General features: G+C 45.3%; 109 protein-coding genes and 1 riboswitch (2 of these 110 running past the window's edge). Of the genes, 43 read left to right on the forward strand and 66 right to left on the reverse strand.

Features of this window, described 5'->3' with window-relative positions; translation table 11 throughout:
- On the reverse strand, positions 1-112 hold the beginning of the coding sequence (locus tag L2717_RS04910; protein WP_220774472.1) for a DUF2780 domain-containing protein. Its footprint begins 419 nt before the window's first position; 112 of the gene's 531 nt are visible here — the first part of the coding sequence; it begins with the start codon at positions 110-112; the stop codon falls past the left edge of the window.
- Positions 113-302: 190 nt separating this feature from the next.
- Here L2717_RS04910 and L2717_RS04915 point away from each other — a divergent pair, with 190 nt between their 5' ends.
- Complete coding sequence (locus L2717_RS04915; protein WP_220774473.1) at positions 303-1,010, forward strand: hypothetical protein; 708 nt, start codon at positions 303-305, stop codon at positions 1,008-1,010.
- Positions 1,011-1,043: 33 nt separating this feature from the next.
- Positions 1,044-2,540: a DUF4145 domain-containing protein gene (locus L2717_RS04920; RefSeq protein ID WP_220774474.1), complete on the forward strand. Its 1,497-nt coding sequence runs from the start codon at positions 1,044-1,046 to the stop codon at positions 2,538-2,540.
- Positions 2,541-2,560: 20 nt separating this feature from the next.
- On the opposite strand, the gene L2717_RS04925 is transcribed toward L2717_RS04920, so the two are convergent.
- Positions 2,561-2,923, reverse strand: coding sequence for a hypothetical protein (locus L2717_RS04925; protein ID WP_220774475.1), 363 nt, complete (start codon positions 2,921-2,923; stop codon positions 2,561-2,563).
- A gap of 372 nt (positions 2,924-3,295) precedes the next feature.
- On the opposite strand from L2717_RS04925, the gene L2717_RS04930 reads away from it, so the two are divergent.
- A complete protein-coding gene (locus L2717_RS04930) occupies positions 3,296-5,167 on the forward strand; it encodes a methyl-accepting chemotaxis protein (protein WP_220774476.1) in 1,872 nt (623 codons plus the stop codon).
- Positions 5,168-5,499: 332 nt separating this feature from the next.
- Complete coding sequence (locus L2717_RS04935) at positions 5,500-7,371, forward strand: methyl-accepting chemotaxis protein (protein WP_220774725.1); 1,872 nt, start codon at positions 5,500-5,502, stop codon at positions 7,369-7,371.
- 160 nt (positions 7,372-7,531) lie between these two features.
- Here the strand turns inward: L2717_RS04935 and L2717_RS04940 are convergent, their stop codons facing one another.
- A complete protein-coding gene (locus L2717_RS04940; protein ID WP_220774724.1) occupies positions 7,532-8,527 on the reverse strand; it encodes a LysR substrate-binding domain-containing protein in 996 nt (331 codons plus the stop codon).
- Positions 8,528-8,640: 113 nt separating this feature from the next.
- Between L2717_RS04940 and L2717_RS04945 the strand changes: the two genes are divergently transcribed.
- Entirely contained in the window at positions 8,641-9,849 is a 1,209-nt protein-coding gene (locus L2717_RS04945; RefSeq protein WP_220774723.1) for a multidrug effflux MFS transporter, read from the forward strand.
- Positions 9,850-9,990: 141 nt separating this feature from the next.
- Positions 9,991-10,620 (forward strand): tRNA-uridine aminocarboxypropyltransferase, encoded by a 630-nt coding sequence (locus tag L2717_RS04950; protein ID WP_220774722.1) that lies wholly within the window; start codon positions 9,991-9,993, stop codon positions 10,618-10,620.
- A gap of 293 nt (positions 10,621-10,913) precedes the next feature.
- Here the strand turns inward: L2717_RS04950 and L2717_RS04955 are convergent, their stop codons facing one another.
- Positions 10,914-13,034: an EAL domain-containing protein gene (locus L2717_RS04955; RefSeq protein WP_220774721.1), complete on the reverse strand. Its 2,121-nt coding sequence runs from the start codon at positions 13,032-13,034 to the stop codon at positions 10,914-10,916.
- A gap of 294 nt (positions 13,035-13,328) precedes the next feature.
- Between L2717_RS04955 and L2717_RS04960 the strand changes: the two genes are divergently transcribed.
- Positions 13,329-13,679, forward strand: a complete 351-nt coding sequence (locus L2717_RS04960; protein ID WP_220772294.1) for a hypothetical protein — start codon at positions 13,329-13,331, stop codon at positions 13,677-13,679.
- 203 nt (positions 13,680-13,882) lie between these two features.
- Here the strand turns inward: L2717_RS04960 and ftsZ are convergent, their stop codons facing one another.
- From ftsZ to L2717_RS04975, 3 genes are all read right to left on the reverse strand, one after another.
- Complete coding sequence (ftsZ, locus tag L2717_RS04965; protein ID WP_220772296.1) at positions 13,883-15,058, reverse strand: cell division protein FtsZ; 1,176 nt, start codon at positions 15,056-15,058, stop codon at positions 13,883-13,885.
- Between the two features lie 82 nt (positions 15,059-15,140).
- Complete coding sequence (locus L2717_RS04970; protein WP_220772297.1) at positions 15,141-16,136, reverse strand: helix-turn-helix transcriptional regulator; 996 nt, start codon at positions 16,134-16,136, stop codon at positions 15,141-15,143.
- A 131-nt stretch (positions 16,137-16,267) separates the two neighbouring features.
- Complete coding sequence (locus L2717_RS04975) at positions 16,268-17,086, reverse strand: hypothetical protein (protein ID WP_220772299.1); 819 nt, start codon at positions 17,084-17,086, stop codon at positions 16,268-16,270.
- Positions 17,087-17,363: 277 nt separating this feature from the next.
- Here L2717_RS04975 and L2717_RS04980 point away from each other — a divergent pair, with 277 nt between their 5' ends.
- The 3 genes from L2717_RS04980 to L2717_RS04990 all read left to right on the forward strand — a co-directional run bounded on the left by L2717_RS04980 (position 17,364) and on the right by L2717_RS04990 (position 20,890).
- Positions 17,364-18,695 (forward strand): M16 family metallopeptidase, encoded by a 1,332-nt coding sequence (locus L2717_RS04980; protein ID WP_220772302.1) that lies wholly within the window; start codon positions 17,364-17,366, stop codon positions 18,693-18,695.
- Positions 18,692-20,185 carry a M16 family metallopeptidase gene (locus L2717_RS04985; protein ID WP_220772304.1) on the forward strand — a complete coding sequence of 498 codons (1,494 nt, stop codon included), beginning with the start codon at positions 18,692-18,694 and terminating at the stop codon, positions 20,183-20,185. Before L2717_RS04980 ends, L2717_RS04985 begins: the two co-directional genes overlap by 4 nt.
- Positions 20,186-20,308: 123 nt before the next feature.
- Positions 20,309-20,890, forward strand: coding sequence for a hypothetical protein (locus L2717_RS04990; protein WP_220772306.1), 582 nt, complete (start codon positions 20,309-20,311; stop codon positions 20,888-20,890).
- A gap of 44 nt (positions 20,891-20,934) precedes the next feature.
- Here L2717_RS04990 and trmL read toward each other — a convergent pair whose 3' ends face one another.
- Positions 20,935-21,399: a tRNA (uridine(34)/cytosine(34)/5-carboxymethylaminomethyluridine(34)-2'-O)-methyltransferase TrmL gene (gene trmL / locus L2717_RS04995; RefSeq protein WP_076497228.1), complete on the reverse strand. Its 465-nt coding sequence runs from the start codon at positions 21,397-21,399 to the stop codon at positions 20,935-20,937.
- A 159-nt stretch (positions 21,400-21,558) separates the two neighbouring features.
- On the opposite strand from trmL, the gene L2717_RS05000 reads away from it, so the two are divergent.
- Positions 21,559-22,416 carry a DMT family transporter gene (locus L2717_RS05000; protein ID WP_220772308.1) on the forward strand — a complete coding sequence of 286 codons (858 nt, stop codon included), beginning with the start codon at positions 21,559-21,561 and terminating at the stop codon, positions 22,414-22,416.
- A 27-nt stretch (positions 22,417-22,443) separates the two neighbouring features.
- Positions 22,444-23,379 carry a LysR family transcriptional regulator gene (locus tag L2717_RS05005; RefSeq protein ID WP_220772310.1) on the forward strand — a complete coding sequence of 312 codons (936 nt, stop codon included), beginning with the start codon at positions 22,444-22,446 and terminating at the stop codon, positions 23,377-23,379.
- 132 nt (positions 23,380-23,511) lie between these two features.
- Here the strand turns inward: L2717_RS05005 and L2717_RS05010 are convergent, their stop codons facing one another.
- Entirely contained in the window at positions 23,512-24,849 is a 1,338-nt protein-coding gene (locus L2717_RS05010; RefSeq protein ID WP_220772312.1) for a coproporphyrinogen III oxidase family protein, read from the reverse strand.
- Between the two features lie 455 nt (positions 24,850-25,304).
- Between L2717_RS05010 and L2717_RS05015 the strand changes: the two genes are divergently transcribed.
- Positions 25,305-26,228 (forward strand): bile acid:sodium symporter family protein, encoded by a 924-nt coding sequence (locus L2717_RS05015; protein WP_220772354.1) that lies wholly within the window; start codon positions 25,305-25,307, stop codon positions 26,226-26,228.
- A gap of 125 nt (positions 26,229-26,353) precedes the next feature.
- Here L2717_RS05015 and L2717_RS05020 read toward each other — a convergent pair whose 3' ends face one another.
- The 12 genes from L2717_RS05020 to L2717_RS05075 all read right to left on the reverse strand — a co-directional run bounded on the left by L2717_RS05020 (position 26,354) and on the right by L2717_RS05075 (position 40,052).
- The gene (locus L2717_RS05020) at positions 26,354-27,334 is read right to left on the reverse strand and encodes a formate dehydrogenase subunit gamma (RefSeq protein ID WP_220772355.1); all 981 of its coding nucleotides are present in this window, start codon (positions 27,332-27,334) and stop codon (positions 26,354-26,356) included.
- 76 nt (positions 27,335-27,410) lie between these two features.
- A complete protein-coding gene (gene fdh3B, locus L2717_RS05025) occupies positions 27,411-27,980 on the reverse strand; it encodes a formate dehydrogenase FDH3 subunit beta (protein WP_220772313.1) in 570 nt (189 codons plus the stop codon).
- Positions 27,981-28,009: 29 nt separating this feature from the next.
- The gene (locus L2717_RS05030; protein ID WP_220772314.1) at positions 28,010-30,862 is read right to left on the reverse strand and encodes a formate dehydrogenase subunit alpha; all 2,853 of its coding nucleotides are present in this window, start codon (positions 30,860-30,862) and stop codon (positions 28,010-28,012) included.
- Between the two features lie 17 nt (positions 30,863-30,879).
- On the reverse strand, positions 30,880-31,080 hold the full coding sequence (locus tag L2717_RS05035; protein WP_076497218.1) for a twin-arginine translocation signal domain-containing protein: 201 nt from the start codon (positions 31,078-31,080) through the stop codon (positions 30,880-30,882).
- Positions 31,081-31,463: 383 nt separating this feature from the next.
- Complete coding sequence (locus L2717_RS05040) at positions 31,464-32,492, reverse strand: formate dehydrogenase subunit gamma (protein ID WP_220772315.1); 1,029 nt, start codon at positions 32,490-32,492, stop codon at positions 31,464-31,466.
- A 49-nt stretch (positions 32,493-32,541) separates the two neighbouring features.
- Positions 32,542-33,138 (reverse strand): formate dehydrogenase FDH3 subunit beta, encoded by a 597-nt coding sequence (gene fdh3B / locus L2717_RS05045; protein WP_076497216.1) that lies wholly within the window; start codon positions 33,136-33,138, stop codon positions 32,542-32,544.
- Between the two features lie 26 nt (positions 33,139-33,164).
- Positions 33,165-36,017 (reverse strand): molybdopterin-dependent oxidoreductase, encoded by a 2,853-nt coding sequence (locus tag L2717_RS05050; RefSeq protein ID WP_220772316.1) that lies wholly within the window; start codon positions 36,015-36,017, stop codon positions 33,165-33,167.
- A gap of 15 nt (positions 36,018-36,032) precedes the next feature.
- On the reverse strand, positions 36,033-36,230 hold the full coding sequence (locus tag L2717_RS05055) for a twin-arginine translocation signal domain-containing protein (protein WP_115406521.1): 198 nt from the start codon (positions 36,228-36,230) through the stop codon (positions 36,033-36,035).
- A 140-nt stretch (positions 36,231-36,370) separates the two neighbouring features.
- Positions 36,371-37,048 (reverse strand): TorD/DmsD family molecular chaperone, encoded by a 678-nt coding sequence (locus L2717_RS05060; RefSeq protein WP_220772317.1) that lies wholly within the window; start codon positions 37,046-37,048, stop codon positions 36,371-36,373.
- Positions 37,049-37,058: 10 nt separating this feature from the next.
- Positions 37,059-38,720, reverse strand: a complete 1,662-nt coding sequence (locus L2717_RS05065; protein WP_220772318.1) for a 4Fe-4S binding protein — start codon at positions 38,718-38,720, stop codon at positions 37,059-37,061.
- Between the two features lie 190 nt (positions 38,721-38,910).
- The gene (locus L2717_RS05070) at positions 38,911-39,588 is read right to left on the reverse strand and encodes a DUF3306 domain-containing protein (protein ID WP_220772319.1); all 678 of its coding nucleotides are present in this window, start codon (positions 39,586-39,588) and stop codon (positions 38,911-38,913) included.
- Positions 39,588-40,052: a DUF3305 domain-containing protein gene (locus L2717_RS05075; protein ID WP_220772321.1), complete on the reverse strand. Its 465-nt coding sequence runs from the start codon at positions 40,050-40,052 to the stop codon at positions 39,588-39,590. Before L2717_RS05075 ends, L2717_RS05070 begins: the two co-directional genes overlap by 1 nt.
- 319 nt (positions 40,053-40,371) lie before the next feature.
- Here L2717_RS05075 and L2717_RS05080 point away from each other — a divergent pair, with 319 nt between their 5' ends.
- From L2717_RS05080 to L2717_RS05095, 4 genes are all read left to right on the forward strand, one after another.
- A complete protein-coding gene (locus tag L2717_RS05080; RefSeq protein ID WP_220772323.1) occupies positions 40,372-41,244 on the forward strand; it encodes a formate dehydrogenase accessory sulfurtransferase FdhD in 873 nt (290 codons plus the stop codon).
- Between the two features lie 69 nt (positions 41,245-41,313).
- The gene (locus tag L2717_RS05085; RefSeq protein ID WP_220772325.1) at positions 41,314-42,219 is read left to right on the forward strand and encodes a substrate-binding domain-containing protein; all 906 of its coding nucleotides are present in this window, start codon (positions 41,314-41,316) and stop codon (positions 42,217-42,219) included.
- Between the two features lie 163 nt (positions 42,220-42,382).
- Positions 42,383-42,895 carry a DUF1993 domain-containing protein gene (locus L2717_RS05090; RefSeq protein WP_220772326.1) on the forward strand — a complete coding sequence of 171 codons (513 nt, stop codon included), beginning with the start codon at positions 42,383-42,385 and terminating at the stop codon, positions 42,893-42,895.
- A 370-nt stretch (positions 42,896-43,265) separates the two neighbouring features.
- Positions 43,266-43,475, forward strand: coding sequence for a hypothetical protein (locus L2717_RS05095; RefSeq protein ID WP_220772328.1), 210 nt, complete (start codon positions 43,266-43,268; stop codon positions 43,473-43,475).
- Between the two features lie 78 nt (positions 43,476-43,553).
- On the opposite strand, the gene L2717_RS05100 is transcribed toward L2717_RS05095, so the two are convergent.
- The 9 genes from L2717_RS05100 to L2717_RS05140 form a co-directional block, all read right to left on the reverse strand.
- Complete coding sequence (locus L2717_RS05100; protein WP_220772329.1) at positions 43,554-44,030, reverse strand: GNAT family N-acetyltransferase; 477 nt, start codon at positions 44,028-44,030, stop codon at positions 43,554-43,556.
- Positions 44,031-44,142: 112 nt separating this feature from the next.
- A complete protein-coding gene (locus L2717_RS05105; protein ID WP_220772330.1) occupies positions 44,143-45,459 on the reverse strand; it encodes a sensor histidine kinase in 1,317 nt (438 codons plus the stop codon).
- A gap of 4 nt (positions 45,460-45,463) precedes the next feature.
- Positions 45,464-46,123: a winged helix-turn-helix domain-containing protein gene (locus L2717_RS05110; protein WP_220772331.1), complete on the reverse strand. Its 660-nt coding sequence runs from the start codon at positions 46,121-46,123 to the stop codon at positions 45,464-45,466.
- A complete protein-coding gene (locus L2717_RS05115; RefSeq protein WP_220772332.1) occupies positions 46,123-46,389 on the reverse strand; it encodes a PepSY domain-containing protein in 267 nt (88 codons plus the stop codon). The genes L2717_RS05110 and L2717_RS05115 overlap by 1 nt, the downstream gene beginning before the upstream one ends.
- On the reverse strand, positions 46,382-46,945 hold the full coding sequence (locus L2717_RS05120) for a diheme cytochrome c (protein ID WP_220772333.1): 564 nt from the start codon (positions 46,943-46,945) through the stop codon (positions 46,382-46,384). The genes L2717_RS05115 and L2717_RS05120 overlap by 8 nt, the downstream gene beginning before the upstream one ends.
- 91 nt (positions 46,946-47,036) lie before the next feature.
- The gene (locus L2717_RS05125) at positions 47,037-47,483 is read right to left on the reverse strand and encodes a DUF1924 domain-containing protein (protein ID WP_220772334.1); all 447 of its coding nucleotides are present in this window, start codon (positions 47,481-47,483) and stop codon (positions 47,037-47,039) included.
- 53 nt (positions 47,484-47,536) lie between these two features.
- Positions 47,537-48,124, reverse strand: coding sequence for a cytochrome b/b6 domain-containing protein (locus tag L2717_RS05130; RefSeq protein WP_220772335.1), 588 nt, complete (start codon positions 48,122-48,124; stop codon positions 47,537-47,539).
- Between the two features lie 658 nt (positions 48,125-48,782).
- On the reverse strand, positions 48,783-50,132 hold the full coding sequence (locus tag L2717_RS05135; RefSeq protein ID WP_220772337.1) for an ATP-binding protein: 1,350 nt from the start codon (positions 50,130-50,132) through the stop codon (positions 48,783-48,785).
- A 14-nt stretch (positions 50,133-50,146) separates the two neighbouring features.
- Complete coding sequence (locus L2717_RS05140) at positions 50,147-50,833, reverse strand: response regulator (protein WP_220772338.1); 687 nt, start codon at positions 50,831-50,833, stop codon at positions 50,147-50,149.
- Between the two features lie 291 nt (positions 50,834-51,124).
- Here L2717_RS05140 and L2717_RS05145 point away from each other — a divergent pair, with 291 nt between their 5' ends.
- Entirely contained in the window at positions 51,125-51,619 is a 495-nt protein-coding gene (locus tag L2717_RS05145; RefSeq protein WP_220772339.1) for a Spy/CpxP family protein refolding chaperone, read from the forward strand.
- A gap of 51 nt (positions 51,620-51,670) precedes the next feature.
- A complete protein-coding gene (gene fieF / locus L2717_RS05150; protein WP_220772340.1) occupies positions 51,671-52,549 on the forward strand; it encodes a cation efflux pump FieF in 879 nt (292 codons plus the stop codon).
- 110 nt (positions 52,550-52,659) lie between these two features.
- Here fieF and glnG read toward each other — a convergent pair whose 3' ends face one another.
- From glnG to ovoA, 9 genes are all read right to left on the reverse strand, one after another.
- Positions 52,660-54,072, reverse strand: coding sequence for a nitrogen regulation protein NR(I) (glnG, locus tag L2717_RS05155; protein WP_220772341.1), 1,413 nt, complete (start codon positions 54,070-54,072; stop codon positions 52,660-52,662).
- A 38-nt stretch (positions 54,073-54,110) separates the two neighbouring features.
- Positions 54,111-55,157: a nitrogen regulation protein NR(II) gene (gene glnL / locus L2717_RS05160; RefSeq protein WP_220772342.1), complete on the reverse strand. Its 1,047-nt coding sequence runs from the start codon at positions 55,155-55,157 to the stop codon at positions 54,111-54,113.
- Positions 55,158-55,311: 154 nt separating this feature from the next.
- Positions 55,312-55,818: a DUF4124 domain-containing protein gene (locus L2717_RS05165; protein WP_220772343.1), complete on the reverse strand. Its 507-nt coding sequence runs from the start codon at positions 55,816-55,818 to the stop codon at positions 55,312-55,314.
- Positions 55,819-56,027: 209 nt separating this feature from the next.
- Positions 56,028-56,654, reverse strand: a complete 627-nt coding sequence (locus L2717_RS05170; protein WP_220772344.1) for a glutathione S-transferase family protein — start codon at positions 56,652-56,654, stop codon at positions 56,028-56,030.
- 124 nt (positions 56,655-56,778) lie between these two features.
- Positions 56,779-57,471, reverse strand: coding sequence for a type 1 glutamine amidotransferase domain-containing protein (locus tag L2717_RS05175; RefSeq protein ID WP_220772346.1), 693 nt, complete (start codon positions 57,469-57,471; stop codon positions 56,779-56,781).
- A gap of 72 nt (positions 57,472-57,543) precedes the next feature.
- Positions 57,544-58,695, reverse strand: coding sequence for an iron-containing alcohol dehydrogenase (locus L2717_RS05180; RefSeq protein WP_220772347.1), 1,152 nt, complete (start codon positions 58,693-58,695; stop codon positions 57,544-57,546).
- Between the two features lie 165 nt (positions 58,696-58,860).
- Entirely contained in the window at positions 58,861-59,445 is a 585-nt protein-coding gene (locus tag L2717_RS05185; RefSeq protein WP_220772348.1) for a TetR/AcrR family transcriptional regulator, read from the reverse strand.
- A 280-nt stretch (positions 59,446-59,725) separates the two neighbouring features.
- Positions 59,726-60,037, reverse strand: a complete 312-nt coding sequence (gene ppnP, locus L2717_RS05190) for a pyrimidine/purine nucleoside phosphorylase (RefSeq protein WP_220772349.1) — start codon at positions 60,035-60,037, stop codon at positions 59,726-59,728.
- 242 nt (positions 60,038-60,279) lie between these two features.
- Positions 60,280-62,394: a 5-histidylcysteine sulfoxide synthase gene (gene ovoA / locus L2717_RS05195; RefSeq protein ID WP_220772350.1), complete on the reverse strand. Its 2,115-nt coding sequence runs from the start codon at positions 62,392-62,394 to the stop codon at positions 60,280-60,282.
- Positions 62,395-62,780: 386 nt separating this feature from the next.
- On the opposite strand from ovoA, the gene L2717_RS05200 reads away from it, so the two are divergent.
- Entirely contained in the window at positions 62,781-63,176 is a 396-nt protein-coding gene (locus L2717_RS05200) for a hypothetical protein (RefSeq protein ID WP_220772351.1), read from the forward strand.
- Positions 63,177-63,194: 18 nt separating this feature from the next.
- Here L2717_RS05200 and L2717_RS05205 read toward each other — a convergent pair whose 3' ends face one another.
- Positions 63,195-63,377, reverse strand: a complete 183-nt coding sequence (locus tag L2717_RS05205; protein ID WP_220772352.1) for a hypothetical protein — start codon at positions 63,375-63,377, stop codon at positions 63,195-63,197.
- A 350-nt stretch (positions 63,378-63,727) separates the two neighbouring features.
- Between L2717_RS05205 and L2717_RS05210 the strand changes: the two genes are divergently transcribed.
- The 3 genes from L2717_RS05210 to L2717_RS05220 all read left to right on the forward strand — a co-directional run bounded on the left by L2717_RS05210 (position 63,728) and on the right by L2717_RS05220 (position 65,972).
- On the forward strand, positions 63,728-64,579 hold the full coding sequence (locus L2717_RS05210; RefSeq protein ID WP_220771985.1) for a PfkB family carbohydrate kinase: 852 nt from the start codon (positions 63,728-63,730) through the stop codon (positions 64,577-64,579).
- 303 nt (positions 64,580-64,882) lie between these two features.
- Positions 64,883-65,578 (forward strand): MOSC domain-containing protein, encoded by a 696-nt coding sequence (locus tag L2717_RS05215; protein WP_220771984.1) that lies wholly within the window; start codon positions 64,883-64,885, stop codon positions 65,576-65,578.
- 37 nt (positions 65,579-65,615) lie between these two features.
- Entirely contained in the window at positions 65,616-65,972 is a 357-nt protein-coding gene (locus L2717_RS05220; protein ID WP_220771982.1) for a DUF4870 domain-containing protein, read from the forward strand.
- An 86-nt stretch (positions 65,973-66,058) separates the two neighbouring features.
- On the opposite strand, the gene L2717_RS05225 is transcribed toward L2717_RS05220, so the two are convergent.
- Positions 66,059-67,975 carry a methyl-accepting chemotaxis protein gene (locus L2717_RS05225; RefSeq protein WP_220771980.1) on the reverse strand — a complete coding sequence of 639 codons (1,917 nt, stop codon included), beginning with the start codon at positions 67,973-67,975 and terminating at the stop codon, positions 66,059-66,061.
- A gap of 344 nt (positions 67,976-68,319) precedes the next feature.
- On the reverse strand, positions 68,320-69,969 hold the full coding sequence (locus L2717_RS05230) for an electron transfer flavoprotein-ubiquinone oxidoreductase (RefSeq protein WP_220771979.1): 1,650 nt from the start codon (positions 69,967-69,969) through the stop codon (positions 68,320-68,322).
- A gap of 247 nt (positions 69,970-70,216) precedes the next feature.
- Positions 70,217-70,350: riboswitch (molybdenum cofactor riboswitch) on the forward strand.
- Between L2717_RS05230 and moaA the strand changes: the two genes are divergently transcribed.
- The 12 genes from moaA (at position 70,338) to L2717_RS05290 (ending at position 79,329) form a co-directional block, all read left to right on the forward strand.
- Entirely contained in the window at positions 70,338-71,318 is a 981-nt protein-coding gene (moaA, locus tag L2717_RS05235; RefSeq protein WP_220771978.1) for a GTP 3',8-cyclase MoaA, read from the forward strand. Its footprint overlaps the riboswitch before it by 13 nt.
- 95 nt (positions 71,319-71,413) lie before the next feature.
- Positions 71,414-71,890, forward strand: a complete 477-nt coding sequence (moaC, locus tag L2717_RS05240; RefSeq protein WP_006079755.1) for a cyclic pyranopterin monophosphate synthase MoaC — start codon at positions 71,414-71,416, stop codon at positions 71,888-71,890.
- Between the two features lie 23 nt (positions 71,891-71,913).
- A complete protein-coding gene (gene moaD, locus L2717_RS05245; protein ID WP_076497184.1) occupies positions 71,914-72,165 on the forward strand; it encodes a molybdopterin synthase sulfur carrier subunit in 252 nt (83 codons plus the stop codon).
- A 1-nt stretch (position 72,166) separates the two neighbouring features.
- On the forward strand, positions 72,167-72,640 hold the full coding sequence (gene moaE / locus L2717_RS05250; RefSeq protein ID WP_220771977.1) for a molybdopterin synthase catalytic subunit MoaE: 474 nt from the start codon (positions 72,167-72,169) through the stop codon (positions 72,638-72,640).
- 67 nt (positions 72,641-72,707) lie between these two features.
- Positions 72,708-73,508 (forward strand): molybdate ABC transporter substrate-binding protein, encoded by an 801-nt coding sequence (modA, locus tag L2717_RS05255; protein WP_220771976.1) that lies wholly within the window; start codon positions 72,708-72,710, stop codon positions 73,506-73,508.
- 8 nt (positions 73,509-73,516) lie between these two features.
- Positions 73,517-74,197: a molybdate ABC transporter permease subunit gene (gene modB / locus L2717_RS05260; RefSeq protein WP_220771975.1), complete on the forward strand. Its 681-nt coding sequence runs from the start codon at positions 73,517-73,519 to the stop codon at positions 74,195-74,197.
- Complete coding sequence (locus tag L2717_RS05265; protein ID WP_220771974.1) at positions 74,178-75,281, forward strand: ABC transporter ATP-binding protein; 1,104 nt, start codon at positions 74,178-74,180, stop codon at positions 75,279-75,281. Before modB ends, L2717_RS05265 begins: the two co-directional genes overlap by 20 nt.
- A gap of 305 nt (positions 75,282-75,586) precedes the next feature.
- Positions 75,587-76,108 (forward strand): PepSY domain-containing protein, encoded by a 522-nt coding sequence (locus L2717_RS05270; RefSeq protein ID WP_220771972.1) that lies wholly within the window; start codon positions 75,587-75,589, stop codon positions 76,106-76,108.
- A 50-nt stretch (positions 76,109-76,158) separates the two neighbouring features.
- The gene (locus L2717_RS05275; RefSeq protein ID WP_220771971.1) at positions 76,159-76,836 is read left to right on the forward strand and encodes a response regulator transcription factor; all 678 of its coding nucleotides are present in this window, start codon (positions 76,159-76,161) and stop codon (positions 76,834-76,836) included.
- 49 nt (positions 76,837-76,885) lie between these two features.
- A complete protein-coding gene (locus tag L2717_RS05280; RefSeq protein ID WP_220771970.1) occupies positions 76,886-78,142 on the forward strand; it encodes a sensor histidine kinase in 1,257 nt (418 codons plus the stop codon).
- Between the two features lie 34 nt (positions 78,143-78,176).
- Positions 78,177-78,869: a TIGR01621 family pseudouridine synthase gene (locus tag L2717_RS05285; protein WP_220771969.1), complete on the forward strand. Its 693-nt coding sequence runs from the start codon at positions 78,177-78,179 to the stop codon at positions 78,867-78,869.
- Between the two features lie 292 nt (positions 78,870-79,161).
- A complete protein-coding gene (locus tag L2717_RS05290) occupies positions 79,162-79,329 on the forward strand; it encodes a YqaE/Pmp3 family membrane protein (RefSeq protein WP_076497175.1) in 168 nt (55 codons plus the stop codon).
- A gap of 112 nt (positions 79,330-79,441) precedes the next feature.
- Here L2717_RS05290 and L2717_RS05295 read toward each other — a convergent pair whose 3' ends face one another.
- Entirely contained in the window at positions 79,442-81,619 is a 2,178-nt protein-coding gene (locus L2717_RS05295; protein WP_220771968.1) for a TonB-dependent receptor, read from the reverse strand.
- Between the two features lie 252 nt (positions 81,620-81,871).
- On the opposite strand from L2717_RS05295, the gene L2717_RS05300 reads away from it, so the two are divergent.
- A complete protein-coding gene (locus tag L2717_RS05300; protein ID WP_220771967.1) occupies positions 81,872-82,045 on the forward strand; it encodes a DUF2986 domain-containing protein in 174 nt (57 codons plus the stop codon).
- Positions 82,046-82,073: 28 nt separating this feature from the next.
- On the opposite strand, the gene L2717_RS05305 is transcribed toward L2717_RS05300, so the two are convergent.
- The 3 genes from L2717_RS05305 to glnA all read right to left on the reverse strand — a co-directional run bounded on the left by L2717_RS05305 (position 82,074) and on the right by glnA (position 87,056).
- A complete protein-coding gene (locus L2717_RS05305) occupies positions 82,074-83,417 on the reverse strand; it encodes an anaerobic C4-dicarboxylate transporter (RefSeq protein WP_220771966.1) in 1,344 nt (447 codons plus the stop codon).
- Positions 83,418-83,925: 508 nt separating this feature from the next.
- Positions 83,926-85,122 (reverse strand): dicarboxylate/amino acid:cation symporter, encoded by a 1,197-nt coding sequence (locus L2717_RS05310; protein ID WP_220771965.1) that lies wholly within the window; start codon positions 85,120-85,122, stop codon positions 83,926-83,928.
- A gap of 521 nt (positions 85,123-85,643) precedes the next feature.
- Entirely contained in the window at positions 85,644-87,056 is a 1,413-nt protein-coding gene (glnA, locus tag L2717_RS05315; RefSeq protein ID WP_220771964.1) for a glutamate--ammonia ligase, read from the reverse strand.
- Positions 87,057-87,976: 920 nt separating this feature from the next.
- Between glnA and typA the strand changes: the two genes are divergently transcribed.
- A complete protein-coding gene (gene typA / locus L2717_RS05320) occupies positions 87,977-89,788 on the forward strand; it encodes a translational GTPase TypA (RefSeq protein ID WP_220771963.1) in 1,812 nt (603 codons plus the stop codon).
- 106 nt (positions 89,789-89,894) lie between these two features.
- Here typA and L2717_RS05325 read toward each other — a convergent pair whose 3' ends face one another.
- The 4 genes from L2717_RS05325 to L2717_RS05340 all read right to left on the reverse strand — a co-directional run bounded on the left by L2717_RS05325 (position 89,895) and on the right by L2717_RS05340 (position 93,466).
- The gene (locus tag L2717_RS05325) at positions 89,895-90,917 is read right to left on the reverse strand and encodes a diguanylate cyclase domain-containing protein (protein WP_220771962.1); all 1,023 of its coding nucleotides are present in this window, start codon (positions 90,915-90,917) and stop codon (positions 89,895-89,897) included.
- A gap of 170 nt (positions 90,918-91,087) precedes the next feature.
- Complete coding sequence (locus L2717_RS05330) at positions 91,088-92,302, reverse strand: 4Fe-4S binding protein (RefSeq protein ID WP_220771961.1); 1,215 nt, start codon at positions 92,300-92,302, stop codon at positions 91,088-91,090.
- A gap of 259 nt (positions 92,303-92,561) precedes the next feature.
- Complete coding sequence (locus L2717_RS05335; RefSeq protein WP_220771960.1) at positions 92,562-93,215, reverse strand: DUF2959 domain-containing protein; 654 nt, start codon at positions 93,213-93,215, stop codon at positions 92,562-92,564.
- A 29-nt stretch (positions 93,216-93,244) separates the two neighbouring features.
- Positions 93,245-93,466 carry a hypothetical protein gene (locus L2717_RS05340; protein ID WP_220771959.1) on the reverse strand — a complete coding sequence of 74 codons (222 nt, stop codon included), beginning with the start codon at positions 93,464-93,466 and terminating at the stop codon, positions 93,245-93,247.
- An 81-nt stretch (positions 93,467-93,547) separates the two neighbouring features.
- Between L2717_RS05340 and L2717_RS05345 the strand changes: the two genes are divergently transcribed.
- The 6 genes from L2717_RS05345 (at position 93,548) to azoR (ending at position 97,894) form a co-directional block, all read left to right on the forward strand.
- Positions 93,548-94,534, forward strand: a complete 987-nt coding sequence (locus L2717_RS05345; RefSeq protein WP_220771958.1) for a virulence factor BrkB family protein — start codon at positions 93,548-93,550, stop codon at positions 94,532-94,534.
- Positions 94,535-94,557: 23 nt separating this feature from the next.
- Positions 94,558-95,523, forward strand: a complete 966-nt coding sequence (locus L2717_RS05350) for an alpha/beta fold hydrolase (protein ID WP_220771956.1) — start codon at positions 94,558-94,560, stop codon at positions 95,521-95,523.
- Positions 95,520-96,104: a hypothetical protein gene (locus L2717_RS05355; RefSeq protein WP_220771954.1), complete on the forward strand. Its 585-nt coding sequence runs from the start codon at positions 95,520-95,522 to the stop codon at positions 96,102-96,104. The genes L2717_RS05350 and L2717_RS05355 overlap by 4 nt, the downstream gene beginning before the upstream one ends.
- Before the next feature lie 43 nt (positions 96,105-96,147).
- A complete protein-coding gene (gene dtd / locus L2717_RS05360) occupies positions 96,148-96,585 on the forward strand; it encodes a D-aminoacyl-tRNA deacylase (protein WP_220771953.1) in 438 nt (145 codons plus the stop codon).
- Positions 96,586-96,695: 110 nt separating this feature from the next.
- A complete protein-coding gene (locus tag L2717_RS05365) occupies positions 96,696-97,163 on the forward strand; it encodes a thioesterase domain-containing protein (protein WP_220771995.1) in 468 nt (155 codons plus the stop codon).
- Positions 97,164-97,297: 134 nt separating this feature from the next.
- On the forward strand, positions 97,298-97,894 hold the full coding sequence (azoR, locus tag L2717_RS05370; protein ID WP_220771951.1) for an FMN-dependent NADH-azoreductase: 597 nt from the start codon (positions 97,298-97,300) through the stop codon (positions 97,892-97,894).
- 187 nt (positions 97,895-98,081) lie between these two features.
- Here the strand turns inward: azoR and L2717_RS05375 are convergent, their stop codons facing one another.
- The 16 genes from L2717_RS05375 to L2717_RS05450 form a co-directional block, all read right to left on the reverse strand.
- Positions 98,082-99,584, reverse strand: coding sequence for a methyl-accepting chemotaxis protein (locus tag L2717_RS05375; protein WP_246611711.1), 1,503 nt, complete (start codon positions 99,582-99,584; stop codon positions 98,082-98,084).
- 10 nt (positions 99,585-99,594) lie between these two features.
- Positions 99,595-100,191, reverse strand: coding sequence for an SCO family protein (locus L2717_RS05380; RefSeq protein WP_220771950.1), 597 nt, complete (start codon positions 100,189-100,191; stop codon positions 99,595-99,597).
- Between the two features lie 312 nt (positions 100,192-100,503).
- On the reverse strand, positions 100,504-101,763 hold the full coding sequence (locus tag L2717_RS05385; protein WP_220771948.1) for a beta-ketoacyl-ACP synthase: 1,260 nt from the start codon (positions 101,761-101,763) through the stop codon (positions 100,504-100,506).
- On the reverse strand, positions 101,764-102,489 hold the full coding sequence (locus L2717_RS05390) for a 3-ketoacyl-ACP reductase FabG2 (protein WP_220771946.1): 726 nt from the start codon (positions 102,487-102,489) through the stop codon (positions 101,764-101,766). It lies immediately after the preceding gene.
- Between the two features lie 49 nt (positions 102,490-102,538).
- On the reverse strand, positions 102,539-103,072 hold the full coding sequence (locus tag L2717_RS05395) for a hotdog family protein (protein ID WP_220771992.1): 534 nt from the start codon (positions 103,070-103,072) through the stop codon (positions 102,539-102,541).
- 3 nt (positions 103,073-103,075) lie between these two features.
- Positions 103,076-104,275, reverse strand: a complete 1,200-nt coding sequence (locus tag L2717_RS05400; RefSeq protein WP_220771944.1) for a beta-ketoacyl-[acyl-carrier-protein] synthase family protein — start codon at positions 104,273-104,275, stop codon at positions 103,076-103,078.
- A 49-nt stretch (positions 104,276-104,324) separates the two neighbouring features.
- Positions 104,325-105,122 carry a DUF3261 domain-containing protein gene (locus L2717_RS05405; RefSeq protein ID WP_220771942.1) on the reverse strand — a complete coding sequence of 266 codons (798 nt, stop codon included), beginning with the start codon at positions 105,120-105,122 and terminating at the stop codon, positions 104,325-104,327.
- Positions 105,123-105,126: 4 nt separating this feature from the next.
- The gene (locus tag L2717_RS05410; RefSeq protein WP_220771941.1) at positions 105,127-106,416 is read right to left on the reverse strand and encodes an NAD(P)/FAD-dependent oxidoreductase; all 1,290 of its coding nucleotides are present in this window, start codon (positions 106,414-106,416) and stop codon (positions 105,127-105,129) included.
- A 23-nt stretch (positions 106,417-106,439) separates the two neighbouring features.
- Positions 106,440-108,881, reverse strand: a complete 2,442-nt coding sequence (locus L2717_RS05415) for an MMPL family transporter (RefSeq protein WP_220771939.1) — start codon at positions 108,879-108,881, stop codon at positions 106,440-106,442.
- A gap of 2 nt (positions 108,882-108,883) precedes the next feature.
- Positions 108,884-109,651 (reverse strand): outer membrane lipoprotein carrier protein LolA, encoded by a 768-nt coding sequence (locus L2717_RS05420; RefSeq protein ID WP_220771938.1) that lies wholly within the window; start codon positions 109,649-109,651, stop codon positions 108,884-108,886.
- The gene (locus L2717_RS05425; protein ID WP_220771936.1) at positions 109,651-110,082 is read right to left on the reverse strand and encodes an acyl-CoA thioesterase; all 432 of its coding nucleotides are present in this window, start codon (positions 110,080-110,082) and stop codon (positions 109,651-109,653) included. The genes L2717_RS05420 and L2717_RS05425 overlap by 1 nt, the downstream gene beginning before the upstream one ends.
- On the reverse strand, positions 110,079-111,653 hold the full coding sequence (locus L2717_RS05430) for an HAL/PAL/TAL family ammonia-lyase (RefSeq protein WP_220771934.1): 1,575 nt from the start codon (positions 111,651-111,653) through the stop codon (positions 110,079-110,081). Before L2717_RS05430 ends, L2717_RS05425 begins: the two co-directional genes overlap by 4 nt.
- The gene (locus tag L2717_RS05435; protein WP_220771932.1) at positions 111,650-113,482 is read right to left on the reverse strand and encodes a glycosyltransferase family 2 protein; all 1,833 of its coding nucleotides are present in this window, start codon (positions 113,480-113,482) and stop codon (positions 111,650-111,652) included. The genes L2717_RS05430 and L2717_RS05435 overlap by 4 nt, the downstream gene beginning before the upstream one ends.
- Positions 113,476-113,859, reverse strand: a complete 384-nt coding sequence (locus L2717_RS05440) for an ApeI family dehydratase (RefSeq protein ID WP_220771930.1) — start codon at positions 113,857-113,859, stop codon at positions 113,476-113,478. The genes L2717_RS05435 and L2717_RS05440 overlap by 7 nt, the downstream gene beginning before the upstream one ends.
- On the reverse strand, positions 113,852-115,216 hold the full coding sequence (locus L2717_RS05445; RefSeq protein WP_220771928.1) for an AMP-binding protein: 1,365 nt from the start codon (positions 115,214-115,216) through the stop codon (positions 113,852-113,854). The genes L2717_RS05440 and L2717_RS05445 overlap by 8 nt, the downstream gene beginning before the upstream one ends.
- Positions 115,213-115,343, reverse strand: the final stretch of a protein-coding gene (locus L2717_RS05450; protein WP_220771926.1) for a COG4648 family protein. Its footprint extends 418 nt past the window's final position; only the last 131 of its 549 coding nucleotides appear in the window; its start codon lies off the right edge, out of view; its stop codon occupies positions 115,213-115,215. The genes L2717_RS05445 and L2717_RS05450 overlap by 4 nt, the downstream gene beginning before the upstream one ends.

Raw genomic sequence — 115,343 nt, forward strand, 5'->3', positions numbered from 1 at the left:
TTTTCTCCGTTTTGGCTTGAGCACCAGTTAAGTTATCTAGCCAGCCCGCACTGGCGGGCGCTGCCAAAATACAAGTGCTAAGGAAGATAGACAGGGTAATAGTGTGTTTCATATGGAAGCGTCCTTTAGTGGTTTACGCGCTAGTTTGTTGGACAGTTTAGCGGGTTTGCTTATTTTGTTGCAGTAGTTTTCTGTGATTTACAGTTCACACTGATGATTTCTATTGTGCATTACCAAGGGATTTTCGGTATCCTTAGCGGCAATTATCAGTGTTAATTCATCTCAATTATTTGGAAAGTCGCATGTCACTATCCGCAATTTTGTCAGAAGCCTATAACTTCTTCCGTAATCATCTAGCGCAACTTGCTATGTTGACTATGCCATTACTGTTGATCCAAGTAGGGATCCAGTTATGGCTAGGCATAGAGATGGGTAAAGTCGATATAGAAAATCCACAGTTTGGTGCACCGCACATGATTGCCATGATGCTGTTGTTGCTCACTTTCTCTGTACTCATTGCCGCAGTCACGCTGTTTTTAGAACTACGTTCTCAGGGGCACAATCCTTCTGCGGGTATGGTACTTAAGGCCAGCTTACCTTTTGTTCCGCCACTATTATTGGCTGGCGTGTTTTCTGGCTTAGCGATTTTAGCTCCTGTAATGCTGTTTGCGGCCTTTGGCTCTTTATGGTTGATAGGCTTGGTGATTAGTTTTTATCTGTTTTCTCGATTGGCTTACGTCAACTTTATGGTTGTAGTCGAACGCTTAACTCCATTAGAGGCCATCAAGGGGAGCTTTAGTTTTAGTGGTCCTATTGTGCTAAAAACCATTGCATTATTAATGTTATATCTACCACTTTCAGTCATCGGCAGTCAGCTATCTGGATTCGCAGCTATGGGTGGTTTTCCTGTGCAAATGTTGGTGGATACCATTATGTCTTTCATCGGCTTATTCGTTAACGTCGCGTTATTCCGCTTATATATGGTGTCTAGAAAACCTAGCGTTGAATAGTGCACACTCAATATAGTTTGTAGGGAATCACTCATGGGGATGAAAGCGGTCATTAAGGATAGTGAATTTATCCAAGATTTTTCGGCCTCTTTGAGTGATGATTATCTCAAGGCAAAAAGCTATGTGCAGGATGTGCCGACCCAGTCGCTGCTGCACATTCGTAGCTTTACTCATAAGCTTACTGAGTTACTCGGGCAAGATAAGCAAATCACGTTCACGAGTCCGAATTTATACGATAGGATTGAACAACTTAACCAGCAACGCATCATCGATGTTAAAACCACTCGCGCCTTACATCGATTACGTGCCGATGGTAATCGCGGCGCTCACCCCGAGAAATATCACCTTACCCAAGAGCAATTGCTCGCGCTCGCGCAAAAATCCATTAAAGATGTCTTAGCCTTAGTTGAGCACTTGTATCCTAAGATGAAAGGCCAGGCAGCACTTCACTACTGTTATGAAGCATCTGACGCTATGACAGCCAAGGATTTATGCTACCGCGCTGTGATGGAAGACGACGCACAAGCGCAATATCTACTGGGAATATCCTTTAAGACCAAGGCGCTAATGCTTAAAGAGCAAGAATCACTCGAAGAACAAGCGTTACTTAAAGATCAAACGCTTGTGATAGCCGCTGACCCAGTATTAACCCCAAATGTATCTGCTATCTCCCAAGCCAATAGCGCATCTCATTTAAGTGCGACAGACTGTTTCTCCCGGGCTGCCTATTGGTTTTCCCTTTCGGCTCCCAGAAATATGGAAGCCTTGCATGAATACGGCGTGGCATTGATCCACGGATATCAAGGTACACCAGAGGTGGCTGAAGGTGAAAAAGCGATTGCCACCGCAGCCGAGGCTGGAGTCGTCAATGCGATGGCGTTGTTGGGATATTTTTATCTTGTCGGCTGTGAGTCGTTTCAACCCGATAGCCATTTAGCTCAGCATTACTTACAGCGTGCGGCAGATGGCGAGCAAACCGAAGCCATGGCTAACTTAGGTGTGCTGTATTACCAGCAAAAAAATCTCACTCAAGCCCATCATTTTATCAGTAAAGCCGCGCAAGCAGGTTATCCCCACGCTCAATACCATTTGGCGTTAATGTTGGCTAATGGTGATGGCTGCACATGGGATGTAATAGCCAGCGAGCATTGGATGGCTGAAGCTGCAGAGCAAGGGCAACTCGATGCCATGCTCATGCGCGCACAACATATGCTCAATGATGATAATGCCTTTGGAAACGATTTGACTCAGGCTGAGGATTACCTGCGCCAAGTGATTAAGTACAGCTACAGTGTTGCGGCCATGATCGAGCTGAGTATGGCATTAGCCGACGGCATACTAGGGCGAATCGATGTGGTTGGAGCTGCGGCTTTGCTTAAATTAGCAAGGCAAAATGCCAATAAAAAAGAGGCCGATATTATCGAGCCCCTTTGGCAGTCACTTGCATTACAGATTGAAAATGTGTTGAAAGTAACGCAAGACTCCGCAGAAATTCACAGCCTTACACGCGCACAGGCTTTACTGTCTTAAGCCCATTTTACTCGTTTAAGCTAGTGTTCATCCTCTTTATGCTCAAAAGTCCGCCCTTGTTGGCGCATTCGATGGGTTTCTTTCGCATTAGACTCTCTGACAATATTCACTGAGTTGTAAACGTGACTGTGTGGCTCCTCAGTAGTGTGGTCATGCTGATGAGCGTTTGCCTGTGCTTGGTTAAATTTTGCTACCTGACGCGCCATATAAACACGGCTAAATAAAACTAAACAGCCGAGGGTAATAGCCCCAAATAGGAGAACGAAGGGTAATAAAAATAATGATAAACAAATTAAACTCAGACTAATCGCCATCGCTAACCAAGCCCGAGGGCCAGAAATTCGTGTTTGCATTGGGCTTCGTTGGAACTGTTGATAAATCATGCGAACTCCTCGATAAGCAGTGGACATTTAGTGTGCAATAGCGAGTATGTTTAGGTCACGTTAATATTGCTTAATTTACTTTATTTTACCTTGAGAATCAGTTCATCGTTAAATATTTGGTTTATTTGTGACTGAAAAACAATTTGAGTTATCAGTTATGGCTTTGTTGGTTGTGCATGGGTTTTATAAAAATCTTTCTGCTGCAAATGTGAGCACCGTCTTTCTTAACTGTACAAAATATGAGACAATTTAGTATAAATTAAGCTTTAGTTTTAATGCAAAAAGTCGCCTTGTAATATTAACTATAAATATTAGCTCAACCCGTTCAGACACCCTATTTTTCAATGCTTTGTTAATAAATTAGACGCCAACATGAACTCATATTCGCTCAAGCAAAAAATTCTGTTCTCCGTTGTGGTAGCCCTTTCACTCGTGATTGGTTTGTTGTCATGGCAAAGTTATTCCAGCCAAAAAGCTCAACTGTTGCAAAATAGCTTAGAACAAGTGCAACGTCTTGGTGATCAACAAGCTGAGCGTATTCAAGAATGGCTCGCGGGCAAACAAGATATTATGGGAGCACTGGCGAGTAAAGTTGAAGGCGATACGCTTAATACTCTGCAACAGGCTCAAGCATCTGGCCGTTTTCAGTTAACTTATTTTGGCTCTCAAACTGGGCAAATGAATGATTCAGATCCCAGTATTAATCGTAGCGGTTATGACCCACGCAGCCGTCCTTGGTATCAACAAGCAGTCAGTGCACGCGCGCCTATTTTAACCAAACCTTATGTGGATGTTGCATTCAATATTTTAGTGGTAACGATGGCACAACCAACCGCACAAGGCGTTGTCGGTGGTGACCTCTCTATCGCAAGCCTTGTCGATGGTGTTAACCGATTGAAATTACCCGCAAACGGTTATGCCATCATGATGCACAAAGACGGCACTGTGATCGCTTATAAAGATCAAGCTAAGACGATGAAGCCGATAAGTGAAATTGATAACGAACTTAATCGTGATTTACCTGAGCAAAATCGTAAAGCAGGTGCACTGCTGCCGATGTATTTTGAAAATGAAGCTAGCGATAAGCTGGTGTGGAGCGTTGATATTCCCGATACCGACTGGGAATTGGTGTTAGTGCTTGATAAGGCAACCTTAGAGGCACCATTGTCTAGTCTATTACTTACCCAGCTTGGACTTGCTGCACTAGTGTTACTCGTGAGTGTGTCAGCGATATCTTGGTTAGTGAATGTGCTTTTAGGGCCTTTAGGTCACGTATCAAAAGCTCTTGCTCGCATTGCCGATGGTAATGGTGATTTAACGCAACGTATCTCTGTCGATACTCACGATGAAGTGGGTATGCTTGCCGATAGCTTTAACCGTTTTGTGGGTAGTCAGCATCAGTTAATTAGTCATATCCGTCAACTGGCCAGCGAATTAGATGCTGATGCAGAGCGTAGTTTAGTGACGACGCAAAACTCAGTAAATGAATTACAACGTCAGCAGCAAGAGGTCGCTATGGTCGCGACAGCCGTGACTGAAATGGCGAGTGCCACCAATGAAATTGCGGCTAATGCTGAGAATACAGCAACGGCAGCACAGCAATCGGCTATGAGTAGCTTACAGGGTAAAGAGTTAGTGAATAAAACCCGTAACTCTATTAATTCTCTCGCCGATGAAGTGACCCAAGCTACGGATGTGATTGAAGATTTGAGCCGCCATGCGCAGTCAATTTCGAGTATTTTAGCGACCATTCAAGGGATTGCAGAACAGACCAACTTATTGGCACTTAACGCAGCGATTGAAGCGGCTCGTGCTGGAGAACAGGGCCGTGGTTTTGCGGTCGTGGCAGATGAAGTGCGGGTATTATCGCGCCGTACTCAAGACTCGACTCAAGAAGTACATACTACGATTGAAACCTTGCAGCGTACTACTGCCAGAGCCGTGAGCTTGATGGAAAGTAGTCAGAAATTAGCTGGAAACAGTGTTGGCGATGCTAATGCGGCGGCGAAAGCGCTAGAAGAGATTACCCAAGCGGTAAATGTTATTTCAGATATGGCTAGCCAAATCGCCACCGCTGCGGAAGAGCAAACCCAAGTGACGGGTGAAATTACTCAGAATACTGTTGCGATTAAAGATGTAACTGATGAAATCAGCGCATCAGCGATGTCAGATTTAGCACAGGCGAGAGCATTGAAAGCTCGTGCAAATGATCTGAAAGCCCAGGTAGCGACCTTTATTTTATGATCTAATGAGCTGTCGCTATCCGACAATGATTATTTGTAAATGTAAAAGTGCCATACTAATTGATGGCACTTTTTTATTATAAAAACAAAAATATTTATGAATTTTTAGGTACCTCTATATTTAAATGGAGATAAGTTACAATTTATTTCGGATAGAACTTTTTAAGTGGATTTTTTATTTCGCTAAATTTTGTTTCAACGACTTATTTTTGCAGATGATACTGGGATTATGAACTATATTTTTTATGTATCTAAGTAAACTAACCGTGGCTAGAAATAGTGGTTTTATTTTTAGTTAGTCTAATTCTCTGATGTTTATTAGTGAAATATATTATGAACTCATATTCTTTAAAAAATAAAATACTGTTTTCTGTTATTCTCGCGCTATCTGCGGTTATTTTATTATTATCTTGGCAGAGTTACTCTAGTCAGAAAAAAGCACTACTAGAGGCGAACTTACAGCAAGCTCAGCGGCTTGGCGATCAGCAAGCTCTGTTGATTAGCAAGTGGCTCGAAAGTCGTCAGCAAATTGTTAAGGGCATCGAGGGACAACTAGGTAATGATATTGCACAGGCAATAAAACAAGCCAAACAATCTGGAGGGTTTGAATCAACTTATTTTGGTGAGTCGAACGGCAATATGAGGGACTCGGAGCCGGCAACTGACTACACAAATTATGATCCTCGCACTCGCCCTTGGTATAAGGAAGCAATGCAAGCGGGTGGGAGTATATTAACTCGACCTTATCTCGATAGTGCCTTCAATATCTTGGTAGTGACTTTAGCTGAACCCGCCACCGGCGGCGTGGTGGCTGGAGATCTATCCATTAATATGCTCATCGAAGAAGTTAATCGAATGACGTTACCCGCAAACGGCTATGCCATCATGGTGCATAAAGACGGCACGGTTATCGCCTATAAAGATCAAACTAAGACGTTGAAGCCAATAAGTGATATCGATAACGATCTTAACCAAAGCTTGCCTGAACAGAGCCGTAATGCAGGTACTTTGTTACCCATGTATTTTGAAAGTGAGTCCCGTGACAAACTCGTTTGGGCCGTCGATATTCCTAACACTGACTGGGAATTAGTGTTAGTGCTCGATAAAGAGACGCTAAACGCCCCACTTTCTAGCCTGTTATTCACCCAACTTGGATTATCGGCGCTGGTGTTGCTTGTGAGTGTGTTAGCCATTTCTTGGCTCGTGAATGTGTTATTAGGGCCTTTAGGTCACGTATCAAAAGCCCTTGCTCGTATCGCGGATGGTAATGGTGATTTAACTCAACGTATTGAAGTCCAAACCAAAGATGAAGTTGGCATGTTGGCGGACAGTTTTAACCGTTTTGTGGGTAGCCAACATCAGCTAATTAGCCATATTCGACAGCTAGCGGCTGAACTTGATGCCGACGCTGAACGTAGTCTGTCCACCACACAAATATCGGTGAGTGAACTGCAACGCCAGCAGCAAGAAGTCGCGATGGTGGCAACGGCAGTGACCGAAATGGCCAGCGCCACTAATGAAATTGCGATAAACGCAGAAAATACCGCCACCGCCGCGCAGCAATCCGCAACGAGTAGTGAACAGGGTAAGGTATTGGTGCACCAAACTCGCAACTCGATTAATACTCTTGCCAATGAGATGACTCAAGCCACTGAGGTTATTGGTGATTTAAGTCATCACGCTCAAGCGATTTCAGGTATTTTAGCGACTATCCAAAGCATTGCGGAACAAACGAACTTACTGGCATTAAACGCGGCAATTGAAGCCGCCCGTGCTGGTGACCAAGGTCGCGGATTTGCGGTTGTGGCTGATGAAGTCCGCGTGTTATCGCGTCGCACTCAAGATTCAACTCAAGAAGTGCATACTACGATTGAAACATTACAGCGCACCACCGCAAGAGCCGTCAGCTTGATGGAAAGCAGCCAAAAGTTAGCCGGAAACAGTGTTGAAGATGCCAATGCGGCGGCGAAAGCATTAGAGGAAATTACTCAAGCCGTTAATGCAATTTCGGATATGGCTGGGCAAATTGCGACTGCAGCGGAGGAGCAAACTCAAGTCACGGGTGAAATTACTCAAAATACGGTAGCGATTAAGGATGTTACCGATGAGATCACCGCTTCTGCAATGGCTGACTTGGCACATGCGAAAGGGCTAAAAGAACATGCAAACCACCTTAATGCTCAGGTAGCGACGTTTATTTTATAGTCTTGCCGTTATTTCGTAATGGTTAATATTATGCAGTAAAAAAGGCTCGATAATATTTATGTTATCGGGCCTTTTTGTATTCATATTTTAGGCAATAATATCTTTTAATAATTCTCACCGAGTGCTTGTTGTGATGTCTGGGTGAACGGTTATTCTGCCACTAGACTATTAAGTGAGAGTTACCAAGCGAGTTATCAAGCGGATTAAATAATGCGGCTACGCTCTGACAAATGGTTTCTCTAATCCATTTATGCCCTTGATCTTCATCATTTCTTTGGTGCCATAAAAGTACATAGGCCATGGGCATAAATTCGAAGGGCAATGGCAACAGTTTGAGTGGATAAAGTTGGCAAGCATGGCGAGCAAAACTCGAGGGCAGCGTGAAGATCAAATTGCTGTGGGCACATACACTGGCAGCACCATAAAAGTCGGGTACTGTCGTGCTGATCTGTCTTCTATGGCCAAGATCAGCAAGAAAGTAATCTAGCGCCCACCAATCATTGCCTTCACAGCGAACCTGTACATGGGCTATATCGAGGTAGAGTGCTAAATTCCATTGCTCTGAGGTGAGCGCGGCCATCAATGGGTGATCTTCACGAACTAAGCAGACTTGTTGGTCGGTAAAGAGTGTTTGATAAGCAATCCCTTCAGGGAGGCGATCGACTTGAAAATCGGACAATGGATGTAGATCTCGTCCTGCAATACCAAAATCAATTTGCCCTTGTTGTAAATCCTGCATTGATTTTTCAGTCCACACATAGGAGTCGAGTCTGACGTTAGGTGCGGTGGTGAGCATAGGGCCAATAAAATATGGAATTAACGTTTCATAGGCGCTTTCGACCATAGCAAAGGCAAATTGTCTATTACTACTGGCGGGATTAAACGTCGGCGGCTGCGTTAATTGATATAGATCTTGTAATATATTCGGCAGTTTTTGTCCGAGCATAAGAGCATGTGCCGTAGGTTTTAAGCCATGGGCGGTACGCTGAAATAGCGGATCATCTAAGGTTTCTCTAAGGCGATTTAAGCTCTTACTGATTGCGGACTGACTTATGTGTAAGCGGCTCGCGGCGCGGGTAACGCTTTGCTCTTCTAGTAGAACCTTGAGTATGACCAGTAGGTTAAGATCGATTCTGGCTAAGTTGTCGATATTCAAAGATATTCCTCAGAGGAAATTTACTTTGGAAATTATACCATTTCTATTCATACCTCGAGTTAATTAAAATAGCGCCCACTAAAATATTGTTCATGGTTTAACTGAGATTATTTATGCGGCGCAATCTGTTACCTATCTTGATGTCTATGGTGCTTCTTAGCCCATTAGCAATCGATATCTACTTACCTTCAATGCCAACGATGGCGACAGAATTCGCTGTATCTGCCAGTGACGTACAATCCACACTGGTTTTATTTTTATTTGCTATGGGCTTAGGGCAAGTCTTAATTGGGCCATTGGCAGACCGTTATGGCCGTCGTCCTGTGGCAATATTTGGCGTATTACTTTATGGCGCAAGTAGCCTTCTCGCCGCTGCTGCTATTGAGTTTCATTGGTTACAGATTGCCCGTTTATTACAAGGGTTAGCCGCCTGTTCGACGTCAATCGTGGTATTTAGCGCAGTACGCGACTGTTACTCTCAAAAAGAAGGCGCCAAGATTTACAGCTACTTGAATGGTGCGATTTGTGTCATCCCCGCATTAGCACCTACGCTAGGTGGCTTGCTCGCGATGCAATTTGGTTGGCGCTCAACCTTTGTTTTTATGACGCTATACGCCATGTTAATGATGATTGTTGTGGGTTATCGCTTACCTGAGACACGTCCTGCTAATACCGTCACTACAGGCCCACTTTATCGTTGGAGCCGATATAAACCTGTACTAGGTAATACTCACTTTTTATTTTATGCCTTGGCTTGCATGTCAGCGATGGCGGCCATTTTAAGTTATGTGTCTTATGCACCAGTATGGTTAATTGGTCATTTAGGGGTGTCGGAACTCGCCTTTAGTGGCCTATTTGGGCTCAATGCGGTGTTTAATATCGTCGCCTGTTTTGCGGCGCCGATAGTGATACGTAAGCTAGGCAATCGTCCGACTGTGGTATTGGCGCTTGTTTTACTTATTCTTTCTTCAGTTGCAGTCGTGGTGGCTCAGCTGTTTGGCCCGAGCACGGGTATGGCGGCCGCTTTTGCCTTTATGCTGCCGATGATGTTGTTATGTGTAGGGTTTGCCTTTTTACTGGGTCCTGCAACCAGTATGGCGTTATCGGCCTTTGGCGAGCGAGCGGGAACCGCTGCGGCGATGTTAGGTTTTATTCAAATGAGCGGCGCATCTATTTTAGCTGGGCTGGTACAACAGACCGATCTTACCGCGCCTTATGCTGTCGCATTAGTGATGGGCGTATCTTCTATCGGGTTGTTAGTAATGATGGCATTGAGCCGATTCGATCATTGGCACCAAGAGCAACTCACGACAGAACATTAATTTTTACTATTTTTGATAACCAAGTACACCCTTTACCCACGGCTTGTTTGACCGCAAGCAGTGGGTATTTTTTTATTGTGTCTTTTTGCTCCTTATCCTTTGGTATACTCACCATTAGATTGATGTATCTGAGGCTGCCATTTGTCCCGTCATTATTGTGTTACTTGCCGTTATCCGCAGAATGCGTGTCTTTGCGCCAGTGTTCAGCCCATTTCTCCAATCACTCAGTTGGTGGTGTTACAACATCCGAGTGAAGTGGAACATAAAAAAAATAGCGTACGGGTATTGAGTCTTGTTGTGCCTACAACCCAAGTTTATGTGGGGGAATGTGAGGCTGATTTTGCGGATTTGCAGCAATATTTAGCGACGTGTAATAAGCCGATTTATCTCGTCTACCCTTCGACATCCAGTGTCAGTGTTGAAGAGCAAAGTATTACTCCCGATTGCGTGTTGTTATTGCTTGATGGTACTTGGCGTAAGGCATTTAAAATGTTGCAGCTTAATGTTTGGTTAACTCAGTATCCTGCGGTGCATTTGGCGCAAGGGTATGAGTCACGCTATCGCATCCGTAAATCGAGCCATAGTGACAGCTTATCAACCATAGAGGCGTGCGCCTATATGTTAAATGCTCTCGAACCCGCGCTCGACATTCAACCATTGACGAAGGCACTCGATGCAATGGTCACACTGCGGATTAAGGCAATGCCGAGCTCGGTACAGGCTCGTTATGCGGAGCCAAACATCGCGAATGGTGAACCATCTTCAACTTAGTCCGCTATTGGGATAATTTCGATAGCGTGCCTATGTGGTGGAGTGTTTTTTAAATAAGTATTTTTGAGACTGCGTACGCATTAAAATTGTTAAAATCTTATTCAGATCACGCTAACTTAATGTGGAATAGGGTTTAATGACTCCGATTCATTTGTACTGCAAATGATGATAGATAGCCCTGCCAGCTAATTGCTTTGCAGGGGAGTGATGCCACTATTTTATTGTTAAATGGTGTGCTGACAGGGCTATCGAGTTAATACCAATAGTGGTTATCAATCGATAGCGACACCGTTTTAAGCCAAGCATTTTTGGGTAAGAAAGGCCTGGGTGAAGTACTCAACCGAGCTAGGGTAACTAAATAAATATCCTTGGCCAAAGCCTGGTCCCATCCTCGTCATTATGTCCTTCTGTTGTTGCGTTTCTATCCCTTCTGCGATGAAATTAATCTCGAGAGCTTGCACAAGTTGCACTATAGCATTGTAGAGCTTTTGTCCCGATGCCTCGTTTAAATGTAAGGCAAACTCGGTATCAATTTTTACACTATCTATAGGTAACGTCCCTAGGCGGCTGAGCGAGGACAAACCGGTACCAAAATCATCAATGGCGATACTGACCCCAAGCGCTTTAAGACGAGTTAATGTGGTTCTAGCTTGTTCTGGCTGGCGCAATAATGCTGATTCGGTGATTTCTAAAATCAGTGCTTCGGCGGGTAAATTTGCTGTGTTTAACGCATTAATGACCTGTTCAACAAAATCTAAATGTTCTAATTGCAGTGGTGACACATTAACAGACACTCTAAAAGTCGGTTGGTGGTGTTGACGCCAGAGTGCGGCTTGTAAACAAGCTTGCTCTATCACCCATTGACCAATATTGACGATCAACCCCGTTTCTTCTAGTAAGGCAATAAAATTGGCGGCTTCATAATATTCCGTCGGCGATTTTTGCCATCGCAGTAGTGCTTCGGCGGCGATGGTTTGATTGGTCTGTAAATCCACTATGCTTTGATAGGCGAGAGTGAACTGTTTTAAGCTATGCGCATGTCTTAAGCTATTAATTAGCTCTAATTTTTGCTCGGCAGCTTGGCTCATTGCTTTATCGTAAAAGACTAAATGTGGTTGGCTTTTTTTAGCGCAATACATGGCGGTATCGGCGTGGCTAATCAGCTGAGAGGCTTGGTCACTATGGTTCGGGTACAGTGCGATACCGATACTGATACCGAGGAAAAATTTTTGTCCTTCAATTTCAAAAGGGCTATCGAACAAGCTGAGAATTTGCTCCGCAAATAGTTGGATTTCTTCTTTGCAGCTGCAATCTTGCAACACTAAAGTAAACTCATCTCCGCCCATGCGCGCGATATCTGCTTTTTCAATACAACCGACTTCGAGCCTTGCGGCAACCAGCTGTAATACTTTATCGCCCATGGCATGGCCAAAGCTGTCATTGATATTTTTGAAACCATTGAGATCTAAAAACATCAACGCGCCAAGGGTAAGCGGATCGGTTTTGAGTTTTTCGAGGGCACCATGAAGGATTTGTTTAATATGAAACCGATTAGGCAATCCAGTCAAAGTATCGTACATAGCACGGGTTGTTAGCTGAGTTTCAAGCAGCTTTTTCGTACTTATGTCACTGAAAATATTCACATGATAGTATTCACCGTTATGAGTGACAATTTTTCGACTGCTCTGCCAAGCGGGAAAATGATTACCATCGGAGCGGCGTTTCCAGATTTCTCCTTGCCAAAATCCTCTTTGCTTTAATGCCAGTTGGCAATCCGTTTCATCACTGTAGACCTGATTGCGGGCATCTAAAAACTCAGGCGTATTATCGATCAGTTGCTCAGTGCTATAACCGCAAATACGGCACATCGCCTTGTTCACCGCTAAAATACGGTTATCAGCGTCAGTGATATAAACGGCTTCGGCACTTTCTTCTAAGGTAGTCGATATGATTTCTTTAGGTATATGCGTAAAGCCATCTGACACGTTTTTGCGAACCCGATGACGGCGGTTTAATGTTTGTAGCTCCGCCAGAACAACGGTTTGCTGCTGTAGATAACAGCGATATAAGTTGATGCGAGAAGGAAGTTCAGTGCCTTGTTGGCTGAGATGCAACCAGTTGAACTCTATATTTTTACCCGCAATAGCTTCTCGAATCATTTCTCTGGAGTATTCAACACTATTACGGCCGGAGGATTGAATTCTTGGTGAGAAATCATAGGGGGTCGCATTGATAAACGCGTCGTATTTAGTCTCAAAATAATTAAGCGTGGCTTGGTTGGCACTAATAAAGCTAAAGCCTTGAATTAATGCTAAGGGGACTTTATGGGGGTAGGCTCGCCAGAATTGCAGCTTTTCTTGTAATACCGGATCATCGGTACTGAGCTTATTCAATAAATGTTGCCATCTGATCATATCAGGATACTCCCTAGTGACACTTAAAGGTCACATCCCCTTCCATAGGTATTTCGTTTATAACGAAATTTATTGAATAGTACCTCATTCCCTTCGAATTAAAAATAAGCTTAATTACAATTTCGCCCAAATAGAAAATTAAAAAAATTTAGGGTAAAGCGGATATTTAGAAATGATTTTAATAAATCTGTTCGATATTCAAGCCTAGGCTGGTTTCATGCTATGTTTGTCACTGATTACTCGGATTAAAATTTATTGTTAAGTGACGCTATTTGTCAGTAAAGGAGATTTTTTATGGCGTATTTATTTAATGTATTTATGTTGGCCGCTTTACTCTTAGGCGTATCAGCGGCCAATGCCGCCGATACGGCTAAGCCTGTATTAACGCTAGAGCAAAAGGCGGATAAGGCTCGGGTCGATTCTCAGCAATTGGAGCAAACTCAATTAGAAAAAGCGCGCCAAGCATCCACAGAGACAGCCGAACGTGCAGATAAAATTAAACAAAAATCCCAAGCTAATGATTGGGCTACGCAGCAAAAACGTAAAGCGCAACAACAGTTCAATGAGCGAGAGACCCACGAACAAAAATATTTGCGAGAAGCAAAAGAGGCCGCTGCACAAGAACATAAAATTCCTAAGCCTTAAGCGTAGGCATGAAACTTAGTAGCGCGAATATTTTTCGTGTTGGCTATGCACTAAGCAGGCGCAGGAGCCAGCAGTATTTGTCTCTTCGAATGATAAAAAATAGACATCTTTACGCCGCTGCAACCTCTAAGGGGCCGGTGTCATTATGGTTTCCTGCCCTAACTCATTGATAAATATTTTCTAAATAAAGGTTGTCCGCCGGATTAGTGCGGTTGTTGTTTTTGATAGCGTAGATAAGTCGGTATCTGCAAATCATTCACATCATGATGATATTGCGATGGCTTTTGTGTTAATTCTGATTTTAGCTCTGGTTTTAATCCTTGATTGAGCGCCGATGGATGCTTTAGAAAGTCATGTACATTGATGTAGTTATCTTCACTTTGTAACGACGCGGATAAATCCTCCTCTAACAACTTTGTGGCAATACCTGTGGCGATCACCATCACCTCGAGTTCAGATTCAAGATTAGCGTCGACCGTGAGTCCGATAATCACCAAGGCATCGTGAGGCAGTTGTTGATGCACAGTAGCGCCAATTTGATTGTATTGACTGAGCTCTATGGTATCTTTGGCCACCACACTGACAATCGCTGCCTGTGCCTGACTTAAATCGATATTATCGAGCAGTGGGTTCTGCATCGCGCGCTTAACCGCGGTAACCAAATCTTCGTCTTTTTTTAGATGGCTCACACCCATAGCTGCGCGGCCTTTGCGACTAATTACTGAAATAAAGTCATTTAAATCAATATTGATAAGTCCTGCTTGGCTAATTGTATTGGCAAGACCGAGTAGTACATCCTGTAATATTTTATTGCTCTCATTGAAGGCGTTCAGCAAGGTCATTTTTGCCCCAAGGACTTCGGCAAGCTTATCGTTGGGTAGCACAATAACCGCATTGGCACACTGGAGTAATTCATTCAAACCCGCCTCAGCATTGGCAGCGCGATGATGCCCTTCAAAACCAAAGGGTAAAGTCACCACGGCAATCACGGGTTTTACCAGCTCGCGGGCAAATCTTGCCACCTGTGGTAGCGCCCCAGTGCCCGTACCGCCACCTAAACCTGCAGTAAGAAAGATAATATCGGCATCTTGCATTTGGTGAATTAATGACTCCTGTGACTCTAATGCCGCAGCGCAACCAACATCCGGCTTAGCGCCTGCACCTAATCCCTTCGTGGTTTTTGGGCCAATTTGTATGCTGAAATGGCTGTTAGTTGCCGCCATAGACTGGGCATCTGTGTTGACAGAAACCAGCTCTACGCTTGCGGGAAGATTGATTTGGCTAAGCTGATTAATGGTATTACAGCCGCAACCTCCTACACCCAATACGATTAATTTAGGCATGGAGGTAGTGCTGTCATCGGAGATTAGTTCAAACATACGATTCTCAAGGTTAGCTGCTATATATTAAGACTAACCTTGGGCTGCGACTGGGGTTGTCGCATAGAATATTCATACTAAATTATAGGTACTTAGCGCGCATTTTTTGCGTCATGTTTACAAAGTGTTCCCTTAATCTTGTGGGAGCCAATACTTCGACCGTATCAGCCATTTCCCATAATGCGGCTCTTAGCTTTGGTGTATCAAATACCTTAGCCGTCACACGGAAGCGACCATCTTCTTGCAGTTGCATATCTTGGTCTTCGCTGAATTTTGCCTCACGCATAATAAAAGTGGCACGGTCTGACAGCAGTAATTCAAGCTGAATTTTTTCATTCTGGGTACCAGGATCGGCATTTTTGATATCAAAGTTTTCACTTTCCACTGCCTTAGAGGGGAGTAATTGTGCATTGCGCAATAAACCTATGGGTTTGTGATGAAGCCGAGTATCAAAGCTGCCGATAGTAAACGCCAGTAACACCACACTATCACGACTAAGAATTCCCTGAGGATTGATATGGCTGTAGTGCAACCAATGCATATTACCGCTAATTAATTTTTTGATATCACAGCTAATTTGTTTTCTGTCTAAAATAGCCTGTTGTATTACCTCCAAAGATTTAGGCTCGTGCGATGGCAAAATAAAAGGATAGGGTTCAGGTAATTGTGCCACCCGGCAAGCCCAATATAACCATGGGTTTTCAGGATCGCTGGCTAATACTTTATCGGCCCGCTCAAAATAAGGCTGTAACTGTTGTAAGCTTTGCGGTGGCATCAGCTGGCTTGCACTGCGTTTCAATGTGGTGAGCGCCAATGCCATATGTTGATCCATCAAGTCTAGATTAAGGCCGCGCCAACAAGATTCAATCGACCAACCATAGGGCTTACTTCTGTTATCAAGACGTAACCCAAAGGTGCCCATTTCATACATAGCTTTAAGATCACGCTGCACTGAGCGTTTACCGGCATCATGTGTGCGGTTTACGAGCCGTTCGACTAATTCATTGACGGATATTTTTCGTGGTGCGCGCGGAATTAAGCTAAGTAAGGTGACTTGACGCTGAAAATTAGGTTGCATATTGGGCTAATAGACTGTGACAGGGATAGCTGTATGATAATCGAAAGCTGCGACAACATGTGTCGCAGCTTTTTTTATTAGAAATTGAGTTATGGAAGAGGGTTAACGCTTTATCAGCATTTGAAGATTATTTATTGGGTGTTGACCTGAAGATCGGCCCACTTGGTGCCTGGTGCATTATGGTAAAGAGTCGCTAGAACATCGAATGCTCCATCAGACCAAGAACCAAACTGAGGTTCAAAATGTTGGTACATGCCCATACCGTGAGCTAACTCATGCATTACTGTTTGTGTGTTCCACTTGCAACCGTGGTTATTTCCCATATTGGTCCAAATGAGGTTTTCTTTGCTGTAGGTATAACCTGTCTTGTCCCACAGGATTTGTAAAGTACCACTGAAAGGCGCTATGGATGAGTTAGCACACATGTTCTGGGCACTGTTGGAATATTGCTTATCATAGTAGCCAGAATCAATTGAAAGAATCATACCACCTTCTGATAAGTTATTTTGTGCCATGAAAAAGGCTTTATCAAAAGTACCATTACCAATATTTTCATCGGACGCATTTGTATCCCGATATTGCTGTACGTCCCAGGTCAGTATTTTAAAATCGGTGAAAATATCACCTAGACGTGACTCTAATTGGGCGACACCATCAATCAATGTTTGAGGCGGATTAGCACCATCAATCGAGACAAAGTATAAGGGGATTTGATTTTCTGTAGACCAACGCAAAACACCATCACTTAGATAGTAAGTGACTGCCTCCGGTGTTTTCATTAACAGTTCACTAGCCACACTATCTGGATAATGTTGATTGGCTGAATTTGTGTCCTTAACCAATGAGAGTACCTGTTCAGTCGTTAGGTTCTCTGCATTATCATCGCTACCACCACAAGCTGTTAAGGCGATAACCGAGGCTGATAAAAGAGTTAGTGCTAATGCTTTCATTATTTTATTTCATGTTGTTCAATGATTGAGATGCGGGTAGTGTATATTTTTGTTTTATAAAAACAAGTTGTTAGGTTTTTTTTTAACACTGTTATTGTTAGGTTTTGCGCTATCCAGCGCTTAGGCTAGGCCTTGTTTTTGCCATCCGCTTCAATACCTTTGGCAATCATGGCAATACTTGAGCTTACAAATAATTGGCTTAGGCTTAGATATTTGTACTTGATTTGTTAAATGATTTGCTTTCATATGTGGATATTTACAGCAAGGAGCGAACAAGATGAAGCGCACGCTATCGGCTCTGATGTTGGCCATGGGGCTTTTGAGTCCCCTAAGCCAGGCACAGGCCACCACGGCAGAAGACATTAAGAGTTTCACGCTAGATAACGGCATGAAAATCATGGTGCTAGAAGATGCCTCTATTCCCAATGCCAACATGTATTTGTTTTGGAAAGTCGGTTCACGTAACGAAGTGCCCGGCATTACCGGTATTTCGCACTTTTTCGAGCACATGATGTTTAACGGTTCTAAAAAGTACGGCCCGAAAATGTTCGACCGTACTATGGAGGCCGCAGGTGGCGCGAACAATGCGTATACCACTGAAGACATGACGGTTTATACCGATTGGTTTCCCGCCAATGCGCTCGAAACTATGTTCGATCTCGAAGCCGACCGTATCGCTAACTTAGATATCAACCAAACTATGGTCGATAGTGAGCGTGGCGTAGTGCAGTCGGAGCGTTCCACTGGCTTAGAAAACTCTAACTGGAATGCCCTCGAAGGCGAAATTAAAGGCGTGGCATTTTTAGCGCACCCCTATTCTTGGTCGGTTATCGGCCATGAGTCAGATATCGCCGCTTGGACGCTGGAAGATTTAGTCCAGTACCATAAAACCTATTACGCACCGAACAATGCAGTGGTGGTGATTGCCGGTGATGTAAAGCTTGCGCAAGTTAAAGCCTTGGCCGACAAGTACTTTGCGCCTATTCCGGCACAAACTCCGCCTAAAGCGATTCGTACCGTTGAACCTGAACAAAAGGGTGAGCGTCGTACTTTTGTGCAAAAGGCGTCGGTGAGCACTCCTAATGTCATGTTGGCTTACCATATTCCGGCGGCGACTCACGCAGATTTTTATGCGCTGGATTTATTAAGCTCTATTTTAAGTCAAGGTAATAGCTCGCGTTTTTATCAATCCCTGGTTGATAAACAAGTGGCGTTAGAAGCGCAAACCTACATGCCGATGTCGGTCGACCCGAACCTCTTCTATGTGATGGGCGTTGCCACGCCTGAGGTGAAAGCTTCAACATTGGAGCGCGCGCTGATTGAACAAATTGATGCGATTGCGACGAATGGTGTTACTCAGCAAGAACTGGATAAAGTTAAAAATATCAAGTTGATGGATTTTTATCGTTCGATGGAAACCATTAATGGTAAGGCCAATACTATAGGCACCTATGAGATGTATTTTGGCAATTACGATAAGTTATTTAATGCGCCAGAAGCCTATAATCAGGTGACAAGCGCGGATATTCAACGTGTTGCCCAAACCTATTTACGTAAATCGAATCGCACTGTAGCTGTGCTGGCGGCAACCGAGGAGTCTTCTCAATGAAATCTACAGTAGTGAAATCGATGGCAGCGAAATCGACAGCAATGAAATTACTTAAGATGGCATCACCTAGGAAACCCTCTAAGTTAATGGCCGCATTAGCCCTAGGCACAAGTTTGGCTTTAGTGGGTTGTGCTACTACATCGGCGCCAAAACGGGTTGATACTGGCAGCTTTGTGATGCCAAGTTATGACAAGTTCGTACTGGATAATGGCTTAACCGTGTATTTAATGCCGCAGCGCGAAGTACCATTAATTACTTTAAATGCCGTGGTGCGTGCGGGTGCAGTCAATGACACTACCGCAGGCGTAGCGCAAATGACGGCGGAAGGCTTACTGTTAGGTGCGGCGGGTAAATCTAAGGCAGATATCGAGCAACAAATAGATTTTCTCGGTGCAAGTTTAGGTGCTGAAGCGGATAAAGAAGGTAGCTATCTTAGCGCCGATTTTATGGCGAAAGATACTGATGTCATGCTGAGTTTATTTAGTGCGGCGATGTTAACGCCAGACTTTGATGTCGCCGAGTTTGATAAACTCAAGCAGCGCGCCATTGCGGGTTTGCAGCAAGATAAAGAAAGCCCGCGTGCGGTGATTGGGCGTTACTTCGATAAGCTAGTGTTCGGCGCCCATCCTTATGGGAATGCGGCTTCGGGTAATAGTGAATCGCTTGAACAAGTAACTGTGTCGCAACTGCGTGCTTTCCATAAGAGTTACTACCAACCAGCCAATACTGCGATTACTGTGGTGGGGGACTTTGATATTGCCGCCATGAAGGCCAAGCTGACGCAAACCTTTGGTCAGTGGCAGGGCAGTGAAAAGCTAGTGCAGCCTGACTTAAACCAAGGCTTACCTCAGTTGACTACAGCTAAAGTTTTGCTGGTGGATAAACCCGATGCCATCGAAACCACGTTCGTGATCGGCGGTTTAGGTATTAGCCGTGACAACCCAGACTATGTGGGTTTAACCGTAGTGAACACTATTTTAGGTGGCCGTTTTACCTCTTGGCTTAACGATGAGCTGCGGGTAAACGCTGGCTTAACCTATGGTGCGCGCTCAGGTTTTACGCCGTATACCGATGCAGGTGTGTTTACCATTAGCACTTTCACTAAGACGGAAACCACCCAAGAAGCAATGGATTTAGCTTTAAAAACCTATGCTCGTTTGTGGGAGAAAGGCGTTGATCAAGCCACCTTATATTCGGCTAAAGCTTATGTGAAAGGCCAGTTTCCACCTAAGTTTGAAACATCAGGTCAGCTAGCCGGGCTCTTGTCAGGCATGTATCTGTATGGTTTTGATGATAAGTTTATCAATGAGTTTCAAGCTAAGGTCGATGGTTTAACCTTAGAAGAAACCCAAAGGTTAGTTAAGGCTTACTTTCCGCAAAAAAATCTACAATTTGTGTTGATTGGCAATGCCGCTAAAATAGCACCCATCGCCGCTAAATACGGCACAGTGCACACAGTGGATATTAATGCCACAGGGTTTGGTCAGTAAACTAAAGCTGCGTGCGCAAAACTTAAGTCTTTGCCTTAGTTATCAATTTAAAAGGTCTGCATTGCAGACCTTTTACTTTTTGCCCATAGTAAGGATATTAACCATAGGCGTTTAGGTGGGGAAATGCGGTTTAAGCAAAAAGATGGTCCACAAAGGCGGCATTTAAAAATAAGTCATACAAGACTCAACATCTACTTAGGCGTAGCACTAACTCTTTTTGCCCTACTGCCGACTTCGGCTTTAGCGGCTAAGGTCAGTTTTAAGGAGTTTTGCCCTCAATTTGTCGGACAGTGGGCGGGTGATTCTGCCAAAGTTGGGGAAATTCCTAAAAAAGTCACAGTCAATGGTTTTTGCTCCCAAGATCAGCGGCAGTTAATCTTATCTGTGAGTATCGGCACGAGGGCGCCTTTTAGCGAAACTTGGTGGTTTCGGGAACAAGGTTCACAAGTGCTGCTGACCTACTACGACGGTGTAGCAGAAGATAAACAGCAAGTGTTTAGCTTATATCGTCAAAATGGCGATTATTCACTGCTAGGAGAAGGGATTGTCAGCACACGACCGGCATTGATCCAACTACTCTTTGATACCAAAACGCCTGCTGGCGCATGGCTGTGGACGCAAAATATTCAGTATTTAGATGATGATATTGACCGCTATCAGCTATTTCGCGGCATAGAGATGACGCCTGTCGCGCCATCTCCTTAATCATTAATTCAGCTTACCCTCAATGGTATTTAACTGAAGTTTGCTTACAGTGCGCCTGTAAAATCTAGCTGACGCCAGGCTTCGTAGCTGATAATCGCCACTGCATTGGAGAGATTGAGGCTACGGCTGGTGGCCGCCATTGGAATACGTAATCGCTGTTCGGTCGGGATCGACTCGATAATGGCCATCGGTAAACCGCGGGTTTCTGGGCCAAATAGCAGTACATCATCTTTTGCAAAACGAAGTTCTGAATGTGGGCGACTTCCCTTAGTGGTACAGGCCATAATGCGCTTGCCCGCCATAGCCTCGAGAAAGGCATCAAAGTTTTTATGCCGAGTGACGTTAGTTAAATCAGCATAATCTAAGCCGGCTCGACGTAATTTTTTTTCTTCTAAATCAAAACCTAAAGGTTCAATTAAATGCAGTTGGCAGCCATTGTTAGCGCATAAACGAATAATATTGCCTGTATTAGGTGCGATTTCTGGCTCATAGAGTGCGATATGGAACATGCTTGCCCGCCTGTAGAAAATGACGGCTGATTATACGGTAAACTGCGCCTAAACGCAGTGTTTGTCATGCTTATGTTGTTAGGATTCAGACAATGCTTGCTAGTTTATTCGTCTCAAGATAACATATCTCTACATCAAGATACTTCTTAAAGACTCATTATGCCTTTTGTCATAGCCTTGCTCGCCCCGGTATTTTGGGGTACGACTTATGCGTTAGTTAATTTGTATTTACAAGATATGTCGCCTTACTGGGTAGCCGTATGGCGCGCTTTACCCGCAGGGATTTTGCTGCTGATGCTGCGCCCTCGTTTGCCGACTCTGGCATGGTCAAAGTTATCTTTACTTTCTTTTTGTAATATCGGTGCCTTCTTTGCTTTGTTGTTTATTGGGGCTTATCGTTTACCTGGCGCAGTGGCGGGCACATTAGGTGCCACTCTGCCGTTAATTTTCATCATCTTAGCTTGGGTTATTGACAAAAAACGTCCGGGAATGAAGTGGTTACTATTGGGGTTAATGGGACTTGGTGGGGTAATGTTACTGCTCAACCCTTCAGCGGATCTTGATCCTATCGGCGTGCTCTGCATGTTGGGGGCGACAACCCTAGTGGCTTTGTCATCCCGCTGGATGCAAAGGTGGGATGTGGGTGACTACTTAGTGCTGACCGCGTGGCAGTTATTCTTGGGGGGATTGATGTTAATTCCGCTGGCGTGGTTTATGTCTGGTGCGCCACAATTACCAGCGATGCACGTGGTACCTTCACTTATTTGGTTAGTAATTGCCAACACCGCGCTAGCCTACTGGGCTTGGTTGTGGTCGATGCGACATTTGGGGCCAGAAATTATGGGTATGGTGGCATTAGTTAACCCTGTGGTTGCGGTACTATTAGGGGTGTTAATCGTCGGTGAAACGCTTGATTTACGCCAATGGATAGGGATTGGAGTGATTTTATTGTCGCTGTTGTTGATGAAATTGCCGCAGAGGCTCAGTATCCACCTATTTAAAAATACACCTCGATAACAATTTGTTGGGATAACTGAGTCATAGATGCAAAAAAGACTAGATCTAAATTTACTGCCCGTACTTGAAATCCTGCTAGAGGAGCGCAGCGTTACCGCAGCGGCAGCTCGTTTGCATTTAAGCCAATCAGCGGTCAGTAAACAGCTGACTCGTCTTAGGGAAGTATTTGATGATCCGTTGTTTGAGCGAACGGCCTATGGTCTTAAACCCACACCTAAGGCGTTATCCCTTGCACCTGAGTTACGCCAATGCCTACAACAATTAGCCCAATTTACGCGGCCAGATACCTTTGAGCCCGCTTTAAGTCAGCGCCAATTTAGAATGCATTTAGTCGAGACTACTTACTCGCTCACTCTGCCTTATTTTATGCCTGAGTTGCTGATACAGGCGCCGAGTGTGAGTATTAATTGCCAAACGTGGCGCCTCGATACCATGGACAGATTACTGCGTTGTGATATTGATTTAGCGATTGGTTGTCGTGAATGGGATGAGCGTTCGCCGATGCATGTAAATGATATGTCAGACGATCTGTCTTATGTCGAATTAGTACAAGATTACTCAGTATGTTTAATGCGCCGTGATCATCCCGCGTTAAAGCAGGAGTGGAATTTAGAAACTTTTTTGAGTTATCGCCAGTTACAGGTGGCTTTTGGTGGCCTAGAGCATTGGTTGCTGGACGATGTATTACAGCTTGAAGGACGTAAGCGCGATATTGCAGTGCACATGACCGATTTTCAGAGCGCACTGACCCTGTGTGAACAAAGCGATTTAATTCTCTGCGCGCCCTCGCGTTATGCCTTAACCTTGATGAAATCCTTTGATCTGCAATATTTACCTTCGCCTATTCACTTGATCCCCGGCGCTTACTTGCTGATGTGGCACAAACATTTTGAACACGATCTTAGCCATAAATGGCTGCGAGAGTTGATCATTAGCCGAGTTCAGCAGTCACTTATCGTTTAGGCTTGATTGTATTGATATGACAAGAGTTGATTTTGTTTTAGCTATCAGTACTTACTATCCATTAAACCGAGCTAACAAAAAGGCCCTCTAAAGGGCCTGTTGAATCTTCATTAACGCCAGCATCAATAAGTGTTACATATCACAGGGTTTGAGCGGTTTACGCAACTGGGCGCGCACGTTATCCATGCCGGAGTAAAACTCTTTCATCATTAATAGACCCATCATCTTACCGTTGTCGGTCACGATCAAATTATCGGGATCCGTTGGGTCATTTTTAATTGCGCCAATTAACTTCATTGAGGTCATTTCTTTAAATAAGGCTGTATCTAAATTGACGCCAAAATTATCACGGAAATATTTACGTGATAAACGGCCAGAGAACATGCCGAGCAAGAAGCGATATTGCATCACGTCTTTTTTGCTGTAGTTCTTTTGCTGCTCAACGCCCATTTTCCCCGCGGCAACGCGCTCTTGGTACTTACGCAATGAGAAAGTATTGACATAAAGAGTGTCATTTAAAAAGCTGAATGAGCCAGAGCCGACGCCTAAATATTCGTCGTAATCGATAACGTATTCGTCAAATCCTTCGTTGTCGGTTTTACCAAATGCCCAGGCAGATAATTGATTATATTGGCCATTTAAACTGTTTAAAATTTGGCGATATTGGTTTGCCATCTCTCCTTGTGGCGCGGCCAGCTTACCTTTAACGCTCTTGCGAGTCTGATGGGTGATCATCAATGGATAAGTGGTAATTTGTCTTGGGTCTAAACGCGACGCCATGTCGAGATCATGCTGGATCACTTCATCGGTTTGGCCACGGAAACCAAAAATTAGGTCGACGTTAATAATCGGGAACAGCTCTTTTGCGCCCATAATTTTGTCGAAGGTTTGTTGACCAGTACCGAATTTTTCCAGCCTGTCGGTCATCTTTAAAATATCATCATTAAAACTTTGCACGCCAATAGACATGCGATCGACTAAGCCTTTCAGTTGCTTAAATCCTGGGCTGTCTAAATGCTGCGGATCGGACTCGCAGGACACTTCTTTAATGCTGGGGAACAACGTTTTAGCATGCTCGATAGTGCGGGCTAATTCATCTTCTAATACTGTGGTAGTACCACCACCAATGTACATAGATTCAAAGTCATAGCCTAATGCTTTAACCATCTCCATTTCTTTACGTAGCGAGATAAAATAAGCACGCGCCTTATCTTCCTTAAATATAAAACGATGAAAGGTACAGTAAGAACATAGGGTGTGACAGAAAGGAATATGCGCGTATAACATGTACTTTTTGCCTTCAACTGGCGCAGGCATCATTTCGGCAGAAATAGTATCAAGACGAAGGTTTTTGTCGACATAATACTGCATCACCCGCTCCATTGAGCTGAGCATCCAGTTAGGAACGGTAATATTAGCTTGATAAGGCTTAATGATAGCGCTGTTAGGCGTTTGGATAATTGAAGACATGACTATTCCTATCTGAGAGTGCTAACCGTAAATACCAGAATTGCTTTAGGTAATTCACGACCACCTAGCGTAGTTAGACTAACGGGTATGCGGCTAATAAAATGTGAACTGGTTACAAGTTACGGCTTCCTAACATATAAATCACGGTGTTTTGTTAAGCAGATCATGTTTTAGTGATCTGCAATGCATTTTTTAATAATAAGTGGTTCAAAAGGGATGCTTAAAATAGGGGGCAGCCTGTTTTATTTAACCTAAACTCAGGATAGTGAATGTAGTAACTGATTAATCTTATTACCTTATATACAAAGTTAACCTAGATAAAGAGACAAATAACCTGTAGAAACGCCTGAGTTCATATTATTTAGTATTAATCCCCCGCAGCTGGCTTGTCTATCTGAGGGGTGGCTGTCATCATCCGAGCGTTAACTTAACCTCTGCTGTTAAAAAGGCTGGCTATATTGGTCAATATAAATCGATTTTTTCCGCTGTTAGCGTTGTGTGGTGCTGTGCTTGCTTATGTTATGCCTAGTGGTTTTGTTGAAGTTAAATCCGCCATTGTGCCGCTGCTGGTGGTCATCATGTTATCTATGGGGCTTACCTTAAATCTGTTCGATTTTGCTAATGCCTTCAAACAGAAACGTGCGGTACTCACTGGGCTGGTGCTGCAATTCTCAGTGATGCCGCTTAGCGCATTATTGATCAGCCAGCTATTAGGCTTAGATAGGGAGCTCACCATTGGCATGGTGTTGGTGGGTAGCGTTGCGGGTGGCACGGCTTCTAACGTCGTTTGTTACTTGGCAAAAGGTGATGTGGCGTTATCAATCACTATGACGGCGCTGTCGACCTTAGCGGGAGTGGTGTTAACCCCACTGATTATCAAGCTGCTGATTGGTGAGATGGTCGATATCCCTTTTACCGATATGCTGCTGAGCTTGGTGAAAATCGTGTTAATTCCGGTCAGTGCTGGCGTGATTATCAATCATTTTTTTAAATCGCTGGTGGCCAAAGTCGCTCCCGCATTGCCGCTCATTTCTATTTTAGCGATTGTAATGGCGATCACTATTATTGTGGCTCTAAACGCTGATCAGTTTGATAAGGTCGGCTCGATTATTTTGTTAGCTGTATTTTTACACAATGGTTTGGGCCTCGCCTTGGGCTACTTTTGCTGCCGCTTATTGGGCTTTAGCCATACGGTTTGTAAGACCATATCCATCGAAGTCGGCCTACAAAACTCTGGCCTAGCCACTGCCTTATGCATTAAGTTTTTTAGCCCTATCTCTGCTATTCCTAGCGCGATATTCTCGATATGGCATAACCTGTCAGGCGCTATGTTGGCGGGCTATTGGGCCAGTTTAGAGCAAAAAAAAGCGGAAAAATAACAGGGTGCAGCTACGCTTTTACAGTTTGATGTTATCAAGAGTTGCGCTAGCAGTTGGCGGGTTTAAATAAAAAAACCTCTGTGAGTCAACTCACAGAGGTTTTTTAATCGTCAAAGTAACAAGAATTATTCTTTGTACTTCAAGGTGCCATTAGCTTTGATTTCGTCAAACCATAGATTGTGATGTTGGCTTGCCCAGTTTTCATCACAGTAGCCTGATACCATACATTCCATCCCGCCTTCTGACATCACAGTTGCCATGAAGATGTGCACGATAGAGAAAGCACAGATTACGATAGCGCTCACTGAGTGCAATACCAATGCGATTAAACTTATTGTCCGGCTAGGTTCAAATAGGTTAGGGAAGAGTAACAACATGCCTGAGGCCGAAATCACTAATCCAAACAGGGCAAAGGCCCAAAACCACATTTTTTCACCCGCGTTAGCAAAACCAGCATCAGGGTGCTTACCTTTGAATGGACCAAAGTTAATGTAACCACCGACCACCATAAACCACTTTACGTCGTACATTTTTGGCAGTTGGTTTTTCGCCCATAATACGGTCATTAATGCCCAACCGATCATGAAAGGAAACGCCATTACGTCATGGATTTGTTTGGCACCGTAGACAAGGCCTGCCCAAAATCCTTCACCTAACCAAGGTTGGAAAAAGAATCGTCCAGCCAGTAAGGTTAAGCCCGTTAAAATCAACAATAAGCACGGGATCGCGCCTAACCAGTGGATTGAAACATCGAATTTAGACCAGCGATGCACCAGCTTGCCTGAAAAACCATGGTGCAGCGTAGAAATGCCATTCACCTTGATAAATAAGACAAAGATAATAATCATACCAAATAACGCTGCCATTAAGGCCGGCGCTAACCAGTCGCTGCGTAACGTCAATACCCGTAAATCATAGGTATTAATGGGCTGAGCGTGAAACTCACTTTGGGAAGTGGTGTATCCCGTGGCGCCATCTTTCAGTTGTGCCCACATTTGCGCATCAGACTGTTCAACTTGAGCCAGTTCACCACCACCATTAGCGAAGCACACGGCACTAAATAACAGTGCGATAGCTAACCCTATGTGCTTGAACCATTTATTTATCATATATCCTCTCTCACTTAGCTACGCCTACCGAGGCGGGCGCAGTTAAGTTGTGGACAGATCCTGTTGACCTGAATTAATTCCAAGCCGCGTCTTTAGCACCACGGTAAGCCACACGTTCGCGGAAGATGCTCGAAACAATTTCCGCATCACCGGCTAATAGGGCCTTAGTGGCACACAGTTCTGCACACATGGGCAGTTTGCCTTCAGCAATACGGTTTGAGCCGTATTTTTGGCGTTCTGCGTCTGAGTGATTTTCTTCTGGGCCGCCGGCACAGAAAGTACATTTATCCATTTTGCCGCGGCTACCAAAGGCACCTTTTTTCGGGAACTGTGGTGCACCAAACGGACAGGCGTACAAGCAGTAACCGCAACCAATACAGGTATCTTTGTTGTGTAGCACTATGCCGTCGTCAGTTCTGTAGAAGCAGTTTGCTGGGCAAACCGCCATACAAGGTGCATCACTGCAATGCATACAGGCGACAGAGATTGAGGCTTCTCCACGTTGACCATCGTTAATCGTCACTACGCGGCGGCGTTGAATTCCCCACTCAAGAGCGGAGTCGTTTTCGTTTTTACAGGCAGTGACACAACCGTTACATTCGATGCAGCGCTTGGTATCACACAAAAATTTCATTGTAGCCATAATGGCAATTCTCCTAGCTTAAGCTGCACTTACGCTTTAACGATCTGACAGAGTGACGCCTTGGTTTCCTGCATTTGGGTCACAGGATCATAGCCATAGGTCATCGCAGTGTTACAGGATTCACCTATAACATAAGGCACTGTGCCTTCTGGATAGTTAGGCGCTAAACTTTCTCCGTGCATCACACCGGCAAAGTGGTATGGCATAAAGGTTACGCCGGGCTTAACCCTTGGGGTCACCAGTGCTTGTACCTTAATACGGCCACCTTCGGCGCCTTCTAACCACACGTTTTCACCGTTGCGGATACCGCGATCGGCTGCATCGGCGGGGTTCATTTCAACAAACATTTCCTGTTGAAGTTCAGCTAGCCACGGGTTAGAGCGAGATTCTTCACCACCACCTTCATATTCAACTAAACGACCAGAGGTTAGCGCTAATGGGTATTTACCACTGAAGTCTTGGTCTTGAATTGACTTATAAAGTGTTGGTAGACGGTGCACTTGCATGTCGGCATAGGTCGGGTATTTGGTTACTAAGTCACGACGCGGCGTGTATAACGGCTCACGGTGAATTGGCACTTGGTCTGGGAAAGTCCAAACAATACAACGAGCTTTAGCGTTACCAAAAGGAATACAACCATGCTTAATCGCCACGCGAACGATGCCGCCCGACAAGTCGGTCTTCCAGTTTTTGCCTTCAGCTTCTGCTTTTTCTTCGGCGGTCAGATCATTCCACCAACCCAGCTGCTTAAGCATATCGGCGGTAAACTCTGGATAACCGTCTTGAATTTCAGCGCCTTTAGAGTAAGTTCCGTCTGCTAAAATGCTTTGACCGTTATATTCAACACCATAACGGGCGCGGAAGTTACCACCACCGTCTTTTACGTGTTTTGATTGGTTATACAGAATTTGGGTACCAGGATGTTTCGCTTCTGGCGTGCCCCAACATGGCCAAGGTAAACCATAGGTTTCCCCCTTCGCTGGGCCGCCGGCTGCTTCGAGTGTTTTATTACTAAAGGTGCCCCAGTTTTGGGTATGCAATTTGATGCGCTCAGGGCTTTGGCCCGTCATACCGATAGTCCACATACCGCGGTTGATTTCGCGGGTGATATCTTCAATCACAAGTAAACCGTTTTCTTTAGCGATACGTTTAGTGTATTGCTCATCAATACCGAGCTTTTGCGCTAAACGGTACATGATTTCGAGGTCAGTTTTAGACTCGAACAGTGGCTCTATGACTTTTTCACGCCATTGAATCGAGCGGCCAGAGTTTGATACTGAGCCTTCGGTTTCAAATTGCGTTGCAGCGGGTAATAGATACACACCATTCTTACGACGGTGCATGACGCCTGCCATAGTAGGGAATGGGTCGACAACAACGACGGTATCCATCTTATCTAAGGCATCGCGCACGTCACGCTGGCGGGTTTCAGTGTTAACCGATTGTCCCCAGAAAAATGCCATACGAATATTGTCTTTCTGCGCTAATTTACTCTTTTCTTCTAACACACCATCGTGCCAGCGAGAACAAGGAATACCCGGCGTGGTCATTGGGTCTTTGCCCAAATAAGGCGTTTGGTCGAAACGGTTTTTAACCCATGCCATGTCCAGATCCCACACGTGGGTCCAGTGAGCCCAAGCACCTGTCGTTAAGCCGTAGTAACCGGGTAAATTATCGAATAATAAGCCTAAGTCAGTTGCGCCTTGGACGTTATCGTGACCACGGAAAATGTTAGTACCGCCGCCAGAAACGCCCATATTGCCTAAGGCTAATTGCAGAATGCAGTAAGCACGGGTGTTAGCGTTACCGACGTGGTGTTGAGTACCACCCATGCACCAAATCACAGTGCCAGGACGGTTGTCGGCCATCAATTTGGCTGCTTGGTACACATCTACTTCGCTTACGCCTGTGATGTTTTCCACTTCTTTAGGTGGGAACTTTTTCACTTCGGCGCGGATGCTTTCCATCTCGAAAACACGTTGTTTGATAAAGGTCTTATCTTCCCAACCGTTTTCAAAAATATGCCATAACATACCGTAAATAAACGGAATATCAGTACCTGGACGGATAGCGCAATGTAAGTCTGAGTGCGCTGCTGTACGGGAGAAACGTGGGTCAACCACAATAATCTTGGCGTGTTTTCTTTCTTTTGCGATCAGAATATGTTGCATTGCCACTGGGTGAGCTTCTGCTGGGTTTGCTCCAATCAGAAAGATCGCATTGGCATTTTGAATATCGTTAAAAGAGTTAGTTTGCGCACCGTAGCCCCAAGTGTTAGCAACACCGGCTACCGTGGTAGAGTGACAAATTCGAGCTGAATGGTCGACGTTGTTTGTGCCCCACATCGCCGCTAATTTGCGGTACATGTAACAACCTTCGTTAGAAAACTTAGCGCTACCCATGAAGTACACTGAGTCTGGGCCGGATTCTTTACGAATGCTGAGCATTTGATCGCCCACTTCGTTAATCGCATCTTCCCAAGAGAGTTTTTTCCACTTGCCATCAACCAATTTCATTGGATATTTCAGGCGTTTTTCACCGTGGCCGTGTTCGCGCAGTGCTGCACCTTTGGCACAGTGACCACCGGCGTTAAACGGATGATCGAATGCAGGTTCTTGGCCTGTCCACACGCCATTTTGCACTTCGGCATATAAACCACAACCGACAGCACAGGCACTACAAATAGTACGCTTTACTTCGATGGGGGCATCATGCGGCACTTCTTTGGCTTCGACGCGACGCATCATGCCAGTACCCATGAGTGATGCTGCCGCAATACCGCCAGTTGCAATACCTGCGTGCTTCATAAATTGACGACGGCTAATGCCTAACGCCGGTTTGCCTGCCACTGGGGCAGCATTGGACTTGCGAGTTAACTTCATCGCTGACTTCTCCTAGATTAGCTGCGCAAGCTATCGTAATAGCTGCTGATATGCGCAGTTTCGTGGTAACCATTTGACTCTTTAGTGGTTACCTTGCTGCTCTCGCTGGCCTTTGCCACGCTTATGCCCGTTGCCGCAATCGTGGCACCTGCTACGCTGCCGACGGTGAGCGCTTTTAGCAAAGTTCGGCGAGATAAATCGCTGGGTTGCTGCTTCATGCTGACTCCTAAAATTAAGGTTTAGTGTTAAGTTCGCACGGCTTTTTTGTGGGGTTATCTTGTTATCAAAAAGTGAAGTTCGGTGGTGGGAAAGATAATGGAACCATCTTGCTTACCATCAATCATCGCGCGTGACGGCAATATAGTGGGAAAGGGACGAGTAGGAATTGATCTAGAACAGTTTGCGGCCTTGAAATAGGATACCGTTCTCTTAAAGCGTTAACTCGCTCATAGTTTCACAAATCCCTTGGGAGTCATGGGATAGCGGCTTTTTGTACCTCAGCATTTCAGCTGTTAATTTTTCGTGTTTTTGCGACGAAAATAAATAAAAAAAACACCTCGCATTGCGAGGTGTTTTAAGGGCATAAAAGCTGCGGTTTAACTTAGTCTTTATAGGTTAAGCTGCCGTTGGCTTTGATTTCGTCATACCAGAGGTTGTGGTGCTGGATGGCCCAGTTTTCATCACAATAACCCGACGTCATACACTCCATACCGCCTTCGCTAAGTACAGTCGCCATCCAAATATGCACTATGGTAAAGGCAATCAGGATAATCGCGCTGATAGAGTGGATCAGCAGTGCGGCCATTGAGGCCGTACGGGGTAGTTCTAAGCCAGGCAAGACCAACATGATGCCAGAAACACTGATGAATAAACCAAACAACATCAATGTCCAAAACCACATTTTTTCACCGGCGTTGGCAAAACCACTGTCTGGGTGTTTACCTTTGAACGGACCAAAGTTGATATAACCACCCACCACTAAAAACCATTTTAAATCATACATTTTAAAGGTTTGTAGTGGCATCCATTTAACTACGCATACCGCCCAAGCCGCGATAAAGATGGGACCCGCCCAATCGTGGATTGTTTTGCTACCGTAGATCAACGGCGCCCAAAGATCGGGCCCTAACATTGGCTGCACAACGTGCTTACCTAGCATAATGGTTAGACCGGTAAACATTAGTGCAATACAACTGCTTGCCATGATCCAGTGGATCCACAGATCCGCCTTAGACCAACGTGCGACCAACTTACCTGAAAAGCCTTTACTCAGTTTTGATGGACCATTCACCAGATAAAATAATAAGAAAGCACCAAAAACACCAACCACGGCTAACGCCATGATTGGAGTTAGGTATTCGTTTCTCAGTTCTTTACCTTGGTTACCGGCAACGTTAATCAACACCCCAGTTTCTATCCCTTTAGCGGTGGTATAGCCGGCATCGCCTGCTTTTACCGCACGCCAAAGATCGGCCTCACTGGTTTGCGCTGTCGCCTGTTGCTGACTCGATTGCTGATCACTTGCTTGTACTGGGGTTGCGCTCATGACTGAACCTAATCCCAATCCCGTGACGAGCACCAACAGAGCAAACAGACTGCGCAGTGATTTGTTTAACTGTTTGTTTAACATTTTCACTCCTTGCTGGGGGTTAGGAAAAGCTCCCTAACCCTCGCTCTGCTTAGATAATCTCACCTGTCTTGGGGTTGTAGCCCCAAATCACGTTAGGATTGCCTCGAGAGGCCATACGTTGACGGTAGATGTTTGATACCACTTCCGCATCACCAGCGAGCAGTGCTTTAGTCGAACAAAGCTCAGCACACATAGGTAACTTGCCCTCAGCAATACGGTTTGCACCGTATTTTTTACGCTCGGCTTCGGAGAAGGTTTCTTCTGGGCCACCGGCACAGAAAGTACACTTGTCCATTTTACCGCGACTACCAAAGGCAGTCTTTTTCGGGAATTGCGGTGCACCAAATGGGCAAGCATAGAAGCAATAACCACAACCGATACAGGTATCTTTGTTGTGCAGCACTATGCCGTCTTCGGTACGGTAGAAACAATCTGCCGGACATACGGCCATGCAGGGTGCATCGGTACAGTGCATGCATGCCACTGAAATAGACGCTTCGCCAGGTAGACCATCGTTAATCGTCACTACGCGGCGACGCTGAATTCCCCACTCAAGAGCGGAGTCGTTTTCGTTCTTACATGCCGTGACGCAACCGTTACACTCGATGCAGCGTTTGGTGTCACACAGAAATTTCATGACTGCCATAATGGCTTATCTCCTCATCAAGTAGGTTAGGCTTTGCTGATTTGGCACAAGCTGGACTTAGTTTCTTGCATCTGAGTCACAACGTCGTAGCCATAAGTTAAAATGGTGTTTGCGGATTCACCGATCACGTAAGGTACTGTGCCTTCGGGATAGTTTTTCGCGAGGCTTTCGCCCTCAAACACACCAGCAAAGTGGTATGGCATAAAACATTCACCGGCGATTACACGCGGTGTCACCATAGCCTTAACCGTAATTTTGGCGCCCTCTGGACCATGTACAAAAACGTCATCGCCATCACGGATCCCGCGGTCTGCCGCATCGGCTGGGCTGATTTCGATAAACATTTCTTGTTGCAGTTCAGCAAGCCAAGGGTTAGAACGAGATTCTTCACCGCCGCCTTCATATTCCACCAAGCGACCAGATGTCAGCGCCAGTGGGAAGTCTTTAGCAAAGTCTTTGTCCTGAATTGACTTATACAGTGTCGGTAGACGTGCAACCATACGGTCTTCGTAGGTGGGGTACTTAGCGACTAAGTCACGACGAGGAGTGTAAAGTGGCTCACGATGTTTCGGAATATCATCTGGGAATGTCCAAACGATACAACGTGCTTTAGCGTTACCATAAGGGATACAACCGTGTTTGATTGCCACACGTTGAATACCACCAGAAATATCAGTTTTCCAGTTTTTGCCTTCAGCGTGTTTCTTCTCGTTTTCGGTTAAGTCATCCCACCAACCCAATTGCTTAAGCATATCGGCGGTAAATTCTGGATAGCCGTCTTGGATTTCGCTGTCCTTAGAGAAAGAACCTTCGGCAAGAATATTGACGCCATCGTGCTCAACACCGTAACGGGCGCGGAAGTTACCACCACCGTCTTTAACATGTTTCGCTTCGTTATACAGAATCTGGGTGCCGGGATGTTTCATCTCTGGCGTGCCCCAACAAGGCCAAGGTAAGCCATAGGTTTCGCCTTTGGCTGGACCACCAGGTGCTTGTAAGCTGTTGACATCGAAAGTGCCCCAGTTTTCTTGGTGCATTTTCAAACGCTCAGGGCTTTGACCGGTGTAACCCACTGTCCACATACCCGTGTTGAACTCGCGGGTAATGTCTTCAATTAAAGGTTCTTCGCCATTGACTTTGATGTGTTTAAACATCTCTTGGTCGATACCGATTTTTTTAGCCAGTTTGTACATGATCACGTGATCAGGTAGCGACTCAAACAAAGGTTCAATAACCTTTGAACGCCACTGGATTGAGCGGTTAGTGGCAGAGACCGAACCATAGGTTTCAAACTGCGTTGCCGCAGGTAACAGATACACGCCGTCCTGACGCTGGTGCATAACACCCGCCATCGTTGGGAATGGGTCGACGACTACAACAGTGTCCATTTTGTTCAGGGCCTCACGCACTTCACGACCACGGGTTTCAGTGTTAACCGATTGCCCCCAGAAGAACGCTAGACGAATATTGTCTTTTTGGGCGATTTTGGCTTTGTCTTCTAACACACCATCGTGCCAGCGAGAACAAGGGATACCCGTAGACGTTTGTGGGCTTTGGCCTAAGTATTCACCTTGATCAAAACGAGCCGCAACCCACTTAGGATCGAGATCCCACACATTAGTCCAGTGAGCCCATGCGCCAGTGGTTAAGCCGTAGTAACCGGGTAAGTTATCGAATAACAAACCAAAGTCAGTTGCGCCCTGTACGTTATCGTGACCACGCAGAATGTTAGTGCCGCCACCAGAAACGCCCATGTTGCCAAGGGCTAACTGTAAAATACAGTATGCACGAGTATTGGAGTTACCGACGTGATGCTGGGTTCCACCCATACACCAAACGATAGTACCGGGTTTAGTTTCGGCCATCATTTTAGCCACACGATACATTTGTGCTTTAGGTACACCGACAACCAGTTCAACTTCTTCTGGCGTGTACTTTTTAACTTCTTCGCGGATACGCTCTAAGCCATAAACACGCTTTTTGATAAACTCTTTATCTTCCCAACCGTTTTCAAAGATATGCCATAACAGACCATAAATGAATGGAATATCGGTACCTGGACGGATATGCACGTACTCGTCAGATTTCGCTGCAGTACGGGTGAAACGTGGATCAACAACAATAATTTTTGCGCCGCGTTCTTTGGCAATCAAAAAGTGTTGCATCGCGACTGGGTGTGCTTCACTAGGGTTTGAACCTATAAACATGATGCATTTAGAGTTGCGAACATCATTTAAAGAGTTAGTTTGCGCACCGTAGCCCCAAGTGTTAGCAACACCGGCTACCGTGGTAGAGTGACAAATACGGGCTGAATGGTCGACGTTGTTCGTGCCCCACAGTGCCGCAAATTTGCGATATAAATAAGCTTGTTCGTTAGAAAACTTAGCGCTACCCATAAAGTAAACTGAATCTGGGCCTGACTCTTGACGAATCATGTCCATCTTGTCGCCAACTTCATTAATAGCTTGATCCCAAGAGATCTTTTTCCACTTACCGCCTTCTAACTTCATCGGATATTTTAGGCGTTTTTCGCCATGGCCATGCTCACGCAGTGCCGCACCTTTCGCGCAGTGTCCACCTTGGTTAAAGGGATGGTCAAATGCCGGTTCTTGGCCTGTCCACACGCCGTTTTGTACTTCTGCATAGACACCACAGCCTACGGCGCAGTGAGAACAGATAGTACGTTTAACTTCGGTAGGAACATTATGGCCTATGTCTTCTTGGGCTTGTGCTTTACGCATCATGCCTGTACCCAGCATGGACGCCGCAGCGATTCCACCTGTGGCAAGACCTGCCGATTTCAAGAACTGACGACGGTTGAGACCCAGTGCTGACGCTGTAGAGCCGACAACCTGGTCTGTTTTGCGGGTTAATCGCATCACACTCTCCTTTGGTTAGTTATTTAGCGACGCATAATAGTGACGAATATGCTCGGTTTCGCGGTAGTTTTCACTCTTTGGCTCTACGGTTGCTGCCGTTTTTGTCGAGGCAAGTGCCTGACTACTTACGGTAACCACTGCGCCTGCCGCACTGCCTAACGCCAATGCTTTTAGCAATTGACGACGACCGATATCGGAAGCTGGCTTCTTCATAGTGTCTCCTTGTTACTGGATTAAAATGGCACAAACATCGACCACTTCGGTATTGTGAAAGCCTAAGCTTTCGTTATTTTAATGAAGGTAAGCATGTACTTACCTTCATCGTTTGAACTTATGCAGCTCTTAGCTGATCATTAATTCACTAAATCTACTTTTTTCGCTAAATCGCTGGTGGCGGGTTGTAAGTCAGCACTACCGGGGCAATTAACGGGAATATCTAAGCTCAATTGCTCAAAGGCATTGGCTTCCATCTCAAAAAAGGCTTTGGCCAGTTGTGCGACGGTTGCGTAAAAAGCCGCGCTTGGCGCTTTGGCTAAATTATCGCAGAAACGACCAATCCAGCTACCAATATGGCGTTGATAGAAGGCGAGTTGGCGATAACTTGGCGCCTCTAAAATCAGAACACCCATGACTTCACACAAGGCGGCAACGTGATCCTCAGGCTCTTTCACGTTATCTTCACGTTCAAAACCTAGTTGTATTAGGTCTTGGCGCAGCAATGCCAGTGGTTTATCCATTAATGAGCCAGTCATAAACCAGCTACCGTAGGGCAGGATTTCACCGCAACCTACGCCGAGAAATAGGTTAAAATACTCGTCTTCTAGCTGGTCACTGTTAAACTGCTGGGCGGCAAGTTGGAGTGATAACCAGGCCTTGGTCATCTCGTTGTCTTCGTTGTCATCGATTTCAAGTGTGATCAAAAACTGCAGCAGTTCAGGACTCGGCTGACGGCGCAACAGGGCGGCAAACAGTTGATAGATATCTGCTCTCAACTGATCGTTTTCTGAAACTTGTCTTACTGATTCGGTCATTGCGGATCTCTTATCGAAGTTGCTTTTCAGGATCTTGAAGAATGTCTTCAAACATGTCTTTTACCCGGCAGTCACCGCACATTTTCAAGCGTTCAATATTGGCAGAAAATGCACTGTGCGCGCCGACCATATCCAGCATCCGATGCACCATAGATTGGGTCGCAAAAGCAGAGCCGCAGCGAATACATTCGAAGGGGGCTTCTTCTTTTAGGGTGTGTTGTTGCTGACGAACGGTTTTATCAAAATTAATTTGTGGGATTAGGCTAATCACTTTTTCAGGGCAGGCCGCCTCACATAAACCGCATTGCACGCAGTTTTGTTCAATAAAATAGAGCGCAGGTTTGTCACCACCATCTTGTAATGCCACAGTGGGGCAAATTGCCACGCAGGACATACACAGTGTGCACTTTTCTACATTTACACTGACTTTGCCAAAGGGAATATTATTGAGGCTTAGGCAAGTATCGATTTCGCCCGCTTGGCTATTGAGGTGATCTATTGCTTCAAATAACGTGTTGCGCTTAGTGGTCGATGCAAACGCTGCGGGCACAATCACTGGCCAATCTAAGCTGATATCGAGCATCGATGACAAGTCGTTAAGCATGCTTGGGTCGATAAGGCTGATGCGTTGTGGCTGGCCCATTTCATCTAAAATACTGTTGGCTAATGAAAGCTCACCTTTAAGCATTTGCGTGAGTGTGGGGGCGGTGGCATCCGTGTTAAGGATAAGCACTTGGCGCGCGCCCCAAGCGAGTACCGACATCCAGTGATCTATGCTGGCAACGGTAATTTCTTCAAGACCAACGGGGATAATATCTCCCGCTAAATTTTCAGTAATAAAATCAGCGCCGATAGCATTGTCGTGGAATAAAATCACGGGTGCTGTTTGAGCCTGTTCGCGAAAGCGACTGACCACTTTGTTGAGGTATGAATACAGGGCTTGTGGCGTTGGTAAATCGTAACTAATCGCACCCGTTGGGCACGCGCTGCTACAGCTACCTGCGCCGTGGCAAAGATACGGGTCTATTTCAATTTTTTTAGCAACGCTGCTGATAGCATCTGCTGGGCAAAAATTAAGGCAGCGATTACAACCGTTGATACCGTTACGGTCATGGGCGCATAAATCTGCGTTGATTTTTACGTAACGGGGTTTATCAAATTGACCGATAAAGTCTGGGATTTGTGCCAGTGCATCGTCGAGTTTTGCCGCATCTTGGCCGACATAGAAATATCCAGGTGGCAGCATTTCTAAATTCAAACAGGCAGTGCTACTTAAATCGAGCACGATATCGAAGTGGGGTTTACGAATCGACACCACGCTGAGCTCAGCCGCGCCATTTTCATGTTCTACACTGACTTGAAATTGGCCTAAAAAGCCTTTTACGCCAATGAGTTTGTTGTAGTAGCTTTCGACGTCAGTGGCAGCGGCCATTACGCGCTCAAGGTGGTCTTCATCTTGGTTGGTAATGGCTTCATTGGCCAAAATTACGCGCTGCGTCATAGTGGACAATTTGTCCGCCGCGAGGCGGGCTAAGTCTTCTGGGCCGATAATGAGGACATTGCCTTCGGTGGTGTAGCTGACGGTTGGCGGGATCAGATTCTGTAGCATCTGAGTTTGCGCTAACACCTGTTGTCGCGTTTGTTTTAACGCTTCTTGGTTATGACTGGTCATCAAATTGAGTGCTCACATTGCGTTTTTGAACAGTACGTTGGCTGTTTCTTGTTTTACTGTATCTGGGCAGATTTAGGCGGTTGGTAATAACTAAGTCATTGCCTTTTCTGCTTTTATCTAAGCTTATCTAGTGCTTAGTACAGCAATTCACATACCAAGGTTACGGACATTAAAATTAGGTAAACTGACGTTAAACAACTCGAGTATGGACCTGAGCTAGCGGCTCTGGTTCATTTTGGGATAGGTCATCAGCCTCTCCATCCAAATTGTCCGTTATTGGCTCTGCAGCCAATTCAGTTTCGACTTCATTTGTTTTTACTTCGCTAACATCAAGATTAGTTGATTGTTCAGTGTCTGCAGCGTGTTTAGCTAAGACTGACTCTTCATCCGCTGCTTCACTCTCTTTAGTGATATAGCGGAAGACTTTTTTCGCTAATTCGGCTGAGACTTCTGGGCTGAGTTTAGGTTGATTACTATAATCGAGGGCATATTCTAAAAGCCCATCTATCTCATTGAAATGAGGTTGTTTCCACAGTGCACGTAACGCTGCGGACTTAGCCGCAGGATCGACATTCTCCCCCATAAAACGGGCAAAGCTACCACCAATTTCAATCTCGTCAGGGTTAGGTAAATCCGCTGCGGTAAGTATGCGGTTTGGATCGTCATTTTCTGCGGGATGAACCTCAGTTATCGCTTCAGTAGCTTGAGTCGATTCTGCTAAGACTGTTTCATCAACTTTATTAATCGCGTGTGCTTGTTGAGGCGTAGTTTGCCCTTGCGTGTCTAGTGCTTCTTCTGCTGCAACTTGTTCGCGGCGTTGGTTCCAGCGGCTTAATAATCCGCCAGCTTTTGGGGTCGGTTGAGGCATTAATCCCTCCGAAGTGGATCGTGACTAGGGCCTTGATTTCTACGGCCATCGACATGCTTACGGCGATGAGCAGCGATTTCAACTTCGCCATACTGAGTGATAAAGGCTTCAATCCAACAAGCAATAGCTTTTGGCATCAATAGGTTGATGACTGGCGTGTTGCCTTCAAGACAACCAGCGGCAACGTTTTGATCTGCCGACAGTAATGCGGGCACCCAAGTATTATCAACCGTTTCATCGCACACTAAATACAGCATAGGATTATCTAAATCGATATTAAGGCGGTAGCTGGCGCGTTCATCTTTATGCAATTCGAGTAGCACTAAGGTTGCACCATCGGGGGCTGGGTGGGTGGCGGGCAGCAGATGTTCAATTTCCCATTGTACCGAAGTCCAGCGGCCAACGAGTTTCTCTACTTTTCTGAGTGAAACGTACATGGGCCAAACACTTGTTGTATGTTGCATTATCTCTCCGTCTCAGCCGTGTTGATGGGCGAACCGTTGATTTTACGGATCGGTGTAACCAATCAATTGTAATAAATAGTCACTGCAATATTGATGCCATTAAATGGGGGGTATTTGTTTGAGCTGGATCATCAAAAACCGCTTTAAAATGGGACATTTTGTCCTGCCTTTGGTTTTGTTTGGGACATAAAAGGGCTAATGAAAAATCAGTTCTGCGGCAGATCACGCATTTAAAGCTGAGTTTTATACCTAGGTACAAATATTGCTATGCTCAGGCCATCACTCGCCAAGCGGTAGCATTATGACTTTGGAAAACACCATGGGCACAGATAAAGTAGTAACGACAGCTCACCCCAATCAGAAGCCTTTGCATCAATGTTCCTTTGTAAGAACTCAAGCTGAAGTGCCGTTAACCATTGCCGTAAAAGCGGTGAATGAAGCAGGCGAAGTGTTAGATAAATTTGTTGCCTGTGAGCGTCCGCTTACTGTGTACTTAAACTGGCGGCCAATAGTGACACTGATGACACTCGGCGCTAAACCTGAATCACTGGCGTTAGGTTATCTTAAAAATCAGGGGTTTATTTCGGATGTAAGTCTGCTTGATTCTGTGATTGTAGATTGGGATGTGAGTTCTGCCGCTGTGGTCACCCGCGAGCAAACGGCTGATCTAGATGAAAAACTGTCTGAAAAAACGGTGACGTCAGGCTGTGGTCAGGGCACGGTATATGGCAGTTTTATGCAGGGTTTAGAGGATATCAAATTACCCACACCTAGCCTAAAACAAAGCACGCTTTATAGCTTATTAAAAAATATTAACGACTATAACGAAACCTATAAAAATGCCGGTGCTGTTCATGGCTGTGGCTTGTGTGAGGCCGATAAAATTATGGCCTTCGTTGAAGATGTGGGTCGACATAATGCAGTTGATACCTTGGCTGGTGATATGTGGTTAACGCAGGACCGAGGTGACAATAAGATTTTTTATACTACCGGTCGTTTAACCTCGGAAATGGTGATTAAAGTCGCCAAGATGGGCATTCCACTTTTATTATCGCGAAGCGGTGTGACTCAAATGGGTTTAGCGTTGGCGCAGCAGTTAGGGATTACCATTATTGCCCGTGCTAAAGGCCGACACTTTTTGGTGTATCACGGTAGCGAAAATCTTGAGTTCGATGTCAATACCACCGTTTAGAACGCGATTGTTACGAAGGTAGCGACGACGATTTACACGCAAAAATGGATAATAAAACAAGGAAAGCAGATGAGTTCTGGCGGCGAATTGGTCTATATGAGCGCAAAGCAAGTGGCCGAGTATTTAGATCTAAATGAGAAAAAAGTCTATGCCATGGCCAATGACAGAGTGCTACCGGCTACCAAAATAACCGGCAAGTGGTTGTTCCCAAAAGTGTTGATTGACCGTTGGGTCATGGACTCGTGCCATAGCGGCATGCTTACCGACCGTTTATTAATTACCGGTAGTGATGACCCTCTCTTATCTATGCTGGTAGCGCGCTTGATGGCGCAAGTGGGTAGCCGAGAATTAATTAGTTACAGTGCTACCGGCTCACGCCTTGGTCTTGAGCTACTCGCTAAAGGTTATGCGGATGTGTGCACCTTACACTGGGGTAGCATGGAAGATAGAAATATTCGTCATCCAGCATTATTAAAGGGTTACAACAATCATCAGCAGTGGATCATGGTGCACGGTTATTCCCGTCAACAGGGGTTAATTATGCGTGCTGATATGCACCACAGATGCCAAGAGGAGGACAAAGTTGTAAGCCTACCTTGGCGCTGGGTCAGTCGTCAGGGCGGAGCGGGTAGCCAGCAACATTTAGAGCATTGGTTGCTGAAACAAGGTGCTCGATTAGACCAACTCAATGTGGTGCTTACTGCCTATAGCGAGCGTGAATTAGCGGGTTATATTGCCCGTGGTGATGCGGATATTGGCTTTGGCTGCCAGTCGGTTGCACTCGAAAGTGGTTTACATTTTGTGCCTTTGATTAAAGAATCTTTTGATTTTGTTATGCCTCAAAGCATTTACTTCCGTCGCCAGTTACAGCAGTTATTTACGATGCTCTCGACGGGGCATTCACGCCAAATGGCTGCGTTACTCGGTGGTTATGATTTGACCGATTGTGGTCAGTTACTATGGAGTGCGAGTTAATATTGGCGATCTTATTATTTGGCAACATTATAGGCTGGTACTGGCGCATATCAGCTCCTGTGCAATAAAACATAATTTGCTAAAGTGATTGAATTAGGTTTATTTGCCCCAAGATCAACTAAAGTGCTGCAGTCTTGTAGCGTTCATCACTGAGGTTTATGCCATGCTTTATAATTTAACGGTTGTACAATTTAGCAAGATGCTGAAAAATTTAAGCGTTATTCTTGAAAAAGGCGAGTGTTTCGCAAACCTTAAGAAAGTGGATATGGCTGTTTTACTCAATTCACGTTTAGCGCCAGATCAATTTAATCTTGCTCGCCAAGTGCAAATTGCCTGCGATACCGCCAAAATTGGCGTTGCCCGTTTAACGGATAATTTAGATACAGTCCCTAAGCATGATGATAATGAAACGACATTAGCTGAATTACAGGAACGTATTAGCTCAGTATTGGCGTACTTAGCGACCTTCAAAGCAGAAGATTTTGTTAATTCAGACACTATTCATGTGTCACAACCACGCTGGGAAGGGAAATATCTTACCGGTTATGAGTTTGCTGTTGAGCATGCAATTCCAAATATTTACTTTCATATAACAACAGCCTACGCAATTTTACGTCACAATGGTGTCGATGTGGGCAAGAAAGATTACCTTGGTGCTATGCCATATAAGTCGTAAAACGAGTCTAGATGTAGTACTGTTGCACAGCCTAAAAGTTGTGCAGCAGAGTTTGCCCCGCATATATTTGCTAACCCTTCTGCACAATTTAAGCGTTATTTTTAACAATATATACCGCTCGGTCGCCAATAAATATTCGCTCCTTAGGTGCGTTGTTTATCGACAATGTCTCATTCTTAAATATCGTTGTGCTAACGGATGAGTCGCAATACTGATTTGCTTGAATGATAAACCGCTAGGTTAATAACGAGTTAATCTTAATAGGTTACTATCTTGTAGCGAAATAGATTGATTGAAATAACCTGTGGAGTCTTCAAAACAGGGATTTACTGGAAGAGCCGATTAATGGTTCGAATTAAAGGAGTTAGCTATGTCTGTCGAATTTCAAACCGTCGAAAGTCCAACCGATGCAACGACCATTGATTTACCGATTAAGAGTAAAAAAGCCAAAAAAACCACAGCTGCTAGTGGCTTACGGCTCAAAGACAAGTTGGCTCAAGATACCCGCCGCCGAATTGAAATCCTGCATGAACAGCGCCAATTATCCAACCGTTTCGGTATGGAAATAGAAATTGACTAGCGTTAAAAGCTAACCGTAAAAATAAAGGTAGCTTGCATGTATAGCTTCACGACGCAGTCGTGGAGCTTATTCACTCGGTTAACGACTGTAATCCATTAACTCATATTCCATTATTGTCACCCTCCCGCCCTTATAATCTTCCCGTGAAATGATTGACCATCCCAATGCTTGATAAAAATCGGCTTTGTCGGCGGTAAATAAGTAGATTTTCTGTAAACCAAGCGCTTTAGCATAATCAACGACAGCCTTGACTAACAATTTACCCAACCCTTTATTGCGATGGTTTGCATCAACATACACATTGGCGAGCCAAGGGCTTAAATCAGTTCGGCTATCCATATCCTCAGCAATCAATGACGATGATCCCGTTACTTGGTTTGCTTCTTCACCAATAAACATCTTTGGGATGACGGCGTCAGTTAAATACTCACTCATTTGCACTATCAGTGTGCTAGCAGAACTTTCTGGCGGACTCAAATGTGCCCATTCCTTATGATGCCATTGCGCTAATTGTGGGATATGTTGTGGCGCTAATTTTAGGTCAATTACTTTCATATCAATCTCTTAGTTTGTCTAATTTAAAGGGCGAAGGTACGCATAAATAAGTGAGTCTGTTTGATAACCTAAATTATGAGTCAATTGATTATGGTTTAACTGAGCATATTATTTAAGTCGGAATTGGCAGAAACACTCTGGCTTCGAGTCCGCCTTGTTCAGCATGCTTAAAGCGCAGTTCACCTTGATAGCTGTCGACGATATCTTTACAGATAGATAATCCTAAACCATGGCCTTGGATGCTTTCATCTAGCCGAATGCCGCGCTCAATGATGATTGATAGTGCGGCATCAGAGACACCTTCGCCATCATCACTGACGATAATCTCATAGCCAGAGGTCGGGATACTTTGTTGCTGAATACGGATCTCAATGTTCTTGCGGCTATGTTTGCAGGCGTTATCCAGTAAATTGCCTAAGAGTTCAAGTAAGTCATCCCGATCAAACGGCATTACTAAGCCGCTCGTGTAATGGCTATGAATAATGCGGTCTGGGTAGATGCGCTGCATCACTTGAATCAGCGGTGCGAGATCGTCATCGAGCACGGTATAACGCCCCGGAGTAGATAGGCCGACTATCTTAGTGCGCTTAAGCTCTCTCTCGATGATGTGGTGCAGGTTTGCGAGCACCTTGCTGCACTCATTCCTCTGTTCTGGTGGAAGGCTTTCTAGGTAGGACTGTAGCCCTTGTAGCGGACGTTTCATTTCGTGGGCTAAGTTACCTAAGGCATTGCGGGAGCGTTGTACTCGTTGGCCCAATTGATTGACTAAACGATCTATTTCCTCAATCAGCGGGATGATTTCGCTCGGCATTTGGTCTGGATTGATTTCTTGCCCCTGGGTGCGCATCTGCCGGATGGCTTCAGGCATCTGCTCTAAGGGTTTAAAGCCGCGTTTCAGTAGCTGATACTGCGCCATTAATAGAATGAGAATCGTGAGCAACACCGCCGCGCTGGCAAAGGCTAAAAATTTCACTTGAGTTTGTTCGAGCTCGCTGATGTCTTCTGTCACCCACAGGGTAACTAATTGATCATCTTTGATTACGGCCTGACTGAACATCAGCCAATGTTCTTTGCCTACAAACTCAGTGGCTTGGTGTTGCTCACCCGCGATAAGTTTTGGCATGTTCACGTTATGGTCGAATAGGGAGCGTGAGCGCAGGGTTTGCTTGCCGATTTGAATTGCAAAATAATGACCAGAATTAACCCTGTGGTACACATTGGGTAAGCGGTCGGTGGTGAGTGTCCAGGTGCCATCGGGATTGTGATTCAGAGCCGAGATCAGGCTGTCGGCATCGTGTTGCAATCGCGAGGCAACAAAGTCTTGGGTTAATACTTGAATGCCTTGGTATAGAAAATACAGTAATAACACCATGGCAAAGCTGAGCGTGATCAGCAGATTGCGCGTCAGATAACCTTTGAGTGAATACACACATTTACTCCTTGAGTCGATAACCTTGGCCGCGACGGGTTTCAATATAATCCTTGCCTAAGCGTTGGCGCAGGCGGTTAATGTATACTTCGATGACATTGCTGTCTTTGATTTGATCTTCTTCGTAAATACGTTCACTGAGCTCTGACTTAGAGACGATTTTGCTGGGGTTAACCATTAAGTAATGCAGTAGGCGATATTCAATCTTAGTTAGCTCTATCACTTCGCCGTCGACATTGGTGACGGCTTGTTTGTCGACATCGAGGGAGACACCTGCATGTTGCAACACATTGTCGGCGCGGCCAAAGTGGCGGCGGATCAACACTTCGAGCCTTGCGAGTAGTTCTTCAATGTGAAAAGGCTTGCCGAGGTAATCATCGGCACCCGCCTTGAGGCCATCGACGCGTTCGTGCCACGCATCGCGAGCGGTGAGGATCAGCACTGGTATGGTTAAGCCTTTTTGTCGCCATTGGCCGAGGACGTGTAAACCGGGTTTGCCGGGTAAACCGAGATCGAGGATCACGGCTTCGAAGTTTTCTTCTTCGCCTAAAAAGGCACCGTCGATACCGTTATCGGCGTGCTCGACGGTATAACCCGCCTTGTTGAGGGCGGGAATGAGGCGCGCGACCAGGTCGGTATCATCTTCAATCAATAGCAAACGCATCAGTCGACCTTTTCCTTTAGCCACTCGCCGGTTTTGGCGTCAATCTTGATTTCATACACTATGCCATCGTCACGGAGGATCTCGAGTTCGTAGATGATCTTTCCATGTTTTTGCTCGACTTCGAGGTCGAGCAATCGTCCATTTAGTCGTGATTCATAGCGTTGCATTATGGTGTCGAAGGGCAAAACTTTGCCTTCCTTAACCCACTCGACCACCTTGTTTGAAAGATCATCGTCGTGGGCATTGCAGCTGGGGCTGCTAATCATCCCAACGGCCAAAGCCAGGAATATTAACGGTATCTTCATCGAATATGCCCTTCTCTGCGAGGTTGTGACAATTGCTGCATTGACTGAATGAGCCGACTTTGGGGTTATCTTGCACCATACGTCTTGGGAGCTCATCGTGTTTACGAATAAAAAATGCCTGTTCCGTGATCTTCTGCGGCCCAGCGTCTGCAAGCAGTGGCGTGCTGTTTTTCATCACCTTACCATTTTGCGCTGCATGTTGAACCAGATATTCCTCAATTCTAGCAGTGACTTGAGGATCTAGACTGGCGTTGTCCCCAAAGTGATTCTCAAGATTTGCGGTAATGGCGCGCCACTTGTCGGCTGGGAGTAAGTTCGCGGGATAAGCCATGTGGCAGCTGCCACATTCTGCCGTATATTCCGCATTTTGTGGAATGGCGCGACTGAGCCCGCGGCCATCGTCCGCATAGCCTGTGCCGGTTAAGCTTAGGCTGATACCGATAACGCCAATAGCTAATGCCGCAGCTGTGAGTGATGAACCTAAGAACCAGCTAATAGGGTGTGCTTGTTTAGTCATGACATCTTCCTTTTTGTGCCGTTACCTTCAGTGGAAGGTATTGAAATTAATTGATCTTATTGAATGAGTTATAAAGGTCGAAATTTGGCGGTTATTGCAGGCTTAACCAGAGTAAGGCATCGCCTTTTTCCTGCGGCGTGCAGTCGCGTTTAAAGGTCCAGTTACAGTTACGGGTAAACCATTTCTCGATTTTGGCTGAGTCGGTTAACCGATCTGCGGTAATCGACGGCGCCATAGGATCAATGGGTTTACGGGTATTTTGGTGCATCCCCATGTTGGTGACTTTAGCTGTATGACAACTGGTGCAGCTGCGACCGTCCATGTCCTGTAGCCAAAGTTTTTGTCCTGCGGCGGCGGTAAAGGGACCTGCGCCTTGGGCTTGATAGCTTTGCAGCTGCGTGCCAATACGCTCGGCGCTAAGTGGCAGGCTTTGCACTTTACTGTTGGCGGCGCTAACGCTAAGGCTAGTCAGCAGCAAGGTGGAAATCGCGACGATAGTAAGGCGACTTTTATTTGTGTGTCTGGTTAATCTGTTCATAGGGCATTCCTTTTGGGTTGGATGTCTTGTTGCTAAGCAAAATGGCTAATGGATTAATCTTCTTGTTCCACAGGGCGTTGTTTCTTGCCCGTGAGCATGGCTCTGACTAAGTTTTCTTTGTGTAACAGGCTGCTGACGATGACGCCGCCAACATGGATAACCACAAGGAACACGGTGAAGTTGGCGAAGAATTCATGGACTTCTTTTATGGCGCCTTCGGGCCAAGTGGCGAAAAAGCTTGTGGCTAATGGGCCGTGTCCGTCGGTGGCGTACAGTGCCATGCCCGAGAACCCCGTGATGGCGATGCTGACAATCAAGGCCATTATCATCATTGCTCCAGCGGGGTTATGGCCTATGTAGTCTTTGGCGTTGCCAGCGATGAGTCCTTTGAGGTACACCAGCACTTCTTTAGGGCGAGTGACAAAGTTGCTAAAGCGCGCATAGTGGGTACCCATCACGCCCCACAGTAGACGAAACACCAGTAAAATTAAGATGCTGTAACCTGCGTAACTATGGATGATCATCCACTCGTCTTCGCCTTCAGTGAGGTAGGCTAAGGCAAAAAAACCGACGAGTGACCAATGGAATATGCGGATCAATAGGTCCCAGACTTTGATGGTTTGCAGTGTGTTTGATGACATGGTGTGACGCTCCTAAGTGGGTTTAGGTGTAGGCTACTTAACCCAAACTTAAACCTCGCTTAAATTTTAAGGCGCGAACATTGATTACATTGGTTGTGTGTCATTGGGCTTTAAGTGGGCGACTTACCCTTAGCACGCACTTTAGTTCTTGTGGTGAATCGCAAAACAGGGGGTGTTAACCGCTTTTTCAAGTGCCTTGGCTGGCGCTTTCGGGACTGTTGCTTACCTTTGCCATCGAATTTGATCAGGATTGGGATTAGTTGATAAACTTGGATTTTTTGTCGGTTATGTGATCTTACTGGGTTGCTATTGGGTGAGTCGCCAATCTTAATGATTTGAATCTGCCAGAACCGTGCGATTAGCGATATTTGTAAGTTAAGCGAGATAAGTAGCATAAGGAGATGCAGCTGATAACGGAATATTCATTGTTAGCAGGATGTATTGATGGAGTGGAGTTCGGTTTATTTAAAATACATTTATTTTCAGTTGTTTAATTTAAAATCCCTTGATATCTGATTTTTGTGGTAGTGGGCCAATATTGCTGTATTTACCCAATAAAACATCGTGATACCGATTAATTTGACCGCAATACAATCTGAGTATCAAAGTTAGCTTAATCTGAGTTCAGGTTAGCTTATTCTGCTGAGAGATAAAGATGTTAAATCGGTAGGCTAATATTAACTTCAAGACCGGTTGGTACACGGTTCTCAGCTTTAATCTTACCTTTGTGGGCGGTAATGGCGGCTTCTGTTATTGCTAGTCCGAGCCCCCAACCGCCGCTTTCTCTTTGTCTTGCAGAGTCGGGGCGGTAGAAAGGTTTAAATATAGCATCAAGTTCGGCGGTATCTATGCCCGGGCCATCATCTTGAATGGTGATCCGCACTTGATTGGCTTCTACATTGGCTTGCAGGTGGATATCACTGGCAGCATAGCGGATAGCATTACGTAGTAGATTTTCAATCGCGCGGGAAAGTGATTTAGGAAAGTGCGCTAATTCAATGTCTTCATCAATATCGATAGTTATTCTTTTTCCCTGTTGCTCTGCTTCAAATTCCGCATCGTCTAACACTTGGCTTAGGGATTCTGCCAAGCCTAAATAGACCTTAGTTTCGTTAGTGCTGAGCTTAACCCGTGAGAGTTCCAGTAATTCGCTGATGAGCTTTTCAAGCTGCTCGGCTTCATAACCTATACGTTCCGTTTCGGTGGTCTGCTGACCTTTTTTACGTGCGAGGGCGAGGGATAGCTGTAAGCGTGTTAAAGGAGTACGCAGTTCATGGGAAATATCGCCCATCAGCCGTTGCTGATTATTGACCATAGTTTCGATGGAGTCGGCCATGCTGTTAAAAGCGCTGGCGAGTTGACCTATTTCGTCGTTGCGCTTGGTGGTGGCTTCATCAACACGGTGAGTTAAATCACCTTGGGCAAGCGCATTGGCACTTTTTTTAAGTGAATTTAATGCCTTACCTAAGTGCCATGCCAGTAATCCGCATAATAATCCCGACAGAAAAATAGCCAGACTCAAGGTGAGTAGCTTATTTTCGGCAAAGAAGAAAAACCAAGGCCGCGGATGGTTATCGGGTAGGCGACCGTAGAGTGAATAGGTTTCTGCGCCTAAATTAAATTGATAGGGGCCAAACACCAGTTCGTCTCTAAATTGATGACTAATAGGCTGTTTTTCTTCATCGGCCATCAGCATAAAACTGCGTACACCACGACTGACTCTGTGGGTATTAATCACTTGTCCTTGGCTATTGGCTAAATAGATCCGCAGTGGTTTGCCTTCTATATCGCGATGTTTTTCTAAGCGGCGGATAAAGTCAGTTGTCAATAATGACGGATCCTGTTGAATACGCTGGGCTATGCTAGCAAGCACTCTTTCAAGATGAGGCGGCAGCGGTGCACGGTCATGATTCTGCTGCAGCAATGGTAGCAGGCCCACTAAGGCAATAATCAGTGAGCTGCAAAGCCAAAATCCAAGTAATAATTTGATAAATAAACGATTAGGCACAGTCGATACCGCCGTTATGGGAGCCAGATATAACCTTTGCCACGGATAGTCTTCACCCTTGGCCGACCATCGCTACGCTCGGGTAGCTTTTTACGTAAATTCGACAAATGCATGTCTAAGCTGCGATCAAAGGGCATAAGCTTTTTACCAAGCACTTTCTCGTTGAGCTCTTCTTTATTCATCAACTCGCCTGCATGCAGTGCGAGGGTATGCAATAGGGTGAATTCGGTGCCTGTGAGTATGATCAATTGATCATTGCAGTAAGCCTCTTGGCGTGATGGATCTAAACGTAAATCACCAAATTCTTGCGCGGGCGTCGCATGGATTTCTTGAGTGGTTAAGTTCGAGCGACGAATAATGGCGCGGATACGTGCAATTAACTCTCTATCGTTAAACGGTTTTGGTAGATAGTCGTCAGCACCAATCTCAAGCCCAACCACGCGATCGATTTCATCACCACGCGCGGTCAGCATCAATACTGGTGTTTGCTTATGTTGGCGCAGTGCGCGCAGCACTTCAAAGCCATTTAATTTAGGTAGCATGACATCGAGCAAGATCAGATCATAATCCGTAGCAAGCGCCTGTTCTAACCCTTGTTTACCATCGTAGGCCAAGGTTAATTGAAACCCTTCTAACTCAAGCAGTTGCCCTAGGAGCTCCGACAAACCTAGATCGTCATCGATTAATAATATCCGATTCATATATTTCCTTAATCTTGATCGTATGGCCCTGTTAGCCCATTTATTCGCTGGCGTCTTAGCCTTCGGCTGAGTATACCTGTTTTGATGTCAATTGCTGTGTAGCAATGTAAGCCAAAGTAAATAATAGAGAATTTGCTATTTATTGTCATAACTTTACAGTGATTTACCTGGGTCATATTCTCACTTACATAGGGAGGGTTAGACTGTAAGGGTCGAAAGTGAATTGGCTTTAAAGGGTCGTCACTGTGTCTTATTACTTGTCTATTAAGTTGAACCACTGAGGTTAACACTATGAAAAAATTATCACCTTTGAAAGCCAGTCTATTTGCAATTCTTGCTAGCTCAGCCGTATTGGCAACGTCGGTTAATGCCGCACCTACTGAGGCTGGTGCTGAATACCATAAGGGCCACCATATGGAACATGGCGGCAGACATATGGATAAGGGCGGTATGCACAAAATGTTTGAAGGGCTGGATTTAACCGATGCTCAAAAAGCTGACGTTAAAAAACTGTTCGCCGAACAGAAAGCAGCCAGAGCTGACAGTCGCCCAAAGAAAGAGGAACGCTTAGCCCAGCGTACTGAAATGCTAACATTATTAACAGCTCCTAGCTTCGATGAAACGCAAGCTAAAATCTTGATGAGTGCACAGCAAGAACAACGTCAAATTCAAATGATTGAACATATGAAGATACAAAATCAAGTTTACAATCTGTTGACGCCTGAACAGCAAGCTAAATTTAAAGCGCGATTTGAAGCACATGCAGGTAAAGAACCTCGCGGTTAAATACGGCAGCTGATATACAATAGGGTCATTGCTTTCTAATATAGCTTCCCTATGACTCAGATTTCTCAATATGATTTTTGGGTCAAGCTGGCTAGCCGCGCCTCAGTGGCTACCGCTTTGACCCTTATTATTATCAAGATGTTTGCTTGGTTCTACTCTGGCTCTGCCAGTATGCTGGCATCCTTGACGGATTCCTTCGCCGACGCGCTCGCCTCTATTATCAACTTTATTGCCATTCGTTACGCTATTGTGCCACCGGATCAAGACCACAGATATGGCCATGGTAAAGCTGAGCCTTTAGCCTCTTTGGCGCAATCAGCCTTTATTATGGGCTCGGCATTTCTGTTACTTTTCTACGGTGGAGAGCGTCTATTAACGCCGACTCCAATAGAGAATGCCACCATAGGCGTGGTGGTTTCTATTATCGCAATTGTACTGACCTTAGCTTTAGTCATGTTACAGAAACGCGCATTAGCGATGACTAAAAGCACAGTGGTTGAAGCCGATGCCCTACATTACAAATCGGACTTATTTCTCAATGGCGCGGTGCTATTGGCGTTAGTGCTAGCACAATATGGCTGGTGGTGGGCGGATGGGGTGTTTGCCGTATTAATTGCATTGTATATTGGTCATCAAGCCTATGGCTTAGGCTATCGTTCAATTCAAGCCTTGTTAGATAGGGAGCTCGACGACGAAACCCGTCAGCAGATTAAAACAATTGCCAAAGAAGATCCGCGTGTACAAGGGCTACATGACCTGCGGACTCGTCAGGCGGGGAAAACGATTTTTATTCAGTTTCATTTAGAACTCGATGGTAATTTGAGTTTAAATGAGGCTCACAGTATTGCTGATACAACAGGCTTACGGGTTAAAGCAGCCTTTGAAGATGCCGAGGTCATTATTCACCAAGATCCAGTACAGGTCACTTAAGCTTTTTAAGGTTGAATACATGGAAAAAGCGGTATTCATGGCAGCCTAATGGGTCTTTACCGTTCTTTTGGCGCTGGGAGTTGCCAAATACAACTCCAAGCGCTGGTTTATTAATCCATCGATAGTTCTTTTAGTTTTCGCGTTAAGGTATTTCGTCCCCAGCCTAAGCGTTTGGCTGCTTCTTGTTTATGGCCTTGAGTGTGGCGCAGTGCTGTTTCTAGCAGTATGCGCTCGAAGGCGGGTTGTACTTCAGTTAGTAGGTCGTTGTTTCCTTCCGAAAGTTTTTGATCTATCCATTCTGTCAGTGCTGATTGCCAATCTTGGCTACCTTTTGCCGTGTGGGTGGTATTAACGGGCTCTTTTAGCAGTTCTGGCGGTAAATCTTGAGGTAATATTTCTTGCCCCGATGCCATGACGGTTAGCCAGCGGCAGGTGTTTTCGAGCTGCCGAACATTACCGGGCCAAGGTAGTTGGGAGAGTTTTATCGCGGTTTCCTTGGTCATTATCTTAGTTTCTACCCCAATTTCCTTAGCAGCTGAGGCGAGAAAATGGCTGGCCAGCTGAGGAATATCTTCCCGTCTTTGTGACAATGGCGGCAAGTGCACGCGGATCACATTCAGTCGATGGAATAGGTCTTCTCTAAAGCCGCCTTTTTGCACTAATAATTCAAGATCTTGGTGGGTCGCCGCTATGATACGCACATCCACTTGTACCGCATTATGTCCCCCCACGCGGTAGAATTGGCCATCGGCGAGTACTCTGAGTAACCGCGTTTGTACGTCTAGCGGCATATCGCCGATTTCATCTAAAAATAGCGTGCCACCATTGGCTTGCTCGAAACGTCCTTGGCGTACATTAGCCGCGCCAGTGAAGGCGCCTTTTTCGTGGCCGAAAAGTTCAGACTCGATCAAATCCCGAGGAATAGCAGCCATATTCAAGGCGATAAAAGGTTTATCTTTACGCGGGCTGTGTTTGTGTAATGCCCCCGCGACTAATTCTTTACCCGTTCCCGATTGACCATTGATAAGCACACTAATGGATGAACGCGAGAGCCTGCCGATAGCGCGAAAAACCTCCTGCATGGCGGGCGCTTCACCGATAATCTCCGGTGTTTTAACTTGGGCTTCTTTTACTGGTGCGGGACTTTGCTCTGTAGCATGGGTGATAGCGCGCTCGACCAGTGAGATAGCCTCATCGATGTCGAAGGGCTTAGGTAGATACTCAAATGCGCCTGCTTGGTAGGCGCTCACCGCACTGTCTAAATCCGAGTGTGCGGTCATGATGATGACGGGAATATGAGGGTAATGCACCTGCAGCCGCTCGAGCAGGCTTAAGCCGCTGGTACCTGGCATACGAATATCCGACACGATTACGCATGGTTGCGATATTTCTAATGCCTGCCACAGGGATTCGGCGGCGGCAAAACTGGCGGTACTGAGCTTGGCACTTTGCAGTGCCTTTTCGAGCACCCAACGTATCGAGCTGTCATCGTCGAGGATCCATACTTGTTCACTAATTTGCATCTTGCTTCCTCATACGACATAGGCCGGTATTGTTGAAATTATTTAACGCTTAAAATCGGTAGTGAAATCGTGAATTCGGTGTGCCCTGCGCTGGAAAGGCAATCGATTCTTCCCGAGTGTAAACGGGCAATATTATGGGCAATCGAGAGGCCTAAACCTGAACCTTGTTCACGGCCTGTCACCATGGGATAAAATAATGTGTCTATTAGTTCAGGCGGTATGCCGGGACCGTTGTCGATAATCGATAGCGTTAGCACTAGCTTGTGGCGTTTGGCACCAATGGTGACTTGATGCTGGGTACGCGTGCGGATCAAAATCTCCCCGCCCGTATTTTCAAGCGCCTGCAGCGCATTTTGCAAAATATTCAGCACCGCTTGCTGCATCTGCTCAGCATCTATTTCGATATCGGGAATTGATGGGTCGTAATCCCGTTTGAGTTGGACGTTAGCAGGCAGCGCCACTTCTACTAACTTATAGACTTTTTGCACCACCTGATGAATGTTGTGCAGACTGTGCTGTGTCGGCCTTTGTGGTCCGAGTAGCCGGTCGACTAAATTACGCAGGCGATCCGCTTGCTCTATGATGAGCGTCGTGAATTCCTTCAATTCAGGGCTATCAAGTTCCCGTGATAATAGCTGTGCTGCGCCGCGAAGCCCGCCTAAAGGGTTTTTAATTTCATGGGCTAAATTACGCACCAAAAACTGCGCAGCTTGTTGCTGAGCATCTTGGTTGAGTTGTTGATGAATGCGTCTTTGTTGATCGACTTGGCGAAGCTCAAGCAGGCTCATTTTTGCAGTGTCATCGAGTGGGATCAATGTTAAATCAACAGTATGGTGTTGACCATCGAGGGTGACTAGCGTGGTGGTGTTTACCGTTAGCCCTTGGCTAGCTTTTACGGCGTCCATTAAAATGTGGTCTTCAACACCGAGTATTTGATAATGCTCAGGCAAAGCTTGTTCTACCAGTCTATGGCTACCTACGCCTAATAATTGCTCAGCCGCTGCATTGGCATAACAAGGTTTGAGATCTTGATCGATAACAAGCACTGCAGTAACTAAGTGATTGAGTAGAATCTCTTTATCCATTGACCGTTCCTAGAAATAAGGTTGCACCGTTATGTTGCACCAATTTGGTGCGAGCTGCAACTTGGCTTCATCAAACGGTTTAAGAGATGAATGTTAATCTAGCATTATGTATTTAAAAGTCTTTAAACTAGATTCAAACCCAATATTGCTTTGATTAACGCTTAGTTGCTTGATGAAGAAATATCTTTCTTGGTGGACTTGATGCAAAGACTTTGCCGTTTTGAGTCATAGCGTCAACGACTAAGGTATGTTGACCTCTGTCGATGTTTTTAAGTTGAAAAATATTGCCTACTTGCGGTTGACCAATAGGTTTGCCATCGAGTTTGATGGCCATTAAATATTGGCCTTTAAGTTCTGGTGTGATGGTCGCAACTACCTCAAAATCACCATTATTATCTCTGACGGTTTCTTCTTCATTCGGAGCGGTAATATTGACTTGATATTGAATAGATTCAATTGCTTGATTAACATCATCTATATCTGTTTTTGGCTGAGGCAAGCTAATTTGATTTAAGGTTTTATCCTTTAACTCTACAATTTGAGCATTAGGCTGTGGTTCATCGGAGTAATGGACTTTACCATCTTTATCAACCCATTTATAAACAACTGCCTGAGCCAACATACTAAATAGCATTAAGCCGATGAGTGTGAGTGAGCGCATGCTAAGGTCCTTGTTGTGTTTAAATGGAGTTGTTCAAGATTAGACTCTTTTCTACTAAAAATCATGATGTTTGTTTAGTATCAGCGGTTAGGGTTGTTGCTGGATAGAAGGTCTATAGCGGGTAGGAAAGGCGGGGCTGAACGAGGCGGGATTTAATTTTTGTAAAGCACGGGCACTCATCTGCGATGCGCCCGAGCTTAACGCAGAAATTATACGCTTACGTCGAGATCTTGCTCGATTTGATTCGCTTTAGCCCATCCGGCATGTTGCGATAATTGAGTTGCATAGCGTTGAATATGTCCAAATTTAGCAAGGTCGCCACTGTTCGCTAATAGCTCTACCACGAAGGACATCATGATATCTGCCCCAGTGAGCTTGTCTGCCACCAAGTAGCTTTTGCCTGCCAACATATCATTGAAGTAGTGGCTAATTTTACTGACTTCTATCGCCGCATAACCTTCAAGGAAATTGGTTTTACAGCCGTCCTTTTGCACGAACATACGCAATAACAAAGGCAACATAGCCGAGCTTTCGGCAAAGTGTAACCATTGTAGATAATTGATGTAGTCGGCACTGTCTCTTGCTGGCGCTAAGCTATCAGCGGCAAATTTTTCAATCAGATACTCTGTGATCGCGCCCGACTCGGCTATCACTTGGCCGTCCATTTCGATAACGGGTGATTTGCCTAATGGATGAATTTGCTTAAGTTCAGATGGCGCGAGAAAAGTCTGGCTATCACGCTGATAACACTTAATTTGATAAGGTTGACCCAGTTCTTCTAGCAACCAGATGATACGTTTAGAGCGTGATTTATTAAGATGGTGCAAGGTGATCATGAGCTTCCCTTTCTATCGTGAGAGTGCATTTTATTGCTATCGCACTATTATGGTGCGATAGCAATTTTTAGCGTTGTTAGCACACTTGTCTTAATTTATTTTAAGTTGAGTGTGCAGCATGTTATTAGCCTCTAGCGTTTAGTTGCGCGACGATGGCCTCTGCAACCGCTTCTGATGATCCTGGATTTTGGCCGGTGATCAAATGAGCATCCGCCACAACAAAGCTTGTCCAATCATCACCTTTAACATAAGTGCCGCCATTTTTTTGCAGCATATCTTCGACTAAAAATGGCACGATATTAGTGAGTTGCACCGCTTCTTCTTCAGAGTTGCTGAAACCGGTAACGCGCTTGCCGCTAACTAATGGCTTACCATCGCTGGTTTTAGGATGTAATAGTGCAGCAGGGGCATGACATACCAGCCCTAGGGGTTTATTGGCTTGATAAAACTGTTCTATCAAGGCGATAGAGTGTTTATCTTCGGCAAGATCCCACAGTGGACCGTGACCGCCGGGATAGAAAACGGCATCATAATCGGCGGCGTTGATTTCACTTAAACGAGTGGTATGGGCTAGTTGCTTTTGGGCTTCAGCATCTTTACTGAAACGCGCAGTGGCTTCGGTCTGAAAGTCTGGCTCATCACTTTTTGGATCGAGCGGTGGTTGACCGCCCAGTGGTGAGGCCAAAGTAATGTTGAAACCTTTATCTTTAAAAGTATAAAAAGGTGAGGCGAATTCTTCGAGCCAAAAGCCGGTTTTTAAACCTGTATCGCCGAGTTTGTCGTGTGACGTAAGTACCATTAATATATTCATTTTCATACCTTTACCTAAGTTGCTCACATCAATACGTGTGAGCTCTGGGTTTAGTTCAGTTAAGGATACCGTTTGACGTTATAAAGCTAAGGTCAAAATTTTACGACTCATGGCTGGATCAATATTGCCGTGTTCGCCGAGCGCCACCATACCGTGTTGTTCAAGCTGTTTTACAACCGTTTCTACGTGGCTGGCATCAAGATTATAAGCAGATAAATGTGTCGCTATGCCCATCGCTTCAAAAAACGCTTTCGTTTTGGCAATGGCGGCGTCGATACGTTCATCATCTGTACCTGTGTTGATGTGCCACACACGGTCTGCATATTGGAGTAGCTTTTCGCGCTTAGCTTCTTTAGTACATTGCAGCAAAGCTGGCAGTACGATTGCTAGTGTGCGTGCGTGGTCGATATCGTAAAGTGCGGTCAGTTCATGGCCAATCATGTGGGTGGCCCAGTCATGGGGAACACCTACGCCAATCGTGCCATTGAGTGCCACCGTGGCCACCCACATTAAGTTAGCGCGAATGTCGTAATCCTCTGGCTGAACCAGTACCTTTGGCCCAAGCTCAATAAGGATCTGTAATAGACCTTCGGCAAATCTGTCTTGTACGGCAGCGTTAACGGGGTAAGTTAAGTATTGCTCGGTAATATGCACAAAAGCATCGACCACACCGTTAGCCACTTGGCGCTCAGGCAGAGTGAACGTTTTTGTTGGATCAAGTATTGAGAATTGTGGGTAAACCAAATCATTACGGAATGGCAGCTTAGCCTGTAGCGATTTACGGGTTACAACGCTGGCATTGTTCATCTCTGAACCCGTTGCTGGCAAGGTTAATACTGAACCAAAAGGCATCGCTTGCGTCACTTTTGCGCCCATGAGAATGTCCCACGGTTCACCTTCGAATACCGCTGCAGCAGCAACAAATTTAGTGCCATCGATGACTGAGCCACCGCCAACAGCGAGGAGGAAGTCGATATTCTGCTCGTGCACTTGAGCAACGGCTTTCATTAAAGTTTCGTAGGTTGGGTTTGGCTCAATGCCATCAAACTCGACGATGAAACGATTACCCAGCGATTGTTTTACTTCGTCTAATGTACCTGTTTTTCTGGCGCTGCTGCCGCCAAATAGGATCATGACCTTAGCATCGCTTGGCACTAAAGAGTCAATTTCAGCGATAGTATCTTTACCAAAGCGGATACGAGTCGGGTTGTAATAGTTAAAATTTAGCATGGATGATGTTATCCCTATTATTAGGTTAATTAAGTTCTTTTAAATTAGTAGACCAGTCGTCTAATTCACAGATGTAAACAATGTTTTCAATTGTTGTGGCTGATTTATATCAGCAAATCTCTATCACAAATTTTGTAGCAAAATGGGGGTAAATCTAGGGCATTGCTATGGGCTTAATATCGCTTTAGTTGACACCATTGTCCGTTCAAGCGCGGTAGCGCTGTGGCCTAACTTGTTCATTAAGCTGGCGCCTAACCACATGTGATACAACATTTCAGCGGTCGATTGCGGATCTTGTGTAGCGATTGAGCCATCGTTGATCCCTATTTGCACGCAAGTGGTTAGCCTGTCGATAATGCTCGCGGAGCCGTTAAGTAAGGCGACGCGCATGGCTTCGGATAAGTCAGCCACTTCGGCGCTGAGTTTCACAACCAAACACTTTTGATCTATGCAGCCATCGGCTTGTACATGTAACCACTGTTGCCAGTATTGCATTAAGCGCTGATAGCCTGTGAGTGTTGAGTCATTAAATAATGCGTCTAACGCTATTTGATATTTATCAAAATAATCAGTAATCAGCGCTTCGCCAAATTGTTCTTTAGATTTGAAGTAATGGTAAAACGAGCCTTTAGGTACTTCGGCCGCCTGCAGCAGTAGGGATAAGCCGACGCTGGAGAAGCCTTTTCTGACGATTAGCTTATAGCCGATGTCGAGAATGTGTTGGCGAGTAGATTGGGTTTCGATTTTCATGAGGCTTAGGATAAAGCAAATTAGACCGGTCGTCTAGTGCTGTTTTAAGCGACGATATTAATACATGTGTCTTTAATCCGTGTTAAATACCGTCGTAGCATAATGGGGAAAAAATCTAATAGCTAACCAAGATGGGCTGACTATTGGGGAAATGCTCACACTAAAAGGATAAAACTTTACTGTGAGCATGACTTAAGGTTTATTGTGACAATTGTATTGGCTGTGTTAGTGCTATCTGTACTAACAGTGTCTGTACACCTCGAACATCGATATTTTATGCTTAAAGATAGCTGCAACAATATTCGGCGATGGCAGTATTACGAATTTTAAAGCTCACATTTGCCGCGAGCTCAAACTGCGTTCCCTCGTTAAATTCTTGCCATGTAGTGGTGTTGGGTAGCAATACCTCAAAACGGCCGCTAATCACCGCCATGATTTCACCTTGAGAAGTCGAAAACTCATATTCTCCTGGCTGAACTACGCCTAAGGTTTGTTTACTACCATCGGCAAAAAACACGCTACGACTGGCGACTTTACCATCAAAATAAATATTGGCTTTTTTAGCTACAGATACGTTCTCGAGCAAACTCATGATTAATCCTCTACAAATAAATGTTAACTGAATTTATATGCATATTTAGTAAACATCCATATATTATTTTGGTGGGCATGAGAATACATGTTGAGTATTAACGCGGGTTTAATGTTGACTGATAGTCTATTTACGCTGTTGTGAAGGAGGTGTTTACGGCATAAATCTACTAGCGAAGAGTAAGCATCTGCCAGAAATAGATAACTGACAGATGCCTTTTTGCATTATTTATCGAGACAGGATTAACGCTTACGCCAAATGGTCATTTCTGAAATCGAATGTTGGAATTTACGTTTAGTCTCGCGGATCACAAACGGGATTTCCTTCACTGCAACCAGTTCAAATTGACCAATTAAGGTTTCAGTTAACCCATCTAACGTGGTGAAGTTCTCACCTTTCACTTTTACGCCACCGAGCCATTTATCCTTAGGGGTATAGTCCTCTAGCCAAGTGTAAGGTGAGGCAATGACAAGGTATCCACCTTGATTAATCCGTAGGGCAATGCTGGTTAAAAAGTGCTTAGGATCGTTTAATCGGTCAATCAGATTAGAGGCATACACTAAATCATAACCGGTAAACATGGGCTTTAAATTACCCGCATCACCCTGCATAAAATTCACTTTTTTAGCTTCTGGGCCATAACCTAACTTGGCTAAGTTTGCGCTCTTAAACTCCTGTAAATCGCCCTCGGTACGAATGGTATAACGCTTCTCACCTTGCTCGGTGAGTGCATACGCTTGTTGAATAAAGCGTGCCGAGAAGTCGATTCCATCAACGTGGTCAAACACTTTTGCCAGCTCAAAACTCGCTCGGCCAACGGAGCAGCCAATATCCAACGCTTTACTTGTGTGAGTGAGTTGGATTTCAACCAGCGCTTGTTGTACGCCATTAACGCAGAAATTAGGCACACCAAAATATTCGGCGCCATAGTGGAACTCAAGGTATTGGGAGATCAGCTCATCGGTTTCGTACACATTGACCTCGGCCATTTGGGTAGGGTTTTGCGTGGATTCCACATAGCGGAAGCCAGCATGTTGATAAAAATGTCGACGAAACGCATAACGTGACGAAGCAATGGCCTCATTGCCGGTGGAAATCCACGAACCACCTTTTATGAGATTGTGCTTACCATCAAAAGTTGGCGTTGAGAAATCATCATAGAGTGGGTGTACGGCAAAGCCATTAAAGCCGTCGATAGCGGTTTCTGTCCACTGCCAAACATTACCGACAATATCGAAAAAACCATTATGTTCAAAACGATTCACCGGACAAGAAGAGGCGTAATAAGCCAAAGAGATATTACCCGGTACTTCCTGCCAATCAGGTGCATCAGCGGGAATGTTCTCACGTAGAATCGACCATTCCGCTTCAGTTAGTAGGCGGATATTACTTTGCTTTTGCTCGGCTTTCCAATTGCAAAAAGCTTTGGCTTCCAGCTGATTGACCTCGACGGGCCAGTTTAACGGTAGTGGGATTTCTTCCGTTAAGTTACGTTGCCACCATTTATCTTGCTGTAATCGCCAAAAACGCGGCATTTTCGCTTGGGTGTAAGCGAGCCAAGCTTGACCTTCTTCATTCCAAAATTGCGGTGATTGATAACCACCGGCTTCGACGAACGTCAGATACTCTTGGTTCGAGACTAAAAACTGCGAGGCTTTAAAGTCGGCAACGTTAAATGTTTTATTACCGTATTCGTTATCCCAGCCATAGGTCTGGTCTTGCTCTGGTTTACCTAAGGTAATTTTTTTACCTTTTACGGCAATTAAGTGGTTTGTCTCAGCGTTGCCGACATCTTGGCATGCGGGCCAAAGCTGGCTTGTAGCAACATATTCTAGCGGCAGCTGGCGGATAATCACTGATGAGGTTTCTAAGTGAATACGCTCATGTTCAATGCCCATCAAAATAATCCAAGCTGGGCTGTCTTGCGTGATCGGCAGCGCCAGTGGCATTTCATCAATAATGCGATTCACTACAGCGCTAACTTGTTGACGATAGGCGTGCACTTGCGCCACCTTTGGCCATGGGTAATGTTGCTCGTTCAAGTCATCCCAAGACATTTCATCAACACCAATGGCAAACATGGATTCGAAGTTGTCATTGACCCGTTCATCGAGAAACTTTCCGAGCTTGAGCTTGTTAATGTAAAAGGTGGCCGTATGGCCAAAATAAAAGATTAACGGATGGCGCAGCGGTTCGGCTTTAAGGTAATAAGCGCTATCTTCTTGGATCAAATCAAACAGCGACTCATATAGAGCCCATGTTTGATTAAAATAAAGTTTAAGCTCTTGGCGCTTTTTAGCCTCACTTTCACCCATTAGTTTTAGGGTTTGAGGGGCTTGCGTTATAGGCTTATCCATAGGCAAGTAAACTCCGTATTCATCGGCCTGCGGTGCAAGCATGGGAACATTAATCTATCGTGTGTGACTTTATACGTTATTACTGGGTTCAGGATCACTTTGTTGGCTTATGTGGCGACTCAATGGTAATGATAAAACAAACTAACTGAGACTCTGGGCATTCATTGATGCATATGTGCCAGCCCTGCACGGATGTCCATTCTAAGTGTCTATACTCGATATGACCCCTTTATATTGGTTTTTCTTGCAAAAGAAGTGTTCTATTCAAGTTTGCTACCCCATTCTTTATTGAGATTAAAATTATTTTATCCTTGAAGAGTATTTTCTCTGACGGGGTTAAGGCAGAATGAGCCAGTCCGTAAAATTATTATGCAGGATATAACGGGATGACAATTAACGCATTATGGATACCCGCTTGGTATGAGCTTGATCCGTCGATCGTAGTGGGGGTTGCTGAGGAGTTTGTTTTTCACCAGACTGCCGCAAACGAGGCGTTAAAGTTTTATAGCGGTAAAGAGGGTGGCGATGCCGTTAAGGCAACGGGTACGATCTCGGCGATTCATCACAGTGTCTTGGGGGATATTGAGAGTGTCGATGCGCAGGGGCTCGATTATACACTGGTGTTGCGAGATGGACGTCGCTTGCTAGTTAATGCAGAGGAAAACCCTGGCTTGATTTATGAATGGGTTGATGACAGTTGGCAACCTTCTGATATGGTTATTACCGATTGGCAATTAACCGTAACATTTGCGGCTTTATCACCATTAACGCCAAAAAAGTAATTGAATAGTTAAGTGCAGTTAACGCTCTAATATTGGCGTTGGCTGCACTTTTACTGTTTCTGTGAGTTGTTGATAGTCTTGTTTAATCTGTGCGACATAGTTGTCATGAAAATCCAGCGCTGCAAACTCCTCTAAACAGAGCTGATAACGTCGCAGTTGCTCGGCTCTTTCCTCAATCGTATCCCATCTTTCCATTAGCATAGCGTTTGATTCCATTCAAAACGTTGAGAAACATAATTGATACATATGTTAATTATGTTTCTTTAGATTTAATGGTACAAATTCTTATTTAGTTTGAATAAATCACAAAGCAGACCTGCTTTGTTTTTTAAATTTAATTTAAACAATGGCTTACCGTTTCGGCACTGTAATATACCGCACGCTATTTAATATTTTGCTTCATCTTATATGGGACAAATGCTTACACACGTAGGCAGCGACGTTCTTATTCTATTTCTATCGTAATGATTGGATTGTACCCATACGTATTTTGTTTTAGATTGAGGGACTTTAATTCTCTGGCGTTGTGTTTTGCCCCTTGGAGTCGTGTAATGGCGAATATTCTGTTAGTGGCCAATCTTAATTGTGACCGGATTTTACTACTTGATAAACCTTTAAAAACCGGTGGACGCTTCCATTATCAGGATGGGGGGCAGCGGCTCGGCGGCGGCGGCGCAAACACTGGATTAGGCTTAGTATGGGCCGGACATAGCGTTGCACTTGTTAGTCAAGTTGGCCGTGATGATATGGGGGATTGGCTTATTGCTGAGGCCAACACCCAAGGGCTCGACTGCCGTTTAGTGCAGCGCCGTGTGGGTAATACCTGCGAAATGCTGCTCGTAATGACACCAGATGGCGAGCGCACGATTATTCGACCACAAAGACCCATATTTGAGTTGTCGGTACCACCAAAATGGCAATCATGGGATGCACTGTATTTTAATACTTCAGCGGAAGGTTCTGTTAGCTGGGCGAAAACTGCCTTAGAACATTGCCTTGTGGTGGCGCAATTGGCTAAGGACGATAGGCCAAGACCTTGCCATATTTTATTGGCATCTGTGAGTGATATGCAGGGGCGTTGTGATGCCGCATCTTGGGAATATGGCGTGAGCATTGGCGGCAGTGCATTGCGTTATTTTGTGGTTACTGATGGCATCAACGGCGCTAAGGTCTATACCCAGGATAATGTACAACATGTTGCCGCAGTCCCTGCAAACGTTGTTGATACTACAGGTGCGGGTGATGCCTATGCTGCAGGACTTATCCATAGTCTATGTTGTGGCGAGTCGATTACTCAGGCTATGGCCGAAGGCGCCGTGTGGGCTGCCTTTGCGGTCGCGACAGATAGCTCTGTTCCGGGAGAGGCGCTGAAACAGTATTTAGCGAGTAAGGCAACAGCATAATAAATTGGTTGTGTTCTGTTTGAGTCATTTTTTTGTCATCTGTATTTGCTAGAGTTTATTTTGTTATGAGTGACTCTGATGTTTTATTGTGCTTTTTCCCCATTTGTTAGTGCATCATTTTGCCTCGTTTTCGTAACGGGGCATTTTTTTGCTCAAAATAAAGTTATCCTATTCTTAAAATAGGTCGATGACTGAAATATTATACGGTTATAACGCAATCCAATTTAAGTTATTTCATATAAATCAATTCATTGCATTTTAAAAACGAATAGTGCTTGATAGTCCATGGATAGGGAGTGGTAGATGTCAACGTTGCTGATTAATAAGTTATCCGGATTGTACTTAGGGGCAGAGCTTGAAACGATCGCCGGCGTGATTAGCGGTATTAATGGCAAGCAATCGGCCCAACAATTGTTAGTGCATAGTGGGCATGCTGAGGGTGATGTACAGGCTGACCCTAAACACCACGGCGGGCTCGATCGAGTGCTTCATCATTTCCCCCGTGAGCATTATGGTCAGTATCGGCGTTGGGATTTAATCACCCAGCTCGAAGATGCGCCCACTATGGGAGAAAATATCAGTACAGTTGGGCTTAACGAAACTCAGGTAAATATTGGTGATATTTTGCAAATTGGTGCCGTAAGAGTGCAGGTGACCCAGCCCCGCTCACCTTGCTTTAAGCTTAATCTGCAATTCGGTCATAAAGAATTTGCCTTGGCTATGCAACAGAGCCAGTTATGCGGTTGGTTCTATCGAATACTCACTCCTGGGGTAATCTATCTCAACGATAAGATTGAATTAGTTGAGCGCCGCACCGACATAAGCGTAGCAGAAGCGATGTCACTGTATTTCTCACCTACTTTCAATGTAGATGCCTATGAACGTTTAGCTTCCTGTGAGGGCTTAGCACAGAGTTGGGTTAATAGCTTGCAGCGCCGCTTAGCATTGCAAACAATAGAAGACTGGCAAATGCGTTTATACGGAAATAATGCCAAATAAGTATTGATATTCAAAATGATAAAGTAGAGATGATTTCATGATAGAGCCCGTGAAAAAGAGCGATAAGGATTTTGGTTTACTGGTGTATGCCTCAAGTTTTGTAGGATATCTCGTGCCGTTAGGATCAATCCTTGGGCCATTAATTATCTGGCTAATGAAGCGCGAAGAGTCGATATTTGTCGATCAATGTGGCCGTAGTTGTTTGAACTTTAAGTTGAGCCTGCTGATTTATGTGATCATCAGTGGCGTATTAGCGTTTGTGGGTATCGGTTTTATTTTTTTAGCCATACTGGGCATATTAGATCTAGTGTGTACTGTGCTGGCAATAATTAAAGCCAGCGAAGGTAAAGTGTATAAATACCCACTGACAATTAAATTTATTTCAATGGATTAATAGCGTTATTACGTGAAATAAAAACGCCTTAGATATTGCTATCTAAGGCGTTTTTTATGCAGTAAGAATAGAGCAAAAAGCAGGTATTACACCTTAAACTTGGCCACTAGAGAATCTAATCGATGCGACAGTTGACTCAAGGCTAAACTCGCTTGCGCTGCAGCTTGTGCTGTATCTGCCGTGCGCTGAGTAATGTCGTTGATTTCAGTGAAGTTACGGTTAATATCTTCAACAACGGTAGATTGCTCTTCTGTCGCGGCAGCGACTTGGATATTCATGTCGCTAATCAGGCCAATTCTATCGCTAATACCAATCAAAGATTGGCTGGCTTCATCGACGGCCACCACACCTTCATGTGAGCGGGTGCGGCTTTGAGCCATCGCATTCACTGCGCGGCTTGCTTCCGATTGCAGCTTGTCGATCATGCCTTGCACTTCGTTGGTTGATGCCGCAGTCCGTGATGCTAAGTTCCGGACTTCATCGGCAACAACGGCAAACCCGCGTCCTGCCTCACCTGCGCGCGCTGCTTCAATGGCTGCGTTGAGAGCGAGTAAGTTAGTTTGTTCAGAGATTGCACGGATCACATCTAAAATGCCTCCGATGGATTTAGTGTGCGTCGCGAGCGACTCAATCACTTCACCCACTTGGCCAACATCCTTTGATAATTGGTTGATGGTATCTCGAGCTCGAGTCACAACAACTTGGCCAGTGCTGGCTTCAGTATCGGCATCTCTAGCGGCAACCGCGGCTTGGGCAGCATTGCTGGCTATTTCGTTAACTGTGGCACCCATTTCGTTAATGGCGGTAACCACCATAACAGTGCGATCTTTTTGCTCGTTGCTGTCATCTAGCGTTTGCTGTGCTTGGTTAGACACATCTTTAGCTGAAAAACCGAGCAGTTCGCTAGTTTCGGCAACTTCAATCACAGTCTCTTGGATTTTGCTGATAAAGCTATTAAACCCTTTTGCCAGTTGAGCTATTTCATCTTCACCATTAACGGGTAAGCGTTGGCGTAAGTCACCTTCGCCTTCACCTATATCACGGAACATTACGGCAATTTGTGTGATAGGGCGGCTAACTGAGCCGGCAACTAATACGGCCAGAGCAATAAAGCCTGCAGCAATGAATAGCGTCCACATTAAAATTTGGTAGGCGGCATCAGTTAATAGTGCAAAGACTTCAGCTTTAGGCACTTGTGCGACGAGGTACCAATCCATTGAGGCGATATAACTGCTGGCGACCAGCATCTCTTCGCCATTGATCGTGGTATTGATTAGATTGAAATCACTGCGATTTAATAATGAACTTGAATTATCTCCTTTGTATAGGTTGCTTAAGCTGCTTTTACCAATTTGGCTCGGGTCGGGGTGAAGTTGAACTCCTCCCTTAGCATCAACTAAGTAGATAAAACCCGTTTTTTCAATCTTAAACGAGTTCAGTAAATTCACCATATCATCAAGTGATTTTGCCAGCCCTACTAAGCCGCGACCATTAGGCTGCTGATAGTTAATAAAAAGTTTAACTTCACCATTGGCCTCGGTAAATACGTTTAACATTCGCTCTTGACCGCTATCGCGATAACCAAAAAACCAATCGTCTGGCCCTGGGACGAGTAAACGTAAAAAGCCATCTTGAGTGTAATAAGCCGCAGTTTCTTTGTCTGCGTAGGAGGTCTGCACTAATTTATATTGGCGAGAAATATCTTTCAGCTCGGCAACGACAATGGCTTCCTTGTCCTGTGGTCGACCGTCCTCTAGCCATTGCAGTAACATACGGCTATTGGCGAGTTGTTCTGCAGCATTCATTAAGGTGGAAATGTCGAGATCGATCTTATTACGGATCTGCATCATCAAGCTAGGCAGTTCCGAACCCAACATACGTTGCTCGACCACATTTTTAGCGCTGCGCTGGCTTAACACACCGACAAGGATGGTTGACAGTAGTACCGCAAATGTAACAGTTAGCAGAATCTTCTGCTTAATGGTGAGGTTATTAAATATCATAAATATCAATATGCCTTTGTTGGACTATTGTAAGTTAGCGGTCGACGCACCGTGTACGATAATTATTATCGGACAATAATGTTAAAAGTTAACTTTAGTCTAGATTGGTTGGTTAATAAAACAGCGTTAGCAAGGCTTTTTAGCCTAACTTATTGCTATTGAAGTAGATCTTATTATGTAGAGTATAGACGGAAATACAGCGGTGTTTAGAACTGACTCTTTTTATGCCGCGATTGTGGCTAATGTAGTGAGCAAGGGCAAGCTAAAATAGTGAATTATTCGTGTTTTAGGTAAGAAAAAGGCGTCAATTTGGACGCCTTGGTTCACATATTTACAATAATTTATTACATATTAGGGTAGTTGGGTCCACCACCACCTTCTGGGGTTACCCAAGTAATATTTTGGCTTGGGTCTTTAATGTCGCAGGTTTTACAGTGAATACAGTTTTGCGCATTAATCACAAATTTGGGCTGACCCGCCTCTTCGATAACTTCATATACACCTGCAGGGCAATAGCGTTGTGCTGGCTCATTAAATTGAGTGAGATTAATACCCAATGGAATACTGCTGTCTTTTAGGCGTAAATGGCAGGGCTGATCTTCTTCATGGTAGGTGCTCGATAGATAAACTGAGGACAGTTTGTCAAAACTGAGCTTGCCATCTGGTTTCGGATAATCAATCTTGTTGTAAGCGCTAACGGGCGCCATTTGTGCATAATCAGGCTGTTCATCGCGCAATGTTATTGGGAATCTTCCACCAAACCAGTTTTGATCAATATAGTTGAAGGCACCACCTAAGTAAGTGCCAAACTTATGCATGGCAGGGCCAAAGTTGCGCGATTTGTATAATTCGTCGTGCAGCCAACTTTCTTCTATATGAGTTTGGAAACAATCAAGATCTTTACCGCCTTCGACCCCCGCCATCATTGCTTTGCCTAAGGTTTCTGCAGCGACAATCCCGCTTTTCATCGCAGTGTGAGTCCCTTTGATTTTCGCAAAGTTCAAGGTGCCTGCATTACAGCCTATGATTAGGCCGCCAGGGAAACTCATCTTAGGTAGTGAGTTTAGACCGCCTTTAGTGATTGCGCGTGCGCCATAGCTAAGACGTTCGCCACCGGTTAAATATTTAGCGATAACAGGGTGAGTTTTGTAACGTTGAAATTCATCAAATGGGCTAAGATGCGGATTCTTATAGTTCAAATCGATAATAAGCCCAACCGCAATTTGGTTGTCTTCCATATGATAAAGGAAGCCGCCGCCAGATGAGCCCTCGGTTAATGGCCAGCCCCCAGTGTGAACCACTTTACCTAGCTCATGTTGCTCGGCAGGGACCTTCCAAATTTCTTTGAAACCTAAGCCATAATGTTGCGGTGTTTTACCATTATCTAAATGATATTTTTCGATCAGTTGCTTACCTAAGTGGCCACGGCAACCTTCAGAAAAGACCGTGTATTTGGCATGCAGCTCCATACCCGGCATATAACTGTCTTTCGGTTTGCCATCGGCGCCTATGCCCATATCGCCAATCAAAATACCTTTAACGCTATTATCGTCGTTAAACAGTAATTCACTCGCTGCAAAACCTGGGAATATTTCAACGCCGAGCTCTTCTGCGCGGCCCGCAAGCCAGCGGGACAGGTTACCGACACTGATAATAAAATTACCGTCGTTGTGCATCGTTTTTGGCACAAAAGCATTCGGCATGACTCGGCCATCGGTGGCAGAGTTCAATAAATAGATTTCGTCTTGAGTGACAGCATTTTTTACTGGGGCATCTTTTTCGCGCCAGTCGCTAAATAGCTCACTAAGGACTTTTGCTTCGAACACTGCGCCAGACAGGATATGTGCACCCACTTCTGAGCCTTTCTCAACCACACAGACAGTAATTTCTTTACCTGAATCCTGTGATATTTGCATTAATCGACATGCAGTTGCTAAGCCCGCTGGACCTGCACCTACGATCACAACATCGAATTCCATTGATTCGCGTTCCATCAGTTCACCTCTTCCTTTACGTTTCCCCGATTTCTATCGAGTGTTGTCGTTTGTAAACGGGCGTTTTATTGTTTGTACCACCTTACCTGAAAATAAGATAAGGTCACAGTGGATTAAGCCATTGTTGAGTCTACTTGAGTACAAATCTTTAGGTGAGGGCTGTCACAGATTATTCACGCTAGTGAAGTTTAGATAAATAAATACCTGTTTAGGGGTATAGCTAGTGAGTACTTTCGGCCTATAATCATCGGCGACGGTTCTCCGAGCTTGCCTGCCTAAGTTGAAAGATATGGAGGTGTAGCCGTGGTAATAATGCCACCGGGGCGGGATAAGAAATGCTCTCGCCTCCCACACTTGGAAAGGTGATCATGTCTCAATTACAAGACAGCTTTGGTCGAAAATTTCACTATTTACGCATGTCAGTTACTGACGTTTGCAACTTTAAATGCAGTTATTGCCTCCCCGACGGTTATCATCCTGATGGCAAGCCTAAATTCTTATCGCTTAATGAGATAGAAAACCTCGTTTCTGCATTTGGTCAAGTCGGCACCCAAAAAATCCGCATTACGGGTGGTGAACCTACCCTGCGTAAAGACTTCACCGATATTATTCGTGTGGTAGCTGACAACCCTCATATTAAAAATATTGCTACCACGACTAACGGTTATCGACTCGAAAAACATGCCCAAGAATGGTTTGATGCGGGTCTACGCCGTATCAATGTCTCTGTGGATAGTTTAGATCCTAAAATGTTTTACCAGATCACTGGCGAGAATAAATTCGACGAAGTGATGCGGGGCATTGATGCTGCTCTGACGGCAGGTTTTGAGCGCGTAAAGATTAACGCCGTACTGCTTAAAGGCTTAAACGATAAAGATTTACCCCGTTTTTTGCATTGGATTAAAAATACACCTATCGATTTACGTTTCATCGAGTTGATGGAAACGGGCCTTGGCCGTGAGTATTTTGAAGCCCACCATTTGGCGGGAGCAGATATTAAAGCCCAGTTACTGGCGGATGGTTGGCATTTAGATACGCCGAGCGCCGATGATGGTCCTGCGCAAAACTTTAGCCGCAGCGATTATAAGGGGCGTATTGGTTTGATCATGCCCTATGCCAATAATTTCTGTGCGAGTTGCAATCGTCTGCGAGTCTCGGCTAAGGGGAAGTTACATTTATGCCTCTTTACCGAATCAGGTGTCGATTTACGTGATTTACTGCAGCACTCCAGTCAACAAGCAGAATTGATCGAGCGTTTGCACGGTCAATTAGCCCAGAAGAAAGAAACCCATTATTTGCATCAAGGCATCACGGGTGTGACTCAGCATCTTGCCTCAATTGGCGGTTAGAGCAGGATTTTCGTTCTTTCACCGTCGATTTAGCGCGGGTATCAGTCTAATTTTCCTTGCACTTTGTTTTGACCTAACATTAAAGGATCGCTCCAATGAGCAATGTATTTACTCATATTAATGCCGATGGCAATGCCCATATGGTTGATGTAACCGAAAAAGCGGTAACTGAGCGTGAAGCCCGTGCAGAAGCCTTTATTGAGATGGCAAGCACTACCCTAGAAATGATTATGAGTGGTAGCCACCATAAGGGTGATGTGTTTGCGACCGCGCGTATTGCGGGTATCCAAGCGGCTAAAAAAACCTCAGATCTTATTCCTCTATGTCATCCACTCATGCTGACTAAGGTTGAGGTTGATTTAGAAGCGCAGCCTGAACATAACCGCGTGCGGATCACTAGCCTATGCAAATTATCCGGTAAAACTGGCGTAGAAATGGAAGCCTTAACCGCGGCTTCTGTGGCGGCGTTAACTATCTACGATATGTGTAAAGCGGTGCAAAAAGATATGGTGATTTCCCAAGTGCGCTTACTGGAAAAACGTGGCGGCAAATCGGGCCATTTTAAGGTTTAGCGGATCAAAAACGAGAGAAAATTATGATTAACGTGTTGTTTTTTGCTCAAGTTCGAGAATTATTAGGCACGGCCAAGTTAAGTGTAGATGCGAGCGAACAAACGCAAACCGCCGAAGCACTACGGGCAATGCTAGCGACTACCGACGAAAAGTGGGCAAAAGTATTAACCTCAGATAAGTTGCTGGTGGCAGTGAATCAGACCATGAGCCAATGGGATGCGCCAATTAAAGATGGCGATGAAGTTGCTTTCTTTCCACCCGTCACCGGAGGCTAATATGCGTTTATTACCCGCAGTGCGAGTGCAAGAGGTCGACTTTAATGTGCCTGATGAATATCGACAATTAATCCAAGACGATAGTGATGGTGCCGTGGTGACATTCGTCGGTAAAGTGCGTGATTTTAATGATGGTGCCGCCGTAACAGACTTAACTTTAGAGCACTATCCCGGTATGACAGAAGGCATACTCGAACAGATCGTTGTTGAAGCGCGTAGCCGTTGGCCGGTTAATAAAGTCACCGTTATCCACCGTGTTGGCACTATGGCATTAGGTGAACAAATCGTATTTATTGGCGTAACGAGTGCCCATCGTAAAGCCGCTTTTGCTGCCTGTGAGTTCTTAATCGACTTTTTAAAAACCAAAGCGCCATTTTGGAAATTAGAAGCCGGCGTTCAAGGCCAAAGTTGGGTTGAGGCGAAAGATGCCGATGAACAAGCTGCTAAGCTGTGGCAGCACAAAGACTCGTTGTAATTAGTCGCCGAGCAAGCGCTGTGTTTACAAGTGCTGGCTCAACATGAACATGGCCTAAGGTGATCCCATGCAGAGTTTAACCCGTTTGTTCCATACTCTTGGTTTTACATTTTTGCTTTGCTTATCTATGGTGCCATTAGCGAGTCAGGCAGCGGATACCGCGCCGATTCCTGCGATTGCAGCCGCTGCCAATATTAAGTTTGCGCTGGATGATATTGTTAAAAACTTCACCGCAGAAACCGGCCTTAAAGTACGGGTGTCTTACGGTTCATCGGGCAACTTCGTTGCGCAAATTCAGCATGGTGCGCCGTTCGAAATGCTACTTAGCGCCGATGAGCGTTATATTGCTGAGCTGAATAAAGTCGGTTTTACCCAAGACGAGGGAGTGATGTACGCCATTGGCCGTTTAGCTTTAGTCGCGCCCAAAAAGTCCCCCCTTACATTAGATATTGAACTTAATGGGCTAAAAACATTACTGGCATCGGGTAAGATTGAGCGGTTTGCGATTGCCAACCCTGATCACGCACCCTATGGCGAAAGCGCTCGTGAGTTATTGAAAAAGTTCGGTTTATGGGATGATCTGCAAACCAAGTTGATTTTAGGTGAAAATGCCGCTCAAGCGGCACAATTTGCGGTGAGTGGCTCAACTCAGGGCGGAATTATTCCGTTATCATTGGCAATGGCACCGCAGTTTCAAGCATTAGGTCACTACGTGGCGCTACCTGCAAAGTTCCATACTCCGCTTTACCAACGTATGGCGCTTATGCCTAAAGCGAGCTCAACCGCTGAGCGTTTCTATCAATATCTGCAGTCTGATGCTGCCCGTGCCGTATTCACTCAATACGGTTTTGGTTTGCCAGTAAGTTAAGGATTTAAATGGATTGGCAGGCACTGTGGTTATCGGTCAAACTCAGCAGTATCACAGTATTAGTGCTAATACCGCTGGCAATACTCGCAGGGCGAACGTTGGCTTACCGCCAGTTTGTCGGCAAATCTTGGGTTGAGGCATTGATTATGGTGCCCTTGGTGTTACCGCCTACCGTGATTGGTTATTATTTATTAGTTGGGCTTGGTAGCCAAAGCTGGCTAGGGCAGTGGATTGAGCAACTGTTCGGCCAGCAGTTAGTGTTTCATTTCTCTGGGCTTGTTTTAGCTTCCGTTATCGTCAATATTCCCTTTGCAGTACAACCAATACAGCGCGCTTTTGAAGCTGTGCCTAATGATGTTCGTGACGCCGCAGCCTGTTGCGGTATGAGTCGGCTTAAAATTCTGCTTAAGATTGAACTGCCTATGGTGTGGCCAGGCGTATTGACTGCACTCGTGTTGTGTTTTTCCCACGTGTTAGGCGAGTTTGGTGTTGTGCTTATGATGGGCGGTAATATCGCTGGTGAGACTAAGACTATTTCAATTGCTATCTACGACAGTGTGCAAGCCTTTGATTTTAAAGCGGCTGGTATTATGTCGTTAGTATTATTGCTGTTTGCCGTCACGGCGTTAGCGTTGACCACTAGTTTATCGCGGCGCTTAGGAGGTCAGCGTGGCGCAAATCATCGCTGATCTGCATTGCCAGATCCATAATCATAAACACATCAAACTCAATGCTGATTTTCGCTGCAAAGCGGGTGAAGTGTTAGCTGTGGTCGGCCCTTCTGGCGGCGGAAAAACGACGCTATTAAGGATGATAGCAGGGTTAAACCATCCCGATATTGGGCAGATAAATTTTGGTGCAAAGCCTTGGTTTAATAGCGAAACCCGCATCGCCTTGAGCCCACAGCAACGCCATATTGGTTATATGCCACAACATTTTGGCTTATTTCCTAATCTCACCGCCTTAGAAAATGTGGTCGCAGGGCTTGATCATATACCTAAGGCTGCGCGCATCCCACGTGCAAAAGATTGGCTCGAACGAGTGAATTTGCACGGTTTACCCGATAGATTACCCGCACAGTTATCCGGTGGACAGCGGCAACGCGTTGCTTTGGCACGAGCATTAGCCCGTGAACCGTCGGTTTTGTTGTTAGATGAACCTTTTTCAGCGGTAGACAGAGAAACTCGGGAACGTTTGTATCTTGAGCTTGCTCGCCTCAAAGAGCAGTTATTATGCCCAGTTATCATGGTTACCCATGATTTAAATGAAGCCTTATTACTGGCCGATTCGATGATTTTGATTAGCCAAGGACAAATGCTACAACAGGGTGCGCCCTTTGATGTATTGTCGCGGCCACGCAACGAAGCCGTTGCAAGGCAAATGGGGCTGAGAAATATTTTTGACGGTGAAGTCGTCTTCCAAGACGATACTAAAAATTTAACCTGGCTTAAATTTGGTGAGCAGCTCATTGCCTGTGATTATGGTAAAAATTTTACGGTAGGCTCACGTGTTCGTTGGGCGATTCCTAATCAGGGTATCCGCTTTAATTCGATTTCTAACAGACGTTTATGCCGCAGCTTTAATAAGTTGGATGTCACCATCGACACTATGTTAGTGATGGGTGAATCTGTACGGCTTATTTGTTATGTCACCGGCACTCAGTTACAACTCAATACTGAAGTCTCGTTGCATTTTGCCCAAAAGCTTGCACTCGCTAAAGGAATGCAAACGACAGTGGCGCTAAAATCAGAGCAAATTCATATTTTAGAATAACCTAGATGATCAAAGCTTAATCTTGTTTCCATCGGTGTTTCAGCTGGCATTAGGTAGACTTAACGCATTAGCCACAACATGATTGCTATTAGGCTTGGGAGTTGGCCGCCGAGTCGATACAACAATGCCATTGTTTAGCTATTTTATGGTCAAATTTAAGTTGAAATAGTCGTAAAGTGATTTTATATCCAGTAACAAATGATTGCGTGGGCTAGCTAGAGGCTGAATGCAGCAATAATAGGCTCCATCAACTTCTAGCAGCTCGTCCCATAAGATACAACTTAGCTGATTTATAGGGAGGAGCCATGAGATTATGGTTGCTAGGATTCATGTTGGTATCTGGGATTGCTAGTGCGGCCCAGAGCATGTATTCGATGTTTGCGGCGGGTGATTATGTTCAACCGCTGAGCGTTATGCAGCAGATTGAAAAAGGGTTCTCTGGCGTGATAGCCGAATTTGAGATGGAGACGCAAGAGGGCGAGTTAGTCTACCAATTTGAGCTGATTAACCCTTTAGCTAATTCTATTACTCGGTTTGAATATCGTGCACGTGATGGCAAGTTACTGAAACAAAAGGCAAGCAAAGTCAGTGCTGATGATCTGGCTGAGGTTGAGGCCGCACGTTTGATTGCCGCAAAAAATCAAACATTTTCAGGCATAATCGCGAAGGCGATTAAAGAGCGTAAGGCTTTTTTGACCGAAGCAAAATTAGATCACGACTTAGGTATCAGTTACTTAGAGATTAAATTGTTGGATGATACGGGTAAGTTTAAATTGGCTTTCGATGTTGATAATTTACGGCCATTACCTTTACTCCAATGGGATTAACCCCCCTAAATTTATTGCCCGTATTTAACATTGAGGAGCGCAACATACAGATGAAAATACTTTTAGTAGAAGATGATGCGACGACGATTGATTACATCGTCAAAGGATTTCTCGAGCAGGGCCACAATATCGAAACCGCCAGTGATGGCCATCAAGGTCTATCATTAGCGACCAGCAGTCAGTATGACTTAGTGATTCTCGATCGTATGTTACCCCAGCTCGATGGCCTAAAATTACTCGCCGCCTTAAGGGCAACAGGTAATCAAACACCAGTGCTGATTTTATCAGCCTTAGCGCACGTCGATGAGCGAGTGAAAGGCTTGCGTGCGGGTGGCGATGATTATATGACTAAGCCATTTGCCTTCTCTGAGCTGCTGGTACGCGCCGAAAAATTGATGCACCGTGGTCAGTCTGTGCCTGTGACGACGGATCTCGTGGTCGGTAGTTTAAAGATGGAGTTACTGACCCGTAATGTGACGTTAGATGGGCAAGAGTTGCTGCTGCAACCCAAAGAATTCCAGCTACTCAAGTATTTGATGGAACATGCAAATCAAGTCATTAGTCGGACTTTGTTATTCGAAGCTGTGTGGGATTATCATTTTGATCCACGCACTAACGTGATTGATGTGCATATCGCCAAGTTACGCCGTAAATTTGAAGAGCTAGGCCATGGTGAATTGATTGAAACCGTGAGAGGAGCGGGTTATCGCTTACGACAAAGGCATTAAGCCTTACCAGAGCAGCGCCTGGCGTATCACAATTGTCTTTTCGACCTTAGTGACTGTGATCATTGGGGCGCTGTTATTTACGCTTTATCGACAGTTGATTATCGAGCAACAGTACCAAGTAACGCAGTCTTTAGAGTCTGAGACTCAGCGTTATCAGCAACTTGCCCTAACGGTTGATCGCCGTAGTTTTGCCGCTCAAATCCGCGCCGCCGATCCCCAAACCGCCCTGATCGCTTGGCGTGATAGTTACGATATGGTCGGCGCTTTAAGTTTTATGCCCGAAGATATGCCCATGTTGCCGCAAACGCGGGACTTTCCCATTTTAACCGGTGGTCCAGATAAGCTACACATTCTTACTGGTGGCCTAGTGATGACCCGTTACGGCCCAGTACTCATTGCGACCCGTACCGATAACTTAGCCACGTTAATTGATAAGTTTATCAGTGCCGCAGCCACGGCAGTCATGCTTACCATAGTGTTGACCTTAGCGTTTGGCTATCTATTTTCTAAGGCAATTTTACGTCGATTGGTGCAATACAATCGTTTAAGTGAGCAGATTGAACGCGGCCATTACAATACTCGTTTACCCTTGAGTTGGCGTCAGGATGAATTTGATATGCTGGCGCTACAGTTTAATAACGTGCTAGATATTCTCGAAAATAACCTGTTGGCAGTGCGCGGTGCGACCGATAATATTGCCCACGATTTACGTACTCCACTATCCCACATCCGTATTGGCCTTGAAGAATTAGCGAGCAAGCCCAGTGATGAGATTAGCGAAGGTTGCGCTATTTTGACCGAGGAACTCGATCATTGTTTGGCGACATTTGATGCCATGTTGTCGCTCACCCGTATTGAAGAGGGCCAGCAGACACTCGATTTACAAGAGCTTAGCTTAGCGCAACTTTGTACCGACTTATTGGATATGGCCGATGCCGTGGCTGAGTCCAATGAGCAAACCTTGAGCTTATCTTTATTGTCTGATTATAAAGTGTTTGGCGATAAGTATTTATTATTCCAAGCATTATATAACCTTGTCGATAATGCAATGAAGTATTCAGGCCAAGGCGCACGCATAGAGATAATCCAATCTGGCCCACAAATTCAGATCCGCGATAATGGTCCAGGTATTCCCGACGACAGTAAAGAAAGAGTATTCGAACGTTTAGTGCGCCTCGATCCTAGCCGGCATTTGCAGGGCACTGGATTAGGATTATCTATGGTCAAAGCGATTCTCTCACGTCACAATGCTAAAATTACTCTCACAGATAATCATCCCGGCTTAGTGGTTACTATTACCTTTTAAGCAGATATCCCACCTTTTAAACGCCGAGCAACCCATGTATCGAATCATAGCCGATGAGGCTGATTTTCTTATTATTTCTAAATCAGCCAATGTTCATTTCCATAGTCAAGACGGCGCAGCTGGCGTAGTAGCGCAAGCTGAACAAGATCTCGGTATTAAGCTTTTTGCCGTGCATAGACTCGATACGCCTACCTCAGGCCTATTGATTTTGGCTAAGAGTGCTGTTGCCGCCAGACAATTTACCGAATTGTTTACAGCCCATAAAGTGCAGAAATATTATCTTGCCCTTGCGACAGGTAAACCGAAAAAGAAGCAAGGCTGGGTGATTGGTGATATGGCAAAGTCGCGTCGCAGTATGTTTAAGTTATTACGGACAATAGATAATCCCGCAATAACGCAGTTTTTCTCCTTGAGTGCCGCTGAGGGATTGCGTTTATATTTGCTTAAACCACACTCAGGTAAAACGCATCAATTACGAGTCGCTTTGGCAAGTTTAGGCGTACCCATTTTGGGTGATGATTTGTACGGCGGTGAGGCCGCAGAACGATGTTATCTGCATGCCTATTGTCTACATTTTCGCTATGGCGATGCGGTTGCGGGTTGGCGTGATTACGCTTATCGGGATTTACCGACCCAAGGTGAATATTTTATGGCAGATAGCGTTACAAAAGCCCTAGTCGCGTGGTACAAGCCCGATACATTAGCTTGGCCGACTAAAGGAGATTAATGCGGCACCACTGTTTTAATAGAAGTTTAATCCGCTGGGTAGAGACGATCTCGGCTAGCTAACTTGTAGGGTACTGGGCTTTTAGTGCTTATGGCTAAGCTGATGCATGCATAGCTAAACGGATACTTTAAGATACTCAATATCAGATGATATCGGTGTTAAAAACACACATTTATCATATTTCAGCTTTCGTTTGAAACTTCAATCTCACTAAAGTGATTGCAAATTCTGAGGCTTACTGCGAAATTAGTCATGAATATTAGGATTTAAGTGATTTTAAGGAGATGCCATTATGGATACAAACAAACTACTTTTAGTGATTATTGCCATTTTACTGCCACCCGTAGGTGTATTTTTAAAGGCGGGAGCGGGAAAGGATTTGTTGATCAACATCGTCCTTTGTTTAATTTTTTGGTTTCCGGGCTTGTTGCACGCGCTTTGGGTGGTGACGAAGGACTAATTCCAATTGCTATGCAGATATAACGCTTGCGAACGATAGCGATATAAAATATAAAATATAAAAAAGCGCAATAAAATTGCGCTTTTTTTGCATTTAAAAACAGTAGATTAACTTAAAAAGGTAGTGTGTAGCCTATGGTCGCTGTGCGCCCCATGCCTTTAAAATAACGATCATTTGTACCCATAGTTTGTGAGTAATAGTTGAAATAATCCTTATTAAATAGGTTTTGTAATCCTAGGCTTAGAGTGCCGGTATAAAGTGGCATAGAAAAAGATGCATCCACTGTGGTGTAACCGTCAAATTCTGCATACTTGTTACCCGCGGCGTTTTTAAAGTCGCGATCCATGTAGTAATTGGCTTGCACACGGCTCGACATGTCATTGTCGAAGTTATGCGTCCAGAACAGGTTGATACGATTTGGCGAAATATTGGCACCATCGAGATCAGTGTCTACTTTGTTGTCACCGTTAGAATCATATTCACCCTGCTGAATAGCAATGTTCACACCTAAATCATCATTACTGCTGAGGTAAGCGGTGACATTAGCCTCAATGCCATCGATAACACTTTTTTCCCGTTTTACGTCGTAGAAACCATCATTATTTAACGCTAAACGTGAGCCAAAATCGGTAGCTGAGCGGTAATAAGCTAATTTAGCGCTCAAGTATTCACCTTGGTAATCGGCGCCGATTTCAACGTTGTCTGTGACAATTGGCGTGAGTGCCAGTGAATCATCGATGCTAGGGTTTGCATCAGGGAAACTCTTAGCATCACGTAGAGTTCGGCCAATATCCGGCATACCAAAACCTTGGTTATAACTGGTATAAACGCGAATGTCGGAAGTGATTTTGTAGGAAAGCCCAACGTTAACTAGGGTTTCATCGAAGGTTGCTGAGCCGCCTGCGATTTGTTTATTGCCCGCGCCCCAGAGGGTTTTATAATCATCAACTGTCAATTCGGCATGTTCGTAACGGACACCGGTAGATAAGGTTAAGTTTTCAATTAAATCATAATCTAACTGTAAATAAGGTGCGACATTGTCGTAGGTGCTTTCGGGTACCCATGAGAAGCCTGTTTTGACTAAATCTTGCTCTGTCGTGTCGCGGAAAATATCGACACCGTAGGCGGCATCAATCCCTAAACCAGCAATATCCTTAGCAATTAATGAGCTTTTTAAGCCCCACTTAACCGAAGAGTTGCGCGATTGGTCGTAGTACAAGCTTTCGCCTTTACTGCCAATACCACATTGGATCACTTGGTCGCTACCTTCGAAAGTTGGGTCATAAAAACTGTCGAAACAGCCGCCACCATAAACCGCTTTAAAATCTTGATTAAACAGTTGTAGGTTAAGTTGTTGACCGCCAAGGTTTACGTGGGTATAAGTCAAACTGGTAGTGGTAACTTGGTTATTGGCCGCTTCCCAAGGTTGATTTTCTTTAACTGCGCCCGTGGGAACGCCATTGGGTTTGTCACCAGCAACCGCCATCCAGTCGCCATTGTTGTCTGCCTTGTAATGGTTAACCATTAACTCAAGACGTGACTCATCAAAATTATGCCCTAGCTTAATAAAGAAGTCGGTACTTTGGCTGTCCATCGACTCACCCTGAGTCGTGTCTACCCCAATAATATTATGATTTGCGTCGTAATAAACCCCATTGTTGCGATAGCTGACCGAACCTATCATGTCGATAAGTTCAGACTCACCAGAAAACGCATAGCTAGTACCAAAGCTTATACCGTTAGATTTCATCGAGTCAGGCATAGTTACATCAAAACTAGCCACGTGTTCGTTATCGCCCGTGGGCTTTTTAGTAATGTAATTAATGATGCCGCCTTGGGCTCCTAAACCATGCATAGCATTGGCGCCGTGAATGATTTCGATACGTTCAATCATGGCAGGGTCGATAGTTTGACCCGAGCGGCCACCACTACGTAATGGATTTGATTGAGGCACGCCGTCAATCATGATCAGCGGCGGACGACCACGTAGGGTTTCGCCTGTGTTACTCATCTTCTGGCGGCTTGGCGAAAAGCTCGGTGCCAAGTTACCGATAATGGTTGATAAATCTTTAGTGGTGCGGAACTGTTCTTCTAATTGCGCACGGTCGATGATAGTGACAGTATTAGGGATTGAGCTTGGCGATTTATCCATACGGCTTGCGGTGACTGTGATTTTTTCAATCTCTTTATTTTTGTTGTTGGTCTTGCTATCAGGGGCATCTTGAGCGGCTGCAACTTGGGTTAGCGCTGCAAATACGGCTAAGGCAACAAACGAGGTTTTGAATGTCATATAACTTCCAAATAAGGGCGAATGAGTTTGCTACACCGGCTCCTTTGGCATAAATAATATTCCATTAAATAGCATTACAAATGATAATGATTTTCATTATTGAGGATTCTAAGGCAGGAATTATTGCTTGTCTAGTCGCTTGTATCATTAATTTAATTAGGTATAGACCGCTCTTGTTGCTTTCGATTGTCTGCCCCGTAAGTGGAGGGCTATAATCGCGCCCTTTAATATTGTAATCCCATTGGCGGCATAATGAATCGCAAAAAAAAGATTAATCAAACCTTGAAAAAAAAAGCGAAAAAGGCCAATGCTAAACTACAATCGAGCAATAAACCTCAATATATTGCCAAGGCGGATAGGACAGCATTAGCCAATACAGAGCCAACGGAGTTACATGTTGTTGGCTCTGCCATCGTTGTATCCTAAGTGCTCTTTGTTATTGATTAAATAGCGGCTAGAGCAAAGCGGTTGCTAGCAGATAACCGACGGTTGATGCCGTACCCACGCCGATAAAGCCTGGAATAATGAAGCTGTGGTTAATGATGAACTTACCTATTTTGGTTGTACCTGAACGGTCAAAGCCGATACAGGCTAAATCACTTGGATAGGTTGGCAGTACAAAATAACCGTAACTTGCTGGCAGGAAGGCAATTAAAAGTTTTGGGTCAACGCCAAGTGCCAGTCCCATCGGCGCAATTGCCGTGAGCGCAGCCGCTTGGCTGTTAACCAGTTTAGAGATTAGAAACAGCACTAACGCATAGGTCCAAGGCTGGTTTTGCACTACATGCGATAGGTTTTCCTGCAGCACATCCATATGGCTGATGAAAAAGGTATCACTCATCCATGCCACACCAAATACTGAAAATATTGCCACCATACCCGCTTTAAATACCGGGCCGTTAGAGATGCTCGCCGGTTTAACTTTGCAGGTCATCAGGATAAATGCCCCTGCAATTAACATCATCATCTGGATGACTAAGTTCATCGATAATAAAGTGGATTTACCTTTAACTTCAAAGGCGGGTCGCAGCTCGCTAAAGGAGCCTAGCAATACCACCGCGGCAATAGCCACAAAGAAAATCCCTGTCGCCCAGTAAGATTCTTTCGGAAAGCGCTGATTTAACAGGGTTTCGCTTTTGTCATAGATAAAGGCTCTTTGAACAGGATCTTTAATGCGTTCTTGAAACTCCTCGTCCTTATCTAAATCTTTGCCGCGACGTAGGCTCCAAAGTGCGGCGGCCATGACGCCACAAAGTGATGCAGGTACTGACACCATTAAAATTTCGAGCAGGTTATAGGCGCGTCCTACACCTTGCTGCGCGGCAAGGATGGATACCATAGACACCACAGCGACCGACACGGGCGAGGCACAAATCGCCATTTGCGAAGCAATAGACGCTACCGCCATTGGGCGTTCTGGGCGGATATTTTTCTTCAGCGCGATATCAGAAATAATCGGGAACATAGTATAAACAACATGGCCCGTACCGCAGAGGAAGGTCAGCGTCCAGGTTGTTAATGGTGCCAGTATGGTGATGTATTGTGGATGACGGCGCAGTAGACGCTCGGCAAATTGCATCATCACATCTAAACCGCCAGCCGTTTGTAATACCGATGCGCAACCAATGACCGCTAAAATAGTTAACATCACTTGCACTGGCGGTTGCCCGGGGGCTAAGCCAAAGACAAAAATCAGTAAAAAAAGACCAATGCCGCTGATGAGCCCCAGTCCCATACCCCCATAACGCGTACCTAACAATAAGCAGCTAAGTACAATTATAAATTCCATTAAAATCATTTGATTTACCTCTGCGGAATCTACCGCTTAGTGAGTCATTGAGTGATTAAATATCCTTAAAATCATTCTGCTAAGTAAAAATGTAGAAAAAGTTGCGCTGGCGCATGGTGTCAATAAAAAAGTGTATGAGATTTGTTGGGAGTTTGATCTAGCGCTAGAAAATCACTGGGATGAGTGCATTCTGGTTAATAAATTTACTGGTTAGCAAGAAGGTGTTTACCCGCGGGTGAATCAGACGAATGCACTAACTAAAGTTGTCACACCGCTCGGATGATTAAAGCGCGAACACGCAGTGATGGATGGTGATGAGCTAAATTGATTTACTGTGGGGATATCTGTGCTAATTCACACAGCATAGGATCCGTATTTTTTTGCATTCCTATAAACATATGGCCGATATCAAGCTGTTGTTGGATGTGATAAAGGCTAATCGATAGCTAATGGATAATCGCTAAGTGGGCAAATACCATGGCAAATCTAAATATTTTGGTATGGTATTTATGCTGTTTTAGAGCCGTTTGTGGTTGAGTCGCTCGATAATCTGACAGGCATTTAAATCGTGTACCACGTTAATCACCGTCGATGGTGCATCGGTAATCGCGCCAATCACCACTAAAATTGGAATAGTTTCCATCGGTAAGCCTAAGGTGGTGACAATAAAAATCTCCCCAAGAAAAGCACCGCCCGGCACACCGCCGATAATAAAAGCTGATAAAACTGAAATCAAAATCGTCACCATAAACACATCTACGGTGAAATCTAATCCGAGTAACGAGTAGATAAACACGATTTTTAAGGCCGTGATGATCGCAGCGCCGCCTTTATTTAAGTTAACCAATAAAGGCAAGCTGATATCGGCAATCTCGGGCTTGATGCCCATCTTCAGTGCGGTTCTTAAGGTCACAGGTAAGGTCGCCAATGACGATGTAGTGCCCAGTGCCGTCACTGCGGGTTCTAGGGCGAAGCGCCAGAATTGTTTAACCCCTTGCGTGCCCCCGCCAACCCAAGCGTAAAAGGTGGAACCCACAGTGAGATAAATAAAACAGGCGACCATAAATAAGCCAACTGCGCGGGCAAAAGTAACCACGAGCTGCGGGTCTTGGCTGGCCATTGTCGAGGCAAAATAGGCACCCAACCCCAAAGGGGAGGCAACCATAATGATCGAGACAATCTTCATGATAACGGTATTAAAACTGTCGAGTAATGCCGAGACTTTTCTGCCGTCTTCTCCCGATTGACCTATGGCAACCCCCGCAATCACCGACATAATAATGAGTGCTAAAATATTGGATTTGGATAACAAACCTGAAAAGTCATTGGTAGTCAGCAGGCCGACAAAATCCATCGTCCCCGCCGTATCGCTAATGGTTTGATTAAGATCGAGAGTAACGCCTTGAGCGGGGTCAAAAAACAAGGCCAGTCCGATAATACCAACCGCGGGAATTATCGCCATCACAATCGACACTGCCATGATAGACACTAACAGCGCGCCGAGTTTCTTTAAATCCGTCATACGGGCAATCGATGAAGTCACGCTAATCGCGACCAGCGGTACGATAATCATAAACAATAAATTTAAGAAAATTTGCCCCATAGGTTTGAGCTTAAGCGCCGCCTCTGGCCACACAACCCCCAGCGCGCCGCCAAGTAGCAAAGCGCTCAGTAGCACTATCGAATCTTTATAAGGTTTTATCTTCTGCCACATAGGTAAACGCCTATTGTTATTTTTATGAATAAGTTGCGTCCAAATGACAAGAGTGAATCGTGCTGCATGGACATTCTCAAGCTAGCGAGTCGCGTGCTATAGCGCAAGAACTGATTGGTTATAAACCGCTTAAATCTACGAAAGGGAGTTGATAACCTTATCGCCTTCGGCCATTGATTCAATCCAAACTCATTGAAGCTTTCCACAAAGCTAGAACTTAAATACTGTCGCTTAGCTCGGCGTTAGCCCATGTAAACATTAATCTGAAATATGCCAAATAGAACATTTACCCTCATATGTTTTTATCTAAAAATAAGTTGTTTTTAAACTCGAAAAGTACCATTCAAGCTCACGTGAATAAACTCATACGAAGAAGCATTATCTAATGCTCGTGATATCTAGCTAAACCCTCAGAAATGCTTAGTTATAAACACTTGGCTCAATTCAACATATTGCCTAATTGCCTAAATACATAAAAAAAGCCCCGACGAGTCGGGGCTTAATCAATTTGCCAGTAAGGATTACAAGCTGTAGTACATTTCAAACTCAAGTGGGTGAGTTGTACGTGCTACACGCTCTGCTTCTGCCGTTTTCAGTACGATATAAGACTGGATAAAATCTTTACTGAACACGCCGCCTTTAGTCAGGAACTCATGGTTAGCTTGTAGATTTTCAAGGGCGTTTTCTAAAGACGTAGCTACTTGTGGTATTTCTGCCGCTTCTTCTGGAGGCAAGTCATACAAGTCTTTGTCCATTGCTTCGCCTGGGTGGATCTTGTTTTGAATACCATCAAGACCCGCCATCAACAGTGCAGAGAAACCTAAATAAGGGTTTGCATGTGGATCGGGGAAACGTGCTTCGATACGACGGCCTTTCGGGCTTGGTACCACTGGAATACGGATTGATGCACTGCGGTTACGGGCTGAGTATGCCAACATAACAGGTGCTTCAAAATGGGGCACTAAACGCTTGTAAGAGTTAGTGCTTGGGTTAGTGAAGGCGTTTAACGAGCGAGCATGCTTGATGATGCCGCCAATAAAGAATAATGCCATTTCACTTAAACCAGCGTATTTGTCACCAGCGAACAAGTTAACGCCATCTTTAGCTAAAGATAGGTGAACGTGCATACCGCTACCGTTGTCGCCAACGATAGGTTTAGGCATAAATGTCGCTGTCTTGCCGTAAGCGTGCGCCATATTGTGCACGACATACTTTAGAATTTGGATTTCATCTGCTTTTTTAGTGAGTGTGTTAAAGCGAGTGGCGATTTCGTTTTGACCCGCCGTCGCTACTTCGTGGTGATGGGCTTCAACCACTTGGCCCAACTCTTCTAGCACTAAGCACATCGCGCTACGTAAATCTTGTGATGAGTCAACGGGGGCAACTGGGAAGTAGCCGCCTTTAGCAAATGGCCTGTGGCCTGTGTTGCCGCCTTCGTAGCTAGTGCCTGAGTTCCATGCCGCTTCTTTCGCATCAATTTTCACGAAACAACCTGACATATCAGTGCCAAAACGCACGTCGTCAAATAGGAAGAATTCTGGTTCTGGACCCACTAATACTGTGTCAGCGATGCCAGTAGAGATAAGATAAGCTTCAGCTCTTTTAGCAATAGAGCGTGGATCGCGATCGTAACCCGTCATGGTACCAGGTTCAAGAATGTCACAACGCAGAAGCGCTGTAGTTTCTTCAGTAAAAGGATCGAGCATAAAAGTGGTTGGATCTGGCATCATCACCATGTCTGACTCATTAATGCTCTTCCAGCCCGCCATAGAAGAACCGTCGAACATTTTGCCATCTTCAAAAAAATCGGCATCAACCTGATGGGTAGGAATAGATATGTGCTGTTCTTTACCTTGAGTATCGGTAAAGCGTAAATCGACAAATTTAACTTCTAACTCTTGAAGTTGCTGTAAAACTGATTCAACTGACGACATTCTCAAACCTCCGGTAGGGTAAAGGGTAAGCCCTTCTATAATCTTTTAACTCAAATATTGATGTTGAGCCAAACTGACAAGCTTTAAAGCGATATCTATGCCAACAATCTAACTTATTGATTAGCATTAATTATAATCTATCTTGTTCGTTGTTGATTTTGTACTTGCACCTTAATGGTGCTTTCGTTTGTAGCATTTCAGTGCATAAGCCCATTTTGGTGCGCACAATTATTGGCTCATATCAACGGCACCGAGATAAGCATTTTTAGATAGACGCTCTATATAAACACTCTGAGCTGGCTAGATGCCTTCTGGCGATGATGAGTGCGGCTTCGTTTGCTCAACTATGCCACGTATTGAGAGGTAAATAAGGTTTTATCATCATGTTATCAAGCATTAATGTGTTTTTCTGCGCGAAATGTCTGTGCTGTTTGCTGGCCGCGAGAAATACATCATATCTAATTGCCGTTAGGGCGTTAATTATGTTCGCCTTTGCAATACTGAGTGACTGAGCGCTTTAGGCGCTTAATATGATACTGGCGCTAAGGTTTTTTGACGAAAGCTTAGTGGAAGGATTGGAAAAAACTGAGTTACATTCAGTGGCTGTTTAAATTGTCGCCATTTATTACTATTTTATGTGTTAAAGACATCAAATTCATTACCTTAACTCTATTTTTTACGATAGAAACAGTCATCAAGTCATGCTTTTACTGTGGCTCTAGGGGATTTAACCCAATGGGATATTGAGGGAAACAAGCCAAGGTTTGATTGATTTTTATATAAGTGTTCAAAAATAATCCTGTGCGCCAAGGCCGCGCTGGAGTAGAATGGCACGCTTTTTATTATGGAGGATCCAATTAGATCTCCATAACGAATTACTGAAATATCCCTATTTTTGTTTGATGGTAAGAGGTTTATCCGTGCTAGAGAATTTACGTAACATCGCCATTATTGCACACGTTGACCATGGCAAAACGACCCTGGTAGACAAGTTGCTGTCACAGTCAGGTACCCTTGAATCCCGAGGAGAAGCCACTGAGCGGGTGATGGACTCCAACGATCTTGAAAAGGAACGTGGGATCACGATTCTGGCAAAAAATACTGCCATCAAGTGGAACGACTACCGTATCAATATCGTTGATACCCCTGGCCACGCCGATTTCGGTGGTGAGGTTGAGCGTGTTCTGTCTATGGTTGACTCAGTATTATTGATAGTTGATGCCGTTGATGGTCCAATGCCACAAACTCGCTTTGTAACAAGAAAAGCGTTTGCTCAAGGCTTAAAGCCAATCGTTGTAATCAACAAGATTGACCGTCCAGGCGCTCGCCCTGATTGGGTTATCGACCAAGTATTCGACCTGTTCGACAACTTAGGCGCGACTGACGAGCAATTAGATTTCCCAATCGTTTATACTTCAGCGTTAAACGGTTACGCAACGTTAGATCCTGATGTCGTCAGTACTGAAATGACACCATTGTTCCAAACTATCGTTGAAAAAGTATCTTTCCCAGATGCTGACTCGGAAGGCGCATTCCAGATGCAAATTTCGCAAATCGATTACAACTCATATGTGGGTGTTATCGGTATTGGTCGCATCAAGCGTGGTAGCGTAAAACCTAACCAACAAATCACTTTGATTGGCGCTGATGGCAAAACTCGTAACGGTAAAATTGGCCAAGTATTAGGTTACATGGGTCTAGACCGTACCGAAATTGACATCGCTAACGCAGGTGACATTGTCGCGATTACCGGTTTAGGCGAGCTGAAAATTTCTGACACTATCTGTGCCGTTGGTACAGTAGAAGCGTTGCCACCATTGACTGTTGATGAACCGACTCTGACCATGACTTTCCAAGTCAACACTTCACCTTTCGCGGGTAAAGAAGGTAAGTATGTCACTTCACGTAATATTCTTGAGCGTCTGCAAACAGAATTAGTCCACAACGTGGCATTGCGTGTTGAAGAGACTGAAAGCCCAGATCGCTTCCGTGTTTCAGGCCGTGGTGAATTGCATTTATCAATCCTAATTGAAAACATGCGTCGCGAAGGTTTCGAGTTAGCGGTATCACGTCCAGAAGTTATTCTGAAAACCATCGACGGTGAATTGTGTGAGCCATTCGAAACGTTGACTGTTGACGTTGAAGAAGAAGATCAAGGCGGTGTGATCGAGAAGCTAGGTACGCGTAAAGCTGAAATGAAAGACATGCAGCTTGACGGTAAAGGCCGTGTGCGTATCGATTTCGTTATCCCAAGCCGTGGTTTAATCGGTTTCCAAACTGAGTTCATGACAGCGACTTCTGGTACTGGCTTAATCTACCATTCATTTGATCATTATGGTCCGCACAAAGGTGGCGATATTGGTCAACGCGCTAACGGCGTATTGGTTTCTAACGCTACTGGCAAGGCTTTGACCTTCGCACTGTTCGGTCTACAAGACCGTGGTCGTCTCTTTATTGGCCATGCCGCTGAAGTATACGAAGGCCAAGTAGTTGGTATTCATGCTCGCTCAAACGATCTGACAGTTAACTGTCTGAAAGGCAAGCAACTGACTAACATGCGTGCATCTGGTACTGACGAAGCTCAAGTACTGACTACGCCAATCACCATGACACTTGAGCAAGCGCTTGAGTTCATCGATGATGACGAGTTAGTTGAAGTGACGCCAAAGAATATTCGTATTCGTAAGAGACACTTGACTGAAAACGATCGTAAGCGCTTTAACCGCGGTTAATGATTGCCTGACTTGCTTTAAGGTGAGTCAATCGGTTTAAAAGAAGCCTCGTATAGGAAACTATACGGGGCTTTTTTGTTGGTTTAATTTAGAGATAAGTAAGGCATTACCTCTCGTCCATAAAGCGTATACAGTTGCGCCCAGCCAATTTTGCGCGATAGAGGGCGGCGTCGGCTTGGCGAACTAACTCTAAAGGGTCTTGCTGGTTAGAGGGGGATAAATAGGCGACACCAACGCTAACAGTTACAATTCCAAGGTCGGTTTTCGCATGTGGAATAGCAATTGATTGGATCAGTTGATGAATATGCTGCGCTGCGTCGAACAAAGTTTGTTTGTCGATATTGGGCAACAGAATAACAAACTCCTCACCGCCGTAGCGAGCCACGAGTTCGTCGACTCTTCGGCCCGACTGGGATAAAGTACTGGCCAGTTTTTTAAGGCAATCATCTCCCGCGAGGTGGCCATAATGATCGTTAAATTGTTTGAAGTGATCAATATCTAACATGATGAGAGCCAGTAATGAATGGCTATGTAGTCCTCGATTCCATTCTGTTTGTAACATCAAATCAAACTGGCGGCGATTGCCAATATTGGTTAAGCCGTCGGTATTACTGAGTATTTCGAGTTGTCTATTTGCGGCGGCTAATTCACTGGTGCGCGCTGTGATCATCGATTCAAGCTCAGAGTTGCGCTTTTCTAAGCGCGTTATGGGGTAAATCTCCCCTTTGTGGGCTAAGCCGTAGGGGATAGATATGCCGCTATGGGCAATCATCCAGCAGTTATTTTCTAGATGGAATATCAACACGAGTCTCGCTGTTTCGTGTGAGAGTATTGGCTTTGGGATAGGTAAATGAATATGGAAAAAGGCCGTCACAACAACAATTTGTTCGGTAAGATCTTGTAAAGAAAGGTCTAGCATTTCGATATTTATACGATCTGGTATTTGTGCAAAATCTTGCCGAGTTATCCGTATCCATTCTTCTCTGTCGGTAACAAGTACGTCACTACTGCCCGCGTAACCGCTAAAATTGTGACTAAAGCGACACGTCAACCTATCATCACGGGATGAATACATTTCAATATATTCATCAAATAATGTACGGATCAGTTGCTGTCGCTCGGGCCGCATAGGCTAGCTCCATTGTGGAACATAAAACCACTTATCTGGTATTCACATAGGAATAGTATCAGCGATAAAATCGAGTGGTTGCCTGATTGTAATCAATGTTATGACTTATATATTTAAAATACTGCAGATAGTAGATAAGTCATTATCTGCAGTATTTTTAGTGCAACTTGCTAATGTCCAACCCTATCGATCACTTGAATAAGCTCCATGCGGGTGTTATCTGGAGTTTGGCTATGCCAGAACCCTGATAAATAAGCGCCCAGAGGCAGAATAAATAGCGTGATTAGCACCAATGCGAGTAATCCTTTGTGGCCTAGTCTGTGACCCGATTTAAGCCCAAATCCGAGTGCAGCTGATTTAGGACAAGCCGCGACGCAGCGCATGCAGGCTTGGCACTCGTCACTTCGCACTGTGGTTTTAGTGTGCACTATGATGTTTGCTGGGCAAGCTCGGGTGCACTTGTCACATTTCATTCCTTTCGTTTCGATAAGACAGTGCTTGGTATCGCGGCGGATTTTTAATGGGCTGGCAAAACTTAAGATCCCCAGCATGGCACCATAGGGACATAAATAGCGGCAGAATCCCTGACGACGCCATGCCGCTAACACGAGGATCAATGCAAATACTAACAAGGTAATTAGGCTCGGTGTCAGGAAGAACAGTGCCATTTTCAAATCGGCAATCTTATGGTAATTACCGTCGAGGTAATTAGGAATCGACTGCGCTGGCATGCCAATCACTATGTAGCACAGTGCTAATAGCAATAGATACTTAAGCATTCGCAGTGGCCAGTCTAGCCAAGCTGGTGGTGTTAGCTCAGCTTTTATAAAACGTTTTCTAAAGGCATATAGATATTCCCCAGCTAAACCTAAGGGGCAGGCCCAACCGCAAAATGCCCGCTTGCAAAGTAGTCCTGTGATTAATACCGCTGCCAGCATTACGGCTGCCGCTGGATGTGTTTGATCCCATAAATTGAGGCTGATAATCGCTTTAAGCTCAATCCCGCCCGCTATTGGTAAAAAAGCATCAACCACATCAGGGCGCATGAGCCAAGGCGTAATCCCTTGCTTAAGTAGCACGGTATTGATGGTGTATTGCACGGCAACCAGTAACAGCGATAACGCCAACACATGTTGAGTCCCTTCACGCAGGGTATTGATTTTAATCTCTCCCTTGAACTCGTCAGGTGCAAATCTATGGGCGAGTAATGCCAATGGCAGTGCAATAATGAGTCCTAGCGCTAACGGCCAGTAAAGGCTAATAGCAACCGCGCCGACACTCAGCAATAAAGTCACAACAGCGCCCCATTTTTTGCCGCTCCAATAACTAAGAGAGGCGAGATACATGAGTGCCAACATTAAGGTAAGTGATTCGATAAAAGTCATAATGGTGAGTACAACGTATGATCAATAAGTGCTAAGTCAGAGTGATGAAATTAAGATAAGTTTTTGAGTGTTAAGTGAAATTGTGCTGCAGATCTAACATTTTTAGTATCTATCAGTTAAAGCGCGGGATAGCTCACAAAGCCAAATATTTGGGGCTTGCACAAAAAGAACATAGGTCGCAGGAGCAGATTAATATTATGGGCAGAAAAAAGCCCTAGCAATGGGTATGGCTAGGGCCGACATGAGTTAGGCGTTTTGTTCAGCTCTTTGATTTTTCCAGAGACTCAATAAATTTATTGGACTCATCAATCGATATGTTCATCTCTTTAATCAGATCTGAAATATCACTTTGTAGGCTGGCAAACTCACCTTTAATTGCACCAATCGCTTGGGCGTTCAAGTTATGTTTGAGATACAGCATGTTGTCTTTCAAGGCGGTGAGAATGGGTGACATTTTTGATTCAGCACGACGCATCGTTTTTACCAATTGTTGATAAGAACGGCGGGTTTCCTTTAGTTTAGTTTCGCTATCTCGACGCAAATTAGTTTTGCTGATTTCACTAATTTCATTTTGCCATTCTTCAAATAAGGCATCGGCTACGCCTTCGACTTTATTGATGCGATTGCTGACGTTATCGGCTGCACTTTGGGCTGATTCATACTCATCTTTAGCCTTGTTATAGGCTTTCTCTAGGTTGCCGCCGTCGTGACTGAGTAAGGCTTGCATCTCCTTGAGGGCGTCGCCAAATTCTTCTTGGGCGTCCTCTTGGGATTCTTTGGCCGCTTTAACTCTGTCGACCATAATATCGCGTTTATGGTAACCGACTTTTTCCATCGCGCCGTAGTAGGCACTTTGACAGCCACCGAGTAAGAGGCTAGCGGCAATCAAGCTTAAAGTGATCCGTTTTTTCATTTGAGTTTCCGTTGCTGGGTGAAATAGCATTAATCGGCCTTAAATCGTGCTGCATCAATAATGCTCCACAGATGAAAGATAGCACCGATGACAGCAGGTACAATTAACCACCAGAGGGCATAACCCACCACAGTGATAACAAAAAACAGCAGCGCAGCCATAATTCTACCTTGCAGCAGTTGGCCTAACCCAGGGAAAAATAAGCTCGCAATCGCCGAAATAACGTTACCTGCAGATCCTTGTTGCGACATCTATTCACTCCTTAGACTTGTAAATTAAGTGTTTATTGTACGAAGATAACGAGTCTATACCAACAGAAGCAAGAGAAACCCGTGACTAAAAAGATAGAACTGGCTCAAATTCGCGTTTTATTCCTCGGGGTCTGGCACTTTCTGCTGCATTTAAGACAGCGTCTGGTGGAAGATCAAATCAATATCCGTGCGGGGCATTTAGCCTATGTCACCTTGCTGTCGCTGGTGCCTCTAGTGGCTGTGACTATGTCGATGCTGTCAGCTTTTCCGGTATTTAAGGGCATACGAGGGCAGATTGAAGGCTTTGTTTATCAGAACTTTTTACCCGCGGCTGGCGATACTGTACAAACGTATATTAATGAATTTGTGGGAAATGCCTCTAAAGGCACCGCCGTTGGGATCGCCGCGTTAGTCGTGGTCGCCATTATGCTGATTTCTGCCATTGATAAAGCTCTCAATAATATTTGGCGTACTAAAGAAAAGCGCTCTATTGTAGTGGCTTTTTCTATGTATTGGATGGTGCTTACCCTAGGCCCTGTACTCGTAGGTGCCAGTTTAGTTGCCACTTCTTACGTCGTGTCATTGAAGGTTTTTAATGGTCAGTTGTCGGGCGTTATGCCACTGTTTATTGAACGCTTACCTATGTTATTTTCGGTGGCGGCATTTTTACTGCTCTACATAGTCGTACCTAATAAAAAGGTGAAGTTTTTACATGCTTTATTAGGCGCGATTGTCGCCGCACTGTTGTTCGAGTTGGGTAAAAAAGCCTTTGCCTTGTATGTGACTCAATTTCCGAGTTACGAGGCTATTTATGGCGCTTTGGCGGTGATCCCCATTATATTCGTCTGGGTGTATTTATCGTGGATGATAGTGTTACTCGGCGCTGAAATCACCGCTGCGATGCCAGAGTATTTGGATTATGAGTCGAGCTTTGATGATGAAACGGATCTTGAAGGCCAGCCGCTAGATCATTCAGCCCCCGTTGAGCCGTCAGCAATATTAACGCCAGCAGAGATGACGGCCTTAAATGCTGTGGTTAAGTCAGATCAAAATGACGCGGCTAAATAGTCAGAGCGTGGCGATAACATCAAATGATTGATTCAGGGCCTCAATCCTGCCCACCTTTTATCCGCCGAGATTGGTTTAGTGTTGGTAATGGCCAAAAATTACATCTAGCGCAATACGGTAATCCGCAGGGGATCCCCTTATTGTATTTACACGGCGGGCCGGGAGCGGGTTGTGATATCAGTGAGTTAGCCATATTTAATGCTGAGCAATATTGGATTTTACTGTTAGATCAGCGCGGTGCAGGGCAGTCTTTACCTTTAGGCGATTTAACTCATAACCATTTAAATGGTTTGATCTGCGATATTGAAGCCATTCGTTTAAATTTAGGTATTGAACGCTGGTGCTTAGTCGGTGGCTCTTTTGGCGCAACATTAGGCTTAATTTACAGCGGATTATTTCCTGAAAGGGTGATAGCGCAAGTATTGTGGGCATTATTTATTCCCTCTAAAGCGGGTATCGATTGGCTTTATGGTTATGACGGTGCAGCAAGGTTACAACCTGCGGCTTATCGTCTCTTTAGTGGCAACTCATCGATGCCTGTGCCATTGACGGAACTGCTGGATGATTATCAGCAGGGGTTGTCATCGGTAGATACTGTCCAGCGACATTATTATGCTCGGAGCTGGATCCAGTGGGAATTAAAGCTTGCTGGCGCTAGATTAGTATTGCCAAGGCAGTTACCCGAAACCGTATTGGCATTAGCCGATATTGAACTGCACTTTGCTAGGCATAATTACTTCAATGCTATGAGTGTATTACAGCGCGTGACCCCAAGGGTGAAGGCGCGTAGTGTGTTATTGCAAGGCATGCAGGATGCGATTTGCCCTGCAGCACTCTTACAGCATTTTTTGGCTGAACAAGAGCATGCTATAACGCTGATCACTGTTAACGATGGCGCACATATGCTCAATAGTGAGAGTTTGTTTTTAGCGGTAACAGCAGAAATCCACGCGATGTGGATATGGATACATCAAAGGGAAATACCATGAAAACGATACTGTTTAGTGCTGGCTTACTCGGGCTTATCGCTTGTGCAACCACGGTACCATCTCAAACTACCGCTATTAATCCTGCATCCGCCCAGGAGGCCGTGAGTGCGCCTGTAGCGCCTAAAGTCGTCGAGTTAGGTGGCATGACTAACGAAGCCGCAGCACAGCGCTTATATCAAGCATTGCTTAATGCAAATTATCTGGCCACCTTAGTCTCGCCAACTAAGGTGGCGGTACAGTTTGGCAATAATCAATTTTTGCTTGAGCCGAGTATTAATTCCGCTGGCATTGACCGCATCTTAATGAATCGTTTTTATGCTGTACATCCACAATTGCAAGCCAGCCCAGAATTACTGGTGGTGATTGGCACCTTAAACCAAAATTTGAACTTTGCTAAGTTTGTCTTGCGAGATCAAGGTGCTGTGATTCAAGTACAAGGTGTTGTGACCTTTGCCGAACGGGTTGAAATAGAAGAATTACGCCGCTTTATGTTGTGGACTAATAACGGTTTGGCCCAAGTTGCACAGTCATTACCTGAGGGTGTCGATCAACTTATTCGTCCTATTCCACTAATACCGTAAATGGTTCCCGTTAAGCCTAAATCGAAAACTAAAAGGAAAAGTTGTGATTGCCTTAATTCAAAGAGTAAGTGGTGCCAGTGTGGTTGTCGATCATCAAACCATAGGTGCAATCGACAAAGGATTGTTGGTTCTCTTGGGTGTTGAGCGGGAAGATACTCGAGATAAAATGGAGAAGCTGGCAACTAAAGTGATGAGTTACCGTGTATTTTCTGATGACAATGGCAAGATGAATCTCAACTTAGCACAAGTCGGTGGCTCCTTATTAGTGGTATCGCAATTTACTTTAGCCGCAGATACCGACCGTGGCCTGAGGCCGAGTTTTTCGGGTGGGGGTACGCCTGATCAGGCGTTGATCCTATATGAAGAGTTTGTGGCCTTTTGCCGCGCTAAGGGCGTAAATACACAAACCGGACAATTTGGTGCCGATATGCAAGTGTCATTAGTCAATGATGGCCCTGTGACGTTTAATCTGCAGGTGTAGTCTTTCGCGCAGGGTTTTATATTGGCAGTTAAATATTGGACCTCTTCAATATTGCAGTGCTAAAAGGCGGTAGTAAGCTAATGGAACGAGATCAATTATTTACTCAATCAATGACACAACTCCTCACTCAATTAGGCCAAACATGGCATAACACTATTCCCGCGAGCGCCTTTATGCAGATCACTCCGCTCAGTTATTGCGAGGGTGAGTTTCAAGCTACAGCGCCAATTGAGCCCAATATTAATCTGCACCAAACTATGTTTGCCGGCAGTATTTATACTTTGATGACCTTAACCGGTTGGGGCGCTATATGGCTGAACCAGCAGTTAGCTGGCGTTGCGGGCGATATTGTGCTCGCAGATGCTCATATTCGCTATCTTGCTCCAGTGACCTGTAACCCTGTAGCTAAAGTGCAATGGCCAAGAGTAGATCTGTGTCCATTACAAAGGGGGCGCAGAGTTAAGGTAAAGCTTGAAGTGCAGTTGCATTGCGATAATACACTGTGTGTGGTTTTTGAAGGCTTATATGTGAGTGCGCCTAAAGTGGTCTTGGCTGTAAACACGATTAAAGTGAGTTAGTACCTTTCTAAAAAATCGAAATGAATCGCAAATTTTATCCGCTTTATTTCTTCTTTATGGGCTAATACACTAGCGTTATAGAGTTGAGATATTTCATCTGACTCTGAGTTATTTCCCTATTTTTGGAGCAGATTATGTCTAAAGTCTTAATTTTAAAATCAAGTATTCTTGGCGGTTATTCACAATCTGCCGTATTAATTGATCACTTAGCTAGCCATTGGGAAAACCAAGGCGCTGCTATCACAGTACGCGATTTAGGCGGTAAAGACGTATTACCTATGGTAGATGGTGAAATCGCTTCTGGTTTACGTGGTGGAGCAGAATTATCAGCTCGTCAGCAAGAAATGCTCGCCTTATCAGATACGTTAGTTGCTGAATTAAAAGCCAACGACACTCTCGTTATTGCCGCGCCAATGTATAACTTTACGATTCCGACCCAACTTAAAAATTGGATCGATTTTATTGCCCGCGTAGGTGTGACGTTTACTTACACTGAAACGGGTCCAAAAGGATTAGTAGAAGGCAAACGCGCTGTATTAGTGACTACTCGTGGCGGCGCTCACAAAGATGGTCCTACTGATCATGTGGTGCCTTACTTGAAAACGGTTTTAGCTTTTATTGGTATCACTAATGTTGAAGTGGTTTACGCAGAGGCGCTAAACATGGGCCCAGAAGCACATGACAAAGGTATGAGCGAAGCAAAACACAGCATCGATCAGCTGAAAGCATAATCGCTTTATCGATCTGATTTAGCATAAAAAAATGCCAGCCTTAAATGGGTTGGCATTTTTTATGTCAATTTCACTACCGCTTGGCAGGCTGTAAACTCAATCGTTGAGCGAACCGTCATTAATCAGGCATTCACACTAAAGCACGCCAAATGAAATCATTAGCGTGTTTGGGTTATGTATTTCAATATCAGATTTTATAGGCGGAGGCTTTGGTCTGGTAAGCCGTAGCGATTTGGCTCAGAGTGAGTGTCCCTTGGGATAGCTCTTGCACCTTCGCGGCTAATTGATTGATAGCTTCAGCATTATCGATAATGTCTTCCCCAATATGAGTAAGCACTTTGCTCTGGGATTGAGTGGTATGGGCAACGCTTTCACTCGACACCGCAACATGGGTTATTTGTTCCGATCTTTGTGCAAGACCGTTAGCGATTTCACTGGTGTGTTTCAAGTTTTCAATGGTGCTTTGTTTACTTAAGTCCATTGATTCAACCGTTTTAATCATACTGGTATTAAGGTGAACTAATACTGTGGCGATATCATCGGTTGAGCGTCCAGTACGCTGCGCTAATGCTCTGACTTCATCAGCGACTACGGCAAAACCACGGCCACTTTCTCCTGCTCGTGCCGCTTCGATGGCGGCATTGAGGGCGAGTAGGTTGGTTTGCTCAGAGATGCTGCGGATCGCTTCTAACAATTTAGTAATCGCACTGACATCGGAGGTTAATTCCGTTAAGAACTCAGTCACTTCAGTAGTGTTTTTCTCTAGCTTTTTCATATCGGCCATAATATTAAGCGCACTTTTTCTATCTTCATCGCTGGAGTTTGCGGCTTGGCGTGCGCTTTGTGCTGAGTCGTTACTATCGACTGCGGCTTGGCTTATCTGCTGGATCACATTTTGTGCGGTATCGGAAATCTGTTGTGCCTGTTGGTTTTGCGTATGTACTGCGCGTTGGGTTTCATCACTGAGCTGCTTTAAGTTATTCGTCGTTTTTGCCATATCGACGGCAATGTCGCGGTAGTCGGAGAACACCTGCGCGAGTTCTTCGAGCATGGTATTAAACGCTATTTCAGCATAGTTTTTTGCAGGTACCAGTCGAATCGAAATATCCTTAAACTCTGAAATCTGTTGGATAGCATCTGCAATACGCTGATTCGCAGAGGATTCTACGCGCATCATCGAGGCCAGTAGAATAAGAATACCGGCTTCGGCAACAGCAAACATTGCATGTATAAAAGTAATATCCCAAGAGCACTGACCCGCAAAAAGCATAATCGCGACGTGATTTATTTCTACACTCTGCATTTGAATGTAGGTAAATAACACATGGTGAACAGCTACTGTGAGTAGTGCGGCAACGATGGGCTCCCAACGTTGGTAAATTAAAAAAACAGCCATCATAGCGAAGATATGAAAGTGCATTTCAAGCATACCCATTTGGGTCTGAATGAGTAGACCTGACACTGTCATCATGATCACAGCCGCCACTATGGCAAACATAGGCGTATTTTTGAGCAGGCTGTAACTGATTTGAGTGATGAGCAAAACGGCAATGGCGGCCAAAGTGGCAAAGCCCAGCATTTGTGCTCCAAAAAAACCACTCACAAACAGCATTGGTGCCTGTGCGAGGAGTATACGATATAAGGTCTGATCGTTTTTAGCCGTTATTGACGTGTTGGATAGCTGATTCATTTTTGTTTGCCTAATTTGAAGACATCATAGTATTAAGGTCTGTTAGCAACCTGTCGATTATAAGCTGCTGTTGAGTATAGGTTTGTTTTAACTGTCCCGTTGGGGAAATTAAATAAAGATTACCAGAATGTAGATTGATATCGCTGGTTGCTGTTGATTTTTCCGCCAGTTGCCATTGCAGTTTTTCTAGTTGCTCTGGTGTTAATTCGGCACTAAAAAACTGTGCTGACTGACTATCGATCATTTGTTGTCTCATGTCTGGCGTGTCATTTTGTGGGTCTACTGTGACAAACAAAAATTGAATATTTTGTCTTTCTGTTTCGGTCAGCTTTTCCATTAGCAACTTCACCTGATGGGTCCGAATAGGACAAATCTGTGAGCAGCTTAAAAAACCAAGAAAGAGATAACTCGGTCCTTTTTTCCAATCGCTAAATTGGTGCTGTGTGCCATTAATATCCTGCCAAGTAAAATCGATAGCAGTATTCTGGTGGGTTTGGATACCGTAGCTGCCAGAGATGACTTGATTGAGATAAGTTACCGCCGGAAGGAGTAGCAAAGCTAAGACGATTATCAGCGCAGTGCTTATGAATACGCTAGGTTTTTTCATATAGATTTTATTTAATACTCTGAAATTTAATGATTGTATCGACGAGCAATTCCATTACATTAGATATTATTTATGTTCTATTGACCAGTAGTGCTTTACTTACAAAGTAAAGATAGGTAGTGAAGATACGTTTGAAGTTTGTAACTGGATCACTTAATGCGGATAAGGGAATATTAACGATAGTTTTTAGGCGGCTTGCTATGTCGTTTGTTATCAGCAACCGCCTCGTTTTGAGTATCATTAGACGTTATTCTTTGCTCAGTGAATAACACGCCATAAGTACGGCATGTCATCATTTAGCGTCGATACGTCTTAGCTTTTCCAGCGTTTAAAAATCAGTGAAGTATTAATGCCGCCAAAGGCGAAGTTATTGCTCATCACATAATCAGTGTTAATGAGGCGAGGTTCTTTGCAGATATAGTCTAAGTCGGCGCATTGTGGGTCGATATGCTCAAGGTTGAGTGTTGGTGCAAACCAACCTGCATTCATCATTTCGATACTCACCCAAGCCTCTAATGCGCCGCATGCACCTAAGGTGTGGCCTGTGTAGCTTTTAAGCGATGAAATCGGCATACCAGCGCCAAATACGGCATAGGTTGCATGACTTTCGGCAATATCACCACGATCGGTTGCCGTGCCGTGGGCGTTGACATAGCCTATGGCGCTAGGCTCAATTTGTGCATCTTTCAGTGCCAATCTAATGGCAATTTCCATCGTTTGGGCATTGGGCTGGGTGATGTGTTGGCCGTCGGAATTTGTGCCAAAGCCTACTAATTCGGCGTAAATTTTTGCACCACGCGCCTTGGCGTGTTCGAGTTCTTCGAGCACGAGCGTGCAAGCGCCTTCGCCAATAACTAAGCCATCACGCGCGATATCAAAGGGGCGCGGCGTGAGTTCAGGCGTGGTGTTTTGAGTGCTGGTAGCAAATAGGGTATCAAATACAACAGCTTCGGTGGGGCAGAGTTCTTCGCCGCCGCCCGCCAACATTAAGGTTTGTTGGCCAAACTTAATGGCCTCATAGGCGTAACCTATGCCTTGACTGCCCGAAGTGCACGCGCTGCTGGTGGTGTGAATTCGACCTTTTAAACCAAAAAATACCCCTACATTCACCGCTGCCGTATGCGCCATCATGCGAATATAACTGGTGGCAGAAATACCTGACATATCACCGGTTTTCAGCATATCGCCAAAGGCGCTGATAGGATCGGTACTGCCAGTAGATGAGCCATAGGCGATACCCATTTCACCCGATGACACGATAGGATCGTCCAATAATCCAGCGTCAATTAACGCAAGCTCACTGGCACGAGTCGCCATGATTGCAACCCTGCCCATAGAGCGAATTTTTTTGCGCGAATAATGACTCGGCACTTCAAAGTCTGTGATGGGCGCGGCTAAACGTGTGTTGAGATCCTGGTACTTATCCCAATCACTCATAATAACAACCGTGTTTTTTTGCGCCTTAAGGCTTGCTGCGATCGTAGGCCAGTCATGACCTAGGGCAGAAATGCCGCCAATGCCCGTGATGACCACTCGCCTCCCCAAACGGGTTTGATTTGTCGCCTGACTCATTTAGATCATGCCTCCATTAACCGATATGACTTGGCGAGTGATATAGGCGGCATCGTCCGACATTAAAAATGCGGCTAACGCAGCGATTTCATAGGGTTTACCCATGCGGCGCATCGGCACTAATTGCTCTATCATGTCTTTAGGGATATCGGCTACCATGTCGGTTTCTATCAAGCCGGGTGCGATACAGTTGACGGTGATTTTACGTTTTGCCAGTTCTAATGACAGTGCCTTAGTCGCGCCGATAATCCCTGCTTTTGAGGCGCTGTAATTCACTTGCCCCCGATTGCCTGCAATTCCAGAGACTGAGGCTAAGGTAATAATACGCCCACCTTTGCGGCCTTGTACCATTGGCATTACGCAGGGATGGATCACATTATAAAAGCCATCTAAATTAGTGTGGATCACGCTGTCCCACTCGTTTTCTGTCATGGCAGGAAAGGCGGTATCGCGGTTGATGCCCGCATTAAGGATCACGCCGTAATAGGCGCCATGGGTTTGAATATCTGCTTCGATAGTGGCTTTGGCGGCTACGCGCTCTGCAACATCAAATTTCAGTAGGCTAACATTCACCCCAAGTGCGCGAACTTCAATGGCAGTCGCCTCAGCAGCCGTTTGATTACTGTGATAATGCAGCGCAATATCGTATCCAGCAGCGGCAAGTTTTAGGGCGATGGCTTTACCAATACCGCGGCTTGAACCTGTAACTAATACTCTGTTATTCATTTTTTCTATTACCTCAGGCGATTAGGGTTTGGCTGTTATTGCTTGAGTGTCAGTGTCCAAGGAGTTTATTGTCAGCGTCTTGATTTCCGTCAAGGTACGCTCGCGTGTCTTTAGGTAGGAATACATTCACATTAGCTTCAGCGACTAGGCTTTTTTCTTGATTTGAGTCAGGCTCTGGCAACAGATAAATCTGACAATCGAACACGGCTAAGCCTGACTCTTCTTGGTAGATACGGTTTACGTGGATGCGATAGGTTCGGCCAAGTTCGTATTGTTTGGCATGTAATGCTAATTTGCGTGTCCCTAACAGAAACCCTACGCGGATTTTATCGTTGCACAGCTTGGCCTCTACTCCGGCCAGCGCGGCAATACTTTGCGCCATATATTCGATACCCACATAGTTTGCTACCGCTTGATGTTTATCTTTGAAGTAGGGGCTTTGCGTTGTGATAGTGACTTCGGTAACTAAGGATTCGGACTGATAAGCGATGATTTTATCAATCAACACCATAGGCGCTCGATGTGGGATAAAATCAGTCACTTTTTGTTCAGCGAAGGGTAAATTGATGTTAAGAAAAGACATCATTTAGGCCTCTTTACGGCAAAAAATTAGGCTGGCATTACTGCCACCAAAGGCAAAGGAATTACTCATCACATAATTAAGTGTGCCGCTCGCGGCAACTTGATGACTAGTGACTAAGGCAATCGGTGGATTTTGCGGATCGGCTTGTCCATCCCAGCAATGGGGTGGTAGAGCTTGGCGATGATTATGGGCTGAAAGTAATAAATAGCAGAATGCTGCTTCGATTGCGCCAGCGGCACCTAAGGTATGGCCGACTAAGGGTTTAGTTGAGCTGCAAGGCGGGGTGTTTGTGCCAAATATTTCCATTATGGCGCGGCTTTCCATCGCATCATTTTTAGGTGTCGCCGTGCCGTGCAAATTAATGTAGCCAATCTCTGGTGCGGTAATGTTTGCATCTTTTAAAGCCGCTTGCATGGCCGAAATTGCGCCAGCGCCTTCGGGTTGCGGCGCCGAAATATGGTACGCATCACTCGACTCGCCAATCCCTGCTAGCATGATGTCAGATTCACCCAACGTTAGAGTAAATAACGCTGCGCCTTCGCCGATATTGATCCCATCACGATTGATGCTAAAAGGATTACAGTGACCTTTTGATACAGATTCTAAAGCATTAAAGCCATTAACGGTCAGTTGGCATAAGCTGTCTACACCGCCGACAATCACCATGTCACAGAGGTCTGCACTGAGTAAACGTCTAGCGCTGGCAAAGACTTTTGCGCTAGAAGAACAAGCGGTTGAAATTGTGTAGCAAGGACCATCGAGTTGAAAATATTGGCGTAAAAAATCGCTAGTGCTGCCGAGTTCTTGTTGGAAGTAGTGGTAATCTGCCGGGAAATGGCCATGTTGATTACGATACGCAAGGGCGGCTTCACCTTTGGAGATTCCTGAGGTGCTAGTGCCCAATACCACGCCGATGCGAGTGGTACCAAACTCCTGTTTTGCCTGCTCAATGGTTTCGGCAATTTGCTGCGCGGCGCAAAGGAGCAATTGATTATTACGACAATCAAACTGGGCAAACTTTGGGGGAACGGTAGGCAGCTCGATAGTGACGGAGCCGACCAACGTTGATTGCCCAAATAGCAGCACATCACTCATCTGCATGGCACTGATATCACCCGCGACTAAGCGATCTAAAACCTGTTGCGGCTCTTGCCCTAGCGGGGTACATAAGCCTATTTGTGTAATGGCGACTCTGTTCATCATTGCGTATCGTTTTTCTGCTATGGCACAGTCAAGTGCGGGTGTTAAAAGGTTAAATGGGTTCGATGTTTAACGCAAAATTAGCCAGTGGCATCGTTAAATGAATGTGGGCTTGCCATAGCGTATCGCCGACATGCTGTTGATAACGGATTTGCACCACATGGGTTTGCGAAATCTTTTTACTGTTCAAGCTATCTTGGCTATTAATCTGACGGCAGAATGACCTAGCGTCCCGATTGTTATTCTGCTTGTCGCTAAGCTTGCCGCTTTGATTATTGCTAAGAGTATCGTCAAGGATATCACAATGACCGGCGACTAAATGGCCACCTTCCAAATGGGAGTTAACGCTTTGCTCCGGCCAATAGATTAATTGCATCATCGCCATTAAATACTCGGCTTTAAAACTATCACCCAGCAGCACACTTTGCTCACTGCTGAGTGTATTTCCATCATAAACTAAGGTAAACAAAGCCTGCCCAAGTGGCGCTATGCCAACGAGTGTCATACGCTCGCCCTCTAATTCTACCTGAGCCAGCAGTTCGTGGGACTTATCCGCAACCTTAATACTGACCTTTTGGCTGAAGGATTGAGGTAAAAACACCTCAGATTGGCTGTTAACTTGTTGACCCGTTATGGCAGTATTTGTTGTGATGTTACTTAATGGTTCAGCTAAGGGTTTATCCCTTGTATTGCCAAACTCATTGGGTAGCGGGGCTAAACAGTAATGCACCTTTTCTGCAAGAGCGACGCAGGTCTGCCGCTGTAAAAGTTGAGTACAGCCCATAAGCCCTATGCTAGTAAATAGTAGGGTAAAGAGCGACAGCCTTTTAGCATTAAGGTTTAGCGGCATGCTGTTATACCTCTTCGAGCTCAGGAATAGGCATATTATTTTTACATAGCTCAACGACCATATTTAAACGTCGCTCCGAGTCTTTGACGAAGGGATTTGTTGTATCCCAAGCGTAGCCCGCTAGAATCGAGCTGATCATTTGTTTGATTCTATGGTTCGGATTTTCATAGAAGATCACTTCCTGAAAACGGCCATCATACCAAGCTTGCACATAAGTGCGGAAGGTGTTCACGCCCTGCATTAAAGGGGCTGAGTAATCAGCTTGCCAGTCAACCATTTCACCATTAAGTTGTTTTGTCAGGCATCTTGCCGCCATCGATGCTGATTGCATGGCGATAGTCACCCCAGAGGAAAACACCGGATCGAGAAATTCGCCCGCATTGCCGAGCAGGGCAAACTTGTCGGTCGCAAGGCGCGACACATTAGCGGAATATCCCTTTAGCGTGGCGCATTCTTGCACCACTTTAGCATTGGCGAGCAGCACTTTTAATGTGGGCTCTTCACTGATCATGTGCAGCAATTGTTGCTCAAGTGTACCCTCAAGATGCGCAAGTAACTCGGGTCTGGCAACTACGCCAAGGGAGCAGCGACCATGGCTAAAGGGAATCAGCCAATACCAAATGTCTTTATGCTTTGGGTGGACACTGATCAAAATCTTATTACGATCAAAACTAGGATCGCTGATGTTGTCTTCCACATGAGTAAAGATGGCGCTGCGTGAGGGTAAGCATGAAGGGCTTTCTAAATCGAGCAAGCGTGGTAATACTCGGCCAAAACCACTGGCATCGAGCACAAATTTGGCGTCGATTTGATAAAGCTCGCCCGCCTCATTACGTACCGTTAAGCGTGGATTCTGGGTTAAATCTATCGCCTCGACCGTTTCGCCGTAGCGGATGCTTACCCCTTGGCTTTGGGCGGTATCGGCTAACAGTTTATCAAAACTAGCACGCTGTACTTGGAATGTGGTGCCTGGCCCTGGGGTAAATTTATCGGTAAAGTCGAAGGTGGTATAAGTGCCATTGCGCCGAAAGGCGGCGCCGTTTTTATGCTGGAATCCTGCTGCATTAAGTGCCTCTAACATGCCAGCTTCTTCAATAAATTGCATGCAGCAGGGCAGTAAACTTTCGCCGATAGAGAAGCGGGGAAAATGCTGTTTCTCTAGCACAAGCACACGCTTGCCCTGCTGATGCAGCAAACTGGCCGCGATAGCGCCTGAAGGCCCTGCGCCGATAATGGCCACATCAACCGCAAGTGAATTTGGCATAGTCGATAAAACGTGTGTAGATGTGGACATATAAAGTACGTTCCTTGTCGATATCAGGATTTTTGAGTCGTCAAAATCAGTGGCGAAAGTAAGAAGGTAAAACCGATACCCAGCGACAGCGTTAAGCCAAAATAATGAATTGCTTGGGTCTGGCTAAAAGCGAGTAAGCCAAAGGCCAGTAAGGTCGAGCAGGCCGACATAAATACAGCCATCATCACCGCCTTACCATGGTTTTTGGCCGAGGCGAAAAACAAGCTGTAGTCTATCCCAATCCCGAAAACTAAAATGAGTGCGAGTGCATGGAACAGACTCAGTGGTGAGCCTATTAAGCCTAAGGTTGCAAGCGTCAGTAGAGCGGCAAGGGCCGGAACCGCGACTACGACAGTCGCTTTTTTAAAACCGAAATTCAGGCTAAACAGTAACAGTGCTATTACCAGTGCGAGGGCTAATAACTTTAGCGTTAATAGTCGGTAGTGGCCCATAACCGCGGAAATATCGGCAACTTTATCGATAAGGTGTACGTTTGCAGTTGAGGTAAAACGCGCCTTGAGCGCATCGATCTGCTGAATGCCGCCAAGTAAGACAATAGCGCCATGCTCAGTGCTCGCGCCGCCATCATTTAGCGCGTCATAGTCGGTGGCGTTGCCATTTGGTGCGAGCCACAGCGGTGCGAGTTGCTTGCCTGCCTTTAGCTTAAAGAAATCTGCTGGGGCGATATATTGCTCTTTAGCTGCTAAGTAGCTTGCTTGCAGCTCTGGCTTTAAATTCTCATCCAATCCAAGGCTTGTGAGCACAGTATCTATCTGATTTTGATAGATTTCACCCTGTAAGCGATAAGCCGTGTTTTGCCTTTGATGGCTGGGCAGATACCGACTGAGGCTGACGTAGTTGCCTAACTCTTGGTTAGCGATAGCGGCATCGAGCAGTAGCGACACTCGCTCAAGCTGTTGCAGCAGTGCTTCTTCACTCGCGGCGCGTACCAGTAAGAATTGATTATCTGTGCCGCCGCTGAGTAGCTGGCGTAGCTGGTTTTCTGGCTCAGTCACGCTCGCAGGACTTTGTTGCAAATGGCGAATATCGTCATCGACTTTAAGTTGAGTTAACCCTGCCACGAAGCAAAAAAATATGACTAGAACAAAGCAACCTACGCCTAAAGGCGTGGTCAATCTGTTGGATAACTGAGTGAGGTTGACAAGGTACTTCCCCGCTAACGCTAATGGACGGGAGCCAGATGGTAAACGACTCCCCGCGAGCTGCGGATAGGCGAGAATGAGAGTGAGATAGGCCCCGAGCAGCCCAGCGGCGCAGAAGGTAGCCACTTGCTGCATGCCGGGAAACGGCGCTAAACCTATGCCGACGTAAGCCAAAGCACTGGTGACAAAGGCGAGTGTCACCGTCGGAAAAATGTACGCCACGGTAGCCTGTGCGCTACGATCGGTATCGCTTAAGCGTTCGCAGTAAAAATGAAAACTGTAATCGATGGCGATGCCAATCAAACTAGTGCCAAATACTAAGGTGAGTAAATGCAGTTCGCCAAAAACGCTTAAGGTAAAAGTCACCGCCAATAATAGCCCGCTGGAAATAGTGACGATTGCTAATAGCAGTGGCATCACAGAGCGAAACGCCAACCAGACCAAGGCTATCACCCCAAGTAAGGATGCAAGACCAAGAATCGATATTTCACTCTTAGCGGTTTGCGTTGCCGCAAGGGCGTGAAACAGGGCACCGGCTTTTAGCATTGTGACATCGGGATAGCGTTGTTTCACTGAATCTAATGCTTGATTTAATTGCGTTATCTGCGCTAATTGTGCATTGGGATTAAAGGCGCTTTCTCGCCCCTTTGCTATAACAACCGCCGCCATCTTATCGCCTTGGTTAGCCAGCAGTATCCCTTGGCTGGCTCTGACTTTTGAACTTGGTACGAGGGCGAGTAAGTTAGCGGGGAATAACAATAGTGGATCTTGGGCAAGCAAGTTGCTATTGGCATAACCAAAGGCGTTGTAAAGCTGCGCTGTAGCTGCCTCTATCAGACTTCCCATATCTTGCGTTGCTAATGCTTCAGCTTGCGACGCTGCCAGTAATTTAAATCTATAGGGGAAATAGTATTGTCCTAGTGCTTCACCGAGCTGCATATCGGCGCTGCGGATATCGGTTAGCGCGCCGTTATTGTTCGCTCCAAGGCTGTCAGCTGCAAGTTGTTGCATCATTAGCTTCGCGGCGGCTATGGCTGTGGTTTCGTCTTTAGTTATGAGCGCAATATAGACTTGATCGGCGAGCGTGGCCTCAACTTGGTTAAGTGCGCGTTCAGTAAGTTTGTCCTGCTGTAAATGTGGCAACATCGCCAGAATATCGCTTTGTATACGTGCGCCATTTTGCCAAAGTTGTAGTGACCATAAACTGGCCGACAACATTAACAACAGCCAAATAGCCAGACGCCACTTAGGAGAGGATTGCATTAGCGCTTGATTCGCGCGCGCGGCGAAGTTGGTGGCCATGGTTAAGGTTTATTTGCCTCTATCGCCACAGCATACTGCGTCAATTCGGTTTCGCTGAGTTTACCTTGGGAAAGCGCACTAAAGTCGATGCGGGTCATATCCTGCGTGCTCACACTCGGTGCGGCGCTAAGCAACACTAAGGATTGCAACACATCGCTACCCTCTAACACCATATTGGCGATGGCTTTCTTCATTAAGGGATCTTTGGGCGTTAAGCCTAATTGCCATTGACCGTCTGTGCTCAACCTCTCTGTGTTTAACTTGTCTGTAATGAGACAGTGCAGTTCGAAGTTTTCGCTTAAACCAGAAATATCACCGACGAGCATAGCTCGCACTAGATTGGGCAATAAATCGCCCATAGCGGCGGCGCTCGCTGAAGCATCGGCCTTGCTGATTTGTACTCTACCTTGGCTGTCACGCTGAATAAGTTGTTTATCTTTTAAAATCAGTAGCGACTCAAAAGGCGTTATCTGCTGCCAAATCAGCCCTTGGGTCTGATCGAAGATAAACTGCCCTTGGCTGATTAACGGCTTTTTAAGCACCTTTAACTGCCGAGATTGCACAAAGTGGCCTCGTACTGTTTCGCCCAAATTGAGCTTTTGGCTCAGGGTTATAAGCTGGGTTTTATCTGCGTTTTGGCTGAAAAGCGTTTGATAAGCGCTGGCAGAAATCGCTGTTGTCGGCGTATCGGCTTTGACGGATGTTGATAGTAAAAGGCCGGTAAAACACAGGATAAACCCAAGCTTGATGCGTGTTAGCAAGGCGTTCATTAGTCTTCAACCTTAGCGAGCAGAGTGGCTATTTTGTCACGGAACACCTCAGGGGTAACAAAGCACAATTCTTGGGTGGTCATATCGACCGCCGCTTGAATCGTATAACCCTTAGTAATGCGCGCCCCTGTTTCAACATCGCGAATTTGATAATTGATTTTTAAGCGGTTTTCCCACTCAACTAACTCGGCACGTACGATTATTTTTTGCTCGAAGATGCTGGCTTTGACGTACTTAATCTGCAAATCAATAATTGGCCAAACATAGTTTGACGCCTGCATTTGTCGATAATTGTAGCCTAATTCGTCGAGCAGTTTACAGCGGGCAATCTCAAAATAGCGTAGATAATTGCCATGCCAAGTGATCCCCATTGAATCCACATCGTGGAAGGGGATTTGTATTTCTATGTCGACACTGAGTAGTGATTTCATCGGCATACTTCCCATTCTCCCGCTTGGATTTTAGCTATGGTTTGACGCAGTACGGCTTCGAGCGGCCTATCTTCAATTAAGGTCTCAAAATCGGCGCGCACTTGGGCGAGGGTTTTCGCCAGTGATGGCGTGAGTGAAGCTTCATCTAACTCATTTTGTGAGATACGCAGACCAATGCCTTGAGTCATAGCAAGCAAAGCAGCAGCGGCGACTTGCTCGGTTAATTGCAATACGCGCATGCAGTCACGGGCGGCTATTGTGCCCATACTCACCTTGTCTTGGTTGTGGCATTCGGTTGAGCGGGAGAACACGCTAGCGGGCATAGTGTGTTTTAGCGCTTCTGCTGTCCACGCCGATACGCCAATTTGCACGGCTTTAAAACCATGATTAATCGCGCGGCGCGGGCCGGTTGAGCCAGATAAATTGGCGGGTAACCCATTGTTAAATTTAGGATCCATCACCAATGCCATTTGGCGATCGATAAGATCGGCCAAGTTCGCCACCGTATTTTTGAGTGAGTCCATCGCAAAGGCGATATGGCCACCGTAAAAATGACCACCGTGAAGAATATGCTCGCCTTCGCCGTCTACAATCGGGTTGTCGTTGGCGCTGTTGACTTCGGTCTCGATAAATTGGCGCATAAAGGGCAGCGCATCCTGCAACACGCCGATAATGTGCGGTGCGCAGCGGATGGAATATCTGTCCTGCAGCCTGTCCGAATTGCGCGGATGTTCGTGGTGATTTAAATCTTCCCGTATCCAAGTGGCGATTTGGTTTTGTCCCGGATGCGGTTTGGCGGCAAATAAGATTTCATCAAAATGGTTCGAGTTGCCTTTTAACGTTAACGAAGCCATAGCGGTAATGCGGCTACTTAAGCGGGCAAGATATTGGGCGCGATCAAAGGCTAAACAGGCCAATGCCGTCATCACCGCAGTGCCGTTCATCAAGGCTAAACCTTCTTTTGGTCGTAGTACGTGCGGGGTAATATTGAGTTTGGCGTACACATCTTGAGTCGCTTGGCGCTGACCTTGATACATCACTTCGCGCTCACCGACTAACACGGCGGCCAGATACGACAACGGCGTTAAATCCCCGCTGGCACCAACGGAACCTTCCTCTGGGATCACTGGCACAATATTAAGATTGAGCAAGGTTTCGATGCGCTTTAATAGCTCATAGGTGACGCCCGATTTACCAATGGCTAAGGAATTTAAGCGACACGCCATTACGGCGCGAGCCTGCATTGTGCTTAAGGTTTCCCCTAACCCGCAGCCATGGAAACGGGTTAAATGTAGCGGTAATTCGTGGACTAAATCTAAGCTCACATTGACAGTGCAAGAGTCGCCGTAGCCTGTAGTAACGCCATAAACCACACCTTCTTCGTGAAGCAGACTATCGATAAAGCGCGCACCTTTCTGAATATATTCTTGATAATCAGCATCGTCACAGAGCTTGACTGGCGCGCCCTTGGCAACGGCAACCACTTGTTCTAATTTGAGAAATTGACGGCCGACCTCAACAGTCTGTATGTCTGATTGACTCTTTGAGTCGGCTGCTTCGGTGTGACTCATGGATGCTGCGTCCTGTCGGTCTTGTGAGCTTGCGCTGATGCTTCTGCTTGGATTGAGTGATTACGAGTGTGTTGCGGTTCGCTGTCTTTTCGCCAAAAATCGAAAAAGTTAAACCATTGCAATGGCTCGCGTCGGGCGAAATATTCTAAGCGCTCGCTATAGCGATGAACGGCCTGCTGTAACCTGTCCATCCTGCCTGCTCTTGGGCCTTTAAGTGTCTGGGCGAAGTGTTCTACATGTACCCGATAACGCCCCTGTTCCCGCAGGCAAAACATTAAAAATACTGGGCAATCGAGTAACCCAGCAAGAATAAAAGGCCCTTGGGGAAACGCCGCATCTTGGCCCATAAACGGTGCGTATATGACGCGGTTTTGTGTGTTCGATGAGGTTCTATCGCCCGCGATCACGACTAACTCGCCGTCTTCTATCTTTTGTTGTAACAGCATAGACGTCGCGGGATTAAGCTCAGTCACTTGGATCAGATTGAGCGTACTCTCTGGATTTAACTGTTTGAGTACCTTATTAAAGTTTTCGGCATGGTTGGTTAATACCATCACATTCACTTTGATCTTGCGCTGGTGGATGGATATCGCGCGGCAAAGCTCTAAATTACCCAGATGAGACACCAATAACACGGCGCCTTTACCGCTTTCGAGTTGGTCGACTATGAGTTGGCGGCCGGGGAAATCAACTTGACTTAATTGGATGCGATCGCACCAAGCATCAATTCTATCGAGTGCGGCATTTCCAAAGGCTAAAAAGTGATTCAAGCTATCGCGCCAGCCTACGGGGTTATTGAGCTTTGGATGTTGTGGTTCAAGTTTTTGCACGCGGCGTAGAAAATGTAATGACGCTTCGCGGGCGATTTTACCCGTGAGAAAGAAATAACAAATTACAGGATACATAATGGTGCGGCATAACCAATGACCGCCAATTCGATAGCTCTGCACTAACAGTTTTATGCCCCAATAACTGCCGCGCTCTTTCATATCAGACCAATGGGCTGAGGTCACTTTTGTCTCTAATAAATTATCGGGAATTAGCGCGGTATGTTGCGACAGCTTACGTTTTAGCAGCCAAGGCAGGCGTTTTAACATGCCAAAAAACAATTTAGTATGCAGCTTAGTGATACGCACGTTATCGGCTATCGCTTTAAAATGGCTGACCCCGCCTTCGGGATAAATCACCTTAGTCGGCTGGAATAAAATCTCCACCCCTTGCCAGTAGAGTTTGACGAGGATTTCGATATCAAAATCCATGTGTTCCGTTAATGCGTGTTGGCGTAGTAAATGCTCAGTGGCGGCGAGCGGATAAACGCGAAAGCCACACATAGAATCTTGAATATCAAAGCTTAAGGTTTCTATCCATACCCAAAAATGGGTGAGATAACGACCATAAAAGCGCGCCTTAGGCACAGAGTCATCGTATTGGGGTTTACCAGATATCAATGCCGCGGGTTTAGTCTGCGCCTTTGATATCATCGCCGGAATATCGCTTAGATCATGTTGGCCATCGGCATCGACTTGCAATATATGGCTAAAACCATCGCGGTAGGCACGGCGTAGACCTGTGATGACCGCTGCGCCCTTGCCACGATTGTAGGGATGTTGCAGCAATGTCACCCAAGTATATTGTTGGGCTAAGGCTTGTAGTAAATAGCGAGTTTCGTCATTGCTGCCATCGTCTATCAAATAACAGGGTAAATTAAGCGGGGCAAGCTCTGCTAAGGTTTGAGCTATGGCGGCGTTGTGATTGTAATTTGGGATCACCAAGGCAAGCTTGATTGGCGCTGGCACAGTTAGGTCTTTGTCGCTAGATGGCGTTAGCACTGGCTCGCCTCATCGCTTTGAGAGGACTGGGTATCCAAGACAATACGGCCTGAGGCGTAGAGCTTATCGCCATCGCGGTAAGCAAAGGTGAGTTTACCTTTAGCGGCATTATTGTGAATGCTTAAGGTAACTTCTTGGCCCGGCAGAATGAGTTGCTGAAACTTCAACACTTCAAGATGGGCCACCGCCTCAGCATAACCAAAATGCTCACAGCCTAAGCGCACCGCCCAATCTAATTGAGTCACACCCGGCAGCACGGCTTGCTCGGGAAAATGACCATTAAAAGACTCAATCTCGGCAGTGATTAATAGACGTAATTCAATATTATCAATGCCGATATTGGTATATAGGATTGGCGGTAAATTCGATTTAATCATGATTAAATAACTCGACTAACTCGGTAGTGACACGCTTACCCTGAGTGCTCAACGGTAAAATATCGGGATAACGCCAGCGACGTGGCAGTGTGACTCGTTCAAATTGAGCCAGTAAATGTGCTTTTAGGGCATTGTTAATGCTGAGCTTACCTTGCTCTTGTAGCACTTTACGCCCGAGCTCAGACAGAGTAATCACCGCGCCCAGTTGGGATTTAAACTGCGGCAATATCACCAGTGCGGTCTGCTCAACATAGGCATGGCTGCACATAAGCGTTTCCATTTGTGCCAGCGATAGACGTTTTTCTTCAATTTTAACAATGCGATCGAGTCGGCCTTTGAGTCTAAACTGACCATTTTCAGTCGGTTCGATTTTATCTTCGCAGCGCAGCCATTCATCATCCGCCAAATAGGGTGATTTAAGCAACAAGGCGCCATCGGTAAGATCTTGATCTATCAAAATTCTGTCGAAAACTTGCCAAGGCTCATCCGCCTCATGCTGGCGACGATAGGCAATGCCGCCAGTTTCTGTACTACCAAAGATTTCAATCGGTAGGTGGCCATAGCATTGGTTAATGCCTGTTGCGGCGGCAAAACTTAATGGCCCGCCTGAGCTAAACACTAAGCTGGGTGAGCGCAGTTGTCTTTCGTGCTCTAACGCTTTAGGTAGGCGCGATAGCTGGGCAGGGCTACTGATTAAACATAAGTTAGGTAGCAAGGCTGTGTAATAACTTAGGGTTTCTGGGTATTCAATCTGCTCGCTTAAAAATGGCCGACTGGCAGCTAATGGCCATAATATTTTAAATAACAGGCCATAAATATGCTGGTGCGAAACCGTTGAAATCACGCTGCAATGGGGTAAGTGCTCGGCAAAGGTGTGTTCGAGCACGGACACTTCAATATCTAATTGTGTCAGTGTTTTGCGAATCGCTTTAGGTTCGCCGCTGCTACCAGAGGTAAATAACACTAAGTCGCCCATTGCTTCACTGGCTGGCCAAGGTTTATTAGGTAGGCTCAGCTCTTTTTTCAGCAAAATAAAAGCGTGACTTTCGCACAGTGGCTTGTCAGACAATATGCCATCAAACTCGTGCGTTAACTCGCTGAGCGTGCCCGTTTGTATGTTGGCGGGCAGGATGATTTCTTTACCTGCTAAAAGCGCAGCACACAAACCCACGGCAAACAGATCACTGGCATCACTGGCGAGTAGCCATTTTTTCTCGGGCGCAGCGAGCAGCTGCTCGTAAAAATACGCCACTTGATTGGTAAATAATGCACCTGTGACAAGGTCGTGGTGATTAAAGCTTATTAGTTGTTGGGCAAAGGGCCCTTGGGTTAACCATTTTTTGAGTAGCTGTGTCATGTTTTCTTCAACCAAAAGCTGCGATATAACCACTCCCCACCGAGGAGTAGTCCCATGAGTACGTATGCAATCAAACCGTTATACAAGGTCCAGGTTGCTAAGCGAGTAAAGCCAGCGGTATACGCCG

Origin of the sequence: Shewanella glacialipiscicola, assembly GCF_023283485.1 — a bacterium.
GTDB classification, from domain to species: Bacteria; Pseudomonadota; Gammaproteobacteria; order Enterobacterales; family Shewanellaceae; genus Shewanella; species Shewanella glacialipiscicola.

Bases quoted from the DNA above. Each gene is read 5' to 3' on its own strand.
- L2717_RS05290 (WP_076497175.1), top strand. From the start codon at position 79,162: ATGGATACAAACAAACTACTTTTAGTGATTATTGCCATTTTACTGCCA.
- L2717_RS05415 (WP_220771939.1), bottom strand. From the start codon at position 108,881: ATGGCCACCAACTTCGCCGCGCGCGCGAATCAAGCGCTAATGCAATCC.
- moaE (WP_220771977.1), top strand. From the start codon at position 72,167: ATGCGTTTATTACCCGCAGTGCGAGTGCAAGAGGTCGACTTTAATGTG.
- moaC (WP_006079755.1), top strand. From the start codon at position 71,414: ATGAGCAATGTATTTACTCATATTAATGCCGATGGCAATGCCCATATG.
- L2717_RS04960 (WP_220772294.1), top strand. From the start codon at position 13,329: ATGGCGTATTTATTTAATGTATTTATGTTGGCCGCTTTACTCTTAGGC.
- L2717_RS05065 (WP_220772318.1), bottom strand. From the start codon at position 38,720: ATGACCAGTCATAACCAAGAAGCGTTAAAACAAACGCGACAACAGGTG.
- L2717_RS05165 (WP_220772343.1), bottom strand. From the start codon at position 55,818: ATGCGCTCACTCACACTCATCGGCTTAATGCTATTTAGTATGTTGGCT.
- L2717_RS05090 (WP_220772326.1), top strand. From the start codon at position 42,383: ATGCTTTATAATTTAACGGTTGTACAATTTAGCAAGATGCTGAAAAAT.
- L2717_RS05050 (WP_220772316.1), bottom strand. From the start codon at position 36,017: ATGCGATTAACCCGCAAAACAGACCAGGTTGTCGGCTCTACAGCGTCA.
- L2717_RS05110 (WP_220772331.1), bottom strand. From the start codon at position 46,123: ATGCGTTTGCTATTGATTGAAGATGATACCGACCTGGTCGCGCGCCTC.
- L2717_RS05115 (WP_220772332.1), bottom strand. From the start codon at position 46,389: ATGATTAGCAGCCCCAGCTGCAATGCCCACGACGATGATCTTTCAAAC.
- L2717_RS05005 (WP_220772310.1), top strand. From the start codon at position 22,444: ATGCAAAAAAGACTAGATCTAAATTTACTGCCCGTACTTGAAATCCTG.
- L2717_RS05430 (WP_220771934.1), bottom strand. From the start codon at position 111,653: ATGAGTCACACCGAAGCAGCCGACTCAAAGAGTCAATCAGACATACAG.
- L2717_RS05355 (WP_220771954.1), top strand. From the start codon at position 95,520: ATGAAAACGATACTGTTTAGTGCTGGCTTACTCGGGCTTATCGCTTGT.
- L2717_RS05385 (WP_220771948.1), bottom strand. From the start codon at position 101,763: ATGAGTCAGGCGACAAATCAAACCCGTTTGGGGAGGCGAGTGGTCATC.
- L2717_RS05425 (WP_220771936.1), bottom strand. From the start codon at position 110,082: ATGAAATCACTACTCAGTGTCGACATAGAAATACAAATCCCCTTCCAC.
- glnA (WP_220771964.1), bottom strand. From the start codon at position 87,056: ATGTCGTCAGTTGAATCAGTTTTACAGCAACTTCAAGAGTTAGAAGTT.
- L2717_RS05120 (WP_220772333.1), bottom strand. From the start codon at position 46,945: ATGACTAAACAAGCACACCCTATTAGCTGGTTCTTAGGTTCATCACTC.
- L2717_RS05300 (WP_220771967.1), top strand. From the start codon at position 81,872: ATGAATCGCAAAAAAAAGATTAATCAAACCTTGAAAAAAAAAGCGAAA.
- azoR (WP_220771951.1), top strand. From the start codon at position 97,298: ATGTCTAAAGTCTTAATTTTAAAATCAAGTATTCTTGGCGGTTATTCA.
- L2717_RS05375 (WP_246611711.1), bottom strand. From the start codon at position 99,584: ATGAATCAGCTATCCAACACGTCAATAACGGCTAAAAACGATCAGACC.
- L2717_RS04935 (WP_220774725.1), top strand. From the start codon at position 5,500: ATGAACTCATATTCTTTAAAAAATAAAATACTGTTTTCTGTTATTCTC.
- L2717_RS05100 (WP_220772329.1), bottom strand. From the start codon at position 44,030: ATGAAAGTAATTGACCTAAAATTAGCGCCACAACATATCCCACAATTA.
- L2717_RS05390 (WP_220771946.1), bottom strand. From the start codon at position 102,489: ATGAATAACAGAGTATTAGTTACAGGTTCAAGCCGCGGTATTGGTAAA.
- L2717_RS05335 (WP_220771960.1), bottom strand. From the start codon at position 93,215: ATGAAAAAACGGATCACTTTAAGCTTGATTGCCGCTAGCCTCTTACTC.
- fieF (WP_220772340.1), top strand. From the start codon at position 51,671: ATGACTCAGATTTCTCAATATGATTTTTGGGTCAAGCTGGCTAGCCGC.
- L2717_RS05295 (WP_220771968.1), bottom strand. From the start codon at position 81,619: ATGACATTCAAAACCTCGTTTGTTGCCTTAGCCGTATTTGCAGCGCTA.
- L2717_RS05040 (WP_220772315.1), bottom strand. From the start codon at position 32,492: ATGTTAAACAAACAGTTAAACAAATCACTGCGCAGTCTGTTTGCTCTG.
- L2717_RS05350 (WP_220771956.1), top strand. From the start codon at position 94,558: ATGATTGATTCAGGGCCTCAATCCTGCCCACCTTTTATCCGCCGAGAT.
- L2717_RS04985 (WP_220772304.1), top strand. From the start codon at position 18,692: ATGAAATCTACAGTAGTGAAATCGATGGCAGCGAAATCGACAGCAATG.
- fdh3B (WP_076497216.1), bottom strand. From the start codon at position 33,138: ATGGCAGTCATGAAATTTCTGTGTGACACCAAACGCTGCATCGAGTGT.
- modB (WP_220771975.1), top strand. From the start codon at position 73,517: ATGGATTGGCAGGCACTGTGGTTATCGGTCAAACTCAGCAGTATCACA.
- L2717_RS05070 (WP_220772319.1), bottom strand. From the start codon at position 39,588: ATGCCTCAACCGACCCCAAAAGCTGGCGGATTATTAAGCCGCTGGAAC.
- L2717_RS05285 (WP_220771969.1), top strand. From the start codon at position 78,177: ATGTATCGAATCATAGCCGATGAGGCTGATTTTCTTATTATTTCTAAA.
- L2717_RS05305 (WP_220771966.1), bottom strand. From the start codon at position 83,417: ATGATTTTAATGGAATTTATAATTGTACTTAGCTGCTTATTGTTAGGT.
- L2717_RS05095 (WP_220772328.1), top strand. From the start codon at position 43,266: ATGTCTGTCGAATTTCAAACCGTCGAAAGTCCAACCGATGCAACGACC.
- L2717_RS04955 (WP_220774721.1), bottom strand. From the start codon at position 13,034: ATGATCAGATGGCAACATTTATTGAATAAGCTCAGTACCGATGATCCG.
- L2717_RS04970 (WP_220772297.1), bottom strand. From the start codon at position 16,136: ATGCAACCTAATTTTCAGCGTCAAGTCACCTTACTTAGCTTAATTCCG.
- L2717_RS05275 (WP_220771971.1), top strand. From the start codon at position 76,159: ATGAAAATACTTTTAGTAGAAGATGATGCGACGACGATTGATTACATC.
- L2717_RS05000 (WP_220772308.1), top strand. From the start codon at position 21,559: ATGCCTTTTGTCATAGCCTTGCTCGCCCCGGTATTTTGGGGTACGACT.
- L2717_RS04920 (WP_220774474.1), top strand. From the start codon at position 1,044: ATGGGGATGAAAGCGGTCATTAAGGATAGTGAATTTATCCAAGATTTT.
- L2717_RS05075 (WP_220772321.1), bottom strand. From the start codon at position 40,052: ATGCAACATACAACAAGTGTTTGGCCCATGTACGTTTCACTCAGAAAA.
- L2717_RS04975 (WP_220772299.1), bottom strand. From the start codon at position 17,086: ATGAAAGCATTAGCACTAACTCTTTTATCAGCCTCGGTTATCGCCTTA.
- L2717_RS04990 (WP_220772306.1), top strand. From the start codon at position 20,309: ATGCGGTTTAAGCAAAAAGATGGTCCACAAAGGCGGCATTTAAAAATA.
- ftsZ (WP_220772296.1), bottom strand. From the start codon at position 15,058: ATGTTTGAACTAATCTCCGATGACAGCACTACCTCCATGCCTAAATTA.
- L2717_RS05405 (WP_220771942.1), bottom strand. From the start codon at position 105,122: ATGCCGCTAAACCTTAATGCTAAAAGGCTGTCGCTCTTTACCCTACTA.
- L2717_RS05010 (WP_220772312.1), bottom strand. From the start codon at position 24,849: ATGTCTTCAATTATCCAAACGCCTAACAGCGCTATCATTAAGCCTTAT.
- L2717_RS04925 (WP_220774475.1), bottom strand. From the start codon at position 2,923: ATGATTTATCAACAGTTCCAACGAAGCCCAATGCAAACACGAATTTCT.
- L2717_RS05325 (WP_220771962.1), bottom strand. From the start codon at position 90,917: ATGCGGCCCGAGCGACAGCAACTGATCCGTACATTATTTGATGAATAT.
- L2717_RS05130 (WP_220772335.1), bottom strand. From the start codon at position 48,124: ATGTCATCAAACACACTGCAAACCATCAAAGTCTGGGACCTATTGATC.
- L2717_RS05340 (WP_220771959.1), bottom strand. From the start codon at position 93,466: ATGTCGCAACAAGGATCTGCAGGTAACGTTATTTCGGCGATTGCGAGC.
- L2717_RS05220 (WP_220771982.1), top strand. From the start codon at position 65,616: ATGATAGAGCCCGTGAAAAAGAGCGATAAGGATTTTGGTTTACTGGTG.
- L2717_RS05060 (WP_220772317.1), bottom strand. From the start codon at position 37,048: ATGACCGAATCAGTAAGACAAGTTTCAGAAAACGATCAGTTGAGAGCA.
- L2717_RS05395 (WP_220771992.1), bottom strand. From the start codon at position 103,072: ATGTCTTTTCTTAACATCAATTTACCCTTCGCTGAACAAAAAGTGACT.
- L2717_RS05030 (WP_220772314.1), bottom strand. From the start codon at position 30,862: ATGAAGTTAACTCGCAAGTCCAATGCTGCCCCAGTGGCAGGCAAACCG.
- L2717_RS05230 (WP_220771979.1), bottom strand. From the start codon at position 69,969: ATGGAACGCGAATCAATGGAATTCGATGTTGTGATCGTAGGTGCAGGT.
- L2717_RS05440 (WP_220771930.1), bottom strand. From the start codon at position 113,859: ATGATTAAATCGAATTTACCGCCAATCCTATATACCAATATCGGCATT.
- L2717_RS05225 (WP_220771980.1), bottom strand. From the start codon at position 67,975: ATGATATTTAATAACCTCACCATTAAGCAGAAGATTCTGCTAACTGTT.
- L2717_RS05365 (WP_220771995.1), top strand. From the start codon at position 96,696: ATGACACAACTCCTCACTCAATTAGGCCAAACATGGCATAACACTATT.
- modA (WP_220771976.1), top strand. From the start codon at position 72,708: ATGCAGAGTTTAACCCGTTTGTTCCATACTCTTGGTTTTACATTTTTG.
- L2717_RS05380 (WP_220771950.1), bottom strand. From the start codon at position 100,191: ATGAAAAAACCTAGCGTATTCATAAGCACTGCGCTGATAATCGTCTTA.
- L2717_RS05175 (WP_220772346.1), bottom strand. From the start codon at position 57,471: ATGAAAATGAATATATTAATGGTACTTACGTCACACGACAAACTCGGC.
- trmL (WP_076497228.1), bottom strand. From the start codon at position 21,399: ATGTTCCATATCGCACTCTATGAGCCAGAAATCGCACCTAATACAGGC.
- L2717_RS05055 (WP_115406521.1), bottom strand. From the start codon at position 36,230: ATGAAGAAGCCAGCTTCCGATATCGGTCGTCGTCAATTGCTAAAAGCA.
- L2717_RS05080 (WP_220772323.1), top strand. From the start codon at position 40,372: ATGGGCACAGATAAAGTAGTAACGACAGCTCACCCCAATCAGAAGCCT.
- L2717_RS05420 (WP_220771938.1), bottom strand. From the start codon at position 109,651: ATGAACGCCTTGCTAACACGCATCAAGCTTGGGTTTATCCTGTGTTTT.
- ovoA (WP_220772350.1), bottom strand. From the start codon at position 62,394: ATGGATAAGCCTATAACGCAAGCCCCTCAAACCCTAAAACTAATGGGT.
- L2717_RS05330 (WP_220771961.1), bottom strand. From the start codon at position 92,302: ATGACTTTTATCGAATCACTTACCTTAATGTTGGCACTCATGTATCTC.
- L2717_RS05270 (WP_220771972.1), top strand. From the start codon at position 75,587: ATGAGATTATGGTTGCTAGGATTCATGTTGGTATCTGGGATTGCTAGT.
- L2717_RS05185 (WP_220772348.1), bottom strand. From the start codon at position 59,445: ATGAAAATCGAAACCCAATCTACTCGCCAACACATTCTCGACATCGGC.
- L2717_RS05215 (WP_220771984.1), top strand. From the start codon at position 64,883: ATGTCAACGTTGCTGATTAATAAGTTATCCGGATTGTACTTAGGGGCA.
- L2717_RS05180 (WP_220772347.1), bottom strand. From the start codon at position 58,695: ATGCTAAATTTTAACTATTACAACCCGACTCGTATCCGCTTTGGTAAA.
- L2717_RS05210 (WP_220771985.1), top strand. From the start codon at position 63,728: ATGGCGAATATTCTGTTAGTGGCCAATCTTAATTGTGACCGGATTTTA.
- moaA (WP_220771978.1), top strand. From the start codon at position 70,338: ATGTCTCAATTACAAGACAGCTTTGGTCGAAAATTTCACTATTTACGC.
- L2717_RS04980 (WP_220772302.1), top strand. From the start codon at position 17,364: ATGAAGCGCACGCTATCGGCTCTGATGTTGGCCATGGGGCTTTTGAGT.
- L2717_RS05035 (WP_076497218.1), bottom strand. From the start codon at position 31,080: ATGAAGCAGCAACCCAGCGATTTATCTCGCCGAACTTTGCTAAAAGCG.
- L2717_RS05085 (WP_220772325.1), top strand. From the start codon at position 41,314: ATGAGTTCTGGCGGCGAATTGGTCTATATGAGCGCAAAGCAAGTGGCC.
- glnL (WP_220772342.1), bottom strand. From the start codon at position 55,157: ATGGATAAAGAGATTCTACTCAATCACTTAGTTACTGCAGTGCTTGTT.
- L2717_RS05125 (WP_220772334.1), bottom strand. From the start codon at position 47,483: ATGAACAGATTAACCAGACACACAAATAAAAGTCGCCTTACTATCGTC.
- L2717_RS05145 (WP_220772339.1), top strand. From the start codon at position 51,125: ATGAAAAAATTATCACCTTTGAAAGCCAGTCTATTTGCAATTCTTGCT.
- moaD (WP_076497184.1), top strand. From the start codon at position 71,914: ATGATTAACGTGTTGTTTTTTGCTCAAGTTCGAGAATTATTAGGCACG.
- L2717_RS04915 (WP_220774473.1), top strand. From the start codon at position 303: ATGTCACTATCCGCAATTTTGTCAGAAGCCTATAACTTCTTCCGTAAT.
- L2717_RS05445 (WP_220771928.1), bottom strand. From the start codon at position 115,216: ATGACACAGCTACTCAAAAAATGGTTAACCCAAGGGCCCTTTGCCCAA.
- L2717_RS05200 (WP_220772351.1), top strand. From the start codon at position 62,781: ATGACAATTAACGCATTATGGATACCCGCTTGGTATGAGCTTGATCCG.
- L2717_RS05400 (WP_220771944.1), bottom strand. From the start codon at position 104,275: ATGATGAACAGAGTCGCCATTACACAAATAGGCTTATGTACCCCGCTA.
- L2717_RS05410 (WP_220771941.1), bottom strand. From the start codon at position 106,416: ATGTCCACATCTACACACGTTTTATCGACTATGCCAAATTCACTTGCG.
- fdh3B (WP_220772313.1), bottom strand. From the start codon at position 27,980: ATGGCTACAATGAAATTTTTGTGTGATACCAAGCGCTGCATCGAATGT.
- L2717_RS05205 (WP_220772352.1), bottom strand. From the start codon at position 63,377: ATGCTAATGGAAAGATGGGATACGATTGAGGAAAGAGCCGAGCAACTG.
- L2717_RS04930 (WP_220774476.1), top strand. From the start codon at position 3,296: ATGAACTCATATTCGCTCAAGCAAAAAATTCTGTTCTCCGTTGTGGTA.
- L2717_RS04945 (WP_220774723.1), top strand. From the start codon at position 8,641: ATGCGGCGCAATCTGTTACCTATCTTGATGTCTATGGTGCTTCTTAGC.
- glnG (WP_220772341.1), bottom strand. From the start codon at position 54,072: ATGCAAATTAGTGAACAAGTATGGATCCTCGACGATGACAGCTCGATA.
- L2717_RS05170 (WP_220772344.1), bottom strand. From the start codon at position 56,654: ATGATCACCTTGCACCATCTTAATAAATCACGCTCTAAACGTATCATC.
- L2717_RS05310 (WP_220771965.1), bottom strand. From the start codon at position 85,122: ATGTGGCAGAAGATAAAACCTTATAAAGATTCGATAGTGCTACTGAGC.
- L2717_RS05140 (WP_220772338.1), bottom strand. From the start codon at position 50,833: ATGAATCGGATATTATTAATCGATGACGATCTAGGTTTGTCGGAGCTC.
- ppnP (WP_220772349.1), bottom strand. From the start codon at position 60,037: ATGAGTTTGCTCGAGAACGTATCTGTAGCTAAAAAAGCCAATATTTAT.